This window comes from Pantoea sp. QMID4 (assembly GCF_030270445.1).
Lineage (GTDB): Bacteria > Pseudomonadota > Gammaproteobacteria > Enterobacterales > Enterobacteriaceae > Pantoea > Pantoea vagans.
Genome location: NZ_BSXL01000003.1, coordinates 344,399 through 459,741 on the forward strand (window position 1 = coordinate 344,399; position 115,343 = coordinate 459,741).

Annotated in this window: 102 protein-coding genes, 1 tRNA gene, 1 other RNA gene and 3 pseudogenes (1 of these 107 cut by a window edge); 48 read left to right on the forward strand and 59 right to left on the reverse strand. The window is 53.9% G+C overall.

Annotated features, from left to right (window positions below):
- The first annotated feature begins 1,168 nt into the window (after positions 1–1,168).
- The 6 genes from QSK07_RS22935 to QSK07_RS09035 all read left to right on the forward strand — a co-directional run bounded on the left by QSK07_RS22935 (position 1,169) and on the right by QSK07_RS09035 (position 8,196).
- The gene (locus tag QSK07_RS22935; protein ID WP_502921707.1) at positions 1,169–1,768 is read left to right on the forward strand and encodes an iron-containing redox enzyme family protein; all 600 of its coding nucleotides are present in this window, start codon (positions 1,169–1,171) and stop codon (positions 1,766–1,768) included.
- Positions 1,769–1,776: 8 nt separating this feature from the next.
- Positions 1,777–3,615: a carbamoyltransferase family protein gene (locus tag QSK07_RS09015; RefSeq protein ID WP_285721411.1), complete on the forward strand. Its 1,839-nt coding sequence runs from the start codon at positions 1,777–1,779 to the stop codon at positions 3,613–3,615.
- A 139-nt stretch (positions 3,616–3,754) separates the two neighbouring features.
- Entirely contained in the window at positions 3,755–4,864 is a 1,110-nt protein-coding gene (locus tag QSK07_RS09020; protein WP_285721412.1) for an SGNH/GDSL hydrolase family protein, read from the forward strand.
- Between the two features lie 96 nt (positions 4,865–4,960).
- Complete coding sequence (locus tag QSK07_RS09025) at positions 4,961–5,704, forward strand: sulfotransferase-like domain-containing protein (protein WP_285721413.1); 744 nt, start codon at positions 4,961–4,963, stop codon at positions 5,702–5,704.
- A gap of 45 nt (positions 5,705–5,749) precedes the next feature.
- A complete protein-coding gene (locus tag QSK07_RS09030; RefSeq protein ID WP_285721414.1) occupies positions 5,750–6,934 on the forward strand; it encodes an MFS transporter in 1,185 nt (394 codons plus the stop codon).
- Positions 6,931–8,196 carry an ATP-grasp domain-containing protein gene (locus tag QSK07_RS09035; protein ID WP_285721415.1) on the forward strand — a complete coding sequence of 422 codons (1,266 nt, stop codon included), beginning with the start codon at positions 6,931–6,933 and terminating at the stop codon, positions 8,194–8,196. The genes QSK07_RS09030 and QSK07_RS09035 overlap by 4 nt, the downstream gene beginning before the upstream one ends.
- 159 nt (positions 8,197–8,355) lie before the next feature.
- On the opposite strand, the pseudogene QSK07_RS09040 reads toward QSK07_RS09035, so the two are convergent.
- The 3 genes and pseudogenes from QSK07_RS09040 to QSK07_RS09050 all read right to left on the reverse strand — a co-directional run bounded on the left by QSK07_RS09040 (position 8,356) and on the right by QSK07_RS09050 (position 12,028).
- Positions 8,356–9,498, reverse strand: a pseudogene (locus QSK07_RS09040) (IS30 family transposase).
- 191 nt (positions 9,499–9,689) lie between these two features.
- A complete protein-coding gene (locus QSK07_RS09045) occupies positions 9,690–10,535 on the reverse strand; it encodes a hypothetical protein (protein ID WP_285721416.1) in 846 nt (281 codons plus the stop codon).
- A gap of 68 nt (positions 10,536–10,603) precedes the next feature.
- On the reverse strand, positions 10,604–12,028 hold the full coding sequence (locus QSK07_RS09050) for a KAP family P-loop NTPase fold protein (protein WP_285721417.1): 1,425 nt from the start codon (positions 12,026–12,028) through the stop codon (positions 10,604–10,606).
- Between the two features lie 320 nt (positions 12,029–12,348).
- On the opposite strand from QSK07_RS09050, the gene hsdR reads away from it, so the two are divergent.
- The 5 genes from hsdR to QSK07_RS09075 all read left to right on the forward strand — a co-directional run bounded on the left by hsdR (position 12,349) and on the right by QSK07_RS09075 (position 19,813).
- A complete protein-coding gene (gene hsdR / locus QSK07_RS09055) occupies positions 12,349–14,781 on the forward strand; it encodes an EcoAI/FtnUII family type I restriction enzme subunit R (RefSeq protein WP_285721418.1) in 2,433 nt (810 codons plus the stop codon).
- Positions 14,782–14,853: 72 nt separating this feature from the next.
- Positions 14,854–16,329, forward strand: coding sequence for an N-6 DNA methylase (locus QSK07_RS09060; protein ID WP_285721419.1), 1,476 nt, complete (start codon positions 14,854–14,856; stop codon positions 16,327–16,329).
- Entirely contained in the window at positions 16,329–18,062 is a 1,734-nt protein-coding gene (locus QSK07_RS09065) for a restriction endonuclease subunit S (RefSeq protein ID WP_285721420.1), read from the forward strand. The genes QSK07_RS09060 and QSK07_RS09065 overlap by 1 nt, the downstream gene beginning before the upstream one ends.
- Before the next feature lie 10 nt (positions 18,063–18,072).
- Complete coding sequence (locus QSK07_RS09070; RefSeq protein WP_285721421.1) at positions 18,073–19,176, forward strand: DUF8606 domain-containing protein; 1,104 nt, start codon at positions 18,073–18,075, stop codon at positions 19,174–19,176.
- A gap of 478 nt (positions 19,177–19,654) precedes the next feature.
- Entirely contained in the window at positions 19,655–19,813 is a 159-nt protein-coding gene (locus QSK07_RS09075; protein WP_285721422.1) for a hypothetical protein, read from the forward strand.
- Positions 19,814–20,051: 238 nt separating this feature from the next.
- On the opposite strand, the gene QSK07_RS09080 is transcribed toward QSK07_RS09075, so the two are convergent.
- Positions 20,052–21,356, reverse strand: coding sequence for a tyrosine-type recombinase/integrase (locus QSK07_RS09080; protein ID WP_285721423.1), 1,305 nt, complete (start codon positions 21,354–21,356; stop codon positions 20,052–20,054).
- Positions 21,357–21,503: 147 nt separating this feature from the next.
- Here QSK07_RS09080 and QSK07_RS09085 point away from each other — a divergent pair.
- Positions 21,504–21,588: transfer RNA gene (locus QSK07_RS09085), tRNA-Met, on the forward strand.
- A gap of 376 nt (positions 21,589–21,964) precedes the next feature.
- Here the strand turns inward: QSK07_RS09085 and QSK07_RS09090 are convergent.
- A pseudogene (locus tag QSK07_RS09090) lies at positions 21,965–23,084 on the reverse strand (IS3 family transposase).
- A gap of 373 nt (positions 23,085–23,457) precedes the next feature.
- On the opposite strand from QSK07_RS09090, the gene QSK07_RS09095 reads away from it, so the two are divergent.
- The 3 genes from QSK07_RS09095 (at position 23,458) to ddlA (ending at position 26,455) form a co-directional block, all read left to right on the forward strand.
- Positions 23,458–23,640, forward strand: coding sequence for a hypothetical protein (locus tag QSK07_RS09095; protein WP_135907663.1), 183 nt, complete (start codon positions 23,458–23,460; stop codon positions 23,638–23,640).
- A 151-nt stretch (positions 23,641–23,791) separates the two neighbouring features.
- Positions 23,792–25,096 (forward strand): type II toxin-antitoxin system HipA family toxin YjjJ, encoded by a 1,305-nt coding sequence (gene yjjJ, locus QSK07_RS09100; RefSeq protein ID WP_285721472.1) that lies wholly within the window; start codon positions 23,792–23,794, stop codon positions 25,094–25,096.
- Positions 25,097–25,357: 261 nt separating this feature from the next.
- Positions 25,358–26,455: a D-alanine--D-alanine ligase gene (gene ddlA / locus QSK07_RS09105; protein ID WP_285721424.1), complete on the forward strand. Its 1,098-nt coding sequence runs from the start codon at positions 25,358–25,360 to the stop codon at positions 26,453–26,455.
- 25 nt (positions 26,456–26,480) lie between these two features.
- Here the strand turns inward: ddlA and QSK07_RS09110 are convergent, their stop codons facing one another.
- The 4 genes from QSK07_RS09110 to QSK07_RS09125 form a co-directional block, all read right to left on the reverse strand.
- Positions 26,481–27,902, reverse strand: coding sequence for a GGDEF domain-containing protein (locus QSK07_RS09110; RefSeq protein WP_285721425.1), 1,422 nt, complete (start codon positions 27,900–27,902; stop codon positions 26,481–26,483).
- A gap of 269 nt (positions 27,903–28,171) precedes the next feature.
- The gene (locus QSK07_RS09115) at positions 28,172–29,647 is read right to left on the reverse strand and encodes a SulP family inorganic anion transporter (RefSeq protein WP_285721426.1); all 1,476 of its coding nucleotides are present in this window, start codon (positions 29,645–29,647) and stop codon (positions 28,172–28,174) included.
- Entirely contained in the window at positions 29,644–30,279 is a 636-nt protein-coding gene (locus QSK07_RS09120; RefSeq protein WP_098052324.1) for a carbonic anhydrase, read from the reverse strand. The genes QSK07_RS09115 and QSK07_RS09120 overlap by 4 nt, the downstream gene beginning before the upstream one ends.
- 579 nt (positions 30,280–30,858) lie before the next feature.
- Positions 30,859–31,668 carry a 5'-nucleotidase, lipoprotein e(P4) family gene (locus QSK07_RS09125; protein WP_285721473.1) on the reverse strand — a complete coding sequence of 270 codons (810 nt, stop codon included), beginning with the start codon at positions 31,666–31,668 and terminating at the stop codon, positions 30,859–30,861.
- A gap of 106 nt (positions 31,669–31,774) precedes the next feature.
- On the opposite strand from QSK07_RS09125, the gene QSK07_RS09130 reads away from it, so the two are divergent.
- Positions 31,775–32,482: a purine nucleoside phosphorylase YfiH/LACC1 family protein gene (locus QSK07_RS09130; protein ID WP_285721427.1), complete on the forward strand. Its 708-nt coding sequence runs from the start codon at positions 31,775–31,777 to the stop codon at positions 32,480–32,482.
- A 207-nt stretch (positions 32,483–32,689) separates the two neighbouring features.
- Positions 32,690–34,708: an NADPH-dependent 2,4-dienoyl-CoA reductase gene (locus QSK07_RS09135; RefSeq protein WP_285721428.1), complete on the forward strand. Its 2,019-nt coding sequence runs from the start codon at positions 32,690–32,692 to the stop codon at positions 34,706–34,708.
- Here QSK07_RS09135 and rlmG read toward each other — a convergent pair whose 3' ends face one another.
- Complete coding sequence (rlmG, locus tag QSK07_RS09140; protein WP_285721429.1) at positions 34,709–35,827, reverse strand: 23S rRNA (guanine(1835)-N(2))-methyltransferase RlmG; 1,119 nt, start codon at positions 35,825–35,827, stop codon at positions 34,709–34,711.
- A gap of 83 nt (positions 35,828–35,910) precedes the next feature.
- On the opposite strand from rlmG, the gene QSK07_RS09145 reads away from it, so the two are divergent.
- Complete coding sequence (locus tag QSK07_RS09145; protein ID WP_013359120.1) at positions 35,911–36,414, forward strand: M48 metallopeptidase family protein; 504 nt, start codon at positions 35,911–35,913, stop codon at positions 36,412–36,414.
- On the opposite strand, the gene QSK07_RS09150 is transcribed toward QSK07_RS09145, so the two are convergent.
- Positions 36,411–38,099, reverse strand: a complete 1,689-nt coding sequence (locus QSK07_RS09150) for a chloride channel protein (RefSeq protein ID WP_285721430.1) — start codon at positions 38,097–38,099, stop codon at positions 36,411–36,413. The two genes, QSK07_RS09145 and QSK07_RS09150, sit on opposite strands and share 4 nt — an antisense overlap.
- Before the next feature lie 146 nt (positions 38,100–38,245).
- Between QSK07_RS09150 and QSK07_RS09155 the strand changes: the two genes are divergently transcribed.
- The 3 genes from QSK07_RS09155 to sstT all read left to right on the forward strand — a co-directional run bounded on the left by QSK07_RS09155 (position 38,246) and on the right by sstT (position 41,925).
- Entirely contained in the window at positions 38,246–39,232 is a 987-nt protein-coding gene (locus QSK07_RS09155; RefSeq protein WP_285721431.1) for a Gfo/Idh/MocA family protein, read from the forward strand.
- 256 nt (positions 39,233–39,488) lie between these two features.
- Positions 39,489–40,457: a TerC family protein gene (locus QSK07_RS09160; RefSeq protein WP_285721432.1), complete on the forward strand. Its 969-nt coding sequence runs from the start codon at positions 39,489–39,491 to the stop codon at positions 40,455–40,457.
- A 235-nt stretch (positions 40,458–40,692) separates the two neighbouring features.
- On the forward strand, positions 40,693–41,925 hold the full coding sequence (gene sstT, locus QSK07_RS09165; protein WP_285721433.1) for a serine/threonine transporter SstT: 1,233 nt from the start codon (positions 40,693–40,695) through the stop codon (positions 41,923–41,925).
- Positions 41,926–42,100: 175 nt separating this feature from the next.
- On the opposite strand, the gene QSK07_RS09170 is transcribed toward sstT, so the two are convergent.
- Genes QSK07_RS09170 through uxaC form a run of 3 tightly spaced genes read right to left on the reverse strand, consistent with a single transcriptional unit; the run spans position 42,101 to position 46,462 of the window.
- On the reverse strand, positions 42,101–43,591 hold the full coding sequence (locus QSK07_RS09170; RefSeq protein WP_098052316.1) for a UxaA family hydrolase: 1,491 nt from the start codon (positions 43,589–43,591) through the stop codon (positions 42,101–42,103).
- Positions 43,592–43,595: 4 nt separating this feature from the next.
- Positions 43,596–45,044, reverse strand: a complete 1,449-nt coding sequence (locus QSK07_RS09175) for a tagaturonate reductase (RefSeq protein ID WP_275221646.1) — start codon at positions 45,042–45,044, stop codon at positions 43,596–43,598.
- A gap of 2 nt (positions 45,045–45,046) precedes the next feature.
- The gene (uxaC, locus tag QSK07_RS09180) at positions 45,047–46,462 is read right to left on the reverse strand and encodes a glucuronate isomerase (protein ID WP_285721434.1); all 1,416 of its coding nucleotides are present in this window, start codon (positions 46,460–46,462) and stop codon (positions 45,047–45,049) included.
- 400 nt (positions 46,463–46,862) lie between these two features.
- Here uxaC and QSK07_RS09185 point away from each other — a divergent pair, with 400 nt between their 5' ends.
- The 10 genes from QSK07_RS09185 to QSK07_RS09230 all read left to right on the forward strand — a co-directional run bounded on the left by QSK07_RS09185 (position 46,863) and on the right by QSK07_RS09230 (position 53,626).
- Entirely contained in the window at positions 46,863–48,167 is a 1,305-nt protein-coding gene (locus tag QSK07_RS09185) for an MFS transporter (protein ID WP_098052314.1), read from the forward strand.
- Positions 48,168–48,253: 86 nt separating this feature from the next.
- A complete protein-coding gene (gene exuR / locus QSK07_RS09190; protein WP_013359130.1) occupies positions 48,254–49,030 on the forward strand; it encodes a transcriptional regulator ExuR in 777 nt (258 codons plus the stop codon).
- A gap of 323 nt (positions 49,031–49,353) precedes the next feature.
- Positions 49,354–50,028, forward strand: a complete 675-nt coding sequence (locus QSK07_RS09195) for a DedA family protein (protein WP_285721435.1) — start codon at positions 49,354–49,356, stop codon at positions 50,026–50,028.
- The gene (mzrA, locus tag QSK07_RS09200; protein ID WP_013359131.1) at positions 50,028–50,375 is read left to right on the forward strand and encodes an EnvZ/OmpR regulon moderator MzrA; all 348 of its coding nucleotides are present in this window, start codon (positions 50,028–50,030) and stop codon (positions 50,373–50,375) included. Before QSK07_RS09195 ends, mzrA begins: the two co-directional genes overlap by 1 nt.
- A 190-nt stretch (positions 50,376–50,565) precedes the next feature.
- Entirely contained in the window at positions 50,566–50,940 is a 375-nt protein-coding gene (locus tag QSK07_RS09205; protein ID WP_285721436.1) for a DUF1090 domain-containing protein, read from the forward strand.
- 35 nt (positions 50,941–50,975) lie between these two features.
- Positions 50,976–51,281: an ElaB/YgaM/YqjD family protein gene (locus QSK07_RS09210; protein WP_033733985.1), complete on the forward strand. Its 306-nt coding sequence runs from the start codon at positions 50,976–50,978 to the stop codon at positions 51,279–51,281.
- Positions 51,282–51,283: 2 nt separating this feature from the next.
- Positions 51,284–51,679 carry a phage holin family protein gene (locus QSK07_RS09215; RefSeq protein WP_098052312.1) on the forward strand — a complete coding sequence of 132 codons (396 nt, stop codon included), beginning with the start codon at positions 51,284–51,286 and terminating at the stop codon, positions 51,677–51,679.
- Positions 51,679–51,963 carry a YqjK-like family protein gene (locus QSK07_RS09220; protein WP_013359134.1) on the forward strand — a complete coding sequence of 95 codons (285 nt, stop codon included), beginning with the start codon at positions 51,679–51,681 and terminating at the stop codon, positions 51,961–51,963. The genes QSK07_RS09215 and QSK07_RS09220 overlap by 1 nt, the downstream gene beginning before the upstream one ends.
- Positions 51,964–52,164: 201 nt before the next feature.
- Positions 52,165–52,575 carry a DoxX family protein gene (locus QSK07_RS09225; RefSeq protein ID WP_098052311.1) on the forward strand — a complete coding sequence of 137 codons (411 nt, stop codon included), beginning with the start codon at positions 52,165–52,167 and terminating at the stop codon, positions 52,573–52,575.
- A gap of 76 nt (positions 52,576–52,651) precedes the next feature.
- Positions 52,652–53,626 carry a glutathione S-transferase family protein gene (locus QSK07_RS09230; protein ID WP_285721437.1) on the forward strand — a complete coding sequence of 325 codons (975 nt, stop codon included), beginning with the start codon at positions 52,652–52,654 and terminating at the stop codon, positions 53,624–53,626.
- A 167-nt stretch (positions 53,627–53,793) separates the two neighbouring features.
- Here QSK07_RS09230 and QSK07_RS09235 read toward each other — a convergent pair whose 3' ends face one another.
- The 4 genes from QSK07_RS09235 to rsmI all read right to left on the reverse strand — a co-directional run bounded on the left by QSK07_RS09235 (position 53,794) and on the right by rsmI (position 56,681).
- Positions 53,794–54,207: a hypothetical protein gene (locus tag QSK07_RS09235; protein ID WP_285721438.1), complete on the reverse strand. Its 414-nt coding sequence runs from the start codon at positions 54,205–54,207 to the stop codon at positions 53,794–53,796.
- A 13-nt stretch (positions 54,208–54,220) separates the two neighbouring features.
- Complete coding sequence (locus tag QSK07_RS09240; protein WP_285721439.1) at positions 54,221–54,913, reverse strand: hypothetical protein; 693 nt, start codon at positions 54,911–54,913, stop codon at positions 54,221–54,223.
- Positions 54,914–55,402: 489 nt separating this feature from the next.
- Positions 55,403–55,781: RNase P RNA component class A (gene rnpB, locus QSK07_RS09245), an RNA gene on the reverse strand.
- Positions 55,782–55,814: 33 nt separating this feature from the next.
- A complete protein-coding gene (rsmI, locus tag QSK07_RS09250; protein ID WP_285721440.1) occupies positions 55,815–56,681 on the reverse strand; it encodes a 16S rRNA (cytidine(1402)-2'-O)-methyltransferase in 867 nt (288 codons plus the stop codon).
- Positions 56,682–56,743: 62 nt separating this feature from the next.
- On the opposite strand from rsmI, the gene QSK07_RS09255 reads away from it, so the two are divergent.
- Genes QSK07_RS09255 through dolP form a run of 4 tightly spaced genes read left to right on the forward strand, consistent with a single transcriptional unit; the run spans position 56,744 to position 60,316 of the window.
- A complete protein-coding gene (locus QSK07_RS09255) occupies positions 56,744–58,774 on the forward strand; it encodes a penicillin-binding protein activator (protein WP_285721441.1) in 2,031 nt (676 codons plus the stop codon).
- Entirely contained in the window at positions 58,732–59,127 is a 396-nt protein-coding gene (locus tag QSK07_RS09260; RefSeq protein ID WP_033784093.1) for a YraN family protein, read from the forward strand. The genes QSK07_RS09255 and QSK07_RS09260 overlap by 43 nt, the downstream gene beginning before the upstream one ends.
- Before the next feature lie 14 nt (positions 59,128–59,141).
- Positions 59,142–59,729 carry a DnaA initiator-associating protein DiaA gene (gene diaA, locus QSK07_RS09265; protein WP_003855538.1) on the forward strand — a complete coding sequence of 196 codons (588 nt, stop codon included), beginning with the start codon at positions 59,142–59,144 and terminating at the stop codon, positions 59,727–59,729.
- A gap of 14 nt (positions 59,730–59,743) precedes the next feature.
- Complete coding sequence (dolP, locus tag QSK07_RS09270; protein ID WP_098052306.1) at positions 59,744–60,316, forward strand: division/outer membrane stress-associated lipid-binding lipoprotein; 573 nt, start codon at positions 59,744–59,746, stop codon at positions 60,314–60,316.
- Positions 60,317–60,368: 52 nt separating this feature from the next.
- On the opposite strand, the gene QSK07_RS09275 is transcribed toward dolP, so the two are convergent.
- Positions 60,369–61,073, reverse strand: coding sequence for a pirin family protein (locus tag QSK07_RS09275; RefSeq protein WP_285721442.1), 705 nt, complete (start codon positions 61,071–61,073; stop codon positions 60,369–60,371).
- Between the two features lie 130 nt (positions 61,074–61,203).
- On the opposite strand from QSK07_RS09275, the gene QSK07_RS09280 reads away from it, so the two are divergent.
- Positions 61,204–62,103, forward strand: coding sequence for a LysR family transcriptional regulator (locus QSK07_RS09280; RefSeq protein ID WP_285721443.1), 900 nt, complete (start codon positions 61,204–61,206; stop codon positions 62,101–62,103).
- 22 nt (positions 62,104–62,125) lie between these two features.
- Here the strand turns inward: QSK07_RS09280 and QSK07_RS09285 are convergent, their stop codons facing one another.
- The 11 genes from QSK07_RS09285 to pmbA all read right to left on the reverse strand — a co-directional run bounded on the left by QSK07_RS09285 (position 62,126) and on the right by pmbA (position 71,810).
- Positions 62,126–64,036: a BglG family transcription antiterminator gene (locus tag QSK07_RS09285; protein ID WP_275221571.1), complete on the reverse strand. Its 1,911-nt coding sequence runs from the start codon at positions 64,034–64,036 to the stop codon at positions 62,126–62,128.
- Positions 64,037–64,144: 108 nt separating this feature from the next.
- Positions 64,145–64,885: a 2-dehydro-3-deoxy-phosphogluconate aldolase gene (gene dagF / locus QSK07_RS09290; RefSeq protein ID WP_285721444.1), complete on the reverse strand. Its 741-nt coding sequence runs from the start codon at positions 64,883–64,885 to the stop codon at positions 64,145–64,147.
- Entirely contained in the window at positions 64,882–66,003 is a 1,122-nt protein-coding gene (locus QSK07_RS09295; RefSeq protein ID WP_285721445.1) for a DgaE family pyridoxal phosphate-dependent ammonia lyase, read from the reverse strand. The genes dagF and QSK07_RS09295 overlap by 4 nt, the downstream gene beginning before the upstream one ends.
- Positions 65,987–67,117: an amidohydrolase/deacetylase family metallohydrolase gene (locus QSK07_RS09300; protein ID WP_285721446.1), complete on the reverse strand. Its 1,131-nt coding sequence runs from the start codon at positions 67,115–67,117 to the stop codon at positions 65,987–65,989. Before QSK07_RS09300 ends, QSK07_RS09295 begins: the two co-directional genes overlap by 17 nt.
- 43 nt (positions 67,118–67,160) lie before the next feature.
- The gene (locus QSK07_RS09305; RefSeq protein WP_033734006.1) at positions 67,161–67,802 is read right to left on the reverse strand and encodes a DUF4310 family protein; all 642 of its coding nucleotides are present in this window, start codon (positions 67,800–67,802) and stop codon (positions 67,161–67,163) included.
- 11 nt (positions 67,803–67,813) lie between these two features.
- Positions 67,814–68,590: a DUF4311 domain-containing protein gene (locus tag QSK07_RS09310; protein WP_008925780.1), complete on the reverse strand. Its 777-nt coding sequence runs from the start codon at positions 68,588–68,590 to the stop codon at positions 67,814–67,816.
- A 127-nt stretch (positions 68,591–68,717) separates the two neighbouring features.
- Complete coding sequence (locus tag QSK07_RS09315) at positions 68,718–69,017, reverse strand: DUF4312 family protein (protein WP_013359149.1); 300 nt, start codon at positions 69,015–69,017, stop codon at positions 68,718–68,720.
- 2 nt (positions 69,018–69,019) lie between these two features.
- On the reverse strand, positions 69,020–69,376 hold the full coding sequence (locus QSK07_RS09320; protein ID WP_010256477.1) for an SFCGS family glycine-rich protein: 357 nt from the start codon (positions 69,374–69,376) through the stop codon (positions 69,020–69,022).
- A gap of 13 nt (positions 69,377–69,389) precedes the next feature.
- Complete coding sequence (locus tag QSK07_RS09325) at positions 69,390–69,725, reverse strand: glycine dehydrogenase (protein ID WP_061063460.1); 336 nt, start codon at positions 69,723–69,725, stop codon at positions 69,390–69,392.
- A gap of 294 nt (positions 69,726–70,019) precedes the next feature.
- A complete protein-coding gene (cybC, locus tag QSK07_RS09330; RefSeq protein WP_285721474.1) occupies positions 70,020–70,406 on the reverse strand; it encodes a cytochrome b562 in 387 nt (128 codons plus the stop codon).
- A gap of 63 nt (positions 70,407–70,469) precedes the next feature.
- Positions 70,470–71,810 carry a metalloprotease PmbA gene (gene pmbA, locus QSK07_RS09335; protein ID WP_285721447.1) on the reverse strand — a complete coding sequence of 447 codons (1,341 nt, stop codon included), beginning with the start codon at positions 71,808–71,810 and terminating at the stop codon, positions 70,470–70,472.
- Between the two features lie 114 nt (positions 71,811–71,924).
- On the opposite strand from pmbA, the gene yjgA reads away from it, so the two are divergent.
- Positions 71,925–72,467 (forward strand): ribosome biogenesis factor YjgA, encoded by a 543-nt coding sequence (gene yjgA, locus QSK07_RS09340; protein WP_275221580.1) that lies wholly within the window; start codon positions 71,925–71,927, stop codon positions 72,465–72,467.
- 47 nt (positions 72,468–72,514) lie between these two features.
- On the opposite strand, the pseudogene QSK07_RS22835 reads toward yjgA, so the two are convergent.
- Both QSK07_RS22835 and mpl read right to left on the reverse strand, forming a co-directional pair.
- A pseudogene (locus QSK07_RS22835) lies at positions 72,515–73,180 on the reverse strand (oligogalacturonate-specific porin KdgM family protein).
- Between the two features lie 419 nt (positions 73,181–73,599).
- Complete coding sequence (gene mpl, locus QSK07_RS09350) at positions 73,600–74,952, reverse strand: UDP-N-acetylmuramate:L-alanyl-gamma-D-glutamyl-meso-diaminopimelate ligase (protein ID WP_033784102.1); 1,353 nt, start codon at positions 74,950–74,952, stop codon at positions 73,600–73,602.
- A 168-nt stretch (positions 74,953–75,120) separates the two neighbouring features.
- On the opposite strand from mpl, the gene fbp reads away from it, so the two are divergent.
- Positions 75,121–76,128, forward strand: coding sequence for a class 1 fructose-bisphosphatase (gene fbp, locus QSK07_RS09355; RefSeq protein WP_013359157.1), 1,008 nt, complete (start codon positions 75,121–75,123; stop codon positions 76,126–76,128).
- 58 nt (positions 76,129–76,186) lie between these two features.
- Here the strand turns inward: fbp and QSK07_RS09360 are convergent, their stop codons facing one another.
- Positions 76,187–77,746, reverse strand: coding sequence for a methyl-accepting chemotaxis protein (locus QSK07_RS09360; RefSeq protein WP_098052296.1), 1,560 nt, complete (start codon positions 77,744–77,746; stop codon positions 76,187–76,189).
- Between the two features lie 169 nt (positions 77,747–77,915).
- Here QSK07_RS09360 and QSK07_RS09365 point away from each other — a divergent pair, with 169 nt between their 5' ends.
- The 3 genes from QSK07_RS09365 (at position 77,916) to ppa (ending at position 79,464) form a co-directional block, all read left to right on the forward strand.
- Complete coding sequence (locus tag QSK07_RS09365; protein WP_098052295.1) at positions 77,916–78,323, forward strand: lysozyme inhibitor LprI family protein; 408 nt, start codon at positions 77,916–77,918, stop codon at positions 78,321–78,323.
- A 60-nt stretch (positions 78,324–78,383) separates the two neighbouring features.
- Positions 78,384–78,833, forward strand: coding sequence for a DUF441 domain-containing protein (locus tag QSK07_RS09370; RefSeq protein WP_098052294.1), 450 nt, complete (start codon positions 78,384–78,386; stop codon positions 78,831–78,833).
- A 100-nt stretch (positions 78,834–78,933) separates the two neighbouring features.
- Positions 78,934–79,464, forward strand: coding sequence for an inorganic diphosphatase (gene ppa, locus QSK07_RS09375; protein WP_003855519.1), 531 nt, complete (start codon positions 78,934–78,936; stop codon positions 79,462–79,464).
- 59 nt (positions 79,465–79,523) lie between these two features.
- Here the strand turns inward: ppa and QSK07_RS09380 are convergent, their stop codons facing one another.
- The 3 genes from QSK07_RS09380 to tamA are packed head-to-tail and all read right to left on the reverse strand — an operon-like array spanning position 79,524 to position 85,359.
- Positions 79,524–79,877, reverse strand: a complete 354-nt coding sequence (locus QSK07_RS09380) for a gamma-glutamylcyclotransferase family protein (protein ID WP_275221586.1) — start codon at positions 79,875–79,877, stop codon at positions 79,524–79,526.
- A 2-nt stretch (positions 79,878–79,879) separates the two neighbouring features.
- Complete coding sequence (gene tamB, locus QSK07_RS09385; protein WP_285721449.1) at positions 79,880–83,647, reverse strand: autotransporter assembly complex protein TamB; 3,768 nt, start codon at positions 83,645–83,647, stop codon at positions 79,880–79,882.
- Positions 83,644–85,359, reverse strand: coding sequence for an autotransporter assembly complex protein TamA (gene tamA / locus QSK07_RS09390; protein WP_275221652.1), 1,716 nt, complete (start codon positions 85,357–85,359; stop codon positions 83,644–83,646). The genes tamB and tamA overlap by 4 nt, the downstream gene beginning before the upstream one ends.
- 517 nt (positions 85,360–85,876) lie before the next feature.
- On the opposite strand from tamA, the gene paeA reads away from it, so the two are divergent.
- Positions 85,877–87,199, forward strand: a complete 1,323-nt coding sequence (paeA, locus tag QSK07_RS09395) for a polyamine export protein PaeA (RefSeq protein WP_013359164.1) — start codon at positions 85,877–85,879, stop codon at positions 87,197–87,199.
- Positions 87,200–87,281: 82 nt separating this feature from the next.
- On the opposite strand, the gene QSK07_RS09400 is transcribed toward paeA, so the two are convergent.
- Positions 87,282–87,488, reverse strand: a complete 207-nt coding sequence (locus QSK07_RS09400; protein WP_098052289.1) for a DUF1107 domain-containing protein — start codon at positions 87,486–87,488, stop codon at positions 87,282–87,284.
- Between the two features lie 315 nt (positions 87,489–87,803).
- On the opposite strand from QSK07_RS09400, the gene QSK07_RS09405 reads away from it, so the two are divergent.
- Complete coding sequence (locus QSK07_RS09405) at positions 87,804–88,361, forward strand: YtfJ family protein (RefSeq protein WP_098052288.1); 558 nt, start codon at positions 87,804–87,806, stop codon at positions 88,359–88,361.
- Positions 88,362–88,427: 66 nt separating this feature from the next.
- Here QSK07_RS09405 and cysQ read toward each other — a convergent pair whose 3' ends face one another.
- Positions 88,428–89,171 (reverse strand): 3'(2'),5'-bisphosphate nucleotidase CysQ, encoded by a 744-nt coding sequence (gene cysQ, locus QSK07_RS09410; protein WP_275221589.1) that lies wholly within the window; start codon positions 89,169–89,171, stop codon positions 88,428–88,430.
- 290 nt (positions 89,172–89,461) lie between these two features.
- Between cysQ and QSK07_RS09415 the strand changes: the two genes are divergently transcribed.
- Entirely contained in the window at positions 89,462–91,405 is a 1,944-nt protein-coding gene (locus QSK07_RS09415; protein WP_285721450.1) for a bifunctional 2',3'-cyclic-nucleotide 2'-phosphodiesterase/3'-nucleotidase, read from the forward strand.
- A gap of 45 nt (positions 91,406–91,450) precedes the next feature.
- Here QSK07_RS09415 and bamJ read toward each other — a convergent pair whose 3' ends face one another.
- The gene (gene bamJ, locus QSK07_RS09420; RefSeq protein WP_010256433.1) at positions 91,451–92,071 is read right to left on the reverse strand and encodes a BamJ family beta-barrel-assembly machinery protein; all 621 of its coding nucleotides are present in this window, start codon (positions 92,069–92,071) and stop codon (positions 91,451–91,453) included.
- A 220-nt stretch (positions 92,072–92,291) separates the two neighbouring features.
- Here bamJ and QSK07_RS09425 point away from each other — a divergent pair, with 220 nt between their 5' ends.
- Complete coding sequence (locus QSK07_RS09425; RefSeq protein ID WP_285721451.1) at positions 92,292–92,969, forward strand: LysM-like peptidoglycan-binding domain-containing protein; 678 nt, start codon at positions 92,292–92,294, stop codon at positions 92,967–92,969.
- A gap of 82 nt (positions 92,970–93,051) precedes the next feature.
- Here QSK07_RS09425 and rplI read toward each other — a convergent pair whose 3' ends face one another.
- The 4 genes from rplI to rpsF are packed head-to-tail and all read right to left on the reverse strand — an operon-like array spanning position 93,052 to position 94,492.
- The gene (gene rplI, locus QSK07_RS09430; protein WP_098052284.1) at positions 93,052–93,501 is read right to left on the reverse strand and encodes a 50S ribosomal protein L9; all 450 of its coding nucleotides are present in this window, start codon (positions 93,499–93,501) and stop codon (positions 93,052–93,054) included.
- Positions 93,502–93,540: 39 nt separating this feature from the next.
- Positions 93,541–93,768, reverse strand: a complete 228-nt coding sequence (rpsR, locus tag QSK07_RS09435) for a 30S ribosomal protein S18 (protein WP_002210155.1) — start codon at positions 93,766–93,768, stop codon at positions 93,541–93,543.
- Positions 93,769–93,772: 4 nt separating this feature from the next.
- Positions 93,773–94,090: a primosomal replication protein N gene (priB, locus tag QSK07_RS09440; protein ID WP_013359169.1), complete on the reverse strand. Its 318-nt coding sequence runs from the start codon at positions 94,088–94,090 to the stop codon at positions 93,773–93,775.
- A 6-nt stretch (positions 94,091–94,096) separates the two neighbouring features.
- Positions 94,097–94,492, reverse strand: a complete 396-nt coding sequence (gene rpsF / locus QSK07_RS09445) for a 30S ribosomal protein S6 (RefSeq protein WP_003855334.1) — start codon at positions 94,490–94,492, stop codon at positions 94,097–94,099.
- A gap of 404 nt (positions 94,493–94,896) precedes the next feature.
- On the opposite strand from rpsF, the gene QSK07_RS09450 reads away from it, so the two are divergent.
- Positions 94,897–95,103 (forward strand): hypothetical protein, encoded by a 207-nt coding sequence (locus QSK07_RS09450; protein ID WP_098052283.1) that lies wholly within the window; start codon positions 94,897–94,899, stop codon positions 95,101–95,103.
- A 49-nt stretch (positions 95,104–95,152) separates the two neighbouring features.
- Here the strand turns inward: QSK07_RS09450 and yjfP are convergent, their stop codons facing one another.
- Positions 95,153–95,902 carry an esterase gene (gene yjfP, locus QSK07_RS09455; RefSeq protein WP_098052282.1) on the reverse strand — a complete coding sequence of 250 codons (750 nt, stop codon included), beginning with the start codon at positions 95,900–95,902 and terminating at the stop codon, positions 95,153–95,155.
- 159 nt (positions 95,903–96,061) lie between these two features.
- On the opposite strand from yjfP, the gene QSK07_RS09460 reads away from it, so the two are divergent.
- Entirely contained in the window at positions 96,062–97,993 is a 1,932-nt protein-coding gene (locus QSK07_RS09460; RefSeq protein WP_285721452.1) for a methyl-accepting chemotaxis protein, read from the forward strand.
- A gap of 56 nt (positions 97,994–98,049) precedes the next feature.
- Positions 98,050–98,376, forward strand: coding sequence for a biofilm peroxide resistance protein BsmA (gene bsmA, locus QSK07_RS09465; protein WP_285721453.1), 327 nt, complete (start codon positions 98,050–98,052; stop codon positions 98,374–98,376).
- On the opposite strand, the gene QSK07_RS09470 is transcribed toward bsmA, so the two are convergent.
- The 15 genes from QSK07_RS09470 to nnr all read right to left on the reverse strand — a co-directional run.
- Positions 98,350–99,978 (reverse strand): isovaleryl-CoA dehydrogenase, encoded by a 1,629-nt coding sequence (locus QSK07_RS09470; protein ID WP_285721454.1) that lies wholly within the window; start codon positions 99,976–99,978, stop codon positions 98,350–98,352. The two genes, bsmA and QSK07_RS09470, sit on opposite strands and share 27 nt — an antisense overlap.
- A 220-nt stretch (positions 99,979–100,198) precedes the next feature.
- Positions 100,199–100,933 carry a 23S rRNA (guanosine(2251)-2'-O)-methyltransferase RlmB gene (gene rlmB, locus QSK07_RS09475; protein WP_275221602.1) on the reverse strand — a complete coding sequence of 245 codons (735 nt, stop codon included), beginning with the start codon at positions 100,931–100,933 and terminating at the stop codon, positions 100,199–100,201.
- Positions 100,934–101,014: 81 nt separating this feature from the next.
- Positions 101,015–103,510: a ribonuclease R gene (rnr, locus tag QSK07_RS09480; RefSeq protein WP_285721455.1), complete on the reverse strand. Its 2,496-nt coding sequence runs from the start codon at positions 103,508–103,510 to the stop codon at positions 101,015–101,017.
- 16 nt (positions 103,511–103,526) lie between these two features.
- The gene (gene nsrR, locus QSK07_RS09485; RefSeq protein WP_098052277.1) at positions 103,527–103,970 is read right to left on the reverse strand and encodes a nitric oxide-sensing transcriptional repressor NsrR; all 444 of its coding nucleotides are present in this window, start codon (positions 103,968–103,970) and stop codon (positions 103,527–103,529) included.
- A gap of 218 nt (positions 103,971–104,188) precedes the next feature.
- Positions 104,189–105,487 carry an adenylosuccinate synthase gene (locus tag QSK07_RS09490; RefSeq protein WP_013359178.1) on the reverse strand — a complete coding sequence of 433 codons (1,299 nt, stop codon included), beginning with the start codon at positions 105,485–105,487 and terminating at the stop codon, positions 104,189–104,191.
- Positions 105,488–105,652: 165 nt separating this feature from the next.
- The gene (locus QSK07_RS09495) at positions 105,653–105,853 is read right to left on the reverse strand and encodes a DUF2065 domain-containing protein (protein WP_010256126.1); all 201 of its coding nucleotides are present in this window, start codon (positions 105,851–105,853) and stop codon (positions 105,653–105,655) included.
- Between the two features lie 55 nt (positions 105,854–105,908).
- A complete protein-coding gene (gene hflC / locus QSK07_RS09500) occupies positions 105,909–106,913 on the reverse strand; it encodes a protease modulator HflC (protein ID WP_013359179.1) in 1,005 nt (334 codons plus the stop codon).
- 3 nt (positions 106,914–106,916) lie between these two features.
- Positions 106,917–108,155 carry an FtsH protease activity modulator HflK gene (gene hflK / locus QSK07_RS09505; RefSeq protein ID WP_098052276.1) on the reverse strand — a complete coding sequence of 413 codons (1,239 nt, stop codon included), beginning with the start codon at positions 108,153–108,155 and terminating at the stop codon, positions 106,917–106,919.
- 226 nt (positions 108,156–108,381) lie between these two features.
- Entirely contained in the window at positions 108,382–109,662 is a 1,281-nt protein-coding gene (hflX, locus tag QSK07_RS09510; protein WP_275221605.1) for a ribosome rescue GTPase HflX, read from the reverse strand.
- A 72-nt stretch (positions 109,663–109,734) separates the two neighbouring features.
- Positions 109,735–110,046, reverse strand: coding sequence for an RNA chaperone Hfq (hfq, locus tag QSK07_RS09515; protein ID WP_009087468.1), 312 nt, complete (start codon positions 110,044–110,046; stop codon positions 109,735–109,737).
- A 105-nt stretch (positions 110,047–110,151) separates the two neighbouring features.
- Entirely contained in the window at positions 110,152–111,102 is a 951-nt protein-coding gene (gene miaA / locus QSK07_RS09520; protein ID WP_285721456.1) for a tRNA (adenosine(37)-N6)-dimethylallyltransferase MiaA, read from the reverse strand.
- On the reverse strand, positions 111,095–112,954 hold the full coding sequence (mutL, locus tag QSK07_RS09525) for a DNA mismatch repair endonuclease MutL (RefSeq protein ID WP_285721457.1): 1,860 nt from the start codon (positions 112,952–112,954) through the stop codon (positions 111,095–111,097). The genes miaA and mutL overlap by 8 nt, the downstream gene beginning before the upstream one ends.
- A gap of 46 nt (positions 112,955–113,000) precedes the next feature.
- A complete protein-coding gene (gene amiB / locus QSK07_RS09530; protein WP_098052272.1) occupies positions 113,001–114,671 on the reverse strand; it encodes an N-acetylmuramoyl-L-alanine amidase AmiB in 1,671 nt (556 codons plus the stop codon).
- A complete protein-coding gene (gene tsaE / locus QSK07_RS09535) occupies positions 114,668–115,144 on the reverse strand; it encodes a tRNA (adenosine(37)-N6)-threonylcarbamoyltransferase complex ATPase subunit type 1 TsaE (RefSeq protein WP_098052271.1) in 477 nt (158 codons plus the stop codon). Before tsaE ends, amiB begins: the two co-directional genes overlap by 4 nt.
- Positions 115,141–115,343: the 3' end of a bifunctional ADP-dependent NAD(P)H-hydrate dehydratase/NAD(P)H-hydrate epimerase gene (gene nnr / locus QSK07_RS09540; RefSeq protein ID WP_285721458.1), read on the reverse strand. Its footprint extends 1,318 nt past the window's final position; 203 of the gene's 1,521 nt are visible here — the last part of the coding sequence; its start codon lies off the right edge, out of view; the stop codon is at positions 115,141–115,143. Before nnr ends, tsaE begins: the two co-directional genes overlap by 4 nt.

Sequence of the window (115,343 nt, forward strand, 5' to 3'; positions counted from 1 at the left end):
CTACGATTTCAGCTCCGCTTGGTATGCAATCAGCCGCAGCTTTGATGCCAGAGTTTCGCATCATCCCTCATCCTGCGATTATTTTATTCTTTACGAACAGCTTAGAAAATCATCACTTGCGTTACGAGATGCAAAACCGGCAGCCAAAACTATCGACGAAGCCGCCAGGGACGTTACGCAGTTCGACGAACTGTTGGTCATGCCCGCGCTGCGGCTGGCTATCTCTTTTATGAGGCCGTCGCAGGAGAAGGATGCGCTAATTCTAGCAGATCTCATCCTGCTCTGTTTCAGCAGCTTTGCAGAATTTTCCAGCTGCTACCACGCAAGCAAATCGTTCAGTTCCGCAGCCAGCATCGCTGACGGGACAAAATCGATCGCAGAGTGCATTCGGGCGATTATTGCATTTAAGGTTCATCGCCTTGCAGAAAAAAAACAGGGGATTGATGCACTGGTGCAAATGCTCAGCAGGCTCGCTGTCATCAGGCAAACTGTGCACGATAGGCTGGCCGTGTTAAATGATAAAAATCGGGATCACAGCCTGACGGTTGAAAAAATTATCGCAGGTAAAAGTGCGATGGCATATGGCTATCACCACAAAAAGAAGCTCAATCAATGCCCTTTCGATGAGCTGATGAAAAACGATCCGCGTGAATTTACCCGGCTGCTTAAAAAATCTAACTGGTTCAAGGGCAAAACCCCAGAGAGGATGGCTTTCTTCAACCGTCTGACCACCTTTGAAGGCCCGATGTATAAGGTTTTTAACGAGCACGACCTGGCCACCATAAAGCGCTGGGCAATGACAGAGCAGGCTGAGCCTGCTGCGGTAACTGAAGATAAGCCATCTCCTTCCCTTATTCTCTCCCTGACATTACCGCAGCACGCACAGCAATACAGGGAGGAAAAGAACATCCGGGAATTATTTCATCAGCTTATGACCAGTAACGATCACTTCTATCTGGACTGGCAGAGTAGCAAATTTACTGATGCCTGGCTGGCGCGCGCGAGGAAAAAACTGCGGCATATGCCTTTTAAAAACTACAGTCCTGTCTCGCTGGATGAGTGGTTTTTAAGCCGGACTAAAATGCAGATGGATGATTATGCTCAAGGGAAAATGGTGAGTAGTAAATCGCGTGAGGAAGTGATCGACGAGGCGGTACACTTGGCACCGATGATCCTGCTGGACGGTGCCTGGATAAATCACTACAGCTACCCACAGCTTGTTAGCGACGATATTGGTCAAATCCTATTTGAAATTTATGCTGATGAGATAGGAAATGGTTTCATTGAGAAAAATCATCCCATCATATACCGAGACCTGATATCAGACATGGGCATTGAACTGCCCGATATCGCAAGCCGTGCATTTGCTGTAAGCGAATATTTTGACGATGATGATTTTCTAGTACCGGTTTTTTGGCTCTCGATTTCCCGTTTTCCTCAAAAATATCTGCCGGAAACGCTGGGGTTGAACCTGGCTATGGAGCTATCTGGCGTTGGCGGCGCTTATAAGCAGGCACGTGACGAGCTGAAACAGTATGGCTTTAATACCCTGTTTGTCGATCTGCATAATTCCATTGATAACGCCTCATCGGGGCACTCCGCAGGCGCACTGAATGCGATAAAAATATTTATGAGTCGGTTCACCAATAGTTCTAATCCCAAACTCACCCAGCTGCTTTGGGAGAGAGTATGGACGGGATATCTCTCCCTTGCCCCCCCTAAAAATTCTTTGTTATTTCCTTCGCTGGCAAAAAAATATCATATTTAGGATGGATAATGAGTAATAATCAGGAAAAGTACAGTATTGGCCTATCATGCTATTATCATGATAGCGCTGTAGCGTTAATGAAAGGCGAACGCGTAGTTTGTGCCTTACAGGAAGAGCGATTTTCCAGAGTTAAACAGGATAAACGTTTTCCGGCCCTAGCCTTTCAGCGTATTCTTGATGAGAACGGTATTAAGCTGAGCAATATTGATAAAATTTTTTATTATGAAAATCCTGAGAAAAAATTTTCTCGTATTATCGAAACTTACTCATGTTTCGGAATAAAGGGCACAGCCTCATTTAACGAGGAGATGCCGCTATGGTTTTCCGAAAAAAGAGATATCAAAAGTAAACTGCATCGAGAATTAACAACATGTTTTCCGGCAACAGAGATTCCACCGGTCGAATATATCGATCATCATCACTCACACGCAGCCTCAGCGTTTTATCCCAGCCCCTTTGAAAATGCCGCCGTGCTCTGTATTGATGGCGTTGGCGAGTGGGCAACCACCTCCGCTTGGCGCGGAGAGGGGAAAAAGCTGGAAAAGATTTGGGAGATAAAATTCCCCCACTCGCTTGGCCTGCTCTACTCCGCGTTCACCTGGTACTGCGGCTTTAAGGTCGATTCCGGCGAATATAAATTAATGGGCCTCGCCCCCTATGGCACCCCGACCTACGTCGAGATTATCAAAGAAAACATTATTAAGATAAATGACGACGGCAGTTTTACATTAAACATGGCCTACTTTGACTATGCGGTAGGTAACTGCATGTTGTCAGATCGCTTCAGCGAGCTTTTTGGTAAGCCTCCAAGAACGGCGGAATCCTCGCTCAGCCAGCACTATCTCGATATGGCCGCCTCAATACAGACGATTACAGAGGAGGTAGTTATAAAAATAGCCCGTCACCTGCATGCCATTACTGGTGAGAAGAATCTCTGCATGGCGGGCGGCGTTGCGCTTAACTGCGTTGCCAACGGCAAAATTGCGCAAGAGAAGATATTCGACAATATTTGGATTCAACCGGCAGCGGGCGACTGCGGCGGTGCCGTTGGCGCACTTTATGCAGGCCAAGCTTATAGCGGCCAGCGGTATCATTACGATGGTGACCTGATGGCTGGCGCCTATCTTGGCACAGCCTATGACAATGCCGAAATTAAGAAATATCTGGAGAGTATCGGCGCGGTCTACCATGAATACCAGTGGGACCAGTTGCTGGATCACGCGGTAGAGGATATTTTACGGGGCAGCGTAATTGGCTGGTTTCAGGATCGCATGGAGTTCGGCCCACGCGCGTTAGGTAACCGTTCGATTATAGGCGATCCGCGCAATACAACCATGCAGAGCGTTATGAACCTGAAGATTAAAAACCGAGAATCATTCCGCCCGTTTGCGCCGATCGTGATGGAAGAATATGCCGATGAGTGGTTTGATATTCATCAGGAGGATGAGTATATGCTGTTCGTCACCGGCGTTGCTGAAGGCAAGCTTATACCTTACAAAGATGACAATCTTGAGGGAATTGAGAAATTACAGGTTTTGCGCTCGCAAATTCCTGCGGTGACGCACGTTGATAATTCGGCCAGGGTGCAGATATTACGAAAAAGGAACAATCCTAAATTCCACGCTCTGTTGACCCAATTTCATAAGCATAGCGGCTGCCCGGTTTTAATAAATACCTCTTTTAACGTTCGCGGCGAGCCAATCGTTGAGTCACCACATGATGCCTATAAATGTTTCATGCGTACCAAAATGGATACGCTGATTATAGGTAATCTTGTCTGCATCAAGTCCGAACAACCGCCTTTGCCTGACGATGAAGACTGGCAAAACATCTATACACTGGATTAAATGATGAATCTATTACTTAAGCTCTACTATTTTTTTATTTTACTACCTAAAGGTTTTGTTAAAAACATAACCAAAGATCCTATGAATTTAAAATTTGAGGATAAAGAAAGTTTTTACCACTTTGAGCCTGGAGCGAAGAATGAGAAATAAGCTCAGCCACGATGAGGCAGTAAAGGAGGTCTATCGCCTCACACCGCAGATTCGTGATTACGATGAATTTATGTATCTTGGCGTAAGATGGCTACCTTACACCATGTTTTTTCATCAAACGCTGTTTAAATCCAAAGCTATCAATACCGATAGCTTGGGTTTTCGCTACACTAGGTATCAGGATGGCTATATTTCAACCGACTGTGTACCGTCCGATCGACCCGTAAACATCATTATCGGCGGATCAACAACGCTGGGCACGGGTGCTACCGCTGACGATCATACTATTGCCTCAGCGCTGTCGAAGCTGACCAATGAGCCATGGCTAAATTTTGGTGGCAGGGGATATAACTCGACTCAGGAAGTTATCCTATTTTTAATGCATCAGCATCGCTTTAAGCAGATTAATCATGTGGTAGTGTTCAGTGGCATGAATACTCTGACTCTTGAAGGCATTCCTGACGAGTTGGCTACGGAACATGGTCGATATTACTATTCTTATGAATATCAGCATTATATGGAAAAATATAATGACGATTTAAAAAGTAGAAAGAACAGCTATGCCTCAGAGCTTGACAGGCGTAATGCCAACCCAGTTAAGAGGCTTTACAACAAGATCTTGGGCATCGCTGAAAATGCTAATCCGGCCGACGTTATTATCTCTGATGAAGCTACCGACACCGCCCAGCGTATGGAAAGAACGGCTGAGGTCATCAGCCAGACGCTGTTCCAGTGGAAATCACTGTTGGCGCCTTATAACGCTAAACTCTCTTTCTTTCTGCAACCGATGTCCTACTGGTCTAAAGATCGGCTAAACGGCACCGAGGAGGAGATATTCAACGCTATCGATCAATGCCCTAATAATTTCTGGCGTCTCTTCTCGCGAATTCTCGATAAAAAGAATCATCCTGTTCTGGTCGAACGCCTGCGCGAAAAATTAGCGCAGAGTGGCGTTGATTTTTATGATACCAACGCCCTTATGCAGGATTCACCAATAATTAACGAAAGTATCTACGTCGATCGCGTCCATTTCAACGATGCGGGCTATTTCGAAATGGCAAGACTAATTAATCAACATATAGGTGATGCAAATGAGTAAAAGAAAGAAGAGCATTTTATCAATTATTTTTTCTATTTTCAGACGCAAAAAAAAGAAACCTAATTCCATCTATCCGTTACGCTAAAGGAAGCGATCATGTCAAAAATTATTTTCCTGTGGGGGCCTGCGCGCTCTTTATCTACGGCGATGCTGAAATCATTTCAGATGCGTGACGATACCATCGGCTTATTCGAACCTTATGCGGATACCTATTATTTTTCAAAGGATCGCATGACCGATATGTATGGCGATCGGCCGGAAATTTGGGAACAAACGGGGGAAGCCGTCGATAAAGAATTACTGGCAATCGATACGCCCATACTCTTTTTGAAAGAGATGGCCTATTTTGGCCTACCCTATGTCGGCGACGAAATTTTTAATCAGGCCCGTCATACGCTGATCATTCGTGAACCTAAAGCCTGTCTGCGTTCACGTAAAGCCGTACGTAAAAATGAGATTGGCGAGTGGGAATATGGCTTTACCGCCATGGATCAACTCTGGGAGAGAATTTTTGACGCTCAGCAGCCACCGGTGGTCATTGAAGGCGATGCGCTGCGCAACGCGCCTGAGCACTCGCTGCGAAAATACTGTGAGGCGGTTGGTCTTGATTTTCAAGAATCGCAGTTGAGCTGGAGCGATGGTAACGTTCGTCAATGGACTCCCGAAGAAGCAGAAGCTCACGCGCGTTTCCATAAGACGCTGGAATCCTCTACCGGCTTTATCCCTCAAAAGAATATGGTTTACGATGATGATTTTCAGTTCAGTGAAGCAGAATGGGGCATGGTAAATCGAGCCACAACGATTTATGAGAAGATGAAACCCTTCGCCATCAACTTATAAACTAAACGAGCCACTGGCCCATCACCGGTGGCGCTAAGGAAAAAAATGAGGAACCGTGGTCTGATTTCTATATTCTGCATTTGCTATTTTGTCGTCAATTTTAATATATCTTTTATATATCCAATGCTGCCTTCGTTACAGCAGCATTTTGCAGCTAATGAGCACCATATCGCACTCCTGCTGGGTGCCTTTCCTTTTATCGCATTTATTTGCAATTTGTTATATGGGCCATTTATTGATAAATACGGAAAAAAGAAATTCATACTCATCGGCGCGGCCGGTTCTGCTTTAGCCTATGCAGGCTCGATCTTATCTCCCAATATCGAGTCACTAATCGCCTTTCGTATCCTGAGCGGTTTTTTTGTGCCCATGATGGGGGCGACCATTTTTCCGCTAATCGTTGAGCTTTTCAATGATGAAAAACGGCTGTTTGTAACCGGCATCGTTCAAGGCGCGGCATCGCTGGCGCAACTCTTGGCGTTGCCTTTGGGGATACTCTCTGGTGATAAGATCCCTTGGTATTTCCCCTTTCTGCTGCTGATAGCGATACTGATTGTTAGCGTGCTCCTGATGTTAAAGCTACTTGAAGGAGAAAAAAATGGCACCTCGACCAGCATTAATATTAACACCTATCTGTCTAAATATAGTTCGCTAATCCGTAATCCGCAGGTATTTAACTACATCCTGCTCTACGCACTGTTTGGTTTATCCGTTTTTGTGGTATTCGGCATGTATGCCTACTGGCTGACGAAAAACGGTACGGGCGATAGCTACCAGTTAGCGATTCTCTTTTTGTTGTCCGGGATTACCGGACTGATCGCTTCGACCACCATTAGCCGCATTAGTAAAATTTTTGGCAGCCCACGAAATGCGATGGTGTTAATTTTGCTAGTTGCGATTGTCTCAGTATTTTTTATGCCGCTATTTGCTGACTATATTATTCTACAGACGCTTCTTTTTTCTCTCTTTTCATGGGTGAGGTCATCAATTAACCCGCTGATATTTGTTGAGATTTATGAAAAAGCGGATATTACCGAACGCGGCACATTGAACGGAGTGATGAACGCCTCTTTCCAGCTTGCGACCTCAGTCGGCGGTATCATCAGCACCGTCTGCCTGTTTTACTCACCCTCTTTCTGGCTCAATGCGGTCATATTTACCGTTTGCATCATTTTCTGCCTGCTACTGACGCTAAGAAACCCCCATCATGTTAATGAGGTAACCAAATGAAACATCTAGTTTTTATTGACGCTAACAATGCGGCGATTCAGAGCATGGATGAAGCTGTGAAGCATGGGTTTAAGGTGACCTTTCTACGCCAGCGCAATGTCGCTTTTTATCAAAACAATAGCTATACCCAGTCAGTACTGTCGCGGCTGGATAATATTATCGATATGGAAAACGGTACTGACGCCAATGAACTGGTCCGCCTGCTGAATACTATTTTGCAGGGTGATGTTATTGATGGCGTAATTGCCCCTAACGAACCCAGCCTTGAAGCGGTGGCTGAGGCCTGTCAGCGATGCAATATTCCTTTTACCGATCCACAGGGCGTTAAAAACGCCAGGGATAAATGCCGGGCACGCGCTATTTTGCAGGATCAAGGTGTCCCAACCATACGCAGTTGGGTAGCGCATACCACAGAAGAGGCCAGAGCGATCTTCACGCAATACACGCCTCCGTTTATATTCAAGCCGGTTAGCGGTTTCGATAGTTTGCATGCGATAAAGGTCTCTGAGCCTGAGCAAATAGAGTCTGCCTCTGCTGATATTTTAAACGCTGCCCTGTCCAGCGCGCAGACCTATAAGAACATTTTCTCCCGCGGCATTCTGATAGAGGAGTTTTTACAAGGAACGTTATTATCGGCTGAGGTAGGGATCTATAACGGTACCTTTTATGAATTTATGATTAGCGGTCGCTGCCAGTCGAGGTTTAACGAATGCGTTGAGCTTGGATCTTTAATGCCTGCAGCAATTACCCCTGAGCAGAACAAAGCGTGTTTTCACTATGCCAAAGCGGTCTGCGCGGCCCTGCGTCTGGATTACGGCATCTTCCACATCGAAATTATGTATACCGCCAATGGTCCTATCTTGGTTGAAGCCAACCCACGCCTGATGGGCGGCGTTATGCCGGAAATTTATCGTCAGGCAACCGGTGTATCTGTTTATCCCGCGTTGTTTACCATTGCTACCCAAGCCGAAACCCCTATAGCGCTGCCTGCAGCCTACAGAGCGGTCACTGTCAGGAAAGTTATGCCTTTAGCCGAAGGCGTTACTGCGCCGGAATTTACTACTGATGATATAAGTACCCATCCCAATATTGTTAACTTTTATTCAGATAAACTTACCCCTGCAAGAAAAGTTTCCAAAAACGAAGTGCTCGGCCGCATCATGGTTTCACACCCTAATCTGGATGAGGCAAATAAGATTGCCGACACGATTTTGAGCGATATTGAGAGACGGATAGGCGTTGAGATTCATCAGCCACTATAAGTTGGTAGTGGCGTCATATTCGCTATGGCATTATTACTGGTGCCTAGCACCAGTAACACGGGCGTCCGTTGCAAAGCAGCCTTACCTGTATAGCTACACTATATTTGGCACTCCATATCCTTACCTGCTGCAAGAAAACGTCTGCATCTCGCTGTGAGTTCAACTGATAGATGCAACACATTGGTTAAAACGCTCTGCAGGTGATTCATAATTTAGCGTTTTTCTTGGCCTCTCGTTGAGCTGCCTGCCAACACTGTCTAGTCTTTGCTGGCTGTGAACCGATGGGTCAGTTCCTTTTGGAAAATACTGCCTAAGCAATCTGTTTGTATTTTCATTGGAGCCGCGTTACCAGGGGGGATTGAGGATCGCAGAAGTAAACCTGGATATCTGTGGCTACAGTAAACCGGGTGTCGCTGGTCATTTCAGCTCCCCTGTCCCATTTTAATGTTTTATAAAGCTCAGCAGGTAATTCCCGGCTTTTTTGATGAGTGCAGATATAACCGTTATGGTCTTATTGTCCCTGATCCTGGCCAGCATAACAAAACGGGAATGACGTTCTGCGAGGGTGACGATATAGGAGTTTTTAGAGCCCTGGATCAGGTCACCTTCCCAGTGACCCGGTATGGCTCTGTCTGCGGCTTCCGGTGGCCTTTCGCTGACAGGTATCGCATTCGGGATTTTCCCTGACCCTTTCCCTTTAAGCGATCATGTTCTGGACCTACGAATCGCTCTTCCGCTTCTGAGGCATTGCTGCAGTTCTTTTTTTAATGCACCCCGGGTTTGTATAAAAAGCGTTTTATATATCGTTTCGTATGGCACATGCATTTCCTGATTATCCGGATAACAGCGTTTCAGCCAGCCGGCGATTTGTTCCGGCGACCAGTCCTGATGCATATTCTCTGCGATGATTTTACACAGTGTGGGTCTTTCAATTAGCTTGCAAAGCTTTGGTCTCAAAGCATTTTACCACGCAGCAGTGTCCGCTTTTGATGCACGGTATTGATTTGCACCACCGTGCCCCTTGATCCCCCGGCTAATCGTTGAGGGGACTCTCGATAGTTTGTTTGCGATCGCCCTGATGCTGATTTTTGCTACCAGCGCTCTGGATATCTCCTCTCTTTCATCAAGTGAAAGCGCTGACGGATGACGCTTTCGGATAGGGAGGCAGTATCCACCAGTCTGGTGGATAGTGGGCATAATAGAAGAATGATATCTGTCGAACATTCTGGCGATATCATGCAGGGAATTACCTTGCTTAAATCTGTCACAGATAATCGCCTTCTGCTCTGGCGTGTAGTTAATCCGGGTTCTTCATTTCATGGCAACGTCCCCCTTAATTAAGGATAGCGTTGCATCGACCCGTTGAACTCACAGCCAGAAGCGGACATCGCAGACGCTATAGTATGTTAGGCCAGATATCTAAAAGCGCATGAACCACATAGGTCAAAGTTCTACAACATAACTTCTGGCTTGAGCTTTTGCCGTTCCGCGATCTAGAAATCGAAAGCGTCGTTTTCTCTTAACCCAAGCCATCCTTGTAGATGCCAAAGCAGAGTTCGCAGAGATTCTTCGTGCTCCGGGAACTGTGCAGGATTAATTGCATCACATTTGGCTTTCGCCACGTCAATGCCAATAAAGTCGTTAATTGTCTCTTTGTTAAAACTGTTATGCTGTGTGGAGACCCAATCCCCGTATGTGTGGCTAGTGCCACGACTCATCAAGCGTGTAACTATCGTTGCGAAGCCCTGATCCGTTTGAATCGCTTTCATCATCCACTCACGTGGTTCATCCATTGAATCGGTATAGTTTTTCCAGCGATAGAGCAGGGATATGAGATCCGGTTCAGCAATCAGCGCATCGCCATCTGCTGCTCGTAACCTTATCAGCCGCAGCCATTCAGTCTTCATTGCCACAACGGTATTGTAATCTAATGCTGGATCGAAGATTCCCCTCTCGCCCTCATTCCGGTCAGTGGGGTCACTGAGATGGATCAGGAGAGAGGCAACGGATAGAGCTTCAGTTTTACGTAATGCCTCTACAGCCAAACTGCCTCGCACATCCTCAGGAATGCGCTTCAGGTACCGACTTGTGGCTCGCCATGCTGCCATATATGACGAATCGAAAGTGCCGCTGTTCATCCCTGCTAGTTTTTCAGCGAGTAGGTACATACCAGGAAGCAGAACAGCAGCGTGCTCGAAGGGTAATCTATCGACGGATTCGTCGAGTCTCGCAACGAGCGAACCTAGCAGCCCATCAGCTTCGAGGTCAGTGATTGCAGCTAAGAGCTCACCCTCTGTCGCTGTTGCTTCGAGAAAATCAACGAAACGGCGTTCAGACATTTCTCCAACACTAGTCTGGAGTTCAAAATAACGTGGGAAGTAGCGCGATGTGCATACTCGTTTTTCAGTCAACCACTGGCGATTGAAGCTGTCCGCATATCTTGTTCCTCCAATGCCCATTCGAGAGGTGGAAATAAGTCTTTGAGCGCATTACTAATGATATTGCGGCGTTGCTCTGAGACTGTCTCAAGAAGCTCCTTAGCCGCTGCCTGGTCTACCTCTCGGCGTCTATCACTGGAAAAGCGCATTTCCTGAAGAACCAATTCTCGCTCACGAAACAGCGCATCGTGGAGATCTGGGTCGAAGACCCGGAGAGTCTCAAGAAGCAGGAAATCTACAATATTTACCTCGAATACGTTGCCAACCACATGCAATGGCATATGTACAGCAATGGACGAGATGAGACGACGTGCATCACGCATGTTGCGAAGCAGGGGCTGGATGCAGCCGATGCAAGCATTACCCCAGCGTCTTTGAGAAAACCCATTGGCCTCAGTCGCGTAGGAGCCCGCTATTTCAGAGAGTTCCTCCTTAAACATACGATGCACGAACGATGCTGGAACGGCCGGTAAATCAAAGCTAACCTGCACGATCTTTTCAAGGAAGGCTCGCCCGTCGTTGGCAGCGACCGGATCGAGTGCCCTTTCTACGATACTGGGTTGAAATAGGAGCACAAAAACAATGTTAGGGAGGTTAGCATTTGCCTTTACCTGCCGAAGTAACATCCTGATCTGTTCTGGCTCAAGCCTGTCAATATCATCGACAAAGACAACCAGCGGCCGGTCAAGTTCGCGAAGGCGAGTTTCAAGCGAACTGCGTATCTTGTCGAGAGACTCGCCAGTATGGTCTCGCCCGAGATACGAAAGCACGCGTCCAACAATAGGTATTCCGACTGAGAGAAAGGCAAGAACAGCCGCAACCTTTGTGACCGTCGGAAGGCCATATCCAATAGCCGATGCGATTGCTAAAACTGAGGCATTTGTTAACACCATCGAGATTAGATGGCCTGAGCCTCCAGCCTCTTTAAGAGGCTTACCGACCCCAGTCAGGATCGCGCCGTAGCGTCGTAGTGCTTCGGCACGGTCATGTGCAGCCTTCGAATGCTCGCCTCCCAGGCTATTTGCTATCTGGCCAAATAACGCGCTGGCAATTGCATCGCCGTCCCCCCATTGCCAGGGGTTGAAATCGAGCCAGTCCGCTCCGCTGCTCCTATCATCGAGCTGTTCGGTAATGAGGTTTTTAAGAGATGATTTCCCGAAGCCCCACCCTCCACGAATAGCAAATACACGGCCTTCGCGCAAACTAAGCTCCGAAAGCACGTCGGCTATACGAGCCGCAAATTCAGCCCTTCTGAGACGATCTTCGGATGCTTTTCGAATAGGAGCCTCCGCCCCGATCCCTTCGTCCGGCCGCCCGTTCCTTACCACTTCAGTATTAGGCTTCGCGCGACGATGAGCGCGCCATGTTGCCAGACGGAACAACCGTTTACTCATCGCACACTTTCTCCCAGGAATACATATAACAAGCGTCCTATCGTTAAAAGCGTTACTGGTTGAACTTTTCCTAAGCCTGCTAACTGAAGAGAATTCTCTGCTGCAATTATAAGCCAGTATAGCGGTGCCCCCTGAGCATTGATGAACACAAGAGGATAATCAATAAGGAAGGTTTAACAAAAAGCACCAAGCTGCATATTTGACTTAGTAAGGTTAAAGATCTCACAAGGCTGATTTTGTTGGCTAAAGACATTAACGAAGCACTTTATTTGTGCAAGAATTGGTCCATATTCCTTCACTTTAATCTGACCGGAAATGCTATGGCTGGCGTGAACAAAGCTCAACTGACTGAAACCGACATCGTAACTAAATTTATTCTGCCTGCGGTCAAGAAGGCCGGATGGGATGACATGACGCAAATTCGCCAGGAGGTGAAGTTACGTGATGGCAAGGTAGTTGTGCGGGGTAAGCTGGCATCCCGTCAGAAAGTCAAATCAGCAGATATAGTGCTCTACCATAAGCCTGGCTTACCGCTGGCAATCATCGAAGCGAAAGCAAACAAGCATGAAATTGGCAAAGGGATGCAGCAGGGACTGGGTTATGCCGCCTTGTTAGAGGTTCCTTTCGTCTTTGCCTCCAATGGTGATGGCTTCGTATTTCACGACAAAACGAACTCCGATCAGCTGGAACGAGAGATTACACTTGAAGAGTTCCCAACGCCTGCTGAGTTATGGGAGAAGCTCTGTCTCTGGAAAGGCTACACCGCCACACAGCTGCCTGTTATTACGCAGGACTACTATGAAGATGGCTCTGGTAAATCGCCGCGCTATTATCAGCTTCAGGCAATCAATAAAACGCTTGAGGCTATCTCAGCAGGCCAGAACCGCATCTTATTAGTGATGGCAACCGGCACCGGCAAAACCTACACTGCCTTCCAGATTATATGGCGGTTATGGAAAGGCAGGCACAAGAAACGCATTCTGTTCCTTGCCGATCGCAACATTCTTGTTGATCAAACCCGTACCAACGATTTCCAGCCTTTTGGGCAGGCAATGACCAAAATCACTGGACGCACTGTCGATCCCGCTTACGAAATCCATCTGGCGCTGTATCAGGCGATGACAGGAACCGAAGAGCATGAAAAAGCGTATAAGCAGGTTGCGCGTGACTTCTTCGACCTGATCATCATTGACGAATGCCATCGCGGCAGCGCCGCTGAAGACAGTGCCTGGCGCGAGATTCTGGAATATTTTAGTAGTGCGACTCAGGTCGGTTTAACAGCAACGCCGAAAGAGACCCATGAGGTTTCAAATACGGACTATTTCGGTGAGCCGGTCTATACCTATTCGCTTAAACAGGGCATTGAGGATGGCTTCCTGGCACCTTACAAAGTCGTACGCGTTGATATCAATGTTGACCTGCAAGGGTGGCGTCCAGCGAAAGGGGAAGTCGATAAAAATGGTGAGCTGATCGAAGATCGCATCTACAACCAAAAAGATTTTGATCGCAACTTAGTCATTGATGAACGCACTCAGCTGGTGGCGGAAACCATTACGGATTACCTTAAACGCACTAACCCCATGGATAAAACTATCATCTTCTGTAATGACATCCCCCATGCAGAGCGGATGCGGCGCGCCCTGGTGAATCTCAACGCAGCGCAAATGAAAGAAAATGATAAATACATTATGCGTATTACAGGTGATGAGACCGAGGGGAAAAACCAGCTGGATAACTTCATCAATCCGAAGAAGCCTTACCCGGTTATCACCGTAACATCAGAACTGATGACAACGGGCGTAGATGCCAAAACCTGTAAGCTGGTTGTGCTTGAACAAAACATCCAGTCGATGACCAAATTTAAGCAGATCATCGGACGTGGCACGCGTATTGATGAACGCTACAACAAGCTGTGGTTCACCATTCTGGATTTCCGAAAAGCCACCGAACTGTTTGCAGATGAACGCTTTGATGGCTTGCCGGTGAAAGTCATAAACACCACAAAAGATGAGGTCGCCGATCCAGAGTCAGATTTTGATGAGCAACTGGAAGATAATGCATCGGGTGAAGATGGCCAAACAGGCCATGCAGAAGAACCATCGCCGGATTATCCCTCGGGTGCTCCAACAGAACCCGAACCTGATGGCGCACTACCCGAAACAGACGAAGAACGACGCAGGAAGTTTTACGTTAAAGGCGTTGCTGTTAACGTGCTATCTAGACGCGTTCAGTATTACGACGCTGATGGTAAGCTGGTTACCGAATCTTTTCAGGATTACACCCGTCGTACGCTGATGAAAGAGTATGCGTCTTTAAATGACTTTGTTCAACGCTGGCAGAGTGCTGAACGTAAACAGGCCATTATCGAAGAGCTGGAACAGCAGGGCATTATCTGGGATGTGCTGACGGAAGAGGTCGGCAAAGAGCTGGATCCCTTCGATATGCTCTGCCATGTCGTGTACGGCCAGCCACCGCTCACCCGCCGTGAACGCGCCGATAATGTGCGTAAGCGTAACTACTTTACCAAATACTCTGAGTCGGCTCAGGCCGTGTTGAGCAACCTGCTCGATAAATACGCCGATGCGGGCGTAAAGGAAATCGAAGATATTCAGGTACTGAAGCTTCGACCTTTTGATACCATGGGCCGCCCTTTGGAGATCATCAAAAAGAACTTTGGTGACAAGGAAAGCTACATGAGTGCCGTGAGTGAACTGGAAAACGAAATCTACGAACTCCCTCCTCGCTCGGCCTGATTCCCTATCAATGTCTGTCACCGTAGCGATCGCTCGGTGGCAGACTTTTTTATTACGGAAATTGCAACAAACATGTCTATCAGTTCAGTTATCAAATCATTACAGGACATTATGCGTAAAGACGCCGGTGTGGATGGCGATGCGCAACGTTTGGGTCAGCTTTCATGGCTGCTGTTTTTAAAAATTTTCGACACTCAGGAAGAAGAGCTGGAAGCCATAATGGATGCAGAAGAGTATCGTCTGCCGGTTCCCGCACGTTATCTGTGGCGCAACTGGGCGGCTGATGCAGAAGGTATAACGGGCGACGCGCTGCTTGAGTTCGTTAATGACGATCTCTTCCCTGCCCTGAAAAACCTGCCTGCGCCTCGTGATAAAAATCCGCGTGGCTTTGTGGTGCGGGAAGCTTTCAGCGACGCCTATAACTATATGAAAAATGGTACGCTGCTACGTCAGGTAATCAATAAGCTGAACGAAATCGACTTCGGTGACAGCAACGAACGCCATTTGTTTGGCGACATCTACGAACAGATTCTGCGCGACCTGCAAAGCGCTGGTAACGCGGGTGAATTTTATACTCCACGCGCCGTTACCCGCTTTATGGTTAACCGTATCGATCCCAAACTGGGCGAGCGCGTGATTGACCCGGCCTGCGGCACCGGCGGATTTCTGGCTTGCACGGTTGACCATATTAAAGCCAACTACGTTCACAGCACTGACGATCACCAAACGCTACAGAAGCAGATTCACGGCGTTGAGAAAAAACAGCTCCCGCATCTGCTTTGTACCACCAATATGCTGCTGCATGGCATTGAAGTCCCGGTACAGATTCGCCATAGCAATACGTTAAGCAAACCGCTCTCTTCATGGGATAAGCAGTTCGATGTTATTGTCACCAACCCGCCATTTGGCGGCACCGAAGAAGATGGCATCGAGAAAAACTTCCCTTCTGAAATGCAAACGCGCGAAACTGCTGACCTCTTCTTACAGTTGATTGTGGAAGTGCTGGCGGATAAAGGACGCGCCGCTGTCGTTCTTCCGGATGGCACGCTATTTGGTGAAGGTGTTAAAACCAAAATCAAAAAGCTGCTGACAGAAGAGTGCAACCTGCACACCATCGTACGTCTGCCGAATGGCGTGTTTAATCCCTATACCGGCATCAAAACTAACCTGCTGTTTTTCACCAAAGGCCAGCCGACACAGGATATCTGGTTCTATGAACATCCCTATCCTGAAGGCGTGAAAAACTACAGCAAAACCCGCCCAATGAAGGTTGAAGAGTTTCAGCCGGAGATCGATTGGTGGGGCAATGAAGCCGACGGCTTTGCCAGCCGTGTTGAAAACGAACACGCCTGGAAAGTCAGCATTGATGAAGTCATTGCACGTAACTTCAACCTTGATATCAAGAATCCGCATCAGGCAGAAGCAATCAGCCATGATCCCGATGAGCTGCTGGCGCAGTATCAACAGCAGCAAGCGGAGATTAGCCAGCTGCGCCACCAGCTACGCGATATCCTTGGTGCCGCGCTTGCGGGCAAGGAGGTCAACTGATGTCTGCTGAGCAACTGATCACCCAATATATCGATACCTGGACATCTGCTCTACAGACGCGTTCAACGGCTGGACGCGGCAACAACGGCAAGATTGATCTTTATGGCATTAAAAAGCTGCGCGAACTGATTCTGGAACTGGCCGTACGTGGCAAGCTGGTGCCGCAGGACCCAAATGATGAACCGGCGTCTGAGTTGCTAAAACGCATTGCCGCTGAAAAAGCCGACCTGGTAAAGCAGGGGAAAATTAAAAAGCAGAAGCCTTTACCGGAAATCAGTGAAGATGAAAAGCCGTTTGAATTACCGACAGGTTGGGAATGGGCACAATTTGGTCAAGTTTTAATTAGTCGTGATGCAGATAGAGTCCCTCTATCCGCAGATGAGCGCCTGAAACGCCCTGGAATATTCGATTATTATGGTGCGTCTGGAGTTATTGATAAAATCGATGGGTATATTTTCGACAAGCCTTTGCTATTAGTTGGCGAGGATGGAGCAAATCTAATTAATCGATCCACACCAATTGCCTTTATGGCATATGGTAAATATTGGGTTAACAATCACGCTCATGTTCTTGACGGCCATACAGTAAACCTCCTCAATTATATTTGCCTTTATATCAATGCCATCAATCTTGAGAAATATGTTACTGGTACAGCCCAACCTAAAATGAATCAAGCCAAGATGAACACTATTTTAATTGGGCTACCACCTGAACAAGAGCAAAATAGAATAGTTCAAAAAGTTAACGAACTAATGTCTCTCTGCGACCATCTTGAACAGCAATCTCTGACCAGTCTGGAAGCACATTCCCAGCTGGTTAAAACGTTGCTGGCAACACTCACCGACAGCAAAAATGCTGAAAAATTAGCCGAAAACTGGGCGCGAATCAGCCAGCATTTCGACACGCTGTTTACCACCGAAGCCAGTATCGACGCACTTAAGCAAACCATTCTGCAACTGGCAGTGATGGGTAAACTGGTGCCTCAGGACCCGCATGATGAACCCGCTTCTGAACTGCTTAAACGTATTGAGCAGGAAAAAGCGCAACTGGTGAAAGAAGGTAAAATCAAAAAACAAAAATCTTTGCCACCAGTGAGTGACGAGGAAAAGCCTTTTGGGTTGCCAGTAGGGTGGGAATGGTGTCGTTTAGCTGAAATGTCACATCTATCTGAAGCTGGCTGGAGCCCTCAATGTGAATCAGAACCTCGCATTAATGATGAGTGGGGAGTTCTAAAAATTAGCGCGGTAACTTGGGGAGAATATAATCCAAATGAAAATAAAGCTCTTCCTCATAATCTCAATCCAAAAAAAGAATATGAAGTCAGAGAAAGAGACTTTTTAATTTCAAGAGCAAATACAGCAGAATTAGTTGCACGTTCAGTGATTGTACCTTCACCAACGGTAAGACACTTAATGTTAAGTGATAAAATCATTAGATATCAGTTTACTAACCTTGTAAGTGTTGAGTATTTAAATCTAATGAATAACTGTTCATTTTCGAGGGATTATTATTCTAATGTTGCAGGTGGAACAAGTTCGTCGATGAAAAATGTATCCAGAAATCAAGTATCGATGTTACCGATTGCACTGCCTCCGTACAAAGAACAACTAGAGATAATAAAGCAAGTGACGATATTTAATAGACTATGCACTAAACTTAAATCTCACCTCCAATCCGCCCAGCAAACTCAGCTTCACCTGGCGGATGCACTCACTGATGCAGCATTAAGCTAAGGAACAGACGATGCCTGTTCATCATGCTATCTGGCGGGTGGGGGATAACCCTCAGCCGCTGACCATCAGCAAGCTGGCCAGCGAAAGCTTGCTGGAAAGAATGATCTTAAACGACCCAACCATTCTTTCAGACCAGTGGATGATTATCGGGCATCAGGAAAATACGCTCGACAAGGGACGTATTGATCTGCTGGCGATAGCGCCTGATGCCTCGCTCATCCTGATAGAGCTAAAACGCGACCGCACACCGCGTGAGGTAGTCGCTCAGGCGCTGGATTACGCTTCATGGGTGGACGATTTAACCGCAGACCGCCTATCACAAATTTATGAAAAATTCTCTGGCGGCGGTAATCTGGGTGACGCCTTTAAGCAACGTTTCAATACTGAGTTAGAAGAAGAGTCTATTAACCAGTCGCATCAAATCATTATCGTAGCGGCGGAACTGGATCCCTCCACCGAACGCATTGTCGACTATCTAAGCAAAAATGGTATCTCTATTAACGTGCTGTTCTTCAAAGTCTTTCAGCACGGGGATGAACAGTTTTTAAGTCGCGCCTGGCTTCTCGATCCCAGCGAGACACAAACTAACGCTGCTCAGGCCACCGCAGGTACGAGTGCTCAATCAAAAGAACCCTGGAATGGAGAGTTCTATGTCTCGTTCGGTGACTCAAATAGTCGTAACTGGGAAGAGGCGCGCCGTTTCGGTTTTATCAGTGCTGGTGGCGGAAGCTGGTACAGCCAGACCTTAAAACAGCTTCAGCCCGGCCAACGCGTCTGGGTTAACATCCCAAAAACAGGTTATGTTGGCGTCGGTATTGTGCAAAGTGCCGTTGAGCCAGCCAGCAGCTTTACAATCAATACTGAGGCTGGCGAAAAACTCGCGATGGACGTGCTTAAACATGGAAACCTTTATCGCGATAACTCAGGTGATCCCGATAAATCTGAGTATTTTGTTTCAGTGAAGTGGCTTGAAACCCGTAGTGAACAGGATGCAGTAAATGAACTTGGATTCTTCGGTAATCAAAATACCGTTTGTAAACCGACAACGCCAAAATGGCGACACACTGTTGAAAGATTGAAAAATCACTTCAGAAACTGGAATACTAACGAGTAGAATTTTCCGGCATAAAGGCGAATGGATTTTAACAAGGATCATAACAATGCGTAAAATCCTCCACTCCGAATACCCGTTCCGGCGGTCACACGAAGGTGTGGCTGCCCCGACGGTATATTCGGGGATTACCCATGCATACAAGAAATCGAGCGTTTCGTCGCCATCATATGAAAAGGCTCAAAACTAAACGCGGTCGTTATAATAATGCGGCTTATAGCTGGCCTGAAGGCGCGACTATCGTCAATATCGGTAAGGCTTATCATACGCCATGCCTCTGTTCATGCTGGATGTGTGGACATCAGCGTTTTCATCACGGAATGAACATGCAGGAAGTGAAAGCAAGAGCCTGGTATCAGGATTAAGCAACTAAGCCCACCTCAATGGTGGGCTACCTCCCGGCAAACATCATCTGATAAACCATCTTGTAAACTCATCGCCCACCCACCACAAATTCGGTAAGCACAATGAGGACCTCACAATGCAAAGTCCGGCCACCAGCGCCAAAATCACCAGGCAACAAATTTACCGCTCGGTTGCCAGCTCAACGGCTATTGAAACGGGTGAAGCTGTGCAGAAAATTGAGCAAAAACTTAAGCAGTATCAAGCTAAAGCAAAAGCTATCGGTTTAGCTCGCTAATTTGGCAAAAAATCGTCAACAAGCTGTATCATCGGCATATAGTTGTCAGTGATTTCGGCCTGAATAGCCTTTCAAACGTTTAATGCTCGTCAAAAGACTGTAACCCAGGATCTGCCTGAACTGATAACACATTAAATTCTGCTTCATCGATAATGCCCAGTCTATTCAACAATACGCTATCCGACGAACCAGGCTGGTACATGCTCTTCAAAGAATTGAGACTATATTTAGCTAATTCTCATCCTCTCTGGAATAAATTCACTACGTTGCTGGTGGCCTGCTCAATATGATTGACCCTGTTTTCCCACTGCTCTAATGCCATTCTTTTCTCTACAAGATAATCGTAACGGTCATAATGCTTCGAACTGACATCTTGCAATGCATGGTTTTGAATGCGGTCGCGCAGCTCTTTCGAAACACCGATTTCGCCCATCAACGTTTTGCAGGTCCGCCGTAAATCCCTTGCAACAAACACCGGATTGCCAGGAAAGTGCTCGCGATAATAGATGATTGCCTGCGCAAAACTGTCGGTCCGCAGATGTTTAGCCGCATCCAGCCGTTGCGGAAAGATATACGGACTATCGTTAACGTTTTCCACCTTCAGCCTTTCCAGAATTTCGACCGCTGAATCCGTTAACGGAACCAGATGGTCACGTTTGTTCTTTGACACGTCAGCAACTATCAATAGAGTTTTCTCTTCCCAGTTCACGGCATCCCAGCGACTGGAAGCCAGTTCATGCGGACGCTGACCACCAGCGTAAACACATAAATTAAGCAGCAAACTCACCGTGCTGCCGACGCTGGGCGTTTTGGGAAAGTCACCCATCAGCTGTTGCAGTTCATTCAACTTCAGCCAGTTGGTTCCCGCTTTCTCTGCAGCCGACTGCTTAGGGATGATGCTCACCGGGTTCATCTCAAGCCCAAACATCACGTTCTGCTGGTGGTTGGCCGGATCGTTGTCCGCTTTGAGCCCATAGCTGAACGCTGCCATCAGATAAGAACGGACACGGTTAGCTTCAACGCTCGCGCCGCGCTGAATGATGGCAGACAGAATCTGTTTGATATGTAGCGGTGTGACTTCGTTAGCTTTCGTATCTTTGGCGATGAAGGAATAGGTTTCCTTTTCCAAACGGTATAGCACCTGCTGCCATGTCCGCTTTCCATCTTCCCGCATCTTATTGGTGTAGCCCTGAATAAGCTGCTCGATGCTGCCCTTTAACTGTTCGGCACGCTTTTGCTTTTCCAGCGCGATTTCCTGTTCAGCCTTTTCGACCTTAGGGTTCTTCCCTTCCTTCAGCGTACCGGCATATCCTTTCGCAAGCTGCCGGGCCTGAGCTAATGACATCTCCGGATAACGACCCAACTGAATAAAGTGGCGCTTAGCATCCCAGTAGTAGCGATAGTAGAAAACCCGCTGCCCGGATGGTTCAACTTTAACGCCCAGACGCCCTGCTCCGCGCTCACCACTTTTGTCCCATACCTGATAAGCCGAGTCGCGAGCTTTAAGACCGCGTACCATTGAGTCCGTTAGATTGTCTGCCAAAAGAGAGTCCTTACGAGAATTTTATTGCCGTTTTCTGGGTGATGTAGCAGGTGACGTAAGGATGATACTGAAAGGAAAAACCCGGAACAACATGAAACGAAGATATAACCATAACCTAATGTTTTATATTAATTAAAAGACAAAAATGGTTAAAGTTGGAAAATGATGAAACAAGCTATTCATATGACTCATAATCGCTTGGTCGCTAGTTCAAACCCAGCAGGGGCCACCAAATTTCAGCTGTCAGAGCAGCAGATTAGAGCCACCTTCAGGGTGGCTTTTTTGTGTCTGCTTTTCTGAATGGCGATAAAATGGCGGTGTTTTTTAACTCACCCTATCCCTCTGTTCATTTTCAGTTCCCATCGGTACTATTCCGGATTAGTCTTGGCCCTTATTTTTGAAAAGGATTCCAAAATGAAAATACTTATCGGGACAGCTTAACTTTTGTCATCCTCCACGGCGGATGCTGGTTTCATCCATCCGTTAGAGTTTGATGGATCCGAAGCACAAAAACAGGAAGTAATAAGTTTCATTCAAAGTACGGTAAGAGCTGATTATTGCGATGGACAACTGGATATGTGACCTGCCCCCTGTATTAGATACAAGGCTCAGTTAGTAATGTCAGATCCTTCACTCTCAGAATTACCCTTTCTCCAGCCCGCTGCAAATTCAGACGGCGTCTGATAATTAAGCGTGGAGTGCGGGCGACATTCGTTATAATCCTGACGCCATTCACTGATGGTTTTCCTGGCATGGCTGATGTCGCTAAACCGGTGTTCATTCAGGCATTCATCGCGAAAACGTCCGTTAAAACTCTCAATAAATCCGTTCTGTGTCGGTTTACCGGGCTGAATAAGCCGCAGCTCCACGCAATGCTCAAAGGCCCACTGGTCAGGTGCTCTACAGGTAAACTCCGGCCCCTGGTCAGTTCTTATCGTAGCCGGATAGCCGCGAAACAGCGCAATACTGTCCAGAATACGCGTGACCTGCACGCCTGAAATCCCAAAGGCAACAGTGACAGTCAGGCATTCCTTTGTGAAGTCATCGACGCAGGTAAGGCACTTGATCCTGCGACCGGTGGCCAGTGCATCCATGACGAAATCCATTGACCAGGTCAGATTGGGCGCATCCGGGCGAAGCAACGGAAGCCGCTCAGTCGCCAGACCCTTACGACGTCGTCTGCGCTTCACACTCAGGCCGTTAAGGTGATAAATGCGGTATACCCGCTTGTGGTTGACGTGAAGGCCCTCACGACGCAATAACTGCCAGATCCGCCGGTAACCAAAGCGACGGCGTTCAGGCGCCAGCTCTGTGATACGTAAAGACAGCTGTGCGTCAGCAGCCGGACGCTGAGCTGAATAACGGCAGGTGAAAGAGACAAACCTGCCAGCCTGCTGGCACGACGTTGCGACAGACCGGCGACCTCACACATGACTTCCACGGCTTCCCGCTTCTGGTCTGTCGTCAGAACTTTCGACCCAGAGCCACCTGAAGCGCCTCCTTATCCAGCATGGCTTCGGCGAGCAGCTTCTTAAGGCGCGCGTTCTCCTCTTCAAGTGACTTAAGCCGCTTTACCTCAGGGACTTCCATGCCGCCAAACTTCTTACGCCAGGTGTAGAAAGTAGCGTCAGAAATAGCATGCTTACGGCAGAGTTCCCGGGCAGAAACCCCGGCTTCAGCCTCGCGGAGAATACTGATGATCTGTTCGTCGGAAAAACGCTTCTTCATGGGGATGTCCTCATGTGGCTTGTGAAGACATTACTAACATCGCGGTGTGTTAATCAATGGGGAGCAGGTCATATGTGCCAACCCACAACATTACGCATGATGGAACAGCAAAACCTCAACGTTTTTAAAAATCACTAAAGCTGACGATCGGGAAGTCATGGATAGAGTCATCAAAGATTATTGCGAAGGGGGTATTGATATGTGCAATTACACTACTATCGAAATGATGTATCAGCAAAATGTTAAAGCTGATAAGCAAAAACTAACGTGGTGATCACCGGCGAACCATCGCTATGTCGGTGGTTCACTTTCTGATTATGCGCAACGTCAAAGATAGTTAATCAGGTGCAGGCTGGAATACAGGAAAATATAAATGCATCATTTTCTTGAAGTACTTTCAGATTTACTTACCTACTGGCCAGTAACATCAGGGAAGCGAGATAGAAGACCAGGAAAAGATAAAAAGAAGATCTCAGGTCTTCACTACAAACCTGTATTTAAAATAACGAATGATAAAAACACAGACAGAATCCCAGATAAAGATGAGGCCAGTTGAATCAAGGCCTTGAGTCATGCTTCCTGAATAGCAGAAAACTTACTGAGCCCCCTCTGCGATATGGACGATTATCCATACCCAACAAAGAGTGATCGTCCCCTTTCTTGCTAAAATACCTATTCATGAATCTATTCATAAAGCCATTCAAATCATGCCTGATCGCTCCGAAACGATACGCCAGTTACTCAACCACGGCCCCATGACCGCAAGGCAGCTTATTGAAAAATTAGGCATTAGCCAGCCTACGTTGTCTCGTGCATTAAATAATTTTGGCGATGAAATTATCCGAATCGGTGCAGGTCCATCTATTCAATATGCTTTACGTGATGCCTGGCGTGGATTCAATTCTGCACCTATCTATCGCATCAGCGATGAGAGCCGCGTTAAACCACTTGGTAAATTGATTCCGGTCCGCCCGGACGGATTTGTCATGCAGCAGAACGACAAAGCCAGTCTCCACAGTGACAGACTGCCGTGGTGGCTGTTCGATATGCGGCCACAAGGTTATCTCGGACGAGCTTATGCATCTACGTATGCAGCTGGATTAGGCTTACCAGCGAATCCAGAGCAATGGACCGACTCTGAAGTGGTCAGGGCACTGCTGGCACAGGGCCATGATGCTATCGGAAACCTGCTGATAGGTGAGCAGGCACGGGATCGGTTCCTGCAGATGTCAGAGCCCGTTCCGGTTGAGCGCGCTACAACATTTCCGGCACTGGCTCTGGCGGCGGGTGCCGGTGAAGCGCCCGGATCGTCTGCAGGTGGTAAACAGCCAAAATTCTGTACCTTTACGGATCAAGGGCATGTACTGGTTAAATTCTCGGCCACGGATAATAACCCGGTCAGCGAACGCTGGCGCGACCTTCTGCTGGCCGAACATCTTGCACTAGAGGTGTTGGGTGTGAAGACAGAGATATTTGATTTCAACGGTCAACGCTTCCTCGAAATCCCCCGATTCGACCGCACTGGACTGTTGGGTCGTATCGGCATTTTCTCGCTTCGGGCGCTTGATGCTGAATTTGTGGGTAATGCCAGTGCCATCTGGCCGGTTCTGGTGAATAAACTTGTCGGGCAGGGGCATGTTCATCCTGAGGCTGCCGCCAGTACTGCCCGGCTCTGGGCATTCGGGATGCTAATTGGTAACACCGACATGCACCACGGAAATCTGTCGTTCATCAATACTCACGGCCGCCCCTATTCACTTGCGCCAGCCTACGACGTTCTGCCTATGGGGTTCGCTCCCAGAGCAGGTGGCGCAATCGTGAATGAGCTCAGGCCAGCATCACTGTCGGATGTGATCAGTGGAGATATCTGGCTGGAAGCGCTGGAACTTGCAGAGAAATTCTATGCTTTAGCCTGCAGTTGCGATCGCTTTTCTGCCCGTTTCGCGCCTTGCCTTGAGACATTACGCCGCCATCTGGACGATGCCAGATCGCGTATCGCTCGATTAGGGTAAATGCGTTCAACCTCACTAAGCCATTTTCTGAAGCGCTGCGAAAATAGCAGTCTTACCAGCGTTTCCAGACTGCCAGTCAGGTTCACACTCCTGCTCCACCACTTCAGCACTCTCAACAGGTGCCAAAGTGCCGTCTAAACCCTCCAACGCCGACAGAATCGCAAAGCTATTCCCTCAGCCCACAATTCCCTCCCGCACCCTGTTCTCCCGCGCAAACCCCATGCTATCTTGTGGTTTTGATTTTTTCAGTGGGCAAAACAGATGACAAAGTTGCGGGTAGGGATTGTGTTTGGCGGCAAATCGGCTGAGCATGAGGTGTCGTTGCAGTCGGCCAAAAATATCCTTGAGGCGATCGACAAAACCAGGTTTGACGTGGTGTTGCTGGGCATCGACAAACAGGGACACTGGCGTCTTAACGATGCGTCAAACTTCTTACTGAACGCTGAAAATCCGGCGCTGATCGCGCTGAATCAGGCCGCTGAAGATGTCGCGCTGGTGCCCGGTAATACTCAGCAGCAGATCATCACCCGCCACAACGCCCATCCGCTGTCGCAGATCGACGTTATCTTCCCTATCGTACACGGTACGTTGGGTGAAGATGGCTCCCTGCAGGGCCTGCTGCGCATGGCCTCTTTACCCTTTGTCGGTTCCGACGTGCTGGGTTCTGCGGTGAGCATGGACAAAGATTTCACCAAACGTCTGTTACGCGATGCCGGTCTCAACGTCGCGCCATGGCTGAGCGTCACGCAGGCACAACGCGCCCACCTGAACGCAGAGGCAGTCATTGCCCGCTTTGGCCTGCCGCTGTTTATCAAACCTGCCAACCAGGGTTCATCAGTCGGCGTCAGCAAAGTGGATAGCATTGAAGAATTTGATGCTGCGCTGGCGCTGGCCTTCTCCTATGACCGCAAGGTGCTGATTGAGCAGGGTATCAAAGGCCGGGAGATTGAGTGCGCGGTACTGGGCAACGATGCGCCTGAAGCCAGCCCCTGCGGCGAGGTGGTCGTTCATGACGCCTTCTACTCTTATGACACCAAATACATCTCTGAAAGCGGTGCTCAGACGGTGGTCCCGGCGGCCATTTCAGCGGAAACCAGCGATGCAATCCGTGACGTCGCCATCAAAGCCTTCTCTGCGCTGGAGTGCTTTGGCATGGCGCGCGTCGATGTGTTCCTGACCGATGACGGCGAGATTATCGTTAATGAAGTGAATACCCTGCCCGGCTTCACCAATATCAGCATGTATCCGAAACTGTGGCAGGCGGCCGGACTCAGTTATCAGGATTTGATCAGCCGTCTGATCGACCTGGCGATTAAACGCCACCAGCAGGCCAGCACCCTGAAAAGCAGCGTCAGCTGACCGGACACGGCGACGTGACGTTACGTTACGCCACGTCGCTGGTAATCGTGCGGTAGTTAACCGGCGAAGTCTGATTACGGCCATTGCGCTTCGACAGATAGAGATTTTTATCCGCCGCGGAGATCAGCCGGTTAATTACGCGGTGCCATTCCGTCGCCTCATCGGCACTGCCATGCGCCAGCCCCAGGCTGACGGTCACCGTGGCCGTGCTGCCCTGCAGCCAGAACTTCTCTTTCGCCATCTTCTGCCGAATCGCCTCCGCCAGAAAATAAAGCTTTTCCGCGTTCTGATCGAACAGCACCACCACAAACTCTTCTCCGCCAAAGCGACAGATACGCCCTGCTTTACCCACCACCCGCTGTATCCGTCGGGCGATCTCTTCCAGCACGCTGTCACCTGCATCGTGACCAAAATTGTCATTGATGGCTTTGAAGTAATCGACATCCAGCAAGATCACGCCCACTTTGCGATCCGGGAAAATCGGCTCCGCACGCAGGCTTTCATATAAACCGGAACGTGACAGCAGTCGGGTCAGGAAATCGTAATTCGCGCGCAGCGCCAGACGCTGATTAAGCTGGCGGATTGCATCCATGCTTGCAGCTACGATCAGCGGACTGATCGCGATCGTTGACACGCCCAGCCGCACAGAGGTCAGATGGCTGAGCGGCAACAGATTATCATCGCCCTGAATGTTCATCACACCATGAGAGACCAGAATGATTTCGGTAATGCCGGTCAGCAGGATCACCAGGGTGGTCAGCGGCATCGGCAACACAATGGCGCACCAGACCAGCGCCGGAACCGGCAGCGTCAGGCTGCCTGCGCCGCCCATCATTGCGCCGATCATCAGCGAAACCATGACAGCGATGACCGGTGCCAGCTTGCGGATTTGCAGAAACTGGCGGGGCGACAGCGACGACCAGTCACGCGTCAGCAAAAAGGGCAGCAGCATCAGCCCGGTTGAAAACTGCTCGCTGAACCAGTCACCCCATGCTACCGCCAGTCCGGCATTAAAATCAGCCTGCTGTGCCAGCGATCCCCAGCTGGCACAGGCCAGCGCAGCCAGCAGACAGGCAGGAAAAATACGCAGCACACTGGTAATACGCTCACTGCCGGAGTCGTGCTGAAGGTGCTTTACCAGCAGCGTGGCGGCCACCAGCACAAACAGAAGATTCGCCAGGTTGAGGGTAAATGCAGAGAGTGCCCAGCCGGAAAATACGGTGTCGTTAAACACCATCGCGGCAAAAATGGCCAGGTAAGAGCGGGTCTGATGCAGAAAAGGATTACGGACGATCATGCCAGTGACGATCGCGTTGACCGGCCAGAACAGAGACAGCTCCTGGGGGAAACGCAGGTGTCCGCCGATAAAGCAAAACAGAAGCGTGATCGAAAACAGCAAAAATGCGTTCTTCTTAGCGTTGTGCACTTCAAACAGCTGTATGCGCATACATCCGGACCTTGTCGCAGAGAGGCTGGCTGTCCACGCCAGCCTGAACAGGCACGTGGTGTCAGAATGATTAAATCCTGAATACCCTCAATGTCATCCGGCGATAAAACCTCATTTCGTGCGCTGATTCAGGAACGTTATCCTGCAGAGGCTACCCCCATCAGATGACAGCAGAAACTGGGAACTTATTATGCCTCGCAAATAAAAAAATCGGATATCCGAGATATCCGATTTTTACTTTTTAAACGACGTTACCGTTGCGCTAAGCGCTATTTTACCGCGACCGGCCACTGACTCAGGCGAATGCCGCGTTTGTCGGCGTTATCACCAAAATCTTTCAGCACCGCTTTGACGTCGGGATCGATATATTCCGCATTGTCGTTATCAACAATGACTACGCTATTCTCCGGGATCTCATCCAGCAATCCCTGCAGCTTTGGATTGTGCATAAAGGTCAGGTTCTGCTGGAAACGCAGCACATAGTGGTCGTCATAGCGGGTAAGCTGCAGCGCGTTGCGATGGCTCTTATAAATGCTGTAGAGGATTTGCGTGGCGATGCCGATGCCGATACCAGCCAGCATACCCAGCGTGATAATGCCGACGATGGTGGCCAGAAACGGCACGTACTGCTGTGCCCCCATCCGGAACTGCTCAACAAAGAGTTTAGGTGTTGCCAGCTTATAACCGGTATAGAGCAGCACGGCAGCCAGGCTGGCAAGCGGAATAGCATTCAGCATCTCGCTGAACCACATGCCGCATATCAGCAGCAGCCCGCCGTGAATGAAGATCGAGAGCTTCGTCTGCGCGCCCGCACTGACGTTGACCGAGCTGCGCACAATCACTGCCGTTATCGGCATCGCCCCAAGAAAACCGGCCACCAGATTACCGATACCCTGCGCGAACATCTCTTTGTTGGGCGATGGTGCGGGCGTCTGAGGGCGCAGTTTTTTCAGCGCCTCCTGACTCAGCAGCGTTTCCAGACTGGCAACCAATGCCAGCGTCACCGCTACGACCCAGACCTGCGGATTCTGCCAGGCCATCCAGTCGGGCGTTTCCAGCTCAGCCACCAGCGCGGACACGCTGTCAAAGGCGGGCAACGAAATGCGTGCCAGCCCCTGCGTCATTTCAGGGAAGAGCCGCCCTCCTGCTACCGTTGCCATACAGCCGATGAGCACAGCAATCAGCGGGCCGGGGATCCAGGCCAGCGCTTTGATGCGTTTAACCGGCGCGGTCGTCCAGAGACATAAAATAGCCAGGCCGACACCCGCCACCAGGATTGCGGGCAGCGAGAAGGTCATCTGGCCGGTCACCAGTGACACCAGTTCTGCATCACCAGCGGCACCCAGCGCTACCGGGATCTGCTGCATAATCAGCAGCAGGCCAATCGCCGCCAGCATCCCTTTGATGACGCTACCTGGCACCAGCGAAATAAACCGCCCGGCGCGCAGCAGACCAAACACGCATTGCAGTGCCCCGGCAATAATCAGCGCAGTGAGAAAGGCGGAGAAACTGCCCAGTGAGGCCATTGAGGCAACGACGATGGTGACCAGACCCGCCGCCGGGCCACTGACGGCAAACCGGGATGGACTCAGCGAGGTGACCACCAGACCGCCAATCACACCGGTCAGCAGACCGGCAAACGGGGGTAATCCGCTGGCCTGGGCGATGCCAAGGCAGAGCGGTAAGGCGACCAGGAAAACCACCAGACCCGCAGGAATATCGCGACGCAGGGTATCGAGGTTCATAATGAAGGCTCCTCTGCAGATTGATGAATCAGCTCTTTGAGATGGCCGGAGCGCAGGTCGTAAACACAACCAAACACCTCCAGTTCCTGGCCCGATTGCCAGATTTGTCTGACCGGTTCAGATTTCACCAGTCTGGCGAATTGCGCCTTAACATTGGCCTCAACCAGCCGAGCGAGCTGTTCGCCCGGCGCCGCGTCTGAGAGGGGCATTTCTGCCAGGCCATGCTGAATATCATCACGCAGGGTCTGAATGCGTCTCGCCAGCGCGCTCTCCTGCCCGTCCAGCACGCTGCCTGGCAGATTTTGCGCGGCTTCCACACCGCCACAGCCATAGTGACCACTTAATACAATGCGTTTAACGCCGAGAAAGAAGAGTGCGTATTGCAGCACGCTCAGTAAATTGTCATCGTCCTCGATCACCATGTTGGCGATATTGCGATGCACAAAGAGTTCGCCGGGATGGGAGCCGGTTAAGACTTCTGCCGGAACGCGGCTATCAGAACAGCCAATCCAGAGTGAGTGCGGCTTTTGCTGATGAAGGAATTTATTAAAATAATCCGGATTACGCTGGCGGCGCTGTAATGCCCAACTGCGATTTTTCGCTAATAAGGGTTTAAGTGTCGTCACAATCATCTTCTCTCTACTACCGGGATGTCGCATCCTGGCTAACCACAAAGTGTATCGGCTCACAAATAAAGCGTGAGCCGCCAGGTTAATAAGAACTGAGTCACAGAAAAAGGTTATAGACGCTAACTAATTTCAATGCACGCGTAATATTTCACAGCGATTTAACAACGCAGCATTTGTCAGTCAACGGTCAGTAAAGGTCAGGTTTAGGTAAATTTAATTCAGCAGTAGAAATGAGGAAAGATAAATAAGCATCCTTATTAAGGCAATAAAATCAATTATATAAAACAGGAATAAAAATAAACTAAAGTTATCGCTGACAAATAAATACAATTAATAAAGCAGGGGATATTCACTGCCATACCAACCGGTGTGCTTTTTACCAGGAATACTCTTAATTAAAAAATTAACCATTAGCACAATCCACCGGCTTAATTACTGACAGCCAGTTAAATATGCCTGTAATAAGAGAAGATTAAAGCAAGAGATGATTAATTTGATTTGCAGCAGAATAGTGACGGCAGTAAGTAAATCAAGGCCATTTCTGAACAGAGCCTGAACGGGCAGGCTCTTTTTCTTGACAAATTATTTACCGTTCCAGCTCTGCAGCCGCGATTCCCGCACTGACAGCTGCTGTTCCGGTGTCAGTTTATTGTAGTTTTCCGCCATTCCGCTCTCCCAGTCGCCGTAGAGCGGATTCGGCAGCACGATGAAGTGCGTACCAAACTGCTGGTGGTTAAGATTCACAAAATCGCGACGCGTCTGATTACCCTTGTGCCAGGTCGAGCCACCGAAATCGTTAAGGTTGTCGCCGACATAGAGCACCACGTTGTAGCCCGCGTTTTTGATGGCATCGAAACGCGCCTGCTTGTTGGAGCTGTCGGTATTCAGACGTACCGTTTTATCGCTGACGTTCGGGAAGCCGAGCTGCTGCATATTGGCAACCGTGGCGGCGTAATCTTTCTGATCGCGGTTCGACACATAGAACAACGTGCCGCCCTGCTCTGTCACATGACGTGCAAACTCTACCGCGCCCGGCACCGCTTTGGCCTGACGCGCCTGCGTCCAGGCTGACCAGGTTTTGCTGCTGAACGGCTGGCCGTTCTTCGCCTGCCATGCACTGTAGGCGCTGTTATCCAGCATGGTTTCATCCAGATCGACAATCACCGCTTTAGGTTTGCCGGTCAGCGACGGTGCCTGATCAAACGCCATGCGCGCGGTGTTAAACGCCTGCCAGGTCAGCGCCTGATATTCACCAGACTGCTGGAACCAGTTCAGCGCCAGCACCGATTGCTGACCAAGTTGCTGTTGCGCAGTCTGATGTGACGACGAGGTGCAGCCGGTCAGCAGCAGTGCGACCAGTCCGGATGCAGCGAGTTTTGCGGAGGTTTTCATCATTTCATCCTTAAGGTGAGAAAGGTCTGAGGAGAAGCTTCAAAAATGTAGCAGTTAACGTAAGCTGTGGGCAGCCCAACGCACGCTGTTATAACAGGAGATTCTTATGGCCGTGATCCCGCGCTCGCCGTTACTCGATTCGCTGGAGTGGCTCGATTATGCGTTTCAGCCCGCCGGTGAGCCGCCTCCCGCAGATGCCGCCTGGGGACATCAGCGCCACAGCGCGACCGTGGTCACCGACATTGAGAATACCCCGCCGAAAAGCTGCGAGTCGGATGGCGTGATCGGTAGCGGAACGCGCCCGGTGGCGGTCTACACCGCTGACTGCCTGCCGGTGCTGTTCGCCGATCGTAATAAGCGAATCGTGGCGGCAGTTCATGCCGGACTTAAGGGAACACTGGCGGGCGTGCTGACCCGCGCCGTGGAAAAACTGGGCGAGCAGGGCTGTGAGCCGCAGGATCTGGTGGTGGCCATCGGCCCGGCAATGGGGCCCTGCTGCTATGAACTGGCTGAACCGCAACTGGCGGAGATAGCGCAGAACCCGGCGTTTGCCCGCGGGCTGCGCTGGCACCAGAAGCAGCCGGTCAACCCGCTGGCGCAGCGTACTCAGGCTTCTGCTCACCAGCAGGGCGTCTGGTTCGATTTGCCTGCGCTGGCGACGCAGTTGCTGGTGAACGCGGGCGTCCCGGCCGCGCAGATTGATAACGTGAATGTCTGCACCTACTGCATGGCTGAGAGCGGATCAAGCTACCGCTTTAATACTCACCATAGCAGCGGCTATCGCTCACGCTATTCATGGATCCGGCGGCGTTAGCGTTTTCAGAGCCGGTTAGCCGGGCTGAACATCAAAAGCGATGCAGGGGATGGCGGTGCTGCGTAACACAACCTCCCGGCTCCCGCTCACCAGCCCTTCCCCGCCGATGTTTATGATTTCACTCACAGCCTGACATTCTTTCACTTTTTTTTAACGCAGAAGTGGCTAGAGTGAACTCATCCGACCACTTGACTGTGAGTGACTATCATGTCCGTCAATCCTGATTATCCTGCGCTGTTTACGCCGCTGGATCTTGGCTTTACCCAATTGAAAAACCGCTTTCTGATGGGGTCAATGCACACCGGTCTGGAAGAGCATCCGGATGGCGCAGCCCGGCTGGCGGCGTTCTATGGCGAGCGGGCGCGTGAGGGCGTCGCGCTAATCGTCACCGGCGGCATTGCGCCTAATGCGCAGGGTGTCACCACCGCGCATGGCGCGATGCTCACCGACGAGGCGCAGTGCAGCTGGCATCGGCAGATCACGCAGGCGGTGCATCAGCATCAGGGCAAAATCGCCCTGCAGATCCTGCATACCGGCCGTTACAGCTATCAGCCCGATCTGGTTGCGCCTTCTGCACGTCAGGCCCCGATTAACCCGTTCACGCCACAGGCGATGAGTGAGGCGGCGATTGAACAGACCATTGAGGACTTTGCCCGCTGCGCCCGTCTGGCGCAGCAGGCGGGCTACGATGGCGTGGAGATTATGGGTTCCGAAGGCTACCTGATTAATCAGTTTCTGGTAAAGCACACCAATCAGCGCACCGATCGCTGGGGCGGCGACTTCCGCCAGCGGATGCAGTTCGCGCTGGCAATTACCCGCGCGGTGCGTGCTGCAACCGGCGACGCCTTTATCATCATCTTCCGGCTGTCGATGCTCGACCTGATCGAAGAGGGCAGCACGCTGGAGGAGACGCTGCTGCTGGCGGGCGAGCTGGAGCAGTGCGGCGTCACGCTGTTCAATACCGGCATTGGCTGGCATGAAGCGCGCATCCCGACCATCGCCACCTGCGTGCCGCGCGCGGCCTTTGCCTGGGTGACGCAGCGCCTGCGCGCCCACGTGTCAGTACCGGTCATCGCCACCAACCGCATCAACCACCCCGCCGTTGCCGAACAGCTGTTGCAGTCGGGCTGCACCGATATGGTCTCGATGGCGCGCCCTTTCCTCGCCGATCCTGCTTTTGTCAGCAAAGCACAGCGCGGCCAACCCGACAGCATCAATACCTGCATTGCCTGTAATCAGGCCTGCCTCGACCAGGTATTTGCCGGGAAGATCACCTCCTGTCTGGTCAATCCGCGCGCCTGTCATGAGTCGCTTATGCCGGTCATCGCCACCATCGTACCGCGCAGGCTGGCGGTGGTAGGTGCCGGTCCCGCCGGAATGGCATTTGCGTTGCAGGCAGCGCAGCGCGGCCATCAGGTCACGCTTTATGAAGCTGCACCCGACATTGGCGGCCAGTTCAATATTGCCCGGCAGATCCCTGGCAAATCTGAGTTCAGCGAAACCCTGCGCTATTTCCGCAATCAGCTGGCGGCTGCGGACGTGACGGTTAAAACCGGCTGTCGGGTCACGGCGGAACAGCTGAGTGACGCCGATGACGTGGTGCTGGCGACCGGCATTCAGCCGCGTACGCCCGATATTCCGGGCATCGATCACCCCAGCGTGCTGAGCTACCTTGAGGTGCTACGCGATAAGCGCCCGGTGGGTAAACGGGTGGCGATTATCGGCGCGGGCGGGATTGGCTTCGATGTGGCGGAGTATCTGTCACAGCCTTCCCATGGCGAGGATCGGGCGGCATTTTACGCCGAATGGGGCATCGACCACAGTCTGACGAAGCGCGGCGGCATCGTGAAACCTGAGCCGCCTGCCGCGCTACGGCAAATCTGGCTGCTGCAGCGCCGGACGGGGAAACCCGGTGCCGGCCTGGCAAAAACTACCGGCTGGATCCATCGCGCCAGTCTGCAGGCACGCGGCGTGGAGATGTGGGGCAGCGTGGAGTATCTGGCAATAGATGACAACGGCCTGCACCTGCGGCGCAACGGTGAAACCCTGGTGCTGGCGGTCGATAACGTGATTATCTGTGCCGGACAGGAGCCGCAGCGCGAACTGGAAGCCGCGCTGCATGCACAAGGACAGGTGGTGACGGTGATAGGTGGGGCAGACGTCGCGCAGGAGCTGGATGCGCGCCGCGCGATTGCGCAGGCGACGCAGCTGGCATTAACGGTCTGACTAGCGCATTTTCACCGCGCGCAGCACCACAAACTTCTGGTTAGAGGCGATCAGCGTGCAGTTGCCGAACAGCTTCTTCAGCTTGTGGTGATAATCGAGGTGGCGGTTGCCGACGATACGCAACTCGCCGCCATACTGAAGGCAGCGTTTCGCATCGCGGAACATCTGCCACGCAAGGTGATCGGTGACCGCGTGCTGCTGATGGAACGGCGGGTTGCACAGCACCGCATGCAGCCGATCTGACGGATAGCCGCTCAGCACGTTGTTCACCAGGAACTGGCAGCGCGACAGATCGTCAGGACGGTTTACTTCCACGTTAAGCTGGCTGGAGGCGACCGCCATATAAGACTCATCAAGGAAATGCACTTCGGCCTGTGGATTCTGCTCCAGCGCCACCAGGCCTACCACGCCATTGCCGCAGCCCAGATCGACAATCTCACCTTCAATGTTTTCCGGCAGATGCTGCACAAACAGTCGTGCGCCGATATCCAGCGACGCGCGCGAGAAAACGTTGGCGTAGTTGTGAATCTGATAAGAGGTGCTATCCAGCGGCCAGACGAGCGTCGGCATCGCCTCACGCAGTGCAGGCTTGCTGAACTGGCTGAAAATCAGACGCGCTTTTTTCCACGCCAGTGAGGTTTTGGTTTCACCGATGATCTGTTCGAACAGCTGCAGGGTAGAGTTATGGATCTCTTTGGCGCGCGCCGCCGCCAGAATCACCGTATCAGGTGTGACGACTTCGCGAATGGTACGCAGCTGATGCTCCAGCAGCGCCAGCGTTTTCGGCACCTTAATCAGCACCGCCGCCGGAGCCGCCGGCAGTTCAGCCAGGCTATCAACAAAGTGTACGTCGCTGTCATCCAGCCCATTAAAGGAAAGGTTCTGACGGGCGGCCTGCTGGCTGAGCCAGGAGTCGCTGACGTGCCAGATCTCGCGCGGATTCAGGGCGCAGGTCAATGCCCCGAAACTGTCGTTGAAGACCAGCACCGGCCCTTCCGGCAGCGCCTGCTGTAACAGATATTCATCAGCCGCATCCCAGGCTTGTAATGGACTTTCGTCACGCATCTGCGGGAAGCGATGCAGGATCAGTGTGCGATCGTTCAGTTCAAGTTGGCTCATGAATTCTCCGGCGTGGTACACTTTGGTTGATTTTCGCCCCAAAAACGGGGGCGCAGTATACTGTCTTTCGCCTGGAATCCCTAATGTCCTCACTGATCTACCTTCAGGGCTATCCTGCCCCTCTGCTTGAGCAGGTTCAGACGCTGATTACCCACCAGCGCTTAGGTGCGTTTCTGCAGGAACGTTATCCCGACACGCACGACGTGATGAGTGATAAAGCGCTCTATGACTACACTCAGGCGCTGAAAAATCGCTATATGCGCAATGCACCACCGATCAGCAAAGTGATGTGGGATAACAAGATTAAGGTGATGAAACACGCACTTGGCCTGCACACGGCCATCTCACGGATTCAGGGCGGCAAACTCAAGGCGAAAGCGGAAATTCGTATCTCGACCTTTTTCCGCCTCGCGCCGGAACCGTTTCTGCGAATGATCGTGGTGCATGAACTGGCGCACCTGAAGGAGAAAGATCACGACAAGGCGTTCTACCAGCTCTGCTGTCATATGGAGCCGGATTACCACCAGCTCGAATTTGATGCTCGCCTGTGGATGACAGACCAGGCGATGCGCGGCAACGCGGCTTAAAGAAACTCCTGCGCTTTCTGAATCAGGCTGGTTTTGGTCAGCGCCCCCAGAAAGCGTCGCTCCTGAGGATTATTCAGCACCGGCAGTCGCTCCAGCGTGACTGCCGCAAAGGCTTCCCACCCCTCGCGCATACTTTGATTCTGATAGGCCACCGGGAAATCCTGATCCATCACGCACTGCACCGGTGAGTCGAGGGTGATCTCCTGCGCCAGCACCCGGCGCGAAATTTCGTGAATCGACACCACACCGAGGAAAGCACCTGCGGCATTAATGACATAGACGTAGCGTTCACGCTTCAGCGAGCTGACCGCCAGCGCCTGCCCCACTGACTCTTCCGGCTGTAGTGCCGCACCGGGAATAATCAGCTCGGCAATGCGCATATTATCGAAATCATATTTCGCCTCTGAACGGCTGAAGTGATGACTCACCACCGGATAGGTACTGGCCGATTGCAGGCGATAGACCACCATTGAAGCCAGTACCGTGGCAATCATCAGCGGAAACAGCAGGCTGCTGTTGAGCGTCATTTCCAGCACCATCAGCATCGCCATCAACGGCGCCTGACTGACCGCCGCCAGCACCGCCGCCATGCCAATCGCGGCATAAAGCAGCACATTACCCAGCGGCAGATGTAGCGCTTCCCCAATCGTTGCGATGATGACGCCAAGCAGTGCACCAATCAGCAGCGAAGGCGTAAAGAGTCCGCCGACCGCGTTCGACCCTACCGACAAGCTGGTGGCGAGGGTTTTCAGTACCAGTAGCAGCAGCAGCCCCGGCAGCAGATAGTCGCCCGCCATCACTTTGACGATGACTTCGTAACCGTTACCGAGGATATCGGTGGAGATCAGTGCCAGTAAGCCTACCGCAAAGCCGCCCACGCCCAGACGCACGGGCAGCAAGGCGACCCGGCTGAACAGCACTTTGCTGCGGGCGATGCACTTTATCAGCATCCAGCCTGCCAGACCGGCACTCAAACCAATTACTACGGTCATCAGCAGGCTACTGATATCCATAGCGAAATTCGCGTTTGCCAGCGGATAGAGCGCGCTGCGGAAACCCAGCGCCCACATGGTCATCACCGCCGTCGCCGAGGCGATAATCAGGGGGATCAGCCGCTGCAACGCAGAAATACCGAAGGCGATCTCCGCGACGAAAATCGCTGAGGCCAGCGGCGCATGGTAGACCGATGCGAGGCCCGCCGCGGCCGCCATCGCCACCACGTCACTGTTTTTCAGGTTAAGCGAGGACGGTAACAGGCGGCCAATCGCGCTGCCGCACAGTGCCGAGAGCTGCACCATCGGTCCCTCTTTACCTATCGACGCACCGCTGCCGATACTGGCAATCGACGATAAGGCGCGGAACAGTGAGGTTTTGGTCGGCACCGCATCGAGCCGGGCGTTGATCACTTCAAGATAATCCGTTTTCACCGTCTGCTGCTGCTCAATGGCAACCGCATAACGCAGGAAAAAGCCTGCCAGCACCCCGCCTGCGCCCACCAGCAGCGGCCAGAAGATCCACGGCCAGAGATGCAGTGATTCAGTAATGTCGCCACTGCGGGCAAACAGCAGATGGTTGATCAGTTCAATGACGCCGCGAAAAGCCAGCGTCACCAGCGACGCCGCACATCCGACCGGAATGGCAATCAGCAATGTGGTCCAGTTTAATGCATGCTTACTTGCTTTCACCTGTGCTCCCTGGTTGATGCCTGTTTATTATCGCCTCCGCATAGTATTGGAATGCGGATCGCAGGATCAATCCCTGCCTGCCCGGCGCGCTTGCACCGCGTCGGAGAGATGTTACTCTGCCGCTTTACCGCTGCCGGAGAGATGACGTGATTCGTTTTGCCATTGTGGGAACAAACTGGATTACACGCCAGTTTATTGATGCCGCTCATGAAACCGGCGCGATGAAGCTCTGCGCGGTCTATTCACGCAGTCAGCAACAGACTGACGCCTTTATCGCCGATTATCCCTGCAGACAGACCTTCACTTCACTGGACGCCCTTGCCGCCAGCCCGGCGATCGATGCCGTCTATCTTGCCAGTCCCAATGCCCTGCACTGCGAGCAGGCGCTGCTGTTTATGTCGCACGGCAAGCATGTCATTTGCGAAAAACCGCTGGCCTCAAATCTGGCCGAAGTGGAGCAGATGATCGCCTGCGCCCGTGAGCATCAGGTGGTGCTGTTTGAGGCGTTTAAAACCGCCAGCCTGCCAAATTTCCTGCGGCTACAGCAGGCGCTGCCTGACGTGGGTAAACTGCGAAAAGCGCTGCTGAATTACTGCCAGTACTCCTCACGTTATCCGCGCTATCTCAACGGCGAGAACCCGAATACCTTCGATCCGCGCTGGTCAAATGGTTCAGTAATGGATATCGGGTATTACTGTCTGGCCTCGGCGGTGGCGCTGTGGGGTAAGCCGGACCGTATGCAGGCCACCGCGACATTGCTGGCGAGCGGCGTGGACGCGCATGGCGTGGTAGTGATGAGCTATGGTGATTTCGACGTGACGATTCTGCATTCAAAAGTGAGTGATTCCAGCCTGCCCAGCGAGATTCAGGGTGAAGCGGGCGCGCTGGTGATTGAAAAGTTATCGGAGTGCCAGCAGCTGACCTTTATCCCTCGCGGTGCGGAAAAGCAGACGCTGAGTCAGCCGCAGCATATCAACACCATGCTGTATGAAGCGGCTGCTTTTGCCAGACTGGTTGAGCAGCGTCAGGTGGATCATCCGGGACTCGAAGTTTCGCGCATTACCGCCGCGCTGCTGACTGAAATCCGCCGTCAGACCGGCGTGATCTTCCCGGCCGACCAGGCTGCTGTGTAAATATTTCTAAATATGTCTGTGAGGAGTTGCTTCCTGTGCGGCTAAACCGTAACTTACTCTCCTGCAAAGGGGAGTAACTTGTAAGCTGATTGATCGTCACTACGTTGCGCAAGCATCCGGTCATCAGGCAACCCGGAATCCATTTCTGTGTTGTAAGTGAGACCTTGCCGGAAGGCGAGGTTTGCTTACAAAAAAATAAGCGGCTGACGTCTTCTGACTTCAGTCGTTTTTTTATTTTTTAAGACAGGATACGAATATGCAAACTGTGGGTACGCCTTTACTGTGGGGCAGCTTTGCGGTTGTGGTGCTGATCATGCTGGCTATCGACCTGCTGTTGCAGGGACGCCGCGGCGCGCAGACCATGTCTTTCAAGCAGGCGGCTGTCTGGTCGCTAATCTGGGTTTCGGTCTCACTACTGTTCAGCGCCGCCTTCTGGTGGTATCTGGAGGGCAGCGCGGGACGTGAAGTGGCTAATACGCAGACGCTCGCCTTCCTGACCGGCTACGTGCTGGAAAAAGCGCTGGCGGTGGATAACGTCTTCGTCTGGCTGATGCTGTTCAGCTACTTCTCTATTCCGGCCAACCTGCAGCGACGCGTGCTGATCTACGGCGTATTAGGCGCTATTGTACTGCGTACCATCATGATCTTCGCTGGTAGCTGGCTGGTCACGCAGTTCAGCTGGATTCTCTATGTGTTCGGTGCCTTCCTGCTGTTTACCGGCGTGAAAATGGCGCTGGCGAAAGAGGATAACGGTGCGGTTGGCGACAAACCGGTAGTACGCTGGCTGCGTAAGCATTTACGCATGACTGATGACCTCGATGGTGAGAAGTTCTTCACCCGTAAAAACGGCATGCTGTTTGCGACGCCGCTGCTGCTGGTGCTGATCATGGTGGAGCTCAGCGACGTGATCTTTGCCGTCGACAGTATCCCGGCGATTTTCGCCGTCACGACTGACCCGTTTATCGTGCTGACCTCAAACCTGTTCGCGATTCTGGGTTTACGTGCCATGTACTTCCTGCTGGCGAACGTGGCAGAGCGCTTCTCAATGCTGAAGTATGGTCTGGCGATTGTGCTGGTGTTCATCGGCTTCAAAATGCTGATTGTCGACCTCTACCACATTCCGGTCGGGATCTCACTGGGCGTAGTCGGTGCCATTCTGGCGTCTACCCTGCTGATTAACGCCTGGGTTAACCGTAAAAGAGACCAGAAAAAGCTCGCACCATAATTACCTGCAGGGGCAGCAGATGCCCCTGTTTTATTTTGTGGCAGCCTGTCACGTCCTTTCATCTCTCTGTCACACTTCCATTATCCAGCATAATAAAAACCTGACCTGTGCCACAGCAACAGAACTTTCTCTTTTCTCAGACTGTCATTTCCTTATACTCCGCCGGGCAAATCGTTTTAGCCGATGCAAAACATCGCGTCTGAAACTACATCCGCGACAAAATATAGAAACTATTATGCAGAAAACTCTCTCCGCACGTCTGGGCTCGCTGCTCGCCGGAAGCCTGGTGAAGCAAATCATGATTGGGCTGATCGCCGGTGTGGCGCTGGCCTGGATTTCACACGATACCGCGCTGGCAGTCGGTCTGCTGGGTGAACTGTTTGTCAGTGCGCTGAAAGCGGTCGCACCATTGCTGGTTCTGGTACTGGTTATCGCCTCGATTGCCAACCACCAGCAGGGCCAGAAAACCAATATCCGGCCAATTATTATGCTCTATCTGCTGAGCACCTTTTTCGCGGCGGTCGTCGCGGTGGTCTTCAGCCATCTGATCCCGCAGACGCTGACGCTGGCGGTGGGCAGCACGGAAATCTTTCCCCCTTCCGGCATCACCGAAGTGTTACGTGGCCTGCTGATGAGCATGGTGTCGAATCCGATCACCGCCCTGATGCAGGCTAACTACATCGGCATTCTGGTGTGGGCGATTGGCCTGGGGCTGGCGTTCCGTCACAGCAGTGACAACACCCGCGCCTTTCTCAACGATGCCTCTGAGGCGGTAACCTGGCTGGTGCGCTGTGTCATCCGCTGCGCCCCAATCGGTATTTTTGGTCTGGTGGCGTCGATTCTGGCGTCAACCGGCTTTGGCGCGCTGTGGCAATATGCCCATCTGCTGGCGCTGCTGCTGGGCTGCATGGTGTTGATGGCGCTGGTGGTAAACCCGCTGCTGGTGTTCTGGAAAATCCGTCGTAACCCCTATCCGCTGGTCTTCACCTGCCTGCGTGAAAGCGGCGTGACCGCCTTCTTTACCCGCAGTTCTGCCGCCAATATTCCGGTGAATATGGCGCTGGCGAAACGTCTGGATCTGGATGAGGATACCTATTCGGTGTCGATTCCGCTGGGCGCGACCATCAGTATGGCGGGTGCATCGATCACCATTACCGTGCTGACGCTGGCAGCGGTGCATACGCTGGGGATCAGCATCGATGTGCCGACCGCGATTCTGCTGAGTCTGGTGGCGTCACTCTGTGCCTGTGGTGCATCGGGCGTGGCGGGCGGTTCGCTGCTGCTGATCCCGGTAGCCTGCAATATGTTCGGCATTCCGAATGATCTGGCGATGCAGGTGGTGGCCGTGGGCTTTATTATCGGCGTCCTGCAGGATTCAGCGGAAACCGCGCTGAACTCCTCAACCGATATTCTGTTTACCGCCGCTGTCTGTCAGGCAGAAGCGAAGCGCGAAACCAGCCGGGCATAAGATCGTTATTACCGTCTGTTAATCCTGTGCGCTTCGCGGATGGCTTAGTCCGATCGCAAAGTCGCTTTACGCATCCCTGCTCGCTCGGCCCGCGCCTTCCCTGGCGCGGGACGCTTTGCTCTTCGGACTAAGCCACCCGCTCTCTGAGCTTTTGAGCTATCTGAACGATCAAGTTTCAGAGCGTCACACCGCTTTTAAAAATCGCCAGCTCCCGGAAATCGTTCTTCTCGTTGTTGGTCTGCTGACCGCTGGCAATCGCCACAATACTGTCGACAAAATCTTCCAGCATCGCCTCCATGCTCATCCCTTCGATCAACCGTCCGGCATTAAAGTCGATCCAGTGCGGCTTCTTCTCCGCCAGCGGCGTGTTGGTCGCCAGCTTCACCGTTGGCACAAAACCCCCATACGGCGTGCCGCGTCCGGTACTGAACAGCACCATGTGGCAACCGGCTCCGGCCAGCGCACTGGTAGCAACCGCATCATTACCCGGTGCGCTCAGCAGATTCAGCCCCGGCGTTTTTAACCGCTCGCCATACTTCAGCACATCGACCACCTGGCTCTGCCCCGCTTTCTGGGTACAGCCCAGCGACTTCTCTTCCAGCGTGGTGATGCCGCCCGCTTTGTTGCCCGGTGACGGGTTCTCGTAGATCGGCTGCTGGTGATCGATAAAGTACTGTTTGAAGTCGTTGATCATCGCCACCGTTTTGCCGAAGGTCGCTTCGTCGCGGCAGCGGCTCATCAGAATCCGCTCTGCGCCAAACATCTCCGGTACCTCCGTCAGCACAGTGGTGCCGCCATTGGCAATCATCTGGTCTGAGAAACGCCCCAGCAGCGGGTTGGCAGTGATACCTGAAAAACCATCTGAGCCGCCGCACTCCAGACCAAACTTCAGCTCGCTGAGCTTACCCACTTCACGCCGGTCATGACGCATTTTTTCATACAACGCATGCAGACGCTCCAGCCCGGCTTCCACCTCGTCATCATGCTGCTGGCAGACCATAAATTCGACCCGGTCGCTTTCAAACGCGCCAAGCGTGTCACGGAAGGCATCAACCTGATTGTTTTCACAGCCAAGACCAATCACCAGCACTGCACCCGCGTTGGGATGGCGCACCATATTCTGCAGCATGGTGCGGGTGTTTTCGTGGTCCTGCCCCAGCTGCGAGCAGCCGAAGGTGTGGCTGAACAGGAATGCGCCATCAATGCCTTCTGCCTGCTGCGTCTCTTTCAGGAAACGCTGCAGGATCTGACGTGCAATCCCGTTGACGCAGCCAACGGTCGGCAGGATCCACAGCTCATTGCGGATGCCGACTTCGCCGTTAGCGCGACGGTAGATCTGCACTTCCCGGTCACCCGGTTGCGGTGGCAGCGTCACAAAATCGGGCTGATACGCATACTCATCCAGATCGCTGAGATTAGTGCGGGCGTTCTGCGAATGGATGACCTCACCGGCGGCCACAGACTGAGTGGCATGGGCAATTGGCAGCCCATATTTGATCACCAGCGCATCCTGCGCGATAGGCTGCAGGGCAAATTTATGCCCGCGTCCCACGGCCTGTTGCAGCACCACGCTCAGTGGCGGCAGCGCTATCGTGGCGCCCGCATCCAGGTCACGTAACGCCACGGCGACGTTGTCGCGGGGATCAATTTTGATTGCATCTTGCATAGCGTTATCTCAGTTGGCTCAGCGCCTCACGCATTCCGTGAGCGATGATATTTTGCAGGTGTCGGGTAACAACCGCAGCCAGTCCGGGCTGACGGGTTAAATCTTCGCCCCAGTGTTGCGCATCGCTGAGCACTGCGTGCACCAGCTGTTGCGGCGACATCTGGTCCGCATCAACCGCTTTCCAGGCATCGGCGAAGCGCTGTAGCCACTGCGGCTCATCCTGTAATAGCCAGTTTTTTCCGGCTGACTTACCGCGGTAGAAAGCAATCAGCGCCGCCAGCGCAAAGGTGATGTGTGTCGGCCATTCGCCGGTTTGCTGATGCGCGGCAAGCAGTGGCGTCAGGAGACGGGTGCGGAACTTAGTCATGCCATTCAGGGCAATCGACAGCAGCGCGTGGCGAATGAACGGATTGCGGAAGCGCCGCTGAACCGCATCGGCAAAGGCGTGCAGTTCGTTTGCGGGCAGATCCAGCGTCGGGATCACTTCGTGACGCAGCAGGTTGTCCACAAATCCGGCAATCGCCGGATCGGCCATCGCCTCACCCACACTCTCAATACCGGCCAGAAACGCCACCGGCACCATCGCGGTATGCGCGCCATTGAGGATCGCCACTTTCTGCGCTTTATAGGGCGCAATGTCATCCACATGTCGGACCTGCGGCGACAGCGCCGCCAGCTTCAGTTCGCTGAACAGCGCCGACGGCCCCTGAATTACAAACTGGTAGTAGACTTCGCCCGCCACCAGATAGCGATCTTCATAATCCAGCTCACGTTGCAGCTGCTCGCTCTCCGCCGGGAAGCCGGTAACGATGCGGTCCACTAGCGTGTTGTAGAACGCACAGTACTGATGAATCCAGGTTTTAAATTCGGATGGCAGGTGCCAGTGATCGGCGTAGCGCAGCACCAGCTCGCGCAGCGTGTCGCCGTTATGGTCGATCAGTTCGCACGGCACCACCAGCCAGCCCCGATCGCTGGCACCACTGAAGTGGGAATAGCGCGCCCACAGCAGCTGCGTCAGTTTGCCAGGAAAACTGCTGGCAGGCTGATCGGTGAGCTGATCCGAGCCGACAAAGGCGATGCCCGCCTCAGTGGTGTTAGAGAAGACCATGCGCAGATCGGGATTACGGGCCAGCGCCATAAATTCGCCGAACTGTTGCCAGGGCTGGATTTCACGGTTGAGGCTGCGGATCAGCCGGGTTTCGCTGACCTGCTCGCCCTGATCGTTCAGTCCGCGGATCAGCGTGGTGTAGAGACCATCCTGCTGATTCAGGCTGTCGCTGACTTCACGGTTGCGCGGCCGCACCACCACGATCCCGGCGTCGGTGCTCTGATGTTCATTCAGCCAGTCAATCTGCCAGTCGATAAAGGCGCGCAGAAAGTTGCCTTCGCCGAACTGAATCACCCGGTCGCGATAGACTGCACCGGGAAAGTCGTGGCGGTTTAGCCTTTTCATCATCAGGCTCCCAGCTCGATGCCGAAGTAATCGCGGGCATTGTTGAAGCAGATGTTCTGTACCATCTGACCCAATAGCGCTTCATCGGCTGGCGCTTCACCCTGCTCTACCCAGCGGCCAATCATCTGACACAGCAAGCGGCGGAAATATTCGTGACGGGTGTAGGAGAGGAAGCTGCGGCTGTCGGTTAGCATCCCGACGAAGCGGCTCAGCAGGCCAATCTGCGCCAGCTGCGTCATCTGACGCTGCATTCCGTCCAGCTGGTCGTTGAACCACCAGGCTGAACCGAACTGCATTTTGCCCGCCTGACCTTCACCCTGGAAATTGCCCGCCATGGTGGCCAGCACTTCGTTGTCGCGCGGATTCAGGCAGTAAAGAATCGTTTTCGGCAGCGCATTATTGAGATTCTGCGCACCCAGCAGGCGTGCCAGTGGTTCCGCCAGCGGCTGGTCATTGATCGAATCGAAGCCCACATCCGGCCCCAGCAGCTGATACTGGCGCGGATTGGTGTTGCGCAGTGCGCCAATGTGGTACTGCTGTACCCAGCCACGGCGGGCATATTCACTGCCCAGCCAGACCAGTACCGCCGTTTTAAACTGAGCCGTTTCCTGCGGATTCGTCGCGGCACCGCTGCGACGACGCGCCAGGATTGCATCCAGCGTGGCGTCATCTGCCTCGGCATAACAGACCACATCCAGCGCGTGATCGGAGACTTTACAGCCGTGAGCCGCAAAGTGATCCAGCCGCTGATTCAGTGCGCGGCGCAGATCGTCAAAACGCTGCACGCTGATGTCGGTGATCTGCTCCAGCGTCGCGATCCACGGCAGGAAGGTGTCGGCTTCGATATTAAAGGCTTTATCCGGGCGCCAGCTCGGCAGCACCTTGACGCTGAAGCTGGCATCGTCTGCCAGTGCGCGATGATGGCGCAGGTCATCCAGCGGATCGTCGGTGGTGCCGACCATCTTCACCTTCATCTGCTGCATGATGCCGCGCGTGGTAAAGCTATCCTGCGCCAGCAGTTCATTGCAGCGATGCCAGATGCTGTCGGCGGTTTTCTCAGAAAGCAGCGTGTCGGTAATACCGAAAGGCCGGCGTAATTCCAGGTGGGTCCAGTGATAAAGCGGGTTGCCGATGGTGTGCGGCACGGTGCGTGCCCAGGCATCAAATTTTTCACGATCGCTGGCGTTACCGGTACAGAACGCTTCAGCCACACCGTTGGCGCGCATTGCCCGCCATTTGTAGTGATCGCCCTTCAGCCAGATGTCATAAAGGTTAGCGAAACGATAATTTTCGGCAATCTGCTGCGGCGGTAAGTGGCAGTGATAGTCGAAAATCGGCTGATCCTTCGCGTAATCGTGATAGAGACGACGGGCGAATGCACTATCCAGTAAAAAATCCTCGGTCATGAAACGTGACATACAAGCTTCCTCATCGACTGAACCACTGATGGCCCAAAGTTATCATACCAATTTTAGTCCGTTACGGATTTATTTGCGATCCTGCTCACATAAACGGCGGTGCCTGACTGCCGTTATGGACGTTCCTGTCGCCCGCAGCGCGCTAACTGGCTGTCATTACGCAGGTTTACAGTATCCCACAGTGCAGAAAGGGTTTTTGTGATGGCTCTCAACTTTTAAAGTTGTATAACAAGTTAGGCTCTCGCTCCATCATGAGGTCGTTAGTGACTCAGATAACGGCAAGGTCATAACAGGGTTGCTCACACAGAACCTGCGGGCGTGAGCAGAGCTGCATCACGTGCTGTCCCGCTCCAGATAACAACAGCGGCAAGACCGCATACAGAACTGGAAGAGGTAGAGGATGCGTAAGATCAAAGGGTTACGCTGGTACATGATTGGACTGGTGACGCTCGGTACGGTACTGGGGTATCTGACCCGTAATACCATTGCCGTTGCCGCCCCAACATTACAGACAGAGCTGCATATCACCACGCAACAGTACTCCTACATTGTGGCAGCCTATTCAGCCTGCTACACGCTGATGCAGCCGGTAGCAGGTTATGTGCTGGATCTGCTTGGCACCAAAGTCGGCTATGCCATGTTTGCCATACTGTGGGCAATATTCTGCGCCGCCACGGCGATGGCGGGTAGCTGGGGCGGCTTTGCGCTGGCCCGTGGTGCAGTGGGCGCCGCAGAAGCGGCGATGATCCCGGCCGGCCTGAAGGCGAGCAGCGAATGGTTCCCGGCCAAAGAGCGCTCGGTTGCCGTAGGCTATTTTAACGTCGGCTCGTCTATCGGCGCGATGCTCGCGCCGCCGCTGGTGGTCTGGGCGATCATGGTGCACAGCTGGCAGATGGCCTTTATCATTACCGGCGTGCTGAGCATGGCCTGGGCGCTCTGCTGGCTGGTGTTTTACAAGCACCCGAAACAGCAGAAGAAGCTGAGCGATGAAGAGCGCAACTATATTATCTCCGGTCAGGAAGCACAGCATCAGACCGGCAACACCCGTAAAATGTCAGCGCTGGAGATCATCCGCAACCGCCAGTTCTGGGGCATTGCGCTGCCGCGTTTTCTGGCAGAACCGGCGTGGGGAACCTTCAACGCCTGGATTCCGCTGTTCATGTTTAAGGTTTACGGCTTCAATCTGAAAGAGATTGCGATGTTCGCCTGGATGCCGATGCTGTTTGCAGATTTCGGCTGCATTCTGGGTGGCTATCTGCCGCCGCTGTTTCAGCGCTGGTTCGGCGTTAACCTGATCGTTTCCCGTAAGCTGGTGGTAACAATGGGGGCGGTGTTAATGATAGCGCCGGGCACCATCGGGCTGTTCACCAGTCCTTACGTCGCCATTGGTCTGCTGTGCGTCGGTGGCTTTGCGCATCAGGCCCTCTCTGGCGCGCTGATCACCCTGTCGTCAGACGTTTTTGGCCGCAACGAAGTTGCGACAGCGAATGGCTTAACCGGCATGGCCGCCTGGACCGCCAGCACCCTGTTTGCGCTGGTTGTCGGCGCCCTGGCCGATACGCTGGGCTTCAGCCCGCTATTTGCCGCACTGGCGGTGTTTGATCTGCTGGGTGCCGTTGTTATCTGGACGGTCCTGAAAAATAAACCGATTTCAGAGCTGAATACTGAAGCGGCCATTCCGCAGGCCAGCGTTGTGCGCAGTTAATCTGCCAGGCTGGCTTGCGCCAGCCCATTTCCTCGCACGCCCTGAAGTGGTATAACAACTTATCTGACTGCTACCAGGATTGTGCTATGGACATCACTGAATCCCGTCGACTCTACCAACAGCTGGCCAGCGAGCTGAAAAGTCGCATTGAAACCGGAATCTATCCGGTGGGTGACAAACTGCCTGCTGAGCGCCTGATTGCCGAAGAGATGGAAGTGAGCCGCACCGTCGTCCGCGAAGCGATCATCATGCTGGAAGTGGAAGGCTATGTTGAGGTCCGTAAAGGATCAGGCATTCACGTCATTGCCAGCCAGCAGCAGAACCGCATCGCCGCCACCAGCAGCCAGCTGGAGTTTGCGACTTTTGGCCCGTTTGAATTACTGCAGGCGCGCCAGCTGATTGAGAGTAACGTGGCGGAATTCGCTGCCACCCAGGTGACGCGTCAGGACATTATCGATCTGATGGCGATCCAGGAAAAAGCCCGCCAGGAGGATCACTTCCGCGACTCCGAGTGGGACATGCAGTTTCATGTGCGAATTGCGCAGTCCACCCAGAACAGTGCCTTAGCCGCCATCGTTGAAAAAATGTGGTTGCATCGTCTGCACAATCCCTACTGGCTTAAACTTCACGAACACATCGACCAGCGCAGCATTCTCAGCTGGTGCGACGACCACGATCAGATTCTTAAAGCCCTGATGCGAAAAGATCCCGCCGCCAGCAAACTGGCGATGTGGCAACATCTGGAAAATACTAAGCAGATGCTGTTTAACGCGACGGCGGATGATTTTGAATTTAACGTGGATCGTTACATGTTTGGTGAAAATCCGGTCATCCTGCCTGATGGGTCTAATAACGCCCGCTAGACTTGCCTGAAAACACCCTGAGATGGTCAGTTAATCTGCAATAGTGTCAGGTCATGTAAAGCTCCTTTTTACACGCCGTTTCACAAGGTAAAACTCCTGTTCGCCAGAGAGTTTTCCTGTCTCAGGCAGGCGATTTTTGTTACAGTTATCGCCCTTTTATTACCCTTTGCGACAGGGTTTTATAAAGTCGCTGATTTAACAATCAATTCTGGATGGATCCGGAAAACCCCGCCCAGGCTGCGATCCTAAAATTTATAACGAAATGCCAGTCTGCGTTTGAGTCCCTGTGGGACATGTTTAACAATGATGTTCAGGAATGATTGATGGATATTTTGCAAGCGTTGCTGCATGCCCTGTGGCAACAGGACTATGAAACCCTTTCCGACCCCACGCTGGTATGGGCCATTTACGGCGTGCTGTTCATGATTTTGTTTTTAGAAAATGGCCTGCTTCCTGCCGCATTTCTGCCGGGTGACAGTCTGCTGATTCTGGTCGGCGTTCTGATTGCCAAAGGCACCATGAGTTTCCCGTTAACGATTCTGGTTTTAACCACCGGGGCCAGCCTCGGCTGCTGGGTGAGCTACATTCAGGGTCGCTGGCTGGGCAATACGCCTACGGTACAGAAATGGCTTTCTCATCTTCCCGCCCAGTATCATCTGCGCGCGCACAGTCTGTTCCACAGTCACGGCTTATCTGCCCTGTTGATTGGCCGCTTTATCGCCTTTGTGCGAACGCTGCTGCCGACAATTGCCGGGTTATCAGGCCTTAGCAATGCCCGCTTTCAGTTCTTCAACTGGGTGAGTGCTTTCCTCTGGGTGGTCATTCTGACCGTTATCGGCTTTGCGCTGGGTAAAACCCCGATTTTCCGTCGTTATGAAGATGAGATGATGTTCTTCCTGATGATGCTGCCACTGGCGCTGCTGGTCTTTGGCCTGGTGGGATCGCTGGTCGTGCTATGGCGTAAGCGTCAGGCGAATCAGAACGGGAAAGCCGAGTAATGAAATTGCTGCAGGCTATTCCTAAACGGTGGATACCGTGGTTGATTGCTGGCGCGCTTGCGCTGACCGCGCTTTGTGTGGTTCCTCCTCTGATGCAGCACGAGACAGTGGTGCAGATTCGGGTTTCTCATGCTGGCGCAACGTTGCCTGATGGCTTTTATCTCTATCAGCAATTAAGCGCGCAGGGTATTCGTATCAAAAGCATTACGCCTGCGGGTGACGCACTGATCATTCATTTTGACAGCGAAGAGCAGAGTCTGGCCGCACAGAAAGTATTGCGCCGCCTTCTGCCGCAGGGCTTTATCGTCGCCCAGCACGATCACGCTCAGCACCTCTCTCTGGCGTAATCTGACCTTCTCTTTGCTTTCAGGCCGCCGCGGCCAACTGCGGCGGTTTGAAAGGCTCTCTATCTCCCGGTCTTCTTTGAACTTTTTACTATCGCTGTCTATGCTTAACGAAGAGTCGATTCTCCGTACCCGCAGAAATAATATTATGCGTGTGATGACGAATCAGGTCGCAAAGGAAGGTTCAGGACCAATGAAATATCAAGTATTACTGGGCGTCGCGTTGCTTTCGCTGTCGGGCTCTTTACTCGCGGCAGAATCGCTTTGTGAGCAGAAAGAACAGGATATTCAGCGTGAAATTGGAATGGCGCAGAAGCATAACAATCAGCGCCGGGTTAACGGTCTGGAGCGTGCGCTGACCGAAGTCCGGGCTGATTGCAGCGATAAAAAGCTGGAAGCCGCCCATCTTGAAAGAATTAATGCTCAGAAGCAGAAAGTGGCTGAGCGTGAGCACGCACTCAGGGAAGAGCGTGCAGAGGGCCGTGACAGAGAAAAGATTGCCAGGCGACAACAAAAACTGGATGAAGCGCGCCGGGAGCTGAAAAAGTTACAGGCGGAGCCCTATTAATCGGAATTAACCAACTGATGTTAAAGGAGTATTTTATGTCTAAAGACACATCATCAGAACATTTGCGTGCTGAACTGAAAAACCTTGCCGATACCCTGGAAGAAGTGCTGAGCAGCAGCACCGAAAAATCCAAAGGCGAGCTGGATAAACTTCGCAGTAAAGCGCGTGATGCGCTGGATAGCTCACGTGAACGCCTGGGCGAATCAGGCGAGCGTATCGCAGCGACTACCCGCGAAGCGGCGCAGAAAGCCGAAGGCTATGTGCGCGAGAATCCATGGCATGGTGTGGGTATCGGTGCAGCGATTGGCGTCGCACTCGGCATGCTCATTTCGCGACGCTAATTATGACCAACTCACAGCAGAACCACGGCCCGGCTAAAGGGGTCATTAACATCGGCCAGCGTATCGTTACCACACTGGTTGGCATGGTTGAGACACGCGTTCGTCTGGCAGTGGTGGAACTGGAGCATGAGAAAGCGAATCTGATACAGATGCTGTTGATGATTGGCCTGACAATGTTGTTCACTGCGTTTGGTCTGATGAGCCTGATGGTCCTGATCATCTGGGCAGTCGATGCACAATATCGTCTGATGGCGATTGGCATCACGACTGGTACGCTGTTTTTGCTGGCGGTTATTTTCGGGCTCTGGACGCTTCACAAATCACGTCAATCCACGCTGTTGCGCCACACGCGCAAAGAGCTGGAAACAGACCGTAATTTGCTTGAGGACCAGCGCTGATGAGCCGCCGCGAGCGTGAAGAACGCATCCATGAACTGCTTAAGCATGTGCAGCAGCAGCGGCTGGATTTGAGCGCTGCGCGGCGTGACTGGCTGGAAGGCACCGCCCACTACGATCGCGGCTGGTTTACTTTCCTCAGCTTACGTCGCTACCTGGCCATTGGCAGCAGCGCGCTGGCCGTTTACTCCATTCGCAGTCCGAGCAAACTGTTGCGCTGGGCGAAGCGGGGATTTGGTGCATGGAGCACCTGGCGTATGATCAAGTCTGCTATGCCCCCACGTTAATCCTGCTTAAAGCCGGTCCTGAAAGGCCGGCTTTTCTTCTTCAGAATTTCTGAAGAACACTGACAGTATATATCGCTTACAACCTTTCCACGCCGCGATTATCATCTCCAGCTATCAACCCAATGATTGCAGAACTGCTTTCAGCGGGCATAAACCCTGCGGGCAGTCTGCCCTGCATCTCTGATAGCGCTGGAGTAAATGATGAAAAAATTCGAAGACGTTGGTTTATTAGTGGCTCGTATCCTGATGCCAATCCTGTTCATTACGGCCGGCTGGGGCAAAATCACCGGTTATGCCGGTACTCAGCAATATATGGAAGCGATGGGCGTCCCTGGCTTTATGCTGCCGCTGGTTATCCTGCTGGAGTTTGGCGGCGGTCTGGCGATTCTGTTCGGCTTCCTGACCCGTTTTACTGCCCTGTTCACTGCAGGCTTCACCATCCTGACCGCGTTTCTGTTTCACAGTAACTTCGCCGAAGGCGTAAACCAGCTGATGTTCATGAAGAACCTCTCTATCGCAGGGGGTTTCCTGGTGTTAGGTCTGGTCGGCCCGGGTGCATACAGCCTTGATCGCCTGATCAGCAAAAGAAAACCACAGGCGATTACGCGCTAATCTCACATAAAGCGCATTGCCACATATACTTAACAGGGCGGGGACATTTCTCCGCCCTGTTTGCATTGGAGCCATTATGGGACAGTTAATTGACGGTGTCTGGCATGACACCTGGTACGACACCAAATCTACCGGTGGACGTTTCAAGCGTTCAGAGTCGGCTTTTCGCAACTGGGTAACGCCGGATGGCAGCGCCGGTCCGTCAGGTAAAGCGGGGTTTGCCGCTGAGCGCGATCGCTATCATCTTTATGTCTCGCTGGCCTGCCCATGGGCGCACCGTACGCTGCTGATGCGCCAGCTGAAAGGTCTGGACAGCATGATCGATGTCTCCGTGGTACATCCACTGATGCTGGAGAACGGCTGGACATTCGATGACACCTTCCAGGATGCGACCGGCGATAAGCTCTACCAGAACGAATTCCTTTATCAGCTCTATCTGCACGCCGATCCGCAATACAGTGGCCGCGTAACCGTGCCGGTATTGTGGGACAAGCAGCAGAACACCATCGTCAGCAATGAGTCGGCGGATATCATCCGCATGTTCAACAGTGCGTTTGATGCGGTGGGTGCCCGTGCCGGAGACTACTATCCCGTTGCGCTGCGTGAAAAGATTGATGAGCTGAATGGCTGGATCTACGACACCGTGAATAACGGCGTCTATAAATCGGGCTTCGCCACGTCGCAATCCGCGTACGATGAGGCCGTCACTGCGCTGTTTCATTCGCTGTCGCGACTGGAACAGCTCCTGGGCGAGCATCGCTATCTTACCGGCGATCAGCTGACCGAAGCGGATCTGCGTTTGTGGACCACGCTGGTGCGCTTTGATCCGGTCTATGTGACCCATTTCAAATGCGATCGTCACCGGATCGGTGACTACAGAAACCTCAGCGGTTTCCTGCGCGATATCTATCAGATGCCGGGCATTACGGAGACGGTCAATCTGCCGCATATCCGTCACCACTACTACTGCAGCCACAAGACCATCAACCCGAGCGGCGTCATTTCGCTGGGCCCGGCGTTTGACTGGAATGAACCGCACGGCCGCGGTTAAGCTTGTCTGTTGTTCCCGCCAAAAAGCAAAAACCCCGCCGAAGCGGGGTTTTTAATTAACAGTTGATGCTGACCGTTTAGGCAGATTGCTTTAATCACATGTTGCGTATCTGGCTTTGGGTGGAAGAGTCACTTGATTAGTGCTGGCGATTGGGTCTCTAAAGATTGTCAGCGAAAATCTACCTTACTTAGCGTTAGCGAATGTGATTTGCTGTCATGAGATATATAGAAGTAAGGCGTAACATTACCTTCCTTTTCCCATTTTTCAGACAATCCATTATGCTCCACCGTCCTGTAACCTAAGGACGCCAGATAATTTTTAACCTCTGCTAAAGGAGCATCCGTGGTGTAAACAATACTACTTTCTTGCAGCTGGCTACCATCCTGCGCGGTAAACGTAAAATGATATGATCCAGATGCACGTGGAGCCCCCCTGATATCCCTGTCAGTGTATAGATAATATGCCCATAGATTTGACTGAGTGTAGCCTTCATCTCGTTCAGCTACCTTCTGCATACTACAATCAATCAGTAGAAAAATAATGATGGTGACAGCGCCGATTGCAGCGATCCTTTTTAACATTTTCACTCTCTGTTTACTGAAATGCGTTAATAATTCCGGATTTATTATTAGACCGCAGTACTATGTCGTCATTAGGAGTAAGTTTATATGGTATAGCCTGTTTCATAAATCGCGGAAGCTGACCTTTATAAGGGCGCGGGCAGGTAAATTTTTCTATAGGATCAGGAAATAATAAGGGTAAAAAAACCGTGTTTTTATAATTACTAATCGGTCCATAATGGTCCCATCGGCGAAAGGCTGATTCTTTGCTAGCGATTTTAAGTTCTCCCCAATATACACGGGGAAAATTAACTTTGTAGAAACCAAATAAGTCCGATACAAGATCCTCGCCACTGAAACCGCTATCAGTATACCAACTGAACCAGCGCATTGACTGCCAATTTTCAAAAGCGACAGCAGTACTCATCATCATCGCCAGTGCAATATTCTGCCTTTCTGTGAGAGTTCTCCCTTTTTTTATCTCCCAGACATTAAAGCGACCAATAGTAAACCGGCTGATCCCCATAGTTTGTTCATAGCGCACCCGGTAATAAGATTCGTTGCCAGCTTCACCAGTTGAGAACTGTGCCATAAGTTGACGAACATCATCCCCACGAGCATGACCCATATCAAGCCAGCCAAGCACGTCTGAATAAAGAAGGCCACGCCTAATCCCGTTTTCTGAACCAAATTGGGATGAATCCAGGATCTCTCCACGATTGCTCAAATTGAGTACCTCACAAATCCATGAGTCATAATTCCCTCTATTTACATTCCATTATCCTGTGAGGAATATTACTAATGCCTAACCATAATAACAATAAAAAACCACAGGAAAAGCTGTATTTAGTGAATATCATATGCACGGTAACCTGCAAAAAACGATGCGAAATATTAGCTGTTGATGTTTTCATTATCGAATATTTTACTATATAGGTAATGCTTCGATTCTGTGATATAAATGAAGATGTAATTGCTGTTGGTTTACATACAAAAAGAATTTTTCATTCTCTATAATCGTCTGTCCAGAGATGCTAAACACAACGCACCAAACTTCGACATTAATATCTGCCTCCACATTGCCCACAAAGTAAAAAGTCTACGCTGACCATTAAGCCGCGTTCTTTTCATAGAGAGCATCGTAGACAGTCATTCATCATAGTCCGCACATAGCCCCTAAAGCAAAAACCCCGCCGAAGCGGGGTTTTCAGTAAAAAGTCGAAGCTGACCGTTAAGCCGGGTTCTGTCGTGGACAGTCATTCATCTAGGCCAGCAATCGCTCACTGGCTCAAGCAGCCTACCCGGGTTCAGTACGGGCCGTACCTTGTGAACCCCTATTTGGCCTTGCTCCGGGTGGAGTTTACCGTGCCACGAACTGTTGCCAGTCGCGCGGTGCGCTCTTACCGCACCCTTTCACCCTTACCTGATCCCATTTCTGGGCCATCGGCGGTTTGCTCTCTGTTGCACTGGTCGTAGGCTTACGCCTCCCAGGCGTTACCTGGCACCCTGCCCTATGGAGCCCGGACTTTCCTCCCCTCTGCCCGTCTCCCCACAAGTGAGGACGACGACAAAGCGGCGACTGTCTGGTCAGCTTCGGCGCGGGATAATAGGACATTCGCCGGCGTTTGTCACGCCTCTTGCTGCTCCAGCGCATACTTATAAAGGGCATTTTTCTTCACGCTGTGGATCTCAGCGGTCAGCGCAGCCGCGCGCTTCAGTGGCAGCTCTTTTTGCAGTAGCGCCAGCGTACGCAGCGCATCGGCCGGTAACGCGTCTTCGTCATCGACCTTGTGCCCTTCAACAATCAGTACCATTTCGCCTTTGCGACGATTCTCATCTTCTTTCACCCAGGCCAGCAGTTCGCCAACCGGTGCGCCGTAAATCGACTCCCAGGTTTTGGTCAGCTCGCGCGCCAGCACAACGTAGCGTTCAGCACCCAGCTCACTCACCATATCCTGCAGACTGTCGATCAGACGGTGGGTCGATTCATAAAAAATCAGCGTGCGTGGCTCCTGCACCAGCGCCCGCAGCGCATCGCAACGGCCTTTGGTTTTGGCGGGCAGAAACCCTTCGTAACAGAAACGATCGGATGGCAGTCCTGCAGCACTTAACGCGGCGATGGCAGCACAGGCACCGGGCAGCGGCACCACACGAATACCCGCTTCACGGCAGCGACGCACCAGATGGTAGCCCGGATCGTTGATTAGCGGCGTGCCAGCATCGGAAACTAAGGCTATGCTTTGACCCTCCTGCAGCTTCATTAACAGCAGTTCAGCCTTGTGCTGCTCGTTGTGGTCATGAAGTGAGAAGAGTCGCGCATTGATGGCGAAATGTTGTAGCAACAGCCCGGTATGACGTGTATCTTCCGCAGCGACCAGATCGACGCTCGAAAGCACCGTCAGCGCCCGCTGGGTGATATCACCCAAATTACCAATCGGGGTTGGAACGATGTAGAGCGTGCTGGCAGAAATCTCTGCCCGATCGAGTTGTTTCATTGTTTCATCCGAATTGCCGATTTAATATTGAGCATCTTGAAAAAAACATCACTGGATACAGTATGCTTCCTTCAAAAGTCGTTCGTCATAAAGCAGGACGCTTTCTGCCTGTCATTCTTGCTGGTCTGATTTTAGCCGCATGTAGCGGTCAGGGGCCGCAAACCTCAACCGTCAATATTCAGGGGCCAGTCACCGCCAGCTCCGCTTACTATTTGCAGCAAGCGCAGCAAAGCAGCGATGATAGCAAGACCGACTGGCAATTACTCGCAATCCGCGCCCTGTTGAAGGAAGGAAAGTATCCTGAGGCGACCCAGCAACTGAACCAGTTGCCGCAGCAACTCTCTGAGACGCAGCAACAGGAATCCCTGCTGCTGAAAGCGCAATTGCTGATCTCACAGCAGAAAACCAAAGAGGCTGAACCCCTGTTAGCACAGGTGAAAACCGGCGCACTGTCGCAGGATCAGCTGGCGCGTTATTACAGCCTGCAGATCGCCAGCGCCCAGGGTCGCCCTTCACTCTCACTGCTGCGCACCTATATTGCGCAGGAGCCGCTGCTGAAAGGCACCGATCATCAGGCCAACATTGATGCCACCTGGCAGACACTGACGCAGATGTCGCCGCAGGAGGCCAGCAACCTGGTGATTAATGCCGACGAAAATGTGCTGCAGGGCTGGCTCGATCTGCTCGCGGTCTGGCGCGCTAACGCGCAGGATGCGGAGATGCTGAAATCAGGCATTAAAGACTGGCAGACCCGCTATCCACAGAATCCGGCGGCCAAAACGCTGCCGACGCAGCTGAGCCAGATGCAGAACTACACCAAAGCCTCAACCAGCATCATTGCGCTGTTGCTGCCACTGAACGGTCAGGCGCAGGTGTTCGCCAATGCCATCCAGAAAGGCTTTAACGATGCGAAAAACGGCCTATCCGCACCGGTCGCTCAGCCTGCTGCTGCCCAGCCGGCCTCTGCAGATGCGACGGCCAGCACGCAACCTGCCGCTGCCGCGGGATCGGCTGCCGATCCCATCAGCGCGCCGCAGCAGTCTGCTGACACCCCAACCCAACCTCAGTTACAGCCCCAGTCTCAGCCTGCTGCAGCCGCACCGGTCAGCAATGCCCAGATTAAGGTCTATGACACCAGCAGCCAGCCGATTGAGCAGGTGATGCAGCAGGCTCAGCAGGATGGCGCCACTATCGTGGTCGGCCCGCTGCTGAAGAGCAACGTTGAGAAGGTTGCCAACAGCCAGACGCCACTGAACGTACTGGCGCTCAATGAGCCGGAAAAGATCCAGAACCATCCGAATATCTGCTACTTTGCGCTTTCTCCTGAAGACGAAGCGCGCGATGCCGCGCACCATATCTGGGATCAGGGCAAACGCCAGCCGCTGCTGCTGGTGCCGCGCAGTGGACTGGGCGATCGCGTGACCAACGCCTTTGCTCAGGAGTGGCAGACGCTGGGTGGCAGCACGGTCATGCAGCAGCGCTTTGGCTCGACCTCTGAGCTGAAACAGGGCATCAACAGCGGTGCGGGTATCAGCTTATCGGGTACGCCGGTGAATGCTGCACCTGCCGAGCCGCAGGGCGTTTCGATTGCGGGCCTGACCATTCCGGCACCGCAACAGAGCACGCCAGATGCGGTCAGCACCAGCAGCGGTGGCGGCGTCGATGCGGTCTACATCGTCTCTACGCAGGATGAACTGCAGCTGATCAAACCGATGATTGCCATGCGCACCGGCAGCCGCAGCAACATCTCGCTCTACGCCAGTTCGCGCAGCGCGCAGGCGGGTGCCGGCCCGGACTTCCGTCTGGAAATGGATGGCCTGCAGTTCAGCGATATTCCGTTGCTCTCCGGCAGCAACCCTGGCCTGATGCAGCAGACCTCGAAGTCATTCAATAATGATTACTCGCTGGTGCGTCTCTATGCCATGGGTATGGATGCCTGGACGCTGGCGAATCACTTTAACCAGATGCGTCAGTCTCCTGGCTTTACGCTGGACGGCAATACCGGCAAGCTCAGTGCCGACACGGATTGTGTGATCAACAGGAAGTTGACATGGAACCAGTATCGTCGGGGCGAAATCGCACCGGCCAACTAAATCGCCGTCAGATTGGTGCCGGACATGAAGAAGATGCCCGGCGCTATCTGGAGCAGGCAGGCCTGATATGGGTTGCCAGCAATGTTCACTTTCGCAATGGTGAACTTGACCTGATTATGCGTGACGGGCACTGTTGGGTGTTTGTTGAAGTCCGCTACCGGCGCGATGCGCGTTATGGTGGCGCACTCGCCAGCGTTACCCGGAATAAACAACAAAAGCTGCTGCGCGCTGCCGCTCTCTGGCTGGCGCAACGCGGCGGCAGTTTTGAAACAGTGAATTGCCGTTTCGACATCATCGCCATTACCGGCACGGCGCTCGAGTGGCTGCCGAATGCCTTTAATGCAGACGTTTAGAACCAGGTGGTCGTGTGCAGGAAAGAATTAAAGCGTGTTTTACCGAAAGTATTCAAACCCAGATTGCCGCAGCCGAGGCATTGCCCGATGCTATCTCGCGCGCGGCCATGACGCTGGTGCAATCGCTACTTAATGGCAATAAAATCCTGAGCTGTGGTAACGGTGCTTCATCCGCCAATGCCCAGCACTTCGCCGCCAGCATGATCAACCGTTTTGAGACCGAACGCCCCAGCTTACCGGCGCTGGCCTTGAGTGCAGACAACGTGATGCTGACCGCGATTGGTAACGACCGTCTGCATGATGAAATCTATGCCAAGCAGGTACGTGCACTGGGTCACGCAGGCGATGTGTTACTGGCTATCTCAACCCGGGGCAACACCCGCGACATCGTTAAGGCGGTAGAAGCGGCGGTAACACGCGATATGACTATCGTTGCGCTTACCGGGTATGATGGCGGAGAGCTCGCCGGACTGCTGGGTCCGCAGGATGTCGAAATCCGCATTCCGTCGCACCGCAGTGCCCGTATTCAGGAGATGCATATGCTGACTGTGAATTGCTTATGCGATCTGATCGATAACACTCTCTTTCCCCATCAGGAATGACCGAAGGAGCACGAATGAAAGCATTGAATGCTATAACTATTCTGTTAACCGCCATGCTGCTGCAGGGCTGCGTTGCGGTTGTCGCTGGTGGCGCAGCGGTTGCCACCAAAACGGCGACCGATCCCCGCTCGGTAGGGACGCAGGTTGATGACGGCACCCTGGAGCTGCGCGTCACTAACGCGCTGGCAAAAGATCAGCAGATTAAAACCGATGCCCGCGTCATCGCCACCGCCTATCAGGGCAAAGTGCTGCTGACCGGCCAGGCGCCTTCGCAGGAGATCGCCAATCGTGCCAAACAGATCACCATGGGCGTTGATGGCGCAACCGAGGTCTATAACGAGATCCGTATCGGCCAGAAAGTGACGCTGGGCACCACGTCCTCCGACACCTGGATCACCACCAAAATCCGCTCGCAGCTGCTGGGCAGCGATCAGGTGAAATCCTCCAACGTGAAGGTGACGACCGAGAATGGCGAAGTGTTCCTGCTGGGTCTGGTGACGCAACAGGAAGCGCAGGCCGCGGCCGATGTTGCCAGCCGCGTCAGTGGCGTGAAGCACGTCACCACCGCCTTTACCATGCTGAAGTAACACACTAAAACGTAAAAAGGCGGCCCTGGCCGCCTTTTTTATTGCCTGATTTTCAGACCGGAATGTCGATGACCAGCGCGCGGGTCGCGGTTTTTGCCTTCAGCTGAAACTGCTTCTCTTCCTGCAAAAAGGCACCATCGCCACAGCCCAGCTTCTCCTGATGATCTGTGCCGGACATCGCCTCCAGCGAACCGTGAATCGACTGCAGGTAGGCTCTCGGCCCCTGTATCGGCAGCGAGTAATGTTCGCCCGGTGCCAGCTCCACCTGATGGATCCACACCTGCTGACGCAGTTGCAGGCTGTCGTCCACGCCATCCGGCGAAGCAATCAACTGGGACACGCGACCTTCCGTCAGGGCTATTTTCTGCATCCGCGGATTTTCGCGCTCCGGACAGGCGGCCAGCCAGAGCTGCATGCGCGTCAGCGGGCGATCTTTGCTCAGGTTAATTTCGGTGTAACTCACTCCGGGCTGAGCAGAGAGCAACAGCGCTTCCCCTTCCCGCACGCTGATCGTGTTGCCTTCGCTATCGCGGTATTCGGCTTCACCCTGCAGCACGATGTTCAGCACATCGACCTGAGGATAAGTGCGCGGCTGAAAAGCGGCACCCGGTGCCAGCACTTCCTGGTTCAGTACGCGCAGCGACGCGTAACCCATCAGTTTGGGATCAAAATAGTGGCCAAAAGAGAAACTGTAGCGGCCCTGCAACCAGCCGAAATCGGCCTGACCACAGGCGGATGCACTGCGTGTCGTTATCATTATTTACCTCCGGCATCCGGTGACGAGGATCGGCCACGGACTGTATACCCCCCATGGTAAAAGTCTGGACGCCGGATTGTTAGCCAGTTAATCTGCCCGGCATGTTCAAATTTCCTGACAGAGAACCGGGATGGCTAAAGAGCGTGCGTTAACCCTTGAATCGTTACGCGTTATGGATGCGATTGATCGCCGTGGCAGTTTTGCCGCAGCCGCAGATGAACTGGGCCGTGTCCCTTCCGCCCTCAGCTACACCATGCAGAAGCTGGAAGAGGAGCTGGATGTGGTGCTGTTTGACCGCTCCGGTCACCGTACCAAATTTACCAACGTGGGACGCATGCTGCTGGAACGTGGCCGGGTACTGCTGGAAGCGGCCGACAAGCTCACCACCGATGCGGAAGCGCTGGCGCGTGGCTGGGAAACCCATCTGACTATCGTTACCGAAGCGCTGGTGCCCATCGATGTACTCTTTCCCCTGGTGACACGGCTGGCCGACAAAGCCAACACGCAGTTTTCGCTGGTCACTGAAGTGCTGGCGGGAGCCTGGGAACGGCTGGAACAGGGCCGGGCCGATATCGTGATTGCCCCCGATATGCACTTCCGCGCCTCCACCGAGATCAATACCCGCAAGCTCTACACCATGATGAGCGTCTACGTCGCCAGTGCGGATCACCCGATTCATAACGAGCCGGAACCGCAATCTGAAGTGACGCGGGTGAAATACCGTGGCATTGCGGTCGCGGATACTGCGCGCGAGCGTCCGGTGCTGACCGTGCAGTTGCTGGATAAGCAGCAGCGCCTGACCGTGAGCAGCATGGACGATAAGCGCCGTGCGCTGCTGGCGGGTCTGGGCGTGGCAACCATGCCCTATTCATTAGTCGAGCAGGATATTGCCGAAGGCCGCCTGCGGGTAGTGAGTCCGGAGTATACCCGCGAGGTCGATATTATTATGGCGTGGCGACGTGACAGCATGGGCGAAGCCAAATCCTGGTGTCTGCGCGAGATCCCGCGCCTGCTGGCGAAGAAAAACTAAGTATCGTAGTTTCAGGGCGAAGCTAAGACCGGCTCAGGCAATCCATCGCCACCGCCCTGAAGCTGTTGAAATCGCTGCTTTCCCGCAGGCGGGTCATCGCCCGTTCACGCAGGAACGTCACAAACAGATCGTATATCGCCATTGCCTCTTCATACTCACTTTTGCTGATTGCCAGCAGGAAGATGACATAGGCGGTGTCGTCGCCCCACGCGATGCCGTGCGGTGCCAGCACGGTATACACCACGGTTTTCTTTGCCAGCAGTCCCAGCGAGTGCGGCAGCGCAATCCCTTCGCCGAGCATGGTGCTGACAATCGCTTCACGCTCTTCAACTGACGGACAGAACGCCGCATCCACAAAGCCCTCCTCCTGCAGCTGATGGCACAGCTGACGGAACAGTTCAGACTGGGTCATCGGCCTGTCGACAATATGGAAGTGCTGGGCATCAAAAAATTTCGCCAACATGTAGGGCCGGGTCCGGTCAACCAGCACCAGCTTGCCAATCTGCTCCAGCTGAAAACCGGTGGGAAACGGTGACATCACCACCACCGGTTTCTCTTTTTCACTGAGCCGGATGGTCGAGATAACAAAATCCTCGTCAATACGGCTGCGCGCCTCATATTCGCGCTGTGACAGACGAGCGGTGACCTGCAACTGCGGATATTTTCGCAGCAGCATCGCCTCAATCATCCGCAGCGTAGAGTTACCGCTGTCGCACACCAGCAGCACCTGCGGATGCCGTTGATAGCCGACGTCGTAGTGGCGCTCCAGCCCGACGCCAATATGCAATACCAGAAAGCCGATCTCATTTTCGGAGATAACATACGGGGTATATTTCCCCCAGCTGGTTACTGCCGCTAAGGTGACATCGTAGGCCATCGGATAGTGCTGCTTGATGTTGCTGAGCAGCGGGTTGGGAATGTGGATCTGATAGCGCACCCGGGTAATCATGGTTTTGATGTGAGTGAGCAGATCGGCACGCAGCTGCTGATCGTTTTGCAGATTAAAGTTGTAATGGGTGTTAATAAAGCTGAGCAGGTAATCCACCAAAGCGTCGGCGTCATCGGCATTAATAGCACTGGGGGCGATCGCCTGAATGCGCCGCGCCGCAATATTGACCTGCAGCCAGTTCTCTTCCGCCGGTGAAATCGGTTTGCTAACCAGCGGGCGCATCAGATTAATCAGCTGATGTGCCGCTTCACGCACCTCATCACCAATTTCTTCAGCTCCCGGATCGTTTAGCGGATAGCCTTCACTGATGCGACGCACCGCCACGGCGCAGTAAAGCCGCAGATAGCGCTCCCCCTCATCGCTGAGGCGAATATTGTGCTGGGCAAAGCAGTTTTGCAGCAGCGGGCGCAGCGTCTCCAGCATGCCGCTGTTAAGCGCTTCAATCGTCAGCAGCGGACTCTCCGGCTGCGCCTGATCGATTTGCCATAACAGATCGGTCAGGCAGGTTCGAATCGCCACTTCGCTGCCGAACAGCTTCATGCCGTAGTGTGGCTTGCTTTCAATAGTGAGGTGATAGCGCCCCAGCCATTCGCGGACTTCTGCCATGTCATTCTGCAGGGTGGCGCGGCTGACAAACCACTCTTCGGCCAGCTCTTCAAGTTTCAGCGAATAGGCCGCAGTGAGAAAGCGGGTCAGCAGGTAGCGAACCCGGTCTGGCGAGGTGCGTGGCACCCGCAGCGGCGACGCGGTGTGCTGCTGCAGATGCTGAAAGCGCTGAGCATCCTCAATCTTCAGCTGATAGCCCGCACCACGGCTCAGGATAAACTGCGCACCATGCTCTGCCAGCAGCGCATTCAGCGCCGTGATATCGGTGCGCACTGTGCGGGTCGAGACGGCAAAACGCCGCGCCAGCTCATCCTGAGGCAGCGTTTCGTTTTGCAGGGCATCGAACAGTTGCGCAAGGCGCTGATTGGGAAATCTCACAAGCGTTACCTGTTTGCAGACAGAAAGTGGGAACATCAGCCTACGGCGATCGTCTCGCAACGTCCATGTCGCGCGATCGGCCTGCTGCAGGCTGATCGTGTCGATTCTCTACGCCAGCAGCGTTTTACAGATGGCCAGTAGCTGCTGCACATCTTCGATGCGGGTCTCTCCGCTGGCTTTGTCGATGATCGAACTGTAGACGTGCGGGATCACTTTGCTGACGCCCGACTCCAGCGCAATACGCACGATCTCGCCGAAATTATCCGGATCGATGCCGCCGGTGGGCTCCAGCCAGAAATCATGTTTTGCACAGGCTTCCGCCACGGCGCGATACTCATCCACCGCCTGCAGCCCCCCCATCGGGAAATATTTCACCGAGCTGCCGCCCATATCCTGCAGCATCGCAATCGCCGTTTCGATGGGCACGATCCCATCCTGCTGTTTTGCGCTGAGTGGTCCGGTTGATATTTTGACCTGGCCTGGCGTGCCGGTGGGCGAGATCAGGCCGTTTACGATGGTCTGTGACTGGCCCAGCAGCGCACGACTGGTGGCAACGCCGGTAAACACCTGGTTCACATGCTGCGGTTGCAGCACCGCGGAGATCTCGCTCACCATCTGTGACTGTTCAGGATCGCCCGCACCCAGGCCCACCGAGAGTGCATTATCGATCAGCGCGGCGTACTCACGCATGTCAGCGATAGCGGCGTCATTACTGGCGTAGTTTTTTGACAGCACGCCGACCAGCACATGCCCTTCTGCTGCCTGCCAGATGGCGCGGGCATTCTCTTTTGATCCCGCCAGAACGTTAAGGCAGATGCGATCCTGATAAAAGTTGGGGGTCAGCGTCATGCGTGTTTCTCTCCGTTTAACAGTACCTGAATGCGGGTGAAAATAGTGTTCAGTTGATCGGCGCTGACGCTGCGCACGTCTGCTTCAATGATCCCCTCGTTAGCTTTGTAGCCACGGAAGTAGATCGCAACGTCGCCCTTTTTCAGCGCCTGCACCAGATCGCCGGTGCGCTGCTGGATCGCGGCTTCGTCAAATGCGATCTCCGCACGGGCGATATCGCGTCCGGCGGCATCCCACACGATGCGAGCCGTCACGCCATGCAGGCTATTGAGCTGCTCAATAAACGGCGTCATTTTCTCCACCATCTGCGCGCCACTAATTTTTGGCTGCGTCAGATAGTTTTCGATTGCCTGGGTCAGCCCGAGAATCCCCTCTTTGCCCACTTTCATCGCGCGACCAATGCCATTGGTCTGGCGTTTGGCCCACTCAACGTAGTGGTGTCTGCCAATCACCAGCCCGCTGGTCGGCCCTTCAATCGCTTTTGCGCCGCTGTAGATCACCAGATCGGCACCCGCCTGGTAGTAGCACTGCAGATCCTCTTCCGCTGCCGCATCAACGATCAGCGGTACACCATGCTCACGCGCAACCGCCGCGGCCTGGGCCACATCAAGATGGCTCTTCTGCACACAGTGGTGCGATTTCACATAGAGGATTGCTGCGGTCTGTGGCGTGATCGCCGCCGCCAGCTGGGCAGGTGAGCACTCGTTGCTGTACCCCGCCTCCACCAGTTGCCCGCCTCCCAGTGCCACCATGCTGCCGACCGGTGCGCCATAGTTCACATTGTGCCCTTTCGGCACCACAATCTGGTGCGGGATGGTCAGCGGTGCGGCGTGCAGGTTATCCACCAGCCAGTCATTGTCTTTCACTATCACCGCCGCCACGCACTGGGCGATGCCTGCGGAGGCGCAGGAGACCACCAGTGCGTTCTCCACTTTCAGCAGACCGGCGATATAAGCACCGGTCTTATCCACCAGCTCTTTCATTTCAAAGTAGTGGTCGAGGCCGTACTTCACCGTATCGATCACGTCACTGGACGGCGTAGAGACGCCGAGGATCGTCATACGGCCCGAGGCGTTTATTACCGGCTTCAGGCCATACTTTTCATATATCGAGGTCATGCGCTATTCCTTCTTTAATCGCGATCCACGTGCCAGCGATCACGGCCGCCAGCGGAACCAGATGCTTCTCACCGGCGACCTGTTCACCTTCTGAATCGATAAAGGGCCGGGTTTCTTCTTTGACGCTAAAAACAGTCAGGTCAGCGTCATAGCCAACTTTCAGCTGGCCCTTGCGCAGCAGACGCATTCCTGCGGCCGCATTGACCGTGACACAGTCGATGATCTGCGGCAGCGTCATGCCGACGCTGAAGAATTTCGACATCACATGCGCCAGGCTGTGAACCGTCCCGCTCAGGCGATTGCGGCAGTAGATGTCAGAGCTGATGGTGTCGGGCAGAATGCGCTGCGCAATCGCCACGCGGGCGACCTCGAAGCTGAAGCTGGCGCTACCGTGGCCGACATCGAGTTTGACGCCGCGTGCGATGGCATGTTTTACCGCCGCTTTGAGTTCACCCTGCGGCGTCAGAATGCGGTTGGGTTTGCCATTAAAGCAGTGCGTGATGATGTCGCCCGTGGTCAGCAGATCCGCAATCTGGTCGAGATTGGGTGGATTATTGCCGATGTGAACCATCAGCGGCAGACCGCCGCTCTCCTGCTGGATCGCTTTGGCTTTGATCAGCGGCTGGACGCCATTCTGACCGACCACGCTGCTGCTGATGCGCGCCTTGAGACCGACAATAAAATCGGGCAGCCGCACCACGGCCTGCTGCACTGCATCGCCATCGATCTGCGTCATATCGGCCAGTTCATTCTGAGTGACGATGCCGGTGCGAGCGACATTGATCAGCGCATAGACCTGGGTCTGCGCTGTGCGCGTCAGCTGATAAAAGTCATCGATGTGCTCTGCGCCAGTGCTGCCCGCATCGACCACCGTGGTGACGCCATGCGCCACGCCAATCGCGTCCGCTTCATCATGATAAATCGGTGATTTGGGATAGCAGTGAACGTGGGAGTCGATCCAGCCCGCGCTGACGTAGTAGCGGCCCGCCAGATCGCGTTCACGCGGTGCGCTGCCCTGCACCTTGCCGATGGCAGCAATGCGGCCATCCTGCAGCGCAATATCGACCACCTGCTCATCGCTGAGACGCGCATTGCGGATAATCAAGTCGTACATGGTTTCTCCTTAACGGCAGCCCACTGCCGGGCTGCCGGTGAGATCAGAGAGCAATCGGGAACAGCGCACCCAGGATCATCGCGCCGAGGATGGCACCGCCGGTAATCGGCTTGTTCCAGAGATAGAACAGCAGCGCACCCAGCAGCGAGCCCAGACCAATCGGAATGGAGGCCGCCATGGCGGACAGGATGATCAGCGGCCCCAGAAAGCGGCCTGAAGCATTACCTGCACCCATCATCACGTCTGCGCCGTAGGTGGAGTCGCTCTGATTGATGGTGAATTTACGCGCCAGAATAATCAGGTAGCCAATCGCCACACCAATTACCAGGCCCGTCGCCAGCGACGCTGCGAAATTCGCCACGGGGAAGATGATGCCCGCCCCCAGCAGCAGTGCCGGCACACCCAGACCGACCCCGGTCTGAATCGCGCCACCGATATCCAGAATGCCCACCAGCGAACCTTCGATAATACGGGCAAACAGGAAGCTGGCACCAAAGGCAGCGACCGCACCGTAGACGCCGGTTTCCATTCCGGCGCGCAGCATCGAGACAAACGCCACTTCGTTAAACGCGCCAATGCCATAGAGGTAATACATGTGCGTCCCGGCGAAAACGCCCGACGAGAGCAGGCCAACAAAGATCGGGAAAGACCAGTCGGCGTACCAGAAGCCTTTATTTTCGTTCATCGCATCGCCTCTTATTTGCCGCTGACTGAGTTGTGGATCATGTCGAGCCAGCCGGGAATGCCGAGTTGAAAGGACTGCAGCAGCTTCATGTCGAAACCGCGGAAGAAGCCGCTCAGCACAAACAGCAGCACGATAGCGGTCATCATGACTTTGGTGACCCGGTTCCAGCCGCTCTCTTCCACGCCTTTACCGATCAGGATCCCCAGCACCAGACCTGGTACGGCGTTGCCCATGATCAGCTGCGCCAGACCGCCAAAAATGGTGGCCCAGAAGCCTGATTTTTTGCCTGCATCGATCGCCGCCAGCCAGAAGATGACCGGCATGACGGTATTCACCAGCAGGTTGGCGGCGGGCACCAGCACTTTGACCGCCGTCACCTGCAGCGCAGCCGGCACAGCAGAGGCGGTAGAGTTAAGGAAGGCGACCACGATCATGCCGATGATGCCGCAGGCGATGGCCATTTTTTTCGGATCGTGCAGCGTCTCCGCCACATTACGATTCTTCACCATCAGGGCAGCCGCACCCCAGTTTGGAATGATGCGATGGTCCACATCCTGCGTGAATGAACCGGCTGCGACAGACGATGCCCAGGCATTGAAAAAGAAGCCAAGACCAAAGGAGAAGTGAGATGCCGGATCGCCTTCACACGAGTTCAGCTCGCCCAGCGTACGAAACGCCCCCATGCCCTGAGTGGTGGGCGCGTGGAACATACGTGCCGCCCCCGCGCCAACGCCGACGCCTACCAGGCCCCCAATGATCAACGACTTAAACAAAATGATTAAAAACATGTTGTTGTACCTTGTTGTCGTTTTTACCCGCCCTATCCGCACCGCCGCATCGCCCCGGCCTGACCGCCGCGCTATCGCTACAGCAGTGGAATGGGCAAACGGCGGGCTGATGTAAACAGGTTCTGTTTTATGATGCCGCCGTGAACGTCACCTGCTCGGTGTCGAAAACGGTGACGCTGACGGTGATCTCCAGCGTCACGCTGAAGCTCCGCCGTTGGCGCGCCAGAAAGAAAAAGAGAAACTTCTCGGTTCTGACGCTCTCCTGCGCGCGCAGCACCCGGACATCCTGAGGTTCGATGCGCAGCAGAATTTTTTGCGTCGCGCGCAGAACCTGGTTCTGCACACGACTCAGGGCATCGGCAAAGGCTTTCGCTTTAGTGTCGCCTTTGCCCTCAACCGTCACCTGGGTAACGTAGTGTTCTTTCATAATCAGCTGCCGTGCTTCTTGTTCCAGGCCTGCACCAGCCGCTCACCTAATTCTTCTTTATCCATAAAGCCGAAGCCCAGCACGGTGGCGCCTTCATTGATGGCGGTGACGCCTTCGTCAACAGAACGCATGCCATGTTTGGCTTTGTAGCCATATTTGTTTTGCGCGGTAATAGCACCCGCGCCGCCGCTGCCGCAGAACGAGATGCCGAAATCGGCGTTTTCTGCTTTCATCACGTCACCCAGCTTCATGTCAGCGGCCACGCCTGGCACCACGACAGCACGACCACCCGCTTTCTCGATGCCCGCCGCCACTTTCTGGCCCTTACCTAAACGATCGCCAATCACTACTGTTACCATGGTGTATTCCTCTTCAGTTATTTGATCGCGCGACTTCAATATGCACTGACAGCAGCCAGGCCTCTTCGCGGGGGAGATTGCCGAACAGGTCGACGACCTGCTGCGCCAGCGCGACCGTTTCAGGCGGAATATCCTCAAACAGCTCCGCTTCCACTTCCGGCAGCGGCTCCCCGCTCAGCGAACGTGACGCCATGGCCCCGACATGCGATTGCAGCATCTGCTGCTGGACCGCATTGGGCTGAATGCCATGCTGCTGATAGATCGCCGCAATCTGCGTCATCACGCTGTCAGCCAGCTGTTGCACTTTCTCCGGTGGCGCTTCATACACCGGGACGCCGTTATTGCTCACCTTGCTACTCCTGTTAAACCGGATAATTCGCGTTAGAAATAAATTAGCGGTCATCACCCCGGCTGTGGAGAGGCAACATTTCCAGCAGTAAGTGGAAATTGAAGTGAAGGTTGTGCGTCAGATCGCAGGCTGCACGCTTAGTGCGATATGCGTCGCAAAATGCGCAAAATGATGCCATTAGCCTCGCCAGGCGGTGATGTTGTGCGGCGTTCAGACTGCCGGGCGATGGTTTACGGTGGGGTGATAAGCAGAAGTGATGGTAAAAACCGCCGGTCGGGCTGACCGGCGGTCGGATTAGCGGAATTTCTTATGGTTGGTATTACGGATGTCATCAAATTTAGCGGCTTCGCGCTTTGCGCCGTCCACGTTGCTGGCTTTCGCCAGCGCGCTAACCACGTCAATCTGTGCGATAAGTGAGTCGAGGCCCGCGTGGTAGTCTTTAATCTGCGCACTGTCAGCAGGCTGACCTTCCAGCTTATCAGGCGTCGACTTTTTGGCATCCTGCGCCGCGGTTCGCATTTTGGTTAACGCCTGCTGCATCTCCTGCGCACTGTCCGTTTTCTTAACGATTTTCAGATTCGCATTGAGCGTGTCCATATCCTGCTCCAGATCTGCCGCATAGAGGCTGACGCTGGAGAACAACAGAGAAGCCGACAACATTGCAATCACATGCTTACGCATCATTACTTCCTTTTTATTGTGATGAAAAAAAAGCAGCCAACAGGCTGCTTCAGGAATTCATCTTTATTGTCCCGCTATTTTCATCTCAGGCAGTAACACGGAACCGCACTGGATATTACTGCGGGTTTCAATATCGTCACCGATGGTCACCATGTTATGCCACATCTCTTTAAGATTGCCGGCAATGGTGACTTCGCTGACCGGGTACTGAATGACGCCATTCTCAACCCAGAAACCGGCTGCACCGCGTGAGTAGTCACCGGTAATGGCGCTGACGCCCTGGCCCATCAGCTCGGTCACCACTAATCCGGTTCCCATCTGCTTCAGCAGGTCGTCAAAGCTGTGGCCCTGACCCGCAATGCGCCAGTTATGAATACCACCAGCATGACCGGTGCTGGTCAGACCCAGTTTACGGGCGGAATAGCTGGTCAGCAGCCAGGTCTGCAATACGCCATCTTTGATGATGTCGCGGGCCTGAGTCCGCACCCCTTCGCTGTCGAACGGCGTGGAGGCGAGCCCTTTCAGCAGGTGTGGCTGTTCACTGATGGTGAGCCACTCCGGCAGAATCTGCTGACCCATTGAATCCAGCAGGAAGGTCGATTTACGGTAAACGCTGCTGCCGCTGATCGCACCAACCAGATGACCAAATAAGCCGGTCGCCACTTCAGCGGCAAAAATCACCGGGGCTTTCATGGTCGGCAGTTTACGCGGGGCCAGACGAGAGAGCGTACGGCGCGCGCACTCGGCCCCCACCCACTCCGCGCTTTTCAAATCTTCAAACGCACGGCCAATGGTATAGGCGTAGTCGCGCTCCATGTTGCCATCCTGCTCAGCGATGACGCAGCTGGAGAGCGAATGGCGGCTTGAGCAGTAGCTCTGCAACATTCCGTGGCTGTTGCCAAAGACTTTAATGCCGACGTGGCTGTTGAAACTGCCGCCTTCCGTGTTGGTAATTCGCTTGTCGGCACGCAGTGACGCCTGTTCCGCCTGCGCGGCCAGTTCAATGGCGCGGTCAGCGTCAATTTCCCACGGATGGTAGAGATCCAGATCCGGCGCATCATAGGCCAGCAGCTCTGCGTCGGCCAGACCGGCAAACGGGTCGGGCGAGGTATAGCGGGCAATATCAATCGCCGCCTGCACGGTACGTTTGATCGCATCCGGGCTGAGGTCGGTCGATGAGGCACTGCCTTTACGATTCTGATGATAAACGGTGATGCCCAGCGCACCGTCGCTGTTAAATTCAACGTTTTCCACTTCGCCATAACGGGTGCTGACCCCGATGCCGGTGGTCTTACTGACAGCCACTTCCGCGCTGTCAGTGCTTGCTTTAGCCAGTTCAAGTGCCTGCGCAATGGCCTGCTCCAGTACTTTTCGCTGTTCTGCAACCTGAGTAGATACGTTCATCGACCTGCCCATAATCTTATGTGTGAATGATTTGAGTCTATCAGAGTCAGAGAACAATTTCGCAGTCACCCGATAAACTGGTAGGATTAGCCTCTTTTTTTTGGGAGCCCGGAAATGACCAGACAGCCCGATGAATGGCTCGACGATGTGCCAGATAATGACGAAGAAGAAGATGAAGAGATTATCTGGGTCAGTAAGAGTGAAATTAAACGTGATGCAGAAGAGTTAAAGCGCCTGGGAGCCGAACTGGTTGATCTGGGTAAAAACTCGCTGGATAAAATCCCGCTGGATGAGCGTCTGCGCACCGAGATCGAGCTGGCACAGCGCATCAAAAAAGAGGGTCGCCGCCGTCAGCTGCAGCTGATCGGTAAACTGCTGCGCAGCATTGATGTGGAGCCGATCCGCATTGCGCTGGATAAGCTCAAGAATCGCCACAACCAGCAGGTTGCGCTGTTCCATAAACTGGAAATGCTGCGCGATCGTCTGATTGAGCAAGGTGATGAGGCGATGAGCGACGTGATTGCGCTTTATCCCGATGCCGATCGTCAGCAGTTACGCAGTATGATCCGTAACGCGCAGAAAGAGAAAGCGGGCAACAAGCCGCCGAAGTCTGCCCGTCAGATTTTCCAGTATCTGCGCGAGCTGGCCGAAGCGTAGTAATGCCATGGCGGGCAGCCTCGCCCGCCTCCCGGCAGCCCTTACCGTTAGATATAGAGAATACCGGTGCGCAGCCGCAACTGGCGTTCGCTCGATGTAGCAGAACGTCCGATATCGCCAAAGGTGACGTAAGGCACCCTGACGCGATCGTTGCCAGGCGTATAATCGAACTGTAACTCCTGTTCATAGTCATCATGCTTATTAGCAAACAGTTTCGCATCCGCGTACTTATACACCCGTTTATAGGGGGTAGTGAGGCGATCGGTTTTATTCCGCAAGAGGTCAAAACGATTAGCCGTGCGATGCCGGTCAGTATCGCAATAATCAATACCCCCGGTGCGGCATTGACTGGCACGGGCATAATCGGTCAGCTCAAGGCGATATAATCTGCCAACAGAGCAGCGGTCATTGATTTTATACCAGGGTGCCACACCAAGCTTCCATTCGGTGCGCGAGGAGTTAAGTTCCGGCTGAATAAAAGGCGACAGCGTCCAGTTACCCCATTAATACGACTTCAGAAAGGTGACTTCCACCACATTTAACACAGTATCGTTATAATATTTATCTTTTAGATCTGCACCAACGGTTTTGAATTTGGTTTCGACGCCAGGAAACGTATTATCTGGCAGCGTGGTGCTCAGCCCCAGCTTATCATAGTGCGTGCGGTCGCGAAGACGGCACTCGTGCCGGTAATCCACCGTGGTCGTTGCCAGTGCTGCTGCGGAAGTGCATCACAGCATGACGCCAAGAGCTAATGATCGTATTGTACTTTTTCCCATAAAAATGTCCTTATTCTCAGTAATAAGGGCAATGAATTATCCAAATTCATCTAACCCAAACTTAACTTATATTTAAAGCCTGTATTAATATACATATGCCACATAAAGAAAACCTGTTAATCGTTTTCTTAACCTGAATCCTTCTTATTATTATTTCTTTCCCGGCCACAACCGAGACGATGCTAAAAATAACCGGCAGGCGCGGCCTTTCTGTTTCAGACACTAAAAAAGGAAATATGGCAGCTGAAGGAAAAGTGAGAAGATCAAATTCAAAAATATGCGGGATTTATTCAGGAAATAATATTAACGGCAATAACGCTTTAAAAAAAGCGCCCGAAACGGGCGCCTGATTTTTAGGCCAGCCTGTCCAGCAGCTTCTGATGAATGCCGCCAAATCCGCCGTTGCTCATCACCAGAATCGTGTCGCCTGGCTGGGCGGCTTTAGCCACCATTTCTACCAGGGTATCGATATCCGCGCTCCAGTGCGCAGGCGGAATGCACGCTTCTGCTACATCTGAAACCTGCCACGGAATATGGTGCGGCTGGAACAGGAAGACCTCATCAGCACGCGCCAGCGACGGTGCCAGGTCGTTTTTGCTGACGCCCATCTTCATAGTATTGGAGCGAGGCTCCAGCACGGCCAGGATGCGTGCTCTGCCACCCACTTTGCTGCGCAGGGCAGCCAGTGTCGCCAGAATAGCCGTCGGATGGTGAGCGAAGTCATCATAGACTTTGATGTTATTCACTTCGCCGCGCAGCTCCAGCCGGCGACGTGCATTGATAAAGGTGTTCAGCGCCTGGCCGGCATCTTCCGGCTTCACACCCACATGCCGCGCGGCAGCAATTGCCATCAGGCCGTTATGCATGTTGTGTTCGCCCACCAGCGCCCAGTTCACTTCCCCGACTTTCTCGCCGTCGAGCCAGATTTCCCAGTGAGACGCATCGTTGGTCAGCTTCTTCGCCTGCCAGCGCCCGTGCTCGCCAACGCTCTCCTGCTCGCTCCAGCAACCCATCGCCATCACCTGTTTGAGGTTAGGATCATGTTCCGGCAGCAGGATCTTGCCCTGCCCCGGCACGATCCGCACCAGATGGTGGAACTGCTTCTGGATCGCCCGCAGATCGTCAAAGATATCGGCGTGATCAAACTCAAGGTTGTTGAGGATCAGGGTTCGTGGAGAGTAATGGACAAACTTGGAACGCTTATCAAAAAACGCGCAGTCATACTCATCCGCTTCAATCACGAAGAATGGACTTTTTCCTAATTTTGCCGAGACATCGAAGTTTCCAGGCACACCACCAATAATGAAGCCGGGTTCAAGGCCGCAGGCCTCGAGAATCCACGCTGCCATGCCGGCTGTGGTGGTTTTACCGTGGGTTCCGGCCACGGCCAGCACCCAGCGATCGCGCAGCACGAAATCGTGCAGCCACTGTGGACCAGAGAGGTAGGGAATGTTGCGTTCCAGCACTGCTTCCACACAAGGATTACCTCGCGTCATCGCATTGCCGATAATGACTAAGTCTGGCACCGGATCAAGCTGACTGGCGTCATAACCTTCCGTTAATTCAATGCCTTGCTGTTCGAGCAGTGTACTCATTGGTGGGTAAACGTTGGCGTCTGAACCGGTCACCTGATGACCCAGTGAACGAGCCAGCACCGCCAGACCACCCATAAAAGTGCCACAAATCCCGAGGATGTGAATGCGCATAACATGATCCATTACTCAAAAGTTCGGCGCACAGTGTAACGCCGCTCGCAGACGGAAGAAACGGATTAGGACTATGGTTTTTGAAGTTCAATCGGCTAAACTGCGTACGCATCCGTTGGCAGACTGTTACGCGTGCTGCCACTCCATCGAAGATTCAGGGAATGTGTTATGAAAACGTTGGGCGAATTTATCGTCGAGAAGCAGCACGACTTTCCGCACGCCACAGGTGAACTGACGGCGCTGATTTCAGCTATCAAGCTGGGTGCCAAAATTATCCACCGCGATATCAATAAAGCCGGTCTAGTGGATATTCTCGGTGCCAGTGGTGTGGAAAATGTTCAGGGTGAACAGCAGATGAAACTGGATCTGTTCGCTAACGAAAAACTGAAGGCAGCACTGAAAGCACGTGGCATCGTCGCCGGTATCGCTTCTGAGGAAGAAGATGAGTTCGTTATCTTTGAAGGTGAGGAAAACGGTAAGTACGTGGTGTTAATGGATCCACTGGATGGTTCTTCTAACATCGACGTTAACGTTTCCGTCGGTACCATTTTCTCTATTTATCATCGCGTCAGCGAGCCGGGTACGCCAGTGGTTGAAGCGGACTTCATGCAGCCAGGCAACAAGCAGGTTGCTGCCGGTTACGTGGTCTATGGCTCATCCACCATGATGGTTTACACCACCGGTGCAGGCGTGCATGCGTTTACTTACGATCCGTCACTGGGTGTGTTCTGCCTCAGCCACGAACGTATGACCTATCCGCCAACCGGTTACACCTACTCGATCAACGAAGGTAACTACATTCGTTTCCCGCAGGGTGTGAAGAAATATCTGAAGTTTTGTCAGGAAGAGGATCTGCCAACGCACCGTCCTTATACCTCACGTTACATCGGATCGCTGGTCGCGGATTTCCATCGTAATCTGCTGAAAGGCGGGATCTACCTGTACCCAAGCACCGCCAGCCATCCTCAGGGCAAGCTGCGCCTGCTGTATGAGTGCAATCCGATGGCCTTCCTGGCCGAGCAGGCGGGCGGTAAAGCCAGCGACGGTCAGAAGCGTATTCTGGATATTCCACCAGTCACGCTGCATCAGCGCTGCCCGTTCTACTGTGGTAATGAGGCGATGGTAAACGACGTTGAGCGTTTCCTGGCCGAGTTCCCGGATTGCCGTCAGGGTTAATCGGGTCGTGGTGTAAAAAGAGATATAAAAAGGGCACGATTTCGCGCCCTTTTTGTTTTTACGCCGTCTGCAACCTGAACTGCGCCATCGTTGCCTGAAGCTGACTGGACTGCGCTTCCAGCGACTGGGTCGCGGCGGTGGCCTGCTCTACCAGCGCGGCGTTCTGCTGCGCTGTTGCATCCATCTGAGTGACCGCCAGGTTGACCTGCTCAATGCCACGGCTCTGCTCATCAGATGCCATTGAAATCTCTTTCATTAGTGCCGTTACGCGCATCACTTCGCCAGAAATTTCATCCATGGTTTCCCCGGCGCGCGTCGCCATCTCCGTACCCTCTTTGACCCGCGACTGTGAATCACTGATTAGCGTGCGGATCTCTTTGGCCGCGTTAGCACTGCGCTGCGCCAGCGTACGCACCTCATTCGCCACCACCGCAAAGCCACGTCCCTGTTCGCCGGCTCGCGCCGCTTCGACGGCTGCGTTAAGCGCCAGAATGTTGGTCTGGAAAGCGATGCCGTCAATCACGCTGAGAATGTCGCCGATACGATTGGCGCTATCGGTGATCTCATGCATTTTTTCCATCACGTAGCAGACCACTTCAGCGCCGCGATCGGCGGTATCAGAGACCGCGTTAGCCAGCTGATGCGCCTGCTGAGCGTTGCTGGCGTTAAGACGGACCGTGGCCGTAAGCTGCTCCATGCTGGCTGCCGTCTGCTCCAGTGAGGCAGCGGACTCTTCGGTGCGCTGCGACAGATTAACGTTACCCGCCGCCAGTTCACGGCTGCCGATGTCGATCTGCATACTCGCTTCACGCACCTGACTCACCGAGGTGCGCAGTGACTGCTGCATCCCGCTCAGTGCATGATTAAGCCGTCCCAGTTCATTATTGCTGGACGGTGGCAGCGCCTGAGACAGGTCGCCTGCCGCGATCTGCTCAAGATGGACAATCGCCAGATTAAGCGGCAGCAGCAGCATCCGGCGCAGTAGTTGCCAGGCGAGCACCAGCAGCAGCAGCGTTAATACGCCTGCCACGGCGATCAGGATTTTCATTTTGGTTTCGTTGTAAGCCGCCTGTTCGAGCTGGGCCTCGGTGACCTGTCCGGCGAACTGGCTGAAGTCTGTGACAGCTTTGTTGTAGCTTGCCGCCAGCGTCGCCAGGTTGCCTTCCAGCAGCTGGTAATATTCGTCAGTATATTGCTTGTCCAGCGCGTCCATCATCGGTTTGATGCCCTGGTCGAGATAGGCTTTGTAACTGGCTGAAATTGCGTCCGCCAGCATTTTCCCGTGCGCCGTCACCGTTCCGGCATCCGCAAAGCGCTTCAGGTTTTGCTGTGATGACACCACATCCGCCTCCGACAGTTTTGTGACTGCCGCACCCTCTTCCAGCAACCCAATTTCAATTTTACGCACCGCCAGCGCCGCATTAGCGCGGGCCCGCATCAGATCTGAATTACTCTGGTACAGACTGTTCAGCTCGATCCCCTGAATGCGGTTGATCACATCCAGCGAGCGATTCCCTTTATTAATGGCCACAATACCCATAAAACTCACCGCCAAAAGAAGCAGTGTCATAAATGCCAGCAACGCCAGCAACCCCGTGCGAAGTGATAACTGTTTCATTCTGATAGTTTCCGTGTATGTGAAAAGGCGAAATGTCCAGCGGCCCTAAAGCGGTAGAATTATCGGCAGTAACGGAGCGAAACTTTAACGATGATTAGAGTTAACAACTTGATCATCACCATTACATCCATCAAGCTGATTGCCGCTTATCTGCTCCCTGGAGAAAAAAATGAAAACAGGCGTGCTTTTGCTACTGCTCCTCAGTCCCGCTGCGCTGGCAGAGGATCTGAAGTCTGAGGCGTCGCTTGATCGCTGCCTCGATGGTGCATCAACAACGCTTGCCATGAACCAATGTTACGCTGCGGCGAATCAGGCCTGGGATCAGGAGATGAACAGGCAGTACACCACCCTGATGAAAACCCTTTCCGGCGAGCCGAAAAGCAGACTTCGCGCGGCACAGCGTGCCTGGCTCAGCTACCGGGACAGCTGGCTGGAAGTCAGTCGCAGTCAGCTGGCAACGCAGGGAACGCTGGGCAGCGTAGCGCTGAGCGCCCAGGGCCTCAGCCTGGTGCGCAATCAGGCATTGATGTTGCAGTCCCTCAGTAAAGGCAGTTGTGCTAACCCCGATGACTGCTGACCCATAACCCGTTTTTGCGCTGGCTGACGTCAGTGCGCTATACACCTTCAGGGAGAAACCATGGCTGCTTACGCCTCGACATTGATTCTGATTGCCCTTGCCGTACTAAGTTATTTCGTTCACAACAACGCAGTCACCATCTCCATTCTGGTGCTGCTGGTGATTAAAATTACCCCGCTGGCGCAGTTCTTCCCCTACGTGGAAAAACAGGGCATTACTTTAGGCATCATTATTCTTACCGTGGCGGTAATGGCACCCCTGGCCAGCGGCTCACTGCCCGCCTCCGCGCTCCTCAAATCGTTTGCCAACTGGAAGTCGATTGTGGCGATTGTGGTGGGGATTTTTGTTGCCTGGCTGGGCGGTCGTGGCGTGAACTTTATGAGCGTGCAGCCGTCAGTCATCGGGGGGCTGCTGATTGGTACGGTGATTGGCGTAGCGTTCTTCCGCGGCGTGCCGGTAGGACCACTGATTGCCGCAGGCATTGTTTCGCTGTTTGTGGCGGCGAAGTAGCGTCTGGGCGCATTCCGAAACGCCAAAAAGAGGGCATACTTTCAGAGTCAGTTGGCTATAATAGCCGACACTCAACATACGACTACTGAAGGAATGCCAGATGAGTTTGAACCAGGTGCCAGCAGGTAAAGACCTGCCAGAAGATATCTACGTTGTCATTGAGATCCCAGCGAATGCTGACCCGATCAAATATGAAGTTGATAAAGAGTCTGGTGCCCTGTTTGTAGACCGTTTCATGTCTACCGCCATGTTCTATCCGTGCAACTACGGCTACATCAACCACACCCTTTCTCTGGATGGTGATCCGGTTGACGTACTGGTTCCGACCCCGTATCCACTGGTCCCAGGCTCAGTGATCCGCTGCCGTCCGGTTGGCGTGCTGAAAATGACCGACGAGTCTGGCGAAGATGCCAAACTGGTTGCCGTTCCGCACACCAAGCTCTCTAAAGAATACGATCACATTAAAGATGTGAACGACCTGCCAGAACTGCTGCGTGCACAGATCACCCACTTCTTTGAGCACTACAAAGATCTGGAAAAAGGCAAATGGGTGAAAGTGGATGGCTGGGATAACGCCGAAGCCGCTAAAGCCGAAATCATCTCCTCTTACGAGCGCGCGCAGAAGAAGTAATTCTGCTGCCGGTTTGTGAGTCGAAAAAAAAACACCGTCCAGCTGGACGGTGTTTTTGTTCAGGCCTCTGGCTCCTCATCGCGCTTCAGCCAGTCACCACTCATAATGCGCTGGCGTCCTGCCACTGAGCGTTGATAGACATAAAGCCATGCACTGCCAAACGGCGTCTGAGTCAGATAACGTTTGTACTCTCCCCCTTTGGTGCGAAGCGCATCCAGCTCCGCAAGGGTTGAGGCATCAATGCGGTACACTTCACACTGTACCGCTCCATTGCCCTCTATGACGCCGGGATAATGCCCCAGACTGTAAAGCTCAAAGCCTCCAATCTGGTGATCACCCAGCCACTGCGCATTCGTCATCCAGTGACTGTTTCCCTGTTTGCGCCGTAAACTGCCGTAGACAATTATTCGCATTGCTAAAACTCAAACTGATAGAGCAAATCGAGAGCCTGATCCACACCGGATACGGCTTCCAGATAGAGTTTGGGCATCAGGCGGTAACGCAAGGTTAATGTCGCCAGTGAATCAAATATGCCAACACCGTATTTTACCTGCAGACCCGGTAGTACATAGCCACTGACCTGCACCTGCTGGCTGTCACCAACACCCGCAGTATCAACGGCCAGATTACTGACACCGAATGTCTCCCCGATTTTACCCACAACCTGCCCACTTTGTGCAACCCCTAAGCCAACAAGAGCCGAAGTAAGGGCGTTACTGTCGCCGTCACTGCCCAGTCCCTGACCGCGCAGCAGGTAGGAAAGCGCTTCCTGCTGCGACATCGTCGGATCGGAGAAGACCTCCGCTTTCGGCTCATCGGCAAGGCCGGTGACGCGCAGACCGGCGGTAACGTCATCTTCGGTGGCATCCGGGTTACGGATAGCTTCCAGATTGACGTAAGGCTGATCCGGCGGACCGGCAAACTGCAGCTCGCCTTTACGGACGATCAGATCCTGACCATAAGCGTGGAAGCGACCGGACGGAATGTTGATCTGGCCATTCAGACCGAGCCCTGTCTTATCCTGTACCAGTTTAAGATCGCCATTCAGTTTCGCTTTCAGGCCAAATGCCGAGAGCCGCACATCGTTACCGACGTGGATCACCAGATTGCTGTTAATCGGGATCGCGGCGGTTTGCGGTGCAATTGGCTTCAGCTGTTCATCCAGCATCACTTCATCCGACGAGACGCCAGTGGCGCTTTCCGGTACTTCCTGCACCGTGATGCGCGCCCACGGAATGTCGACCCGGCCATCAAGGTTAAAGGCGGCTGGTGTCGCTTCAAACACCAGATCCGGCGAGACATCCATACGCACCATCGGCGGCACGGTTACGCGAACCCGGCTGCCCTGCGCCGCAATGCGCGCACGCCAGTTATCAAGCTGGCTCCAGTCCGCGTTACCGCTAAGGTTGATGTTGCCCTGCCCGGTCTGCACCAGCCCGTTCAGGGTCGAGCTCATTCCGTTGAACACCAGATTCAGGTTAGCAGCAGTAAGATCGACAGGCATAAAGTTGCCATCCACATCGACACCCGTCAGACCAAGCTGACCAAACACCTGTGGCTGCTGGATGCTGCCACCCAGACGCAGGCTGCTGTTCAGGCTGCCTTTGATCTTCTCACCCTGCATCAGAGCCGGATTAAGCATCGCCAGCGAGACATTGCGGATGTTAACGTTGCCGCCCAGCGTACGGCGGTTTTGCGGATCGTCGATCTGCACATTGCCATCCAGCTGCCCGTTATTGGCGATGCGGATCAGCCAGTCGAGCTGGGCGCGTCCGTTACGCAGCGCGGCATTGAGGTTCAGCGTATCAAAGGCGATCGGCAGGTTATTGCCCTGCACATCCTGCACCACTTTCACGCCGTTGCCTTTCAGCGCCACGGTGCCGGTCGGCAGCGCGCCGTCGGCCGTCCAGTTGACGCGCACATCACCGCTGAACAGGCCGCTGAGCTGGGTCGCATCCGGCATAAACGGCTTCACCATCGCCAGGTCAAAGCGATTCAGCACGACATGCGCCTTGCCTGCCGGCCCGGCTTCTACCGGCTCTGGTACACAAATCTGTGCATTCGGGTTCTGCCAGCAGTGCGGCCCGATGGTCGCCGTCTGGCGGCTGTTGAGATAGTCGATGGCCATGGCGCGGGTCAGACGCCACTCGCCGACAGGCGTATCAAAATGGGTATTGTTCAGCGAGCCTCTCCAGCGTTCGGTCTGGCGATCAAAGCTGCCGTTCAGCGCCAGCTGGCCTGAGACCGGCTTGCCCTGCACATTCAGCTTCAGCTGATGCTGACGTTCGTTGCCGTCCGCATTCAGCGTCAGCAGGCTGATGTTCAGCGCATCCTGCTTCAGTTGCTCGACGCGCAGTTGCAGTTTACCCGCCACCTGTTCGCCGGAACGCACGTCGCCATTCAGCATAATGCGATTAATCTGCATCTGCTGCCAGCGAAGACCACGACCGTTGAGATCGGCCAGCAGCTGCGGCGCCTTCAGGGTACCACGCGCTTTGAGGGTGCCGTTGATGACACCGCCCAGACCAGGCAGCGCATTGTCGAGCTGTGGCGCATTGATGCTGGCATCAAGATCCAGACTGTCGCCCAGCGCCCCTTTGACATCCAGATGGTTGCGTCCCAGCGCCAGCTTAATGCCCGGCACCGTCCACTGGTTATAGCTGTTACCGGTCAGTGAGCCGTCAGCCGTCACGGCGTTCTGCTTCACGTTTCCTTTCAGCTGAAGCTGCGGCACACTCAGCTGCCAGCTGCCGCCATAAAGGCTGCCGCGGGTGGTGATTTTTCCATCCAGCCGCGCCGGCCAGTCAGGATACTGTTTCGCGGTGTTGATCCCGGCCAGCGTCAGCTCACTGCGCCAGCTGATCGCCTTGCTCCAGTCCACCAGCGCGGTGAGGTCAATGTTGCCCTGCAATGCAGCCACGCGCAGGCGATCCAGGCTGAACTGCTCAACATTGCCTTTACCCGTCAGCGAGATATTGGCTGGAGGTACGGACTCGCCCTTCACGGCAGTTTGCAGTGACATCACATAGTCGGTGGCTTTACCTTTGAACTGATAGTCCAGGTTATCCGCCTGGTACTGTACCGGGCCGGTTAACGGCCAGCGCAGCTGCGGACTGGTCAGCTGCAGCGACAGCGGCAATCCCGCCACGGACAGTTGAGTCGTCGCATCCAGCTGTGCTTTCACCGGACCGGAAAGATTCAGTCCCAGCCTCAGCTCGTCGCGCATTGCACCATTCAGTTTCAGCGCCAGCTTTTCGCCTTTGATCGGGTCGGTGTTAACCGTGCCGTTCAGGGTGAAATCGACCGGCCAGTTATCCGCCAGCGTCGCCTGTCCGCTGCCGTTGAGGTTGCCAAGATTCGAGTCCACCTCCAGCGTCGTCAGTTGCATCTGACGATCGGCGGTTTTAGCTTTCAGCAGCAACCGGCTGACGGAGATATCGGTGTCGCCGGTAATGCGCAGCTGTTCACCCAGAATCTGCTGCACCTCAATATCCAGCGGCAGACGGAAATCGGGCAGCGCAGGCAGTAGCGGTTGGGCAAACATCGCCTGCAGCGTTTCACCCAGCGGTTTCTCCGCAGGATGAGGCTGCTGAACTTTCGGCTCCACCACCTCTTCATTCACGACTTTCGCCGCTTTTGGCAGCGCAATCAGCAGGCTTTGAATATGGGTCGGATTCAGCGTCAGCGCGCGATCCTGCCATTGCAGGCCGGTGGTGAAATCGAGCAGCGAGATCGCCGTGTCATCCACTTTGACATTGATGTTGTGCAGGCCAAGGTGACGCAGCGTAATCGGGTACGGCGTACTGAGGTTGGTGTTGCCACTCTCCTCTTCCGGCGCAGGTGCAGCAGGTGTCATCTTCTTGCTGTCAACGACCACGCTGATATCACGCAGGGAGACATCGTTAACGCATACGGAGGAGTGCAGCAGGCAGTTGAGATCCACCGCCAGATGGATTTGCCCGGCATCGACGCTGACGCCCGGCATTTCGTAGCGCAGACCGTTGAGCGTCAGGTTACGCCAGCCGCCCTCGACCTGTCTGATGGACAGGCCGGGCACCCAGCGCGATGCCCCCTTCAGCACTAAATGCAGCCCCGGCGTGGTACCGATTAAAAATGCCACGCCGCCCAACAGCAGTACCAGAAAGATCAGAATACCGATCAGGACCTTTTTCCACAGCTTCATAGTTCTGGCCCCAGTCCTACGTAAAATTGTAACCCATGTGCCTCGTCATCCCCGATGGGTCTGGCGATATCAAATTTGATGGGGCCAACCGGCGAAGACCAGCGCACGCCGACACCCGCACCGGTTTTAATATTGCTCTGCTTGATGTCGTTAACGGCTTCACCCGAGTCAACGAACACCGCACCCCACCACTTTCCGGTGACGTTGTACTGATATTCCAGCGATCCGGTGGCGAGTTTGGATGCACCGGTGAGTTTGCCGTCGTCATCACGTGGTGAAATATTTTTGTATTTGTAGCCGCGAATACTGCGATCGCCCCCGGCAAAGAAGCGCAGATCCGGCGGCACTTTGTCAAAGTCGTTGGTTTCGATCCAGCCAAGATTGCCGCGCGCCACAAAGCGATGGCTGTCGCCCAGCGTGCGGATCCAGACGTTCTGCGCCTGCAGGATCAGGAAGTCAACGTCCGAACCCCAGGTCGTATCAGAGACATCCACCGAGTAGCGCTGTGAATCGCCCCACGTCGGCATCAGACCGCCACGCGAACGGGTGCGGTTTACGCTGACGCCGGGATAGAGCAGCATCGTGGTGTTGGTCACGCTGCCCTGCGTAAAGTGGTCCAGGCTCCAGCGCAGGTTAACTGCCTTCTGCCAGCCGCTGCTGCTGTCCCAGTTGCGCGACATCGCCAGCGTCGTGGTATCGGCTTTCGTGTCGTTGAGATCGGTGCGCTTCAGGCCGCCAGAAAAGGTGTAGTACTGCTCCAGTGGGCTTTTCAGCAGCGGCACTTTGTAGCTGAGATCGACCTGCTGTTCCGGCGCAGAAACGTAGGCGCTGGCCGTCAGGCTGTGCCCGCTGTCGTTGATCCACGGTTTTTTCCAGGTGCCTTTCAGGCGCGGACCGACATCTGTGGAGTAACCGACACCGGTTTCAATGGTGTTTTCGGTGCGGGGCGACATCACGGCATTCAGCGGCAGGACTTTGGTCTGACGTCCCTTGCTGAATTCCGGCGCGACCACCACCGAATTAAACCAGCCGGTGGCGGAGAGACGCCGATTCAGTTCGGCTAAATCGCGTGAGCTGTAGTAATCCCCCTCTTTGAACGGCACCAGGTTCTGCAGGTACTCTTCGCGAATCTGTGAACCCTGGAACGTGACGTCGCCAAAGCGATAGCGGTCGCCGCTGTCGTAGTCAATATCCCAGAAGGCTTCACGCCGCTCCACCGAGACGCCGAGCTGGCTTTTTTTAAAGGTGCCGTCGAAATAGCCGTTACGCAGCGCAAGATTCGAGAAACCGCTTTTGAATCGGTCATACTGGCCGTGGTTAAGCTGCGTGCCCACTTTGGGTCGTCCCTGCTTCACCCAGGCTTTATAATCGGCGTCGTTCCGCGCATCGCCTTCGACCACGATAGTGCTGCCGCCGATTTTTACTGGTTCGCCTGGGGTGACATGGGCCACTAATACCGGACGGCCGCCCTGCGCAGGCGCGGGGCGGGATTCAAAATCGATGGTGGGCTCATAATAACCGAGTGCGCGCAGCCCCTCTTTTATCGCAACAGAAACACGCGCGCGAAAACGACCATCGTTAGAGACTTCATCGCTGCCGATGGTCGACAGGCGCGCCCTGACATTTTTCTGAAGATCCCCGGTTAAGCCGTCTACCTGTAATCGCACTGTCGCCGCCTCAAGGGCGGGCGCGGCAAGCAGCAGGCCAGCCATGCAATAAACATAAAATCGTGGCACCTGTACTCCTGTTAATCATGCCGGCCCCTTTTCCACGGGGCACTTATTAATCATCTTTGCCCGCACTACCGCAACGGCAACACCCTCATCATAGCCGCACTTTATGGTAAACGGCGGCGCAACGCTGACATCTCAGTCAAATAACAGGGTATTGTCGGTAAATGGGGATCGCGATACAACTGCTGAAGGGTGGAATGATCAATTCCGGATGACTCACTCAGATAAATCCGAGTCGATAACCGGCCCCTCTGGACGCTGATGCGGTCTGATGCGGCGGTTTGCCCTCTGGCGGCACAATGAGCGCTCCTGCTATAATCTGCCACCACAGGCATTCCGCCTGTTTTCATTTCTGCCCCGACATCTTTTTTCCTGTCGAACAGGCGCAGACATTTTTGGCACGGATAGCTGTGTTTCACGGATAAACCAACCCTGTTTGCGCTTACCCACGCTGCCCAGGCCAAAAATGACAAGTGGATAACCCTTTGGATCTCATATGTTAGATAGCTTACTTGTCATTCTGTTGCTGATCGTAATCAGTGCCTTTTTTTCTCTGTCAGAGATATCACTGGCGGCCGCCCGTAAGATCAAACTGAAACTGCTGGCCGATGAAGGCAATGTTAATGCGCAGCGTGTGCTTAAAATGCAGGAAACGCCGGGCATGTTCTTCACCGTGGTACAGATTGGCCTTAACGCCGTTGCCATCCTGGGCGGTATTGTCGGCGACGCCGCTTTCTCACCGGTTTTCAGTGGCCTGTTTAACCGCTTTGTCTCGCCGGAACTGGCAGAGCAGCTCAGCTTTATCTGCTCCTTCACCATCGTCACCAGCCTCTTTATCCTGTTCGCCGACTTAACGCCGAAGCGGGTTGGCATGGTCGCACCGGAGACCATCGCGCTGCGCATCATCAACCCGATGCGTTTCTGCCTGCTGGTGATGCGTCCGCTGGTGTTTCTGTTTAACGGCCTGGCCAACGTCTTCTTCCGTATTTTCAAACTGCCGATGGTGCGTAAAGATGACATCACCTCTGACGACATCTATGCCGTCGTTGAAGCGGGTGCGCTGGCGGGCGTGCTGCGTAAGCAGGAACATGAGCTGATTGAAAACGTGTTTGAGCTGGAATCGCGTACTGTTCCCTCCTCAATGACCTCACGTGAGAATATCGTCTGGTTTGATCTGCATGAAGATGAGACCAGCCTCAAGACCAAAATCGCTGAACATCCACATTCTAAGTTTCTGGTCTGCAGCGGTGATATCGATCATATCGTCGGTTATGTCGACTCTAAAGAGCTATTGCTGCGTGTGCTGGGCAATCAGAGTATGGCGCTGAACAGTGGCCTGCAGATTCGCTCTGCGCTGATTGTGCCGGACACGCTGACCCTCTCCGAAGCGCTGGAAAGTTTTAAAACCGCTGGCGAAGATTTTGCGGTGATCATGAACGAGTATGCGCTGGTCGTGGGCATCATTACTCTGAATGACGTGATGACCACGCTGATGGGTGACCTGGTGGGCCAGGGCATGGAAGAGCAGATTGTGGCACGTGATGAAAATTCATGGCTGGTTGAGGGCGGTACACCGATTGATGACGTAATGCGCGTGCTGGACATTGATGATTTCCCGCAGTCAGGCAACTACGAAACCATCGGCGGCTTTATGATGTATATGCTGCGTAAGATTCCGAAGCGTACTGATTTTGTGAAGTTTGCTGGCTACAAATTCGAGGTAGTGGATATTGATAGCTATCGCATCGACCAGCTGCTGGTTACCCGCATCGACGAACGACCGCCAGTGCTGAGCATGACGAAAAGCGAAGAAGAGTAGAATGACTGAAGGCCAGGTTCAGACTGTGAAATAAAATAGTCTGACGGGCCAGACATTAAGGGCGCCATCGGCGCCCTTGATTTTAGTTGAACTCAAGCTTGAGACGAACGACCTGGCGGTTAATTTCTGACATCACGCTCAGATGCTGTTTGTCTTTGACGCGCGGGATCAAGACTTTCCCTTTATCGAACTCGAACGCGCCAACGTCCTTGATATACAACCTTCCTTTGAACAGCGTTTTTACATGTTTCGCTATTTGTAGCGGATTATAGCGCTGGAAGATCTTCATACTGACTAACTCCTGTACATTTTTAAAGCACGCTTCGCCGTTTCCAAATTTGGTTCCAGCCCATGAAGCGCGAATTCGCGATAACTATAGAACACTAAAATCGACTGGTGTTCCGAAAAGTGAATTTTTTTACTGAATTGACACATCATTACAGAACACTTTGTTATCAGGGTCATACAAGACAGTATAAACCTTCATTGGTTAAGGAATTGTGGTATCCATAACAAACCTGACACCTTTCCATGACAGGCGCATCATCCCTGCCTACTATTGCAGTAAAATGACCGAGTGGTCCGATCACTTAAGGAAATAGTAATGCGAAACATTCTGACCGCGGTGGCGTTGTCTTTGCTGATACCAGCAAGCGTGATGGCCCATGACCTCAGGCTGGGATCACGAGTCCCGGCCATTGGCGTCAACGATAAAGGCGAACTGTTATTACAGCAGGAGAAGTTTAGCTATGAAAACTGGAATAGCGCGCAGCTCAGTGGAAAAGTTCGCGTGGTCCAGCATATTGCTGGCCGCTCTTCCGCTAAAGAGATGAATGCGGCTCTGATAGAGGCGATCAAAGCTGCGAAGCTGCCGCACGATCGCTATCAGACCACTACTATCGTGAATACCGATGACGCCATTCCAGGTACCGGCATGTTTGTGCGCAGCAGCGTCGAGACAAACAAGCAGCAGTATCCGTGGTCGCAGTTTGTCATCGACAGCAAGGGCAATGTGCAGCATGCCTGGCAGTTACAGTCAGGCGGTTCCGCCATTGTAGTGCTGGATAAACAGGGCAAAGTGAGATTTGTGAAGGATGGATCGCTGACGCAGGATGAAGTGACAAATGTGATGGCGCTGCTGGCCTCACTGCTGAAGGCATAATCGCTGAGATCCGGGCGGTCTGAGAGCGACCACCGGGATTTCATCAGCCTGCAAATTCAGACAGCATTAAAACAGGGAGACGCGGAAGCCAGGATTAAGGAAGGATTCGCGCGGCGCGTAGTCCAGGGTTTTACCCTGCCAGTCATGCACATGGGCGCCAGCGGCCATCGCCACAGCATGACCTGCGCCAGTGTCCCAGATGTTGGTTGGCCCGAAACGGGGATAGAGCTGAGCTTTTCCTTCCGCCACCAGGCAGAATTTCAGAGAAGAGCCGGTGGCGACGGTCTGATGTTCACCCAGCTGTTTCAGGTACTCTTTCATCTCGGCATCATCGCCATGTGAGCGGCTCACCACTACCAGCGGAGGACGTGCGTCACGGGCATGAATCTGTTCACGCTGACCGCCCTCCTCTTTCCACGCTTTACCGTCTGCAGCGGCGTACATTACGTCCAGCACCGGTGCATAAACCACGCCCATCACCGGCTTGCCCGCTTCGATTAGCGCAATATTGACGGTAAATTCGCCGTTGCGTTTGATGAACTCTTTGGTGCCATCCAGCGGATCGACCAGCCAGTAACGCTGCCAGTGCTGACGCACCTCCCAGGCAGGAGGATCTTCTTCTGACAGCACCGGGATCTCAGGCGATAACTGCTTCAGGCCCTTCATAATAACGTTGTGCGCCGCGATATCCGCAGCGGTCACCGGTGAATCGTCCGATTTGTGAGAAACGTCAAGCGGCGCGGCACCGTTATAGACCTGCATAATCGCGTCGCCCGCTTCGCGTGCCAGTTGGCAGATTTGCTCTAGCATTTTTCACCTCGTTGTGTCTGTCTGCTGCGGAATAGGTTCACCCCAGCTAGTGACATTTTAGCAGTTCAGCATGCCGTGCTCATGTGCAGGCAGGCTGACCCATCAATTCATAGATATATCAATATCATAGTTATCCGACAATCGCCACGCCTGCGCTGCGCCGCTGTCGTATGAGAATCCGACGCTGGCGGATGCGCCAAAACGTTATATCCATCACGATTTAAAATGACTATCTGTCATGCTTTTACATTATTTTGAGAGCCTCAATTTAATTTGCAGCAGGAGCAGGTATGTTTAAGCCCGGAATGATGTTACTGGCCCTGAGCGTTTCCGTCGCCACCCAGGCCGCAACGGTAGATTTGCGGATACTGGAAACCACCGATCTGCACAGCAACATGATGGATTTCGACTATTACAAAGACACGTCAACCGCGAAGTTTGGGCTGGTGCGAACCGCTACGCTGATTCACGCTGCGCGCCAGGAGGTGAAGAACAGTCTGCTGGTCGATAACGGTGACATCATCCAGGGCAGCCCGCTCGGTGACTATATGGCGGCCAAGGGATTACGTGAGGGCGAGATTCATCCGGTCTATAAGGCGCTCAATACGCTGAATTACAGCGTCGGCAACCTCGGTAATCATGAGTTTAATTATGGCCTGCCCTACCTGAAAAAAGCGCTGGCAGGCGCCCGCTTTCCGTATGTGAATGCCAACGTCATTGACGTGAAGAGCGGCAAGCCGCTGTTTACGCCTTACCTCATCAAATCCACCGCGGTGGTTGATCGCGAGGGCAAAAAGCAGACCCTGAAGATTGGCTATATCGGCTTTGTGCCGCCGCAGATCATGGTGTGGGACAAAGCGAATCTGCAGGGCAAGGTGCGGGTCGATGACATCACCGAAACGGCACGCCGTTATGTGCCTGAGATGCGCGTACAGGGTGCCGATCTGATTATCGCTATCCCCCACTCCGGTCTGAGCAGCGAGCCGTATCACACGATGGCGGAGAACTCGGTTTACTATCTCAGCCAGGTGGAAGGCATCAACGCCATCCTGTTTGGTCATGCACATGCGGTTTTCCCCAGTGAGGAATTTGCCGCCATTAAGGGTGCGGACATCGCTAACGGCACGCTGAACGGCATTCCGGCGGTGATGCCAGGCATGTGGGGCGATCACCTGGGCGTGGTCGATCTGGTGCTGAGCAATGAAGATGGACACTGGCAGGTAAGCAGCGGCAAAGCGCAGGCGCGGCCGATTTATGACATCGCCACGAAAAAATCGCTGGCGGCGGAAGATCCGGCGCTGGTGAAAGTGCTCGCTGGCGATCACCGCGCGACGCGGGAGTTTGTGGCGAAGCCCATCGGCAAATCCGCCGATGTGATGTACAGCTATCTGTCGCTGGTGCAGGACGACCCGACAGTGCAGATCGTCAATAATGCGCAGCGCGCCTATGTAGAGCACTTTATTCAGGGCGATCCGGATCTGGGCCGTCTGCCGGTGCTCTCTGCTGCTGCGCCGTTTAAAGCGGGCGGACGTAAAAACGACCCATCGAGCTACACCGAAGTGGAGAAAGGCGCGCTGACCTTCCGTAACGCCGCCGACCTTTATCTCTATCCCAATACGCTGGTGGTGATGAAAGTCACGGGCGCACAGGTCAAAGAGTGGCTGGAGTGTTCGGCGGGCCAGTTTAACCAGATCGATCCGCACAGCAGCAAAACGCAGTCGCTGATCAACTGGGATTTCCGCACCTATAACTTCGATGTGATTGACGGGGTAAATTACCAGATCGATGTGACCCAGCCCGCGCGCTACGATGCGAAGTGCAAACTGATCCACCCGGATGCTTCACGTATCCGCCAGCTTAGCTGGCAGGGTAAGCCCATCGATCCGCAGGCTACTTTCCTGGTCGCGACCAATAACTATCGCGCTTACGGCGGCAAGTTTGCTGGCACCGGGGATAAGTACATTGCCTTTGCTTCGCCGGACGAGAACCGGGCAGTGGTTGCGGCTTATATCAGCGCGGAAACCAAAGCACACGGTGAAGTGCAGCCGAAGGCGGATAATAACTGGCGTCTGGCACCGATTACCTCATCCACCTCGCTCGATATTCAGTTTGAAACGGCGCCAGGTGATAAGGCGACCGGCTTTATTCAGCAGCATGCGCAATATCCGCTTCAGCCCAAAGGGACAGATGCGATTGGTTTTGCGCTGTGGCAGGTGAATTTACAGCAGAAATAAGGCGGGAGAAAACGCTGCAACCGGGTTGGTTGCAGCGTCCGGGTATTACAGAATTTCCAGCAGCTCAACTTCGAAGATCAGGGTGCTAAAGGGTGGGATAGAGGCACCCGCACCGCGCTCGCCATACGCGAGGTTCTGTGGGATTACCAGTTCCCATTTTGAGCCAACCGGCATCAGGGTCAGTGCTTCGATCCAGCCAGGGATAACACCGCTTACCGGGAATTCTGCCGGTTCGCCACGGGCAACAGAGCTGTCGAATACGCTGCCGTCGATCAGTTTGCCGGTATAGTGAACGCGTACGCGATCCTGACGTGATGGGATTGGACCTTCGCCCTGAGTAATCACACTGAACTGCAGGCCTGATTCGGTGCTGCTCACGCCTTCACGCTGCGCATGTTCCTGCAGGAACGCCTGACCTTCTGCTGCCATGGCTTCGGTACGCTCACGACGTACGCCTTCCGCACGTTCGTGTACTTCACGCAGTGCACGATGAACCACGTCAACCGGTACGGCCGGTGAGTTCCCTTCCAGCGCGTCGCGCAGACCCGCGAGCAGTGCTTCTGGTTGCAGACCCTGCAGACCAGATTCCAGCAACTGCTGGCCAACCTGTAAACCAATACCGTAACTTGCTTGTGCTTCGACGCTGTCGAAAGAAGGGGTAGTCATCTTCGTTCCTTTCACTCTCGGATATATTCGAACCGGCAGCATAACAGCGCAGGCCGCTGGCGTAAAATGCCCTGCGTCGCAGATGACTTTTGCGGGGGAAAGAGAAACAATAGAGCCGTCAAATTTATCAATGCTGGCAGGCACTTCGCGCTGGTATTGCCCATACTATAACTATCGATGGGGATCACCCCGTCTGTAGCACCTGAATAAGAGAGCAAACATGGGCCAGATTGCCCCACGACGCCGCAGGATGCGTGCACATCATATTGTATCCCGGCTGCAGAGCTGGCTGGCCGCACACAGGCCACCGCAGCCTGCCGGAGAGGAGAAACCCCGAATGGCTTCAGACGCGTCATCCCGCCTGCCGACATGGCTTCAGCGTATCTGGCATTTTACCGACCACATTCGCTGGATGGACCCGCTGCCTGCGCCGCACCGTCGGGGCATCGTAGCCGCTCTGCTGGTAATGCTGGTGGCGTTTCTCTGGCCCGCCAGTACCTTGCGCTATCCGGTTGAGCAGCCGGTCGTACCCCAGGCGGAGAAAGAGGTGCCGATGCAGGCGGATATTTATGAAAACAACGGTACCCGCCAGCCTTCATCCTCGCAATCTCAGCAGACGCCAAAAGCCGATTCTCAGGGGGAGTGGCGTAACCTGACCATTTCATCTGGTCAGACGCTGGCGCAGCTGTTTCGCGACAACAGTCTGCCGGTCAATGATGTGTTTGCGATGGCGCGGGTGGAAGGCAGCGATCAGCCGCTCAGCACACTGAAAAGTGGCCAGCAGGTTAAAATCCGTCAGGATGCGCAGGGCGTGGTAACAGGACTGACAGTGGATGGCGCTAATGGCCCGGTTCTGTTTACCCGTCAGCCGGATGGCAGCTTTCTTCGCGCGCAGTAACGCGAACCGCGGCCAGCAGAAAGGCATAAAACAAAAACGCCGGCACAGGGCCGGCGTTAATGTCGTGCTCAGTTAATCAGGATTAACCAGCAACAACTTTCACGTTCAGTTTAGCGAATACTTCGCTGTGAACCTGGAAGTCTACTTCATGCTCACCGGTAGTGCGCAGAACGCCGTTCGGCAGACGAACTTCGCTCTTAGCCACTTCAACGCCTGCTGCAGTCACTGCATCAGCGATGTCGCGGGTACCGATTGAACCGAACAGTTTACCTTCATCGCCTGCTTTAGACGTGATGGTTACCGTGCCCAGTGCATTGATTTTCTCAGCGCGTGCAGTTGCTGCAGACTGAACGTCAGCCAGTTTGGCTTCCAGTTCAGCACGGCGTGCTTCGAAGAACTCAACGTTTTTCTTGGTAGCAGGAACAGCTTTGCCCTGTGGTACCAGGAAGTTACGAGCGTAGCCCGCTTTAACGTTAACCTGGTCACCCAGGGTGCCAAGGTTTGCTACTTTATCAAGCAGAATAACTTGCATTACCTTATCCTCTTAAAGTCGTTAATGGACAGTTGCCGATTACTGATGACGATCAGTGTACGGCAGCAGAGACAGGTAACGCGCGCGCTTGATGCAGCGAGCCAACTGACGCTGGTATTTTGCACGAGTACCGGTGATACGGCTCGGGACAATTTTACCGCTTTCGGTAATGTAGTTTTTCAACGTTGCGATGTCTTTGTAATCGATCTCAACAACGCCTTCCGCGGTGAAACGGCAGAACTTGCGACGACGGAAATAACGTGCCATTAGGCTAGTCTCCAGAATCTATCAATTCAATCTGCTCGGCATGGAACACCACTTTGCTCTGGCCATTTCGTGCCTGATGGCAACTAATGAAACCGTCGAGTGTGAGTTGCGTGCCGACCGTTATATGTTGAGTAATCACCTGATGGGCGCTGCCGCTAATAATAACAGGCATACGACACCAGGCTTGCCGGTGAAACCCGGCCTCCTCCTGCACTGAGCGGTGCTCAAGCACGAACTGACAGTGAGGAATTCCTGACGGGCTAACTCTTCGAACCGGTGTCCTGCACACAGTGCCAGACAGGCGAAGCCGATTGACCGTCACGATGGATTACTCTTCAGAATCCCCAGCATCTGACTCATCAGCGGATTCGTTAGCAAAATCTTCGCGACGATCACGACGCTCATCTTTCGCTTTAACCATCGGCGATGCTTCAGTTACCGCGTTTTTAACGCGCATAACCATGCTACGGATAACGGCGTCGTTGAAGCGGAAGTTCGTTTCCAGCTCATCGATCGCTTCCTGCGGCGCTTCAACGTTCATCAGAACGTAATGCGCTTTGTGCAGTTTGTTGATCGGGTAAGCCAGCTGACGGCGGCCCCAGTCTTCCAGACGGTGAATCGTGCCTTCTGCACCAGTGATAGCACCAGTGTAACGCTCGATCATGCCAGGAACCTGTTCGCTCTGGTCAGGATGAACCATAAATACGATTTCGTAATGACGCATCGAAATTGCTCCTTACGGATTATTCAGCCTCCTGTCGGGGTCAACCGCGGCCCATGGAAGCAAGGAACGTTATAGGCTGTGTCCCACAAAGGTTCGCTGTGACGAGCGCTTGTGGGACACAGCCTGAGAATGCGGCTGAAAAATTGACGCGTAATCATACTGGCGGCAGCCCCTGAACTCAAGCGCACATTTAAACAAATTGCCGGTAGCGTGCCAGATACCGTGGCTTTTTGTGCTAATGGCATAAATACAGCGGGTTAATGCCGCTTTGTTCAAAAACGCTGATGAAGAGGTTCAGAGGAACGATCTGGCGATAATATGCTCAGTCGCTAAACTAAATAAAGACGCGACGGTTTACTTAGTGGCGTTATTCAGAGTGTGTTCCCTGAAGTGAGGAGTCGGGCATGAAAACGTTCGTCATCGCCACTTTACTGGGTCTCTTCCTGTCTCCACCCGCTCTTGCCAGCTATGCTGACTGTGCGCAGCAGATGAGAAGTCACAGCAGCGAAGCGGCATCGGGTTATGTCTACGTTAACCGGCTGGATACGCCGGAAAGAAACCCGGTTAATACGCCTGCCAGAACAGCAGAAAAATCGTCTGCACACTGGTAAGGGCCAGTAAGTTTACGGGCGGCAGAGTCCTTCTCCGCCCGTTCATTGTTTAAAGCTGATATTTAAAAAAGCTGACCAGCGCCGTTAAGGCGGATGGGGTGATCTTGTGACCAATCTGCTTTTCTGACAGTGAGGTCAGATGTTGCGCCAGCCCGTTTTCACGCAGTGCGTGCGTCAGTCGTACGCTCTCCGCCCAGGGCACCACCTCATCCGCCTCGCCATGCCACAACAGCAGCGGACGCTTTGCCAGTGCCTCCAGATGGTTGCAGGGATCATAGTCCGCCAGCGGGGCCATGCGGGCCGCAAACTGCGCCTTCTGCTCCGGCGTGTCAGCCACCAGCGGCGGAAAAAGCGACTCGCTGAGCTGCATAAAATAGCCCGATCCCATCATACAGGCGACGCTCTGAATCTGCGGATAACGTGCCATCGCACCCAGCGCGGTCATGCCGCCCATCGACGCACCCGCCACCGCGAAATGCCCGTCAGCGATCAGATTCTTATTACGCAGCGCAGTCTCCAGCAGCGGCAGCTCATCAATGTTCTGTTTCAGAATCTCCCAGAAGCGGCCCAGGCGTGCTTCGGCGTCACCGTGATAACGCGCGCCGTGCAGCTCGGCATCCGGCATAATTGCCCGAAATCCCGCCTGCGCCAGCGCAACAGCGAAGTAGGCGTAGACCTCTTTTGATGAGGTGAAGCCGTGATAAAACAATACGGTCGGCAGTGGCTGATGCCGCTGTCCGGCAGGCGTGGCATGCAGGCATTCGATACCGGCCAGCGTTTCTGTGGTGAGTTCAATCATGGTCTCTCCTGAACAGGGGCAAGGCGTGCCGTTCAAGTGTACGTTCTGCGGGTTAATTTGCGAAATTCCCCGCTGCGCTTAGTTATGCTTTTCCACGCTAAACTTTTTCCGCAGCGTGCCGTTGATCGGGTATTCCCCTAACCTGATCAAAGGTAATGTATGAAGCGTCTCTCTCTCAGCGGACTGAGTCTCGGAGTTAAGCTGTCTGTACTGACGTCTCTCAGCGTAGCGCTGCTGTTGCTGGTACTGACACTGACTCAAAGCCACAACGCCTCGCGCCAGCTGGAAAATCTCGCCATTGATGACATGCACAATCAGGTGCAGGGCATCAGTGAAATGGCCACGATGTTCAATGCCACTCTCACCGAAGAGGTGTCTCATTACACCAGCCTCTTTACCAGCTTTCTGCCTAAACGCTTTAGCCTGGATGAAAGCGCCAGGGTACAGGTCGGTGCCTTTTCGACGCCCGTGCTGCGCGCCGGGTTAAAAACGCTGAACCTCGACCAGAGCGCCGTAGACGATTTCACCGAACGTACCACCGCCGTGGCGACCATTTTTGTGCGCGACGGCGACGATTTTATCCGCATTTCCACCTCCCTGAAAAAGCAGGATGGCAGTCGCGCAATTGGTACGCAACTTGACCGCACGGGTGCTGCCTGGAAAAGCGTTCATCAGGGCGAAGTCTATCAGGGGCTGGCGACACTGTTCGGCCATCGCTACATCACCCAGTATCAGCCGGTAAAAGATGAGAGTGGCAAGGTCGTCGCCATCCTGTTTGTCGGCGTAGGCATTGATAAGCAGTATGCTCTGATGCGCGATAAGATTCTGGCGCGCCGGCTGGGCGACAGCGGCCATTTCTATGTGCTCAACGGCACGCCCGGCAAGAATCAGGGCGAGTATCTGTTCGATCAGCACAACGAAGGGAAACGGCCAGACTGGGACGACGCGACATTGCAGCCCCTGCTGACGCAGCCGCAGGGCATGCAGCAGGTGGAGATCAACGGTGAGCAGCAGATGCTGGCATGGCAGCAGTTGCCGGGCTGGAACTGGGTGATTACCGGTGAAGTTAACCGTGCCAGCCTGCTCGCCCCGATTACCTACAGCTGTAACCTGTTCCTGATTACCGGACTGATTCTGGTGGTGATCTTCGCGCTGGGGTTTGTCTGGTACAGCCGTCGGGCGATTACCCGTCCGCTGCAACAGGTGATCCATCTGGCAGAACAGTATGCCGCCGGAAATCTGCAGGTCCATATGGATACCCGCCGTCGTGATGAAGTCGGTCAGTTGATTATTGCGATTAACGGCATTGGCGATGGGCTGGAAAAAATCGTCAGCCAGGTGCGCAGCGCAGCGCAGGAGATCAGCGACGGCACGGACACCATCGCCGCCAGCAGCCATAACATCAGCGAGCAGATCGGGCGTCAGGCCAGCAGCGTGGAGCAGACCTCAGCCAGCATGGAGCAGTTTGGTGCCACGGTCGAACACACCGCTGACAGCCTGCGTCAGGCGATGTCACTGGTGGCCGAAGCCAGCGATATCGTCAGTCATGGCAGCCAGACGGTGGTGCGCTCGGTCAATACCATGTCAGCGATTAAGGTGTCATCGCAAAGCATTGCGGATATCACCCATGTGATTGAGTCAATCGCCTTCCAGACCAATATTCTGGCCCTGAATGCGGCCGTTGAAGCGGCACGAGCCGGTGAACAGGGCCGGGGCTTTGCCGTGGTAGCCGCAGAAGTGCGTGCGCTGGCACAGCGTTCCGCGCAGGCCGCAAAAGAGATTGATGGACTGATTGCCACCTCCATCAGCAACGTGGCGGAGGGCCACCAGCTGTCTGAGCAGACGCGCGATGCGATGACCGACATTGTGACCCACATCGAACAGGTGCAGGCGCTGATGGGCGAGATCAACGTGGCAGCGCAGGAGCAGGCGGCGGGTATCGGCCAGGTGAATCTGGCGATGAACCAGATCAGCCAGGCGACCCATCAGAACAGCGAACTGGTGGCACAGGCAGAAAACAGCGCACAAAACCTGAGTGATAAAGGGCACCACCTGACCCAGCTGGTCAGCGTTTTCAGCCTTAAATCCTGACGTCATTCAGGACGATGACATAGACTTACTGTTTCCTCCTGAACAGGGGTTTTGCTATGCGTTCCGCTTACTTACTGATAATCAGTCTGTTGCTGGCAGGCTGCTCCGCGCCTGGAACCACGCCTAAAGCCCCGCCTGCGCCAACCCAACAGGCGCAGGAGATTTCACGGGCACAGAGTGGCGGTTTGCCGAAGCTGGGTAACATTACCGTTAACGTGCATGGCTCACCGGATGATGCCCAGCGGGCCATCGCTGCCCAGGCTAATCAGGCTGGCGCGGCTTACTATCAGATTGTGATGCTGAGCGAAACGGTGATGCCCGGTTTATGGTACGCCAGCGCGATTCTGTACGGTGCCTCACCGGCCACAGGCGCGGGCCAGTAACCGGTCAGTCACTGCAGCCTCAGACGGGTGTGAACCCCGCTGGTCGAGCCACTGCTGGCACCACGCATCGGCCAGGGGTGGCTCACTGTATTTCAGTAGCTGAGCGCCTGTCGCCAGCTGCAGCAGCGTGTGGGTGACGTCGCGCGCCTGCTCTTCAGGAACGTTCTTAAGCCTCAGTCGCAGCTGACGCCAGCGCGTATCGAAATGCCGATTACTCCCTTTTACCGCCTCAAACTCCTGACTCAACATCTCTGTCACTTCTGCGTGACGGCCGAGTACGCGCAGAACGTCAAGACACATCACATTGCCCGATCCTTCCCAGATGCTGTTGACCGGCATGTCACGATAGAGGCGCGGCAGCTCACTCGCTTCGCAGTAGCCGATGCCCCCCAGCACTTCCATCGATTCCGCCACAAACGGCGCACCCGCTTTGCAAATCACATATTTTGCCGCTGGCGTAAATAAGCGGGCAAAGGCGACCTCATGCGGTCTGGCCGGTTGTGACCAGGCACGAGCCAGCCGCATCAGCAGGACGGTTTGCCCCTCAAGCTGTAGCGCCTGCTGTGCCAGAACCTGACGCATCAGCGGCTGATCCACCAGATTTTTCCCCATGACCTGACGCTGATGAGCATGCCAGAGCGCCACCGAGAAGGCGCGCCGCATCTGACCATGACTGCCGAGCGCGCAGTCAAAGCGCGTCATACCGGCCATTTTCAGGATCAGCCGTACGCCTTCGCCCTCCTCCCCCAGCAGCCAGCCGGTCGCGTCGCGAAATTCTGCTTCGCAGCTGGCATTTGAGCGATTGCCCAGCTTATCTTTGAGCTGCTCAAGCTGGATGGCATTGCGTGACCCGTCGGGTAACAGGCGCGGCAGAAAAAAACAGCTTAATCCCTCGGGCGTCTGGGCCAGTACCAGATGCGCATCACTCTGCGGCACTGAGAAAAACCACTTGTGGCCGGTCAGCCGCCAGGCTTCACCCGGGCCTCGTGCGCCCAGCGGCTCGGCACGAGTGGTGCTGGTCAGCAGATCGCTGCCGCCCTGCTTTTCTGTCATGCCCATCCCGATCAGCAATCCGCGTTTCTGGCCGCCGGGCTGTGCATGCGTGTCGTAGCGATCGCTGAGCAGCGGATCGAGCCAGTTTTCAAACGCGGCGGGCAGATAAGTTTGCAGCAGCGGAATGGCGGCGTGCGTCATGGTCACCGGGCAGAGCGTACCCGCATCTATCTGTGCATGCAGAATAAAGCGTGCAGCGCGCGCTACGCTGGCCTGTTCACGTACCGTCGGTTGCCAGCTGAGATTGTGCAGACGACTGGCGCAGACGCCCTGCATCAGCAGGTGCCAGGCAGGATGAAAGCGAACCTCATCCAGGCGCACGCCACGGGCGTCGTAGCGTAGCAGTTCAGGCGGTTCAGCGTTGGCGAGCCGGCCCAGCTCCAGCGACTCGGCGCTGCCCAGCTGGCGACCAACTGACGCCAGCCATTCCCCATCCCATCCGGCGCCTTCGCGTGACAGTGCCTCGCCAAGCGGCGTGTCGGACAGGAACAGGTTACTGTTGCTCAGAGGATGGGGCTGATTAAAAACGGTGTGTGTTGTCCAGGTCATAACTACTCCTCACGGATGTCACTCAGTAAGTATACCCGTCGTCTTTCAAGCTGCATTTTTGTTGGCTGCGTTCACTCACCCGAATCACTTACTCATGTAAGCTCATCGGGATTCGTTATCTTGCCGCCTCAATGCAACCCGAAATCCTTTGGGTATATACGAATGACGCGCAGTTATGCCTGGTACAGAAACTAATTTGTGGCGAGGATCACATCCGGGATCAGGCGTTACGCTGACGCACTGCTTCAAACAGGCAGACACCGGTTGCGACCGAGACGTTGAGTGAAGAAACACTGCCCGCCATCGGAATACTGATCAGCTCATCACAATGCTCGCGGGTCAGACGACGCATGCCTTCGCCTTCCGCACCCATTACAAGCGCCATCGGACCGGTCATTTTGCTCTGGAAGACGTTATGATCCGCTTCACCTGCGGTGCCGACCACCCAGATGTTGTACTCCTGCAGCAGGCGCAGTGTACGCGCAAGGTTAGTGACGCGAATCAACGGCACATTCTCTGCCGCACCGCTGGCCACTTTTTTAGCCGTGGCATTCAGGGGAGCCGAGCGATCTTTCGGCACGATAATCGCATGAACACCCGCTGCATCGGCGCTGCGCAGGCAGGCACCCAGGTTGTGCGGATCGGTAACCCCATCCAGCACCAGCAGAAAAGGCTTCTCCAGGCTCTGCAGCAGATCCGGCAGGTCGCCTTCCTGATACTGACGACCCGGTTTTACCCGCGCCACGATGCCCTGATGCACACCGCCTTCAACCTGGCTGTCGAGCCACTTACGCTCGGCCAGCTGAATCACGATCCCCTGAGCTTCCAGCGCGGCGACCACGGGTTGCAGGCGACGATCGTCGCGGCCTTTGAGGATAAAGACTTCCTGGAAACGTTGTGGATCACGTTCCAGCAGCGCCTGCACGGCATGGATACCAAAAATAATTTCGCTCATCGTTCTGCTCAGTGGTTGGAAATGAATAAATGACCGCCCTTTCTGTGGAGTGAAAGGGCGGGTACGCGCACTATGTTACGCTCAGCCGTCAGGCTCAGCTTTTTTTCTGGCGCGCTTCGCCCGGGTGGCGGCGGCGATTTTACGGGTTTTTTCCGAGACGTTTTTACTTTTTTTCTCGGTATTCGCCGCGGCAGGTTTGCCCTTGTCACCCCGGAATGCAGCATCCGGCTCGAAGTTGGACTTTTTGTTCACGTTACGACGACGCTTCGCTGGCGCGTTGTCTTCACGCTTCGCCCGATCACGCGCAGTTTTACCTTCACCACGCACCTGACGCTGGCTGGAGATAAGAGCAAAGTCGATTTTACGCTCGTCCATATGGACCGCTTCGACACGTACTTCAACGGTGTCACCCAGACGATAGGTGCGGCCGCCCGATTCACCGATCAGACGCTGACCTACCGGGTCAAAGCGGTAGTAATCGTTGTCGAGGGTTGAAACGTGCACCAGACCATCGATGAACAGATCGCTCAGGCGGACAAAGAAGCCAAATCCTGTCACGCTGGAGATGACGCCGTTGAAGACGTTGCCGACCTGATCCTGCATGAAGTCACACTTGAGCCAGTCCGCGACGTCGCGGGTTGCTTCATCGGCACGACGTTCGGTCAGGGAACAGTGCAGACCCAACTGCAGCATCTCCGGCATCTCGTAGTGATAGCCGCCGGTTGCCGTCGTCATATCTTTGGCGACATTGCGCTCCTTCGGCATCAGGTATTTGATGGCGCGTTGTACCAGGCCTTTACCCTCATCCTGCTCTTTTGCCAGCAGATATTTAATGGCGCGGTGCAGCGTCAGATCCGGGTAGCGGCGAATTGGCGAAGTAAAGTGCGCATACGATGAGAGTGCCAGACCAAAGTGACCGCGGTTTTCCGGATCGTAAACCGCCTGCTTCATCGAACGTAGCAGCATAGTTTGCAGCATTTCTGCATCAGGACGATCGGCAACCTGCTTCAGCAGCGCCGCGTAATCCACAGGCTGCGGTTTGTTACCGCCTGGCAGAGTCAGTCCCAGCTCGTTGAGCACGGTACGGAAGCTCTTGATGCTCTCATCGGTCGGACGATCGTGATCGCGGAACAATGCCGGTTCCTGATTTTTCTCAACGAAGCGTGCTGAGGCGATGTTCGCCAGGATCATGCACTCTTCGATCAGCTTGTGGGCGTCATTACGTGACGCGCGCTCAACCCGTTCAATACGGCGCTCGGCGTTGAAGATGAACTTCGCCTCTTCCGTTTCAAACGAGATACCGCCGCGCTCTTCACGTGCAGCGTCCAGTACCTGGTAGAGTTTGTGCAGCTCTTCAAGATCTTTGACCAGCGGTGCATACTGCTGACGCAGCTCTTTGTCGCCCTGCAGGATGTTCCAGACTTTGTTGTAGGTCAGACGTGCATGGGAGTTCATCACCGCTTCGTAGTGTTTAAAGCCGGTGAGCTTACCTTTGGTCGAAATGGTCATCTCGCACACCATACAGAGTCGATCGACCTGCGGGTTAAGCGAGCATAAGCCATTCGACAGCACTTCCGGCAGCATCGGCACAACCTGCGACGGGAAGTAGACTGAGGTTCCGCGCTGATGCGCTTCGTCATCCAGTGGCGTACCCGGACGAACGTAGTAGCTCACATCGGCGATAGCGACCCACAGACGCCATCCGCCACCGCGTTTTTTCTCGCAGTAGACCGCATCATCGAAGTCACGGGCATCTTCACCATCAATGGTGACCAGCGGCAGTTTGCGCAAATCGACGCGGCCTTTTTTGGCCTCTTCCGGGACGTCTTCTTTCAGCTTGCTGACCTGAGCTTCCACTTCTGGCGGCCAGTTGTGCGGAATTTCATGGGTCCGCAGCGCCATATCAACGGCCAGACTGGTGCCCATATCATCGCCCAGTATCTCAGCCACTTTACCGATCGCTTTGGTGCGACGGTTCGGACGCTGAACCAGCTCAACCACCACTACGGAGCCCATGCGGGCATTCATCGTCTCTTCAGGTGGAATGAGGATATCAAAACTCAGGCGACTGTCGTCCGGCACCACGAAGCCGGCACCGGCATCGGTAAAATAGCGGCCAACGATCTGATTGTTGCGCGGTTCCTGCACGCGGACCACCCGCGCTTCGCGGCGGCCTTTGCGATCGGCACCCAGCGGCTGCGCCAGTATCACGTCACCGTGCATACAGAATTTCATCTGTTCTGCGGAGAGGTAGAGGTCATCTTTCTGACCTTCTGCCCGCAGGAAGCCGTAGCCATCACGGTGGCCAATGACTTTACCGCGCAGGAGATCAAGACGTTCTGGCAGCGCATAGCATTGACGGCGGGTGAACACCAGCTGACCATCACGCTCCATGGCGCGAAGGCGGCGACGCAGCGCCTCAAGGTGCTCTTCTTCGAGCAGATTCATCTCTTCAGCCAGCTCTTCACGGCTGGCTGGTTTTTCACGTTTTTCTAACAGAGCCAGAATAAATTCACGGCTTGGAATAGGGTTTTCGTATTTTTCAGCTTCTCTATCCTGAAAAGGATCTTTTGACATAGCGGTTCCTCCGATGTCATTCAATATTTATTTCCGCCGGCGATTTGGACAGGATAATTTCATAAAGTGGTGTATTTCCTTCGACCAAATCTGCCAGCGTATAGCTATCCAGCTCCTGCAAAAAGCGCTGCACTGCATCGTGCAGTGCCTGCTTCAGACGGCAGGCTGGTGTGATGGAACAGGAGGCGCAATCCACTAATTGTAGCGGTTCCATCTTGCGTACCACGTCGCCAATAACAATCTGATGAGGCGGCATACCCAGGCGAATGCCCCCATTTTTTCCACGTGTTGCGGCAACGTAGCCCGCACGGCTCAACTGATTGATGATTTTGACCATATGATTACGGGACAAACCATAGGTATTTGTCACTTCCGTAATATTGGTCTGCTGACCTTCGGGCAACGCTGCCAGATAAATCAGCGCCCGTAAGCCATAATCAGTAAAACTCGTGAGCTGCACAGTAACCTCAGTGAACCTTCAGGCGTGGCATTGCGTTATTCGCCCTATGATTGATGTCAGAATTAAATCGGAACGTCATTCGATTAGCTACGATGATAAACCAGAGTCTGATTTGCCGTGCGTTTTTTTCAGCAAGCACAAGGTTTGACAAACGAAGGGAGGTAAAGTGGCATCAAAGAGTGGAAAAACAAGGGCCGGACAGCGTCCGGCCTGAATGGTTATGCGTCAAATGGATCGCGCAGAATCATCGTTTCACTGCGGTCCGGACCGGTTGAGATAATATCAATCGGCACACCCGTGACCTCTTCGACACGCTTAATGTAGTCGCGTGCAGCCTGAGGCAAACCTTCCAGCGTCTTCACGCCAAACGTAGTCTCACTCCAGCCTGGCAGGGTTTCGTAGATCGGCTCAATGCCTTCCCAGTTCTCTGCCGCCAGTGGCGTAGTGGTCACTTCGCGGCCATCAGGCATACGGTAAGCAACACAGATTTTCACCTCTTTCAGGCCATCCAGCACGTCCAGCTTGGTCATGCAGAAACCTGACAGGGAGTTGATCTGAACCGCGCGGCGAACCGCGACCGCATCAAGCCAGCCGGTACGACGACGACGTCCGGTGGTCGCACCGAACTCGTTACCCTGTGCACAGAGGAATTCGCCGGTTTCATCGAACAACTCAGTCGGGAACGGACCTGCGCCCACGCGGGTTGAGTACGCTTTCACAATACCCAGCACGTAGTCGACATAGCGCGGACCAATGCCTGAGCCGGTTGCCACGCCACCTGCGGTCGTATTGGACGACGTCACGTACGGATAAGTTCCGTGATCGATATCCAGCAGCGTACCCTGCGCGCCTTCAAACATAATCAGATCGCCACGCTTACGCGCGCTGTCCAGCAGTTCTGAAACGTCAACCACCATGCCAGTGAGGATGTCAGCGACTTCCATTACATCGCTCAGCACTTTGTCGAAGTCCACTGCCGGCTCTTTGTAGTACTCGACCAGCTGGAAGTTGTAGAAATCGACCACTTCTTTCAGTTTGGCAGCAAAGGTTTCTTTGTTGAACAGGTCGCTGACGCGCAGTGCACGACGGGCGACTTTGTCTTCATAAGCAGGACCGATGCCACGACCGGTAGTACCAATCGCTTTCGCACCGCGCGCTCTTTCGCGCGCCATATCCATCGCAACGTGATATTGCAGGATCAGCGGACAAGCTTCAGAAATCAGCAGACGTTCACGTACCGGGATCCCGCGCGCTTCCAGTCCTTTCATCTCTTTCATTAAGGCTTCAGGAGAAAGCACTACGCCGTTACCAATAATGCTGGTTACGTTATCGCGCAGAATGCCAGAAGGGATCAGGTGGAGGACGGTTTTTTCACCGTTGATGACAAGCGTGTGGCCCGCATTGTGGCCGCCTTGATAACGCACAACGTAATTCGCGCGCTCAGTCAGAAGGTCTACAATCTTACCTTTACCTTCGTCACCCCATTGGGTGCCCAGTACGACGACGTTCTTACCCATTTCTCAAAATCACCGATTGCTTAAAAAAGGATTCTACCATCTGATCCCATGGTTTTCAGCACTTTTAGCATACGATTGCGCGCTTTTTTGCCTGGGTTTTGATCACTACAACATGTTGGGGATAATGGCGCGAGGAAGCACAATTTAGCCGGTCTGAAACCCGATTTACAGGTTGCCGTGCAGGCTGAGCATGCAGTAAATCACCATGCCCGCGACCACCAGTCCGCCACCAAAGCGATGCAGCAAACGATCGGGTAAGCGGGTCATCGTCAGGATCATGCGTCGCCAGGCGCGTGGCATAAACATCGGTCCCAACCCTTCCAGCACTAATACCAGCGCCAGTGCCATCCAGATGCTTGTTTTCATTCTGAATCCTGAAAAAAGGCCGACAACATTGTCGGCCCACAGGTTATATCAGTTCTTAACGTGTCGCGTTAGAGGGCGCCTTCATATATCGGAAGAAGTCGCTATCCGGGCTTAACACCATCACATCCTGATTTTCATTAAAGCTGTTTTCATAGGCACGCAGGCTACGAATAAAGGCGTAGAAGTCAGGATCTTTGCTGAACGAATCCGCAAACAACCGCGCCGTTTCTGCATCACCGTCACCGCGAGTGATCAGGGCTTCACGCTGGGCTTCAGCCAGCGTACGCGTCACCTGATAATCGGCCTGAGCACGCAGTTTTTCTGCCTCTTCCTGACCCTGTGAACGCTGACTACGCGCTACGGCTTCACGCTCAGCACGCATACGGTTGAAGATTGCATCGGACACTTCGGTCGGCAGGTTGATCTGCTTGATGCGCACATCCACAACCTGAATACCCAGTGCTGCCATGCTGTTCGGATTTGGCGCCGGCTCGCTGCTGTTAGTTTCACGCTCTACGCGGGCTGCTGCGCTGGCAATCGCATCATCCGCCGCCGGCGTAGCGATTTCATCATCGCTGCCCGCAGACCCGGTATTCAGCGCGTCACGCACATCGGTGGTCAGGCGACCACGGGAATCTGTAACGATATCCTTCACATCAAGACGACCCATCTCAGAACGCAAACGGTCACTGAACTTACGTTTCAGCAGCACCTCTGCCTGAGAAACATCACCACCACCGGTAGCCAGGTAGTAGCGACTGAAATCGCTGATACGCCATTTGATGTAGGAGTCCACGATCAGATCTTTCTTCTCTTTGGTGACGAAGCGATCGGCCTGGTTATCCATAGTCTGGATGCGTGCATCCAGCGTTTTAACCGTTTCCAGGAATGGGATCTTAAAATGCAGACCCGGCTCAAACACCTGCGGTTTGTTTTCGCCGTCGCGCAGGACTTTACCGAAGCGCAGAACAATGCCTCGCTGCCCTTCCTGCACCACAAACAGCGACGCATAAAGCGCCACCAGCACGACAATGATTAAAAATACTATTGGCTTACGCATCGATTACTCTCTCCCTTCGCGCTGGCTGTCGCTGCGCTGAGCATTCGCCCGACGCTGATCCATGATATTGTCCGGACTGTATGACGACGTGTCATTGCGGCTGGCGTTGCGATCGGAGATGGCTGGCAGCGAAGAACTGTTAACGCCTTTCTGACCATTCTGACCCGATGTCGCCTGACCACCACGCATCAGCTGATCCAGCGGCAGCATCATCAGGTTGTTACCCCGATCGTTAACCAGTACTTTGCGGGTATGGCTCAGCACGCGTTCCATGGTCTCGATATAGAGACGCTCTTTGGTAATTTCAGGCGCGGCTTTATACTCCGGCAGAATCTTGGCAAAACGCGCCACTTCACCCTGCGCTTCCAGAACGGTACGCTCTTTGTAAGCGCGCGCCTCTTCCAGAATACGTTGCGCCTGGCCATTAGCACGAGGCTGAACTTCGTTGGCGTAAGCTTCTGCTTCACGAACATACTGTTCGCGGTTTTCACGTGCGGCAATCGCATCATCAAACGCAGATTTCACCTCTTCCGGCGGACGGGCAGCCTGGAAGTTGACGTCCAGCACCGCGATCCCCATGTTGTAAGGGCGAATTGTTTCATCGATTTCACGCTGGGTGTCGCTACGCACCACGGTACGGCCTTCGGTCAGAATGCGGTCCATTGTAGAACGACCAATCACGCCGCGCAGCGCACTGTCAGTGGCCTGACGCAGGCTGTCATCCGCGCTGGTCACTGCATAAAGATAACGTTCCGGATCGGTCACGCGATACTGCACGTTCATTTCAACGCGCACGACGTTTTCATCTGAGGTCAGCATTACGCCAGAAGCCGCCAGTTCACGCACTGCTTCAACGTTAACCGCGCGTACCTGATCAACAAATGTCGGTTTCCAGTTCAGGCCGGGCTCAACCAGGTGACTGAACTTACCGAACCGCGTTACCACGCCACGTTCCGCTTCTTTGATGGTGTAGAAACCGCTGGCAGCCCAGATGGCTACAGCAGCAACAGCCACGATGCCAACGATTTTGCCACCGCTGCCGGAGCCGCGCTGACCGTTGTCGCTCTGTTTGCCACCGCCCAGTCCACCAAGCTTCTTGCTCAGCTTACGGAAGATATCATCCAGATCAGGAGGCCCGGATTCCCGTCCTCCCTTATTTCCCCCAGAGTTGCCGCCTTGATTATTGCTGCTTCCCCACGGGTCGCGGTCCTGTCCGTTATTTCCGGGCTGATTCCACGCCATGTCTCTACTCCATTTATTGTAATTACGGTTTTTACCCTTCATCTTTCGGATTGCAGCGGTACTGGCTGCCTTCGCTCACCCCGTTCACTTACCTGCGTAAGAGCCTGGGATTCACTCAGTTGCCGCCTTGCTGAAATCCGAAATACCCGGGTAAATCCTGCGTATTAAGGCCTGCAACGAAAGTGCGACAATCTTCAATTTTTAAGGTAAATGCGTTTGGGCAATATCAAACAATGTAACTGGTCAGCGACGGTTCCTGTTTACATAAACGCATCCACTCAACGATGGGCATACGTATCTGCAATCCTACACTGCCGTCTTCTTCATTCCACTCTTTCTCAATCGCCTGCAACTGATAGAAACGGCTGCGAAGTCGCCCCGCCTCCGGTGGCAGACGTAACGCATGCTGGGCAATTTCCCCTGACAGGCGCTCGGACAGAGCCTGCCACAGCAACGGAATGCCTGCGCCGGTCTGGGCGGAAAGCCAGACGCGGATGGGCAGGTTCTCTTCGTTGCGATCGATACGCGGTTCGAATCCGTCGAGCATATCGATTTTATTCATGACCAGTAAGGTCGGAATTTCGTCCGCTTCAATCTCTTCCAGTACGGTATCGACGGCCGCGATATTTTCCGTAACGCGAAGATCGGCACCATCAATCACGTGCAGTAACAGCGTCGCCTGACGTGTCTCCTGCAGCGTAGCTTTAAATGCGGCAACCAGATCGTGAGGAAGATGGCGAATAAAGCCGACCGTGTCCGCCAGAACCACGTCTCCGACATCGGCAACATTCAGACGACGCAGGGTGGGGTCAAGTGTCGCAAACAGCTGGTCTGCGGCAAAGACGTTGGCAGAGGTCATGGCATTAAAGAGGGTCGACTTGCCGGCATTGGTGTAACCCACCAGCGAAACAGTTGGCACATCCGCTTTAGCACGGGACTGTCGTCCCTGCTCACGCTGTTTTTCAACCCGCTCAAGACGAGACAGGATCTGACTGATACGTCCGCGCAGAAGACGGCGGTCGGTTTCTAACTGTGTTTCACCCGGGCCACGCAAGCCGATCCCGCCTTTCTGACGTTCAAGGTGCGTCCAGCCACGTACCAGACGTGTCGCAAGATGACGTAGCTGCGCCAGCTCAACCTGCAATTTACCTTCGTGGGTACGCGCGCGTTGGGCAAAAATATCCAGAATAAGACCAGTGCGATCAATGACACGGCATTCGCACAGGCGCTCGAGGTTTCTTTCCTGAGCGGGCGTAAGGGCATGATCGAATAATACGACCGATGCTCCAGTTGTTTTTACCGCATCGGCAATTTCAACGGCTTTTCCTTCACCGACAAAATACTTGGGGTGTGGCGCTTTGCGGCTGCCAGTAACCACTTGCAGCGCTTCAACGCCAGCAGAGGAGACCAGGGTTTCAAACTCCTGTAAATCTTCTACTTCTTTGTCTTGGGAGAACCAGATGTGTACCAGTACGGCCTGCTCACCGGCATCATAACGGTCAAACAAGCTATAACCTCACTAAATAAAAGACCAGGACGGAAAACCGCTGTTCTCCGTTCCTGGCTGTACGGCGACGCGTTATTCTGCGTTATCACCGTCTTGTTGTGGCTGTGGCTGCGCAGATGTGTTGCTGCCACCGTGATGGTAATTGTTGCTGCCGCCACCGGTATTATTGCTATGGTGAGAAACCGGGCGCGAAGGAACAACGGTAGAAATGGCGTGCTTATAAACCATCTGGCTTACCGTGTTTTTCAACAAAATGACGAACTGATCAAATGACTCAATCTGACCCTGCAGCTTAATACCGTTAACCAGATAAATCGAAACCGGAACACGTTCACGACGCAGTGCGTTCAAAAACGGGTCTTGTAATGATTGCCCCTTAGCCATTCTATCTTTTCCTTATATGCTTGTTGTTTGTTGCTAGTAGAACCTATGGTTCTGAAAAAAAACTGCGTAAAAATTTGCGCACGATAACCCATCAATTGTACACAATCACCCATGCTTCGCACTAAGAACCTGTAACACTGTATCACGCGCCAGCCGGGACTCGTCACTGTCAAGCCAGTGAACATTTTCCCAACCGCGTAACCAGGTCATCTGTCGCTTAGCAAGCTGCCGGGTTGCGCAAATTCCCCGATAAACCATCTCGCTGTAATCGATTTCGCCCGACAAATAAGACCACATCTGACGATAACCAACACAACGAATGGAAGGCATGTCCGTATGCAAATCACCTCGTGCAAACAGGGCCCGAGACTCCGCTTCAAATCCTGACGCCAACATCTGATCAAAACGCAACGCGATGCGCTGGTGCAGCAATTCGCGGCTCGCGGGGGCGATGGCAAACTGTTGCACGTCGTAGGGTAACGCTTCGCCGGATGTTTTTGTCAGTTCCGTTAAAGTTTTACCCGAAATAAAAAAAACTTCCAGTGCTCGCGAAAGTCTCTGCGGATCATTCGGATGAATACGACTGCCGGCAACCGGGTCGATTTCACACAGCTGGCGGTGTAAAGCTTCCCAGCCTTTTTCACGCGCCGTTTGCTCTATCCGCTGACGAACGTCGGGATCGGCCGAGGGCAACGGCGACAATCCTTCAAGTAACGCCTTGAAGTAGAGCATGGTTCCACCAACAAGCAACGGTATTCGTCCGGCTTCAACGATATCCGCCATTTCTGCTAAAGCATCCCGCCGGAACTCCGCTGCCGAATAGGCTTCTGCGGGGTCGCGGATGTCGAGCAGACGATGGGGCGCCACTGCTAACTCCTCAGCCGACGGTTTCGCCGTGCCAATATCCATCTGACGATAGATTAAGGCAGAATCTACGCTGATTAGTTCCACTGGTAACTGCTTACGCAATTCAATTGCTAAAGCCGTTTTGCCAGACGCCGTGGGTCCCATTAAAAAAATAGCCTTTGGCCAGCCAGCCTGGTTTAGTTCACTCATGCTTCAACGCGTTGACCGCGCTCTCAATCTCTATAGGCTGTAATAAGCCTGAAGGCGGCGATTTCAGCAACTGAGGGCAAAGCCGTTCAAGCTCTGCCAGCAGGTTGATCGCCTGTGAGTGATTCCAGTCAGAGGACTCTGTTTCCTGACGCCGCGCCAGCCACTGAGCCAGTTGCGTCGCAGAGTTCTCCTGCTGCCGGGCGAGATAGCCTAACAGCTCAGGAATCAAGATTTGTAAATTTTGTGTTCGTAACGGTAAAGGCACCGCGCGCAACGTCACGTGGTCTCCTTCGGGCTGAAGTTCAATACCCATCTGATTGAGCAGGCTGCTATTTTCTTGTGCCGCCTGTCGTTCTTCCTGGGCGATTTTCAGGCGCACCGGGATCAGCAATGGCTGCGGTTTAAGTCTCTCTTCGCCCGGTTCAAGCTGCGCCTGTTTCAGCCAGCGCGCCGCCACCGGCAACGCCATCAGCATTAATGTCTGATCCTGCTCCAGCAGTGCAAAGTGATTGTGCAACACGGTCAGTACACGGCCAAAACTTTGAGCATGCGCGGCAAGTGGCGAAGGTCTTTCGGCCTGACGCGCTATCGGCTCGCGGACTTTTGGCGGTGATGACGTGCTGACAGGGGTTTTGAGCAACTGCTGATAAACCGCCCCTTCACGCTGACGATACGCATTCTCTTTGTTCTGCCAGGCTGGTGCAGGCTGAGTTTCACGCCCGGATGCTGCTGATTTCTTCTCGCCGGCGGACGCCGCAGGCTGCGCAAAATGATTACCGCCTGCTGCCTGACGGTTTTCCGGCTGCCAGCGCGGTGCGGGCTCTTCTGCCTGAAGCGCAGGTAAGGTCGGTGCCGCCATCGTCTGCAATGCGCTGACCACACCCTGATAGATAAAGTCATGCACCAGGCGTGACTGATGAAACCGAACTTCATGCTTGGCCGGATGGACGTTGACATCAACCTGATGCGGGTTAATCTCCAGATAGAGCACATAAGCGGGCTGCTGGTCATCATGAAGCTGGGTCTGGAACGCCTGGCGAATAGCATGGTTAATCAGCTTATCGCGCATCATCCGGCCATTCACATAGCAATACTGCAGATCGGTGACCTGGCGCGAACCGGCAGGGTCGGCAACCCAGCCGCGCAGCGAGAGGTCGTCATGTTGCCAGTCGATGCGCAGCGCATGCTGCATAAACGTGGTGCCGCAGATAGAAGCCAGTCGCCGTTCGCGCTGACTCTCCTCGCTGACGGCCCGATACTGACGCATCATTTTACCGTTGTGGCTCAGCGACAATGCCACGTCGAAACGTGCCAGGGCAATACGGCGAATGACCTCATCGATATGACCGAACTCAGTTTTCTCGGTTCGCATAAATTTGCGGCGTGCCGGCGTGTTATAAAACAGGTCCAGTACTTCCAGCGTGGTACCGCAGGGATGTGCCGCCGGTTTAACCGTCACCGCCATATCACGCCCTTCGGCATAGGCCTGCCAGGCTTCAGTTTGATCGGCGGTGCGTGAGGTGAGTGTCAGGCGGGAGACAGAACTGATACTGGCCAGCGCTTCACCGCGAAAACCCAGGCTCATGATCGCTTCCAGGTCATCCAGTGAGGCTATTTTACTGGTCGCGTGTCGGGCGAGTGCCATCGACAGCTCGCTTTTCACGATGCCGCAGCCGTTGTCACGAATACGAATCAGCTTTGCGCCGCCCTTTTCAATATCAACGTCAATGCGCGTCGCGCCGGCATCAAGGCTATTCTCCACCAGCTCTTTAACCACGGAGGCAGGACGCTCAACCACTTCACCCGCCGCAATCTGGTTAGCCAGCTGGGGTGGTAAAATTTGAATCGGCATGATTTTCCTTTTAGCTGGCAGCCCGGCGCAGTGGCCGGGCAAACAATCAGGATGCAGGAATTTTCAGGTTCTGCCCCAACATGACGTTGGTCGACTTCAGATTATTGGTCTGCATTATCGCTTTCGGACTGACGCCGTAGTGTGCGGCAATGCCGGTTAATGAATCACCCACCACAACTTTGTGGCGCACAACGCCGCGTGGCGTAGCGCGCGTGGTGCGACTGGCGACTGCACTGGCCGGCACTTTCAGCCGCTGTCCGACCCACACCACATCCCGCTTCAGGGTGTTCATCTCACGCAGGGTGTCCATGCTGACGCCATACTTCGTGGCAATCCCGGAAAGTGTCTCACCGCGCGTTACCGTATGACGCTGCGTTGCGCCGGTATATTGCGTCACCCCGGTCGCCGGGTTGCTGGCGACGCTAACCGCTGGCGACGAGCCCAGCGGCCGGTTTTCCTCCTTTGGGATGGATTGCAGCGGGTGCGCCAGGAAATAAGTGCGCAGACCTTTGTAGATCGACTGCGCAATCTTATCCTGGTGTGCGCTACTGCCTAGCAGTCGCTCCTCCGAGGAATTACTGATAAAGCCGGTTTCCACCAGCAAAGAAGGAATATCAGGCGAACGCAGCACGCCCAGGCTGGCATGCTCAGGCAAACGTTTGTGCAGCGAGGTTACGCTGCGCATCTGCTGTAAGACTTTCTGCGCGATGTCATAACCGACGCGCTGCGAGTGACCGAACTGCAGATCCAGTACTGCCTGACTGAGGTAGGGATCGGCCTGACTGTTAGCCAGCAGGTCACCCGCGCCGCCGAGTAGCTCAGACTGTTTCTCTTTCTGCTCCAGCCAGTTTGCCATTTCGTTGTTGGCGCGACGATTGGACAGGACCCAGACCGAGGCACCGGTCGCCGCATGGCTTGGCGCGGCGTCAGCGTGAATAGAGACCAGCACATTAGCATTGGCTTTACGCGCCACGTCGGAACGTCCCATGACCGAGATAAAATAGTCGCCATCGCGTGTCAGGACGCCTTTGAACATCGGATCGTTATTGAGCAACACCCGCAGTTTGCGGGCAATGGCGATAGTGACGTTTTTCTCTTTCAGTCCGCGCTGACCGATAGCGCCGGGGTCCTGACCGCCATGTCCGGCATCGATTGCCACAATCACGGTATCATTCTGGCTGACGGCAGTGCCGGGACGTACGGAACTCGCGGTGCTGGTCACGGACGTCACCGGATTCGAATTGAACGGGTTAGCCGCTGCGGCACTCTGCGTAGGTACGCGCGTCGGTGCTGTGACGGGCGCAGGCACGCTGCGCGTGACAGCGGGCGGCTTGCCGTTAATCGTGAAGACCACGCTGTAGCTGTTGCCATTACGCTGGGTGACTGCCCGGGTTTTACCCGCCTGCGTCAGTTCGAACACCAGCCGCACGCTCTGTTTGTCTTTTGGAGTGCTGGTACGAATTCGCTTTACGATGTTCTCGCCACTGAAATTCAGCGGCAGTCCCTGAACTACGCCGCTCTGGCGCACATCCAGCACCACACGATTCGGGTTGTGAAGAGAGAAGAAGGCATAGACCGGCTGTCCGGCAAAGTTCAGCGTAACGGTAGCCTGACTGTCGCCATTGGCCACTTTGATATCAGACAGCGTGGCGGCAAACAGGGGCGTACAGACCATCAGCATCAGTGAAACCAGTGCTATTTTCATCCGTGACATCATGCCTGATCCCTGCCCTGACCAACGTGTTCAAGCCATTGCTGGCCGGACGCGGATTGTGCCGTCAGTTCCGCTTCACGCGCGTCACCTACATAACGCAGCATTAAGGTGAGATCGGGCTGCGGCAGAAAACCGGCACCCTGCTGCGGCCATTCCACCAGACAGATCGCATCGCCACTGAAGTAGTCGCGAATGCCCATAAACTCAAGCTCTTCGGGATCGGCAAGGCGATAGAGGTCGAAATGGTAGAGTGTACGGTCATCCAGCGTGTAAGGTTCAACGAGGGTGTAAGTAGGACTTTTGACATTGCCCTGATGGCCCAGCGCCTGCAGAAAGCCGCGGCTGAAGGTGGTTTTACCCGCCCCCAGATCGCCATAGAGATAAATCACTGCCGCGCTGCCACAGGCGCGCGCCAGCTGAGCGCCCAAACTGAGCGTAGCCGCCTCATCGGGCAAAGAGATAACACAGGTCTTCATGCTTCTTTATTCATCTCAGGATTAACAAACTGCCACAGCAGATCCAGTAAATCAGTGGCCAGCATACCGCGAGTACCGCGTTCTGCCGCAACCGCATCGGCCGCTGCACCATGTGCAACGCAGCCCGCGCAGGCCGCATCGAACAGCGTCAGTTTCTGACCCACCAGCGAGGCGATAATTCCACTCAGGAGATCGCCCA

Excerpts from the sequence above, each read along its gene's own strand:
- rpsR (WP_002210155.1), bottom strand. The coding sequence starts at position 93,768 with ATGGCACGTTATTTCCGTCGTCGCAAGTTCTGCCGTTTCACCGCGGAA.
- QSK07_RS09160 (WP_285721432.1), top strand. The coding sequence starts at position 39,489 with ATGCAAACTGTGGGTACGCCTTTACTGTGGGGCAGCTTTGCGGTTGTG.
- QSK07_RS09125 (WP_285721473.1), bottom strand. The coding sequence starts at position 31,668 with ATGAAAACCTCCGCAAAACTCGCTGCATCCGGACTGGTCGCACTGCTG.
- QSK07_RS09065 (WP_285721420.1), top strand. The coding sequence starts at position 16,329 with ATGTCTGCTGAGCAACTGATCACCCAATATATCGATACCTGGACATCT.
- QSK07_RS09260 (WP_033784093.1), top strand. The coding sequence starts at position 58,732 with ATGGAACCAGTATCGTCGGGGCGAAATCGCACCGGCCAACTAAATCGC.
- QSK07_RS09310 (WP_008925780.1), bottom strand. The coding sequence starts at position 68,590 with ATGTTTTTAATCATTTTGTTTAAGTCGTTGATCATTGGGGGCCTGGTA.
- QSK07_RS09110 (WP_285721425.1), bottom strand. The coding sequence starts at position 27,902 with ATGCGCATACAGCTGTTTGAAGTGCACAACGCTAAGAAGAACGCATTT.
- rlmG (WP_285721429.1), bottom strand. The coding sequence starts at position 35,827 with ATGAGCCAACTTGAACTGAACGATCGCACACTGATCCTGCATCGCTTC.
- hsdR (WP_285721418.1), top strand. The coding sequence starts at position 12,349 with ATGGCTGGCGTGAACAAAGCTCAACTGACTGAAACCGACATCGTAACT.
- miaA (WP_285721456.1), bottom strand. The coding sequence starts at position 111,102 with ATGAGTGAACTAAACCAGGCTGGCTGGCCAAAGGCTATTTTTTTAATG.
- uxaC (WP_285721434.1), bottom strand. The coding sequence starts at position 46,462 with ATGTCACGTTTCATGACCGAGGATTTTTTACTGGATAGTGCATTCGCC.
- QSK07_RS09145 (WP_013359120.1), top strand. The coding sequence starts at position 35,911 with ATGTCCTCACTGATCTACCTTCAGGGCTATCCTGCCCCTCTGCTTGAG.
- fbp (WP_013359157.1), top strand. The coding sequence starts at position 75,121 with ATGAAAACGTTGGGCGAATTTATCGTCGAGAAGCAGCACGACTTTCCG.
- QSK07_RS09060 (WP_285721419.1), top strand. The coding sequence starts at position 14,854 with ATGTCTATCAGTTCAGTTATCAAATCATTACAGGACATTATGCGTAAA.
- QSK07_RS09115 (WP_285721426.1), bottom strand. The coding sequence starts at position 29,647 with ATGAACCTCGATACCCTGCGTCGCGATATTCCTGCGGGTCTGGTGGTT.
- pmbA (WP_285721447.1), bottom strand. The coding sequence starts at position 71,810 with ATGAACGTATCTACTCAGGTTGCAGAACAGCGAAAAGTACTGGAGCAG.
- QSK07_RS09450 (WP_098052283.1), top strand. The coding sequence starts at position 94,897 with ATGAAAACGTTCGTCATCGCCACTTTACTGGGTCTCTTCCTGTCTCCA.
- QSK07_RS09380 (WP_275221586.1), bottom strand. The coding sequence starts at position 79,877 with ATGCGAATAATTGTCTACGGCAGTTTACGGCGCAAACAGGGAAACAGT.
- mzrA (WP_013359131.1), top strand. The coding sequence starts at position 50,028 with ATGAAATTGCTGCAGGCTATTCCTAAACGGTGGATACCGTGGTTGATT.
- ppa (WP_003855519.1), top strand. The coding sequence starts at position 78,934 with ATGAGTTTGAACCAGGTGCCAGCAGGTAAAGACCTGCCAGAAGATATC.
- yjfP (WP_098052282.1), bottom strand. The coding sequence starts at position 95,902 with ATGATTGAACTCACCACAGAAACGCTGGCCGGTATCGAATGCCTGCAT.
- QSK07_RS09185 (WP_098052314.1), top strand. The coding sequence starts at position 46,863 with ATGCGTAAGATCAAAGGGTTACGCTGGTACATGATTGGACTGGTGACG.
- QSK07_RS09045 (WP_285721416.1), bottom strand. The coding sequence starts at position 10,535 with ATGTCTGAACGCCGTTTCGTTGATTTTCTCGAAGCAACAGCGACAGAG.
- QSK07_RS09120 (WP_098052324.1), bottom strand. The coding sequence starts at position 30,279 with ATGATTGTGACGACACTTAAACCCTTATTAGCGAAAAATCGCAGTTGG.
- rsmI (WP_285721440.1), bottom strand. The coding sequence starts at position 56,681 with ATGAAACAACTCGATCGGGCAGAGATTTCTGCCAGCACGCTCTACATC.
- QSK07_RS09490 (WP_013359178.1), bottom strand. The coding sequence starts at position 105,487 with ATGGGTAAGAACGTCGTCGTACTGGGCACCCAATGGGGTGACGAAGGT.
- QSK07_RS09035 (WP_285721415.1), top strand. The coding sequence starts at position 6,931 with ATGAAACATCTAGTTTTTATTGACGCTAACAATGCGGCGATTCAGAGC.
- QSK07_RS09305 (WP_033734006.1), bottom strand. The coding sequence starts at position 67,802 with ATGAACGAAAATAAAGGCTTCTGGTACGCCGACTGGTCTTTCCCGATC.
- QSK07_RS09300 (WP_285721446.1), bottom strand. The coding sequence starts at position 67,117 with ATGTACGACTTGATTATCCGCAATGCGCGTCTCAGCGATGAGCAGGTG.
- QSK07_RS09215 (WP_098052312.1), top strand. The coding sequence starts at position 51,284 with ATGACCAACTCACAGCAGAACCACGGCCCGGCTAAAGGGGTCATTAAC.
- QSK07_RS09315 (WP_013359149.1), bottom strand. The coding sequence starts at position 69,017 with ATGAAAGAACACTACGTTACCCAGGTGACGGTTGAGGGCAAAGGCGAC.
- rlmB (WP_275221602.1), bottom strand. The coding sequence starts at position 100,933 with ATGAGCGAAATTATTTTTGGTATCCATGCCGTGCAGGCGCTGCTGGAA.
- yjjJ (WP_285721472.1), top strand. The coding sequence starts at position 23,792 with ATGCCTGATCGCTCCGAAACGATACGCCAGTTACTCAACCACGGCCCC.
- QSK07_RS09095 (WP_135907663.1), top strand. The coding sequence starts at position 23,458 with ATGCATCATTTTCTTGAAGTACTTTCAGATTTACTTACCTACTGGCCA.
- QSK07_RS09030 (WP_285721414.1), top strand. The coding sequence starts at position 5,750 with ATGAGGAACCGTGGTCTGATTTCTATATTCTGCATTTGCTATTTTGTC.
- QSK07_RS09460 (WP_285721452.1), top strand. The coding sequence starts at position 96,062 with ATGAAGCGTCTCTCTCTCAGCGGACTGAGTCTCGGAGTTAAGCTGTCT.
- QSK07_RS09405 (WP_098052288.1), top strand. The coding sequence starts at position 87,804 with ATGCGAAACATTCTGACCGCGGTGGCGTTGTCTTTGCTGATACCAGCA.
- QSK07_RS09075 (WP_285721422.1), top strand. The coding sequence starts at position 19,655 with ATGCAAAGTCCGGCCACCAGCGCCAAAATCACCAGGCAACAAATTTAC.
- bamJ (WP_010256433.1), bottom strand. The coding sequence starts at position 92,071 with ATGACTACCCCTTCTTTCGACAGCGTCGAAGCACAAGCAAGTTACGGT.
- cybC (WP_285721474.1), bottom strand. The coding sequence starts at position 70,406 with ATGCGTAAGCATGTGATTGCAATGTTGTCGGCTTCTCTGTTGTTCTCC.
- ddlA (WP_285721424.1), top strand. The coding sequence starts at position 25,358 with ATGACAAAGTTGCGGGTAGGGATTGTGTTTGGCGGCAAATCGGCTGAG.
- QSK07_RS09175 (WP_275221646.1), bottom strand. The coding sequence starts at position 45,044 with ATGAAAAGGCTAAACCGCCACGACTTTCCCGGTGCAGTCTATCGCGAC.
- QSK07_RS09415 (WP_285721450.1), top strand. The coding sequence starts at position 89,462 with ATGTTTAAGCCCGGAATGATGTTACTGGCCCTGAGCGTTTCCGTCGCC.
- exuR (WP_013359130.1), top strand. The coding sequence starts at position 48,254 with ATGGACATCACTGAATCCCGTCGACTCTACCAACAGCTGGCCAGCGAG.
- QSK07_RS22935 (WP_502921707.1), top strand. The coding sequence starts at position 1,169 with ATGATCCTGCTGGACGGTGCCTGGATAAATCACTACAGCTACCCACAG.
- rpsF (WP_003855334.1), bottom strand. The coding sequence starts at position 94,492 with ATGCGTCATTACGAAATCGTATTTATGGTTCATCCTGACCAGAGCGAA.
- QSK07_RS09130 (WP_285721427.1), top strand. The coding sequence starts at position 31,775 with ATGGCCGTGATCCCGCGCTCGCCGTTACTCGATTCGCTGGAGTGGCTC.
- tamA (WP_275221652.1), bottom strand. The coding sequence starts at position 85,359 with ATGGCTGGCCTGCTGCTTGCCGCGCCCGCCCTTGAGGCGGCGACAGTG.
- QSK07_RS09020 (WP_285721412.1), top strand. The coding sequence starts at position 3,755 with ATGAGAAATAAGCTCAGCCACGATGAGGCAGTAAAGGAGGTCTATCGC.
- hflC (WP_013359179.1), bottom strand. The coding sequence starts at position 106,913 with ATGCGTAAGCCAATAGTATTTTTAATCATTGTCGTGCTGGTGGCGCTT.
- QSK07_RS09050 (WP_285721417.1), bottom strand. The coding sequence starts at position 12,028 with ATGAGTAAACGGTTGTTCCGTCTGGCAACATGGCGCGCTCATCGTCGC.
- QSK07_RS09320 (WP_010256477.1), bottom strand. The coding sequence starts at position 69,376 with ATGGTAACAGTAGTGATTGGCGATCGTTTAGGTAAGGGCCAGAAAGTG.
- QSK07_RS09295 (WP_285721445.1), bottom strand. The coding sequence starts at position 66,003 with ATGACCTCGATATATGAAAAGTATGGCCTGAAGCCGGTAATAAACGCC.
- QSK07_RS09195 (WP_285721435.1), top strand. The coding sequence starts at position 49,354 with ATGGATATTTTGCAAGCGTTGCTGCATGCCCTGTGGCAACAGGACTAT.
- QSK07_RS09070 (WP_285721421.1), top strand. The coding sequence starts at position 18,073 with ATGCCTGTTCATCATGCTATCTGGCGGGTGGGGGATAACCCTCAGCCG.
- dagF (WP_285721444.1), bottom strand. The coding sequence starts at position 64,885 with ATGACGCTGACCCCCAACTTTTATCAGGATCGCATCTGCCTTAACGTT.
- bsmA (WP_285721453.1), top strand. The coding sequence starts at position 98,050 with ATGCGTTCCGCTTACTTACTGATAATCAGTCTGTTGCTGGCAGGCTGC.
- tamB (WP_285721449.1), bottom strand. The coding sequence starts at position 83,647 with ATGAAGCTGTGGAAAAAGGTCCTGATCGGTATTCTGATCTTTCTGGTA.
- cysQ (WP_275221589.1), bottom strand. The coding sequence starts at position 89,171 with ATGCTAGAGCAAATCTGCCAACTGGCACGCGAAGCGGGCGACGCGATT.
- QSK07_RS09495 (WP_010256126.1), bottom strand. The coding sequence starts at position 105,853 with ATGAAAACAAGCATCTGGATGGCACTGGCGCTGGTATTAGTGCTGGAA.
- QSK07_RS09225 (WP_098052311.1), top strand. The coding sequence starts at position 52,165 with ATGAAAAAATTCGAAGACGTTGGTTTATTAGTGGCTCGTATCCTGATG.
- QSK07_RS09205 (WP_285721436.1), top strand. The coding sequence starts at position 50,566 with ATGAAATATCAAGTATTACTGGGCGTCGCGTTGCTTTCGCTGTCGGGC.
- QSK07_RS09025 (WP_285721413.1), top strand. The coding sequence starts at position 4,961 with ATGTCAAAAATTATTTTCCTGTGGGGGCCTGCGCGCTCTTTATCTACG.
- QSK07_RS09135 (WP_285721428.1), top strand. The coding sequence starts at position 32,690 with ATGTCCGTCAATCCTGATTATCCTGCGCTGTTTACGCCGCTGGATCTT.
- paeA (WP_013359164.1), top strand. The coding sequence starts at position 85,877 with ATGTTAGATAGCTTACTTGTCATTCTGTTGCTGATCGTAATCAGTGCC.
- QSK07_RS09255 (WP_285721441.1), top strand. The coding sequence starts at position 56,744 with ATGCTTCCTTCAAAAGTCGTTCGTCATAAAGCAGGACGCTTTCTGCCT.
- QSK07_RS09370 (WP_098052294.1), top strand. The coding sequence starts at position 78,384 with ATGGCTGCTTACGCCTCGACATTGATTCTGATTGCCCTTGCCGTACTA.
- tsaE (WP_098052271.1), bottom strand. The coding sequence starts at position 115,144 with ATGAAGACCTGTGTTATCTCTTTGCCCGATGAGGCGGCTACGCTCAGT.
- hfq (WP_009087468.1), bottom strand. The coding sequence starts at position 110,046 with ATGGCTAAGGGGCAATCATTACAAGACCCGTTTTTGAACGCACTGCGT.
- rplI (WP_098052284.1), bottom strand. The coding sequence starts at position 93,501 with ATGCAAGTTATTCTGCTTGATAAAGTAGCAAACCTTGGCACCCTGGGT.
- QSK07_RS09230 (WP_285721437.1), top strand. The coding sequence starts at position 52,652 with ATGGGACAGTTAATTGACGGTGTCTGGCATGACACCTGGTACGACACC.
- yjgA (WP_275221580.1), top strand. The coding sequence starts at position 71,925 with ATGACCAGACAGCCCGATGAATGGCTCGACGATGTGCCAGATAATGAC.
- rnr (WP_285721455.1), bottom strand. The coding sequence starts at position 103,510 with ATGTCAAAAGATCCTTTTCAGGATAGAGAAGCTGAAAAATACGAAAAC.
- amiB (WP_098052272.1), bottom strand. The coding sequence starts at position 114,671 with ATGATGTCACGGATGAAAATAGCACTGGTTTCACTGATGCTGATGGTC.
- QSK07_RS09220 (WP_013359134.1), top strand. The coding sequence starts at position 51,679 with ATGAGCCGCCGCGAGCGTGAAGAACGCATCCATGAACTGCTTAAGCAT.
- mpl (WP_033784102.1), bottom strand. The coding sequence starts at position 74,952 with ATGCGCATTCACATCCTCGGGATTTGTGGCACTTTTATGGGTGGTCTG.
- QSK07_RS09235 (WP_285721438.1), bottom strand. The coding sequence starts at position 54,207 with ATGTTAAAAAGGATCGCTGCAATCGGCGCTGTCACCATCATTATTTTT.
- sstT (WP_285721433.1), top strand. The coding sequence starts at position 40,693 with ATGCAGAAAACTCTCTCCGCACGTCTGGGCTCGCTGCTCGCCGGAAGC.
- QSK07_RS09425 (WP_285721451.1), top strand. The coding sequence starts at position 92,292 with ATGGGCCAGATTGCCCCACGACGCCGCAGGATGCGTGCACATCATATT.
- mutL (WP_285721457.1), bottom strand. The coding sequence starts at position 112,954 with ATGCCGATTCAAATTTTACCACCCCAGCTGGCTAACCAGATTGCGGCG.
- QSK07_RS09015 (WP_285721411.1), top strand. The coding sequence starts at position 1,777 with ATGAGTAATAATCAGGAAAAGTACAGTATTGGCCTATCATGCTATTAT.
- QSK07_RS09275 (WP_285721442.1), bottom strand. The coding sequence starts at position 61,073 with ATGATAACGACACGCAGTGCATCCGCCTGTGGTCAGGCCGATTTCGGC.
- dolP (WP_098052306.1), top strand. The coding sequence starts at position 59,744 with ATGAAAGCATTGAATGCTATAACTATTCTGTTAACCGCCATGCTGCTG.
- hflK (WP_098052276.1), bottom strand. The coding sequence starts at position 108,155 with ATGGCGTGGAATCAGCCCGGAAATAACGGACAGGACCGCGACCCGTGG.
- QSK07_RS09365 (WP_098052295.1), top strand. The coding sequence starts at position 77,916 with ATGAAAACAGGCGTGCTTTTGCTACTGCTCCTCAGTCCCGCTGCGCTG.
- QSK07_RS09210 (WP_033733985.1), top strand. The coding sequence starts at position 50,976 with ATGTCTAAAGACACATCATCAGAACATTTGCGTGCTGAACTGAAAAAC.
- QSK07_RS09170 (WP_098052316.1), bottom strand. The coding sequence starts at position 43,591 with ATGCAAGATGCAATCAAAATTGATCCCCGCGACAACGTCGCCGTGGCG.
- QSK07_RS09280 (WP_285721443.1), top strand. The coding sequence starts at position 61,204 with ATGGCTAAAGAGCGTGCGTTAACCCTTGAATCGTTACGCGTTATGGAT.
- QSK07_RS09470 (WP_285721454.1), bottom strand. The coding sequence starts at position 99,978 with ATGACCTGGACAACACACACCGTTTTTAATCAGCCCCATCCTCTGAGC.
- QSK07_RS09360 (WP_098052296.1), bottom strand. The coding sequence starts at position 77,746 with ATGAAACAGTTATCACTTCGCACGGGGTTGCTGGCGTTGCTGGCATTT.
- QSK07_RS09400 (WP_098052289.1), bottom strand. The coding sequence starts at position 87,488 with ATGAAGATCTTCCAGCGCTATAATCCGCTACAAATAGCGAAACATGTA.